Source organism: Fictibacillus sp. b24, assembly GCF_030348825.1.
Classification (GTDB): Bacteria; Bacillota; Bacilli; order Bacillales; family Fictibacillaceae; genus Fictibacillus.
This window is the reverse complement of the sequence record NZ_JAUCES010000005.1, coordinates 230,687-346,029: the sequence shown is the minus strand read 5'-3', so window position 1 is coordinate 346,029 and position 115,343 is coordinate 230,687. Positions and strand designations below refer to the sequence as shown.

The following is a 115,343-nucleotide window of genomic DNA, read 5'->3' as shown; positions in this document are numbered from 1 at the left end:
CTAGCACGCCAGCAAAAATACCCATCTTAGTTAAACCTACTAATAGACCTAAAAGCATCTCACCAGCGAAGATGTTTCCGTAAAGACGAAGACCAAGCGTTAATGTGTTCGCAAACTCTTCAATAATCTTTAGTGGGAACAAGAACTTCATTGGCTTGAAGAATTCAGATCCATATTCCTTGAACCCTTTCATTCTCACACCGTAATAGTGTGATAGAGCCACTACCATAACTGCTAGAGTCAATGTAATGGTCGGGTCTGCAGTAGGGGATTTCCACCATAGATTATGGTCGACTACTACTGCAAAAGGTAATCCCAGCATGTTGGCAACGAAAATATACATAATTAGTGTAAGTCCTAAAGCTAAAAAGCGTCCGCCCGTATGCCAATCCATTGTGCTGTTGATGATTCCTTTTACGAAATCGACTACCCATTCAAGGAAGTTTTGCATTCCTCCTGGTCGCATTGACAGGGTTCGAGTAGCGAGTACCGCAATAAGGAAAACAATAACGGATGAAACTGTGATCATTAGTACGTTTGACAGATTAAAAGTCAAACCTAGAAAATCAGCTGTAACTGCACCATGTTCCACCTATGTTCACCTCTTTTCCTTTTGAGTGCTGAAGCTTTGAGTTAGTGAATCTATTAACATGATAATGTAGACTGACATCAATCCCACTACCACACTTAATAAATGAAAATGTTCCGGGTATTTCATCGCGATGAGCACCGCTAACCCTGCAAAGAGGAGTCTTGAAAGTGAACCGAGTGTTTTCACTCTTTTCTGCTGAATAACTGCTTGTCCCATTCTTTCGATCTTTGAGTACATGCTCCAAAGATTATAGAGACTGAACACAGTTCCTAGAGCCAGTCCTAAAAAGATGGCTTTATAAGGAGTGACAGCATAACCGACGAATAAAAGAGAGAGAAGATACAATGTGTACTTTATGTATTTGAAAAACACTGATTTGTACTCATTCATCATTGCCCGTCCCCTGAAAACTTCGATATTAAGCGGATCATCCCGTAAACACCTGTTCCAAGACCTAGAAACAACCCGATGATAAGGAAGATTGGAAATTCATTGCCGACTTTCTCGTCCAGCCATTTCCCTCCAAAAAGTCCAACCAAAATGCATCCAACAAGCTGAGAAAGAATGCCAGACATTAAAGCCATCGCTTTATAAGGGCGTTTCCCGTTGCTCATATCGTATGGACTCCTTCCTAATGGAAACTTGGTAATTTTTTTCTTGAAAAACCTTGAAATAACAAGAATGTAAACCTTACCATATTCCCTTTGTAAGAATACAATAGTGACATTTCTATGTCAACGACTTCCGGGACGGTTTATTAAATAAATTGTGGAAATTTTGTGGCTTGTTACAATGGTTTATTATTCACTTTGTTTACTACTTATTCCTACTATTACCATTTTCCTGAATAATTAACTGCTTTTGATAAATACTTACATTAAATATATGTGAAGGAGCTTGTTCGACATGAAACAAAAAGTAATTATTTTATTTGCAGCGATCTCAGTTTTTGTGGCAAGTGGCTGCATGAACAATGACAAGAAGCCGACGGAAGAGTCTACAGATATGAGAAACAATGTTGAGAACGATCGTACGAAACCATTAAACGTTCAATATAATGACCAGACCCCTACAGACGATATGAATTCATCTGTGACACAAAAAGATTATGCAAAATGGGGCAAGATGGCCCTAGCTGAAACAAGAAAAAAGTATCCGAACAGCAAAGTGAGCGATTATCAGTACGATACACGACGCGTAAGTCCGGATGGCACCATAACAGATTACTTTGATTTTACGGTGTATCAAAAGGATAAGAAACATCTTGTAAAAGTCGGCGTGATGCATGACGACAACAAGCTGATGGATATGAAGTTTGAGGAGATGAACTAATTCAACTATTGGTAAGAAGGCTGACGGTCAGCCTTCTTTTTTATTGGAAGTGGTTGATTTCCGTTCCAGATGCTCGCTTTCCGCGGGGCAGGCGGTGAGCCACATTTGTACGTTTCACTTTTAAGTGTCTCACCTGCCCGCCTATGGAAGTATTCTTGCTCCTGCGTCTACAAGCAAACTCTATCGATGTAGAATTCCTCGTCGCATGCCTTGCAAGAAGTTTCTCAGGTGGTAGGCACGCACCTTGCACTCCAATCAACTGTCACAGAAGAACATAAAAATAAGGTTTGAAAGTAACAATAATCTTTTAGAAAACGTTCGCGCAGGATTGCTTTGTTTGCGCGCGTGTTCGACAAAGTTACGCGCACCTTTGCCGAAGTTTCACGCGTATTCACATTATTTCCGCGCGCCTCGAGGCTTTTCTCGCGCAGCCATCTATTCGTAGCAAAATTTCATTATGTTCAGGGAAGATTATTGCACGCTTAAAATAAAAAAATGACCCGACAGAGGTTTTTTCACCTTCCATCGAGTCAGTTTCATCATTTTTCCGTCTTATTTTGTTCCGAATAAACGATCTCCAGCGTCGCCAAGACCTGGAACGATGTATCCGTGGTCGTTTAATTTTTCATCAAGTGCTGCTAAGAAAATATCAACGTCTGGGTGCTCTTCTTGAATCACTTTAACACCTTCTGGAGCTGCTACTAAGCACATAAGCTTAATGTTTTTCGCGCCGCGCTTCTTAATCGACTCGATTGCTGCAGCTGCAGATCCACCTGTAGCAAGCATCGGATCGATCACGATGAAATCACGCTCTTCCACATCTGAAGGAAGCTTCACGTAGTATTCGATCGGTGTTAGTGTTTCAGGATCTCGGTAAAGACCAACATGTCCAACTTTTGCTGCTGGAATCAGCTTGAGGATTCCGTCTACCATTCCAAGTCCTGCACGAAGGATCGGTACTAGCCCTAATTTTTTCCCAGCGATTGTTTTCATTGTCGCTTCAGCAACCGGCGTTTTTACAGTTACTTCTTGCAATGGAAGGTCACGTGTAATTTCAAAAGCCATCAGTCCCGCTACCTCATCAACAAGCTCGCGGAATTCTTTTGTACCCGTTCTTTCATCACGGATGTATGTTAATTTATGCTGAATTAACGGATGATCAAGGACATATACATTGCTCATGTTTAAGCACCTCTCCTTATGTAACTTTTATTGTCGTTCAAAAAGCATCTCTAGCATTGTACAGAAAAACAACATCTACTTCAAGGAAAATTAGCGGCTGATGACCAGAAATTAGACTCCAAATTTTACATATAAACTCTTCTACTACTATTCCCTGAATTCAGAGGTGAAATCCTGAAAAAACTTTCTATCTGCTTGCTGCCCTCGTGGGAGAATTGAGCCCAAAATGAAGTTTACTGTCCACTTTTCTGATTTTACTGTCCACTTCGACTATATTACTGTCCACTTTTCCGATTTTACTGTCCACTTCCGCAATAATACTGTCCACTTAGTTCTCCCTCAACCGCACATCAAAAAAACACCCAAACGAATGGATGCTTTTGGATAATTTTGATACTCTATGATTTTCATTCTCTTACTTATCCGTTTTCAACTCTGTATAAACAACCAATCTCTCTTCATGCGTGCCTTCATCACGATTAAAGGTACCGGTACAGGTTATTAAGTTCAGCTTGCTTCCATACGAATAGTCGAATATTTTATCGACAGGCGCGTTTTTTCTGTCGTATTTTTCTTTTCCTGTTACTTCAAAAGTCAGTGTTTTGCCGTCTTTGTTTTTAACGATCACTTCATCGCCTTTTTCAAGGTCTTCTAGTTTATAAAACACAGCTGGACCTGTCTTACTGTCAACATGCCCTGCGATTACAGCATTTCCCGGCGACCCGGGTTTCGCCCCGTCACCAAACCAGCCTACGGTATCCATTCCTTTAGGAACACCCATCTGTCCATTTTTCAACGTACCGACTTTTTCAATTTCAGTGTTAATATTCAATGCTGGAATTTCAATCGCAGAAGGTGTTATTCCCTCTGTATCTGCTTTTAGCTTTAATCCTTTAGGCGGTGTCAAATTAGTAGAAGAAGATGCCACTTCTTCCTGCTGCTCTTGCTTTTTCACAGATTCGGCAGGTTTATTAGTAGCCTCATTTTTATCATTCACATCAGCATTTGAACAGCCGCTTACAATCAGCCCAGCTAAAAGAATGCCCGCAACTATTTTTTTCATAAAAAACCTTCCTTTCCATCTCAATTAGATAGAAAAGATGGAGGACTCATTCGTCCTCCACTCTTTACTCTTATTAATGGTTTGTTGCTTTTCTGCGGAGAATCATAGCTGTTGTAGCAGAAGCCAGAATCAATCCGAACAGGCTCCAAAGAACTGCATCATTTGAAGTTTGGCTCATGCCGCCCATACCTGTTTTCGGCATTTCGGATGGCTTTTGGCCAGCAAACTTATCCGGGAATTGATCAACGATCGCACCAGACATCGCTTGTCCTACACCGAACATGTGAGCATAAGCTTCAGAGATATTCTTGTATGCTGCAGGGTAATCTTTTCCTGTGTAGCTGTTAAACGCTGCTAGTAATTGGTCTACGTGTACTTTTAAGCCTTCTTCTAAGTCAGCTGCTTTTAGACGTCCTTCTGTTGCCGTGTCTAAGAACTTAGCTTGTTCAGCACGGTACTTGTCCAATTCAGCCATCGCTTGTTTCTTGCCTTCTTCGTTGTTTTCAGCTGTTGCTGTTACGTAATTTACGAAATAGCCGATGTGGCTGCTCCAAATTTCTTTAAACTGTGCTGCACCTTCTGCACCGTACACTGATTCTACAGCCGCTGTGATGTCATCTGTGTTTTCATTTAGTTCTGCTGCTGCGGCTTCAAAGTCTTTCGCGCCATCGATTCCTTTTTGCATCGTTAATGCGGCTAATGCTGCGTGTGCGGAGAATACGCTGTTTAAGTCTGCGCGAAGATCAGCTGCAGGAGTATCTACTGATTTGTTTTCGAACTTATCAGGAAACTGATCCGTGATTGCCCAAGACAAACCTTTACCTGTCATGAACATGTGGTGCATCGCTTCTGAAATATTGTCATACGCTTTGTCGTAGTCCCCTGTTCTATAGCTTTCAAAAGCCCAGACCAGTTGGTCAACGTGGACTTTCAAACCTTCTTCAAGGTCTTTCGCTTTTAATCTGCCTTCTGTTGCTTTATCAAGGAAATCCGCTTGCGTCACACGGTATTTATCCAATTCCGCAAGTGCCTGCTTTCTTCCTTCTTCGTTATTTTCAGCTGTTGCTGTTACATAGTCTACGAAATAGCCGATATGGCTGCTCCAGATTTCTTTAAACTGTGCTCCAGCTTCTTCACCGTAAACAGATCCAACTGCTGCTGAAAGTGCCTCTGTATTTTGGTTCAACTGTCCGGCTGCTGCTTCAAAGTCTTCTTTTCCGTCAATTCCTTTTTGCATCGCAACAACTGCTAGAAATGCATGTTCAGAAAGAAGAGTATCAAGTGAAGCACGAAGATCGATTGCCGGGTTTGTCACTTCTGCTGACATCGCGCCTTTGCTGTGACTTTCGTGACCATGTGCATTAGCCACCGAGAATGTAGGGATTAATAGAGACACACTTAACGGTACTGCTAAAAGTGCTTTTTTCATTTTCATAGGTAATCTCTCCTTTTTTGTTTTTTACACTTAGCTAACGGAGAGAGTTTTTATTTGGATCACTTTTTTTGAAAAAAAGTTTTTTCAATACCTTAATACTATCTTAATATTAGTTTGTTATAGTGAAGCAATCTGAATTCCCTTATATGAAAATCCATATATTTCAAGATGTTTCACCCTTTGTTTTCTTATATGATTAACGAAGATTATAAGGGTTCATTTTTATCGTACAAAACTTTTTGTTTATAGAGAGGATGTAAAAAGTGAATAAAAATGTAGCAACTAAAGAATATTTCAATGAAATTCACTTTTTAAGAGCGTTCGCATGTATCGGTGTTTTATTCGTTCATGTATCTGCAACGTATTATAATCAAGCGGACGGAGTTTTTAATTGGTTTACTTATTTCTTTAATCAACTAGGACGTTTTGGTACACCTACATTTGCTGTCATAAGTGGATTTTTACTTTTTAATTCGATTAATAAAAAAGGGTTTGTTTTCAAAAAATTTGTCTCATCCAGAACAACTAAGATTATATTACCTTTTATTATTTGGAGTTTATTTTACCAGCTCGTAACTGTGTATATTCTTGGTGGGAAATTCCCTACAGATCCTAAAGTATTTCTTTATAATTTCACATTAGGGCAATCGTTTTATCATTTATACTTTATGGCCATAGTTGTTCAGTTTTATTTGATTTTCCCTGTCTTGCAATTTATCAGAAATGGTATTGCATGGTGGATCGCTCTAGGACTATCTGCTTTCTCAAGTTATTACTTTTTTATCACGAAGGATATCCCCCTCGTGTCAGGAATTATTGAAACTGTAATGGTTGATAAAGTCTTTTTATTTCACTGGATTTTTTACTTTGTATTTGGGGGTTTTTTAGCTTACTATTGGAAACCCATTTCTAGATGGACTAAGAAAAACACGATTCTCCTTGTACTTGCCGTAATTGGAGTATATGTAGGGGCAATTTATGAATACAAGACAATCGGTTCCATTTCATCAAGAAGAGCTACAAACATGATTAATATCCCGCTCTTAAGTTTTGCTACGATTGGACTGTATAGTTATGTTAGTCAGTTAAACTTTGTGAGAACTTCACTTCAAGCGATCGGTAAGTTTTCAATGGGTATTTATCTGTTACATCCTTTTGTTCTTATTATGTTTATTCAAATTCTTCCTGCAGGCGTATGGCAGACAAGAATGATGCCTATTATGTTTTTCGCTGTTTTATTTGGCAGCCTAGCACTAGTAAAACTGATTCAATACCTTCCAAAGCATCAATATATTATTCCAATACCTGCTCGTAAGAATATGGTAAAAGAACCTGTTATACAAAGAAAACCAGTTTCTGCTTAGAAACTGGTTTTTTAATCTCTATTTTTTATTCGTACAGCTTATATTTTCCTGCTAGCTTTTCAACGCGTGCCTCTGCATCTTTCAACGTTGTTTCGTCTTCGATGTTCTTCAATACAGAAGCCATAATTGCAGCGATCTCGTCCATGTCTTCTTCAACAAAACCGCGTGAAGTTACCGCTGCTGTTCCGATACGGATACCGCTCGTTACAAACGGGCTTTCTTTATCAAATGGAATCGTGTTCTTGTTCACGGTGATCCCGATATCATCTAGTGCTTTTTCAGCCACTTTCCCTGTTAGCGCAAGCTCGCTCACGTTGATCAGAATCAAGTGATTGTCTGTGCCGTCAGAAACAAGTGTGATGCCTTCTTTTTTCAAAGACTCTGCCAGGCGTTTTGCGTTTTTCACGATCTGCTCAGCATAGCTTTTGAACTCATCTGTTAACACTTCCCCGAACGATACCGCTTTTGCAGCGATTACGTGCATCAAAGGACCGCCTTGAATGCCCGGGAAGATGGATTTATCAATTTTTTTCGCGAATTCTTCTTTACATAAAATCATTCCTCCGCGAGGACCGCGAAGTGTTTTGTGTGTAGTTGTTGTTACAAAATCTGCATAAGGAACTGGATTTTGGTGAAGTCCAGCCGCTACAAGTCCTGCGATGTGGGCCATATCCACCATAAGGTAAGCTTCAACTTCATCGGCGATCTCGCGGAACTTTGCAAAATCGATCGCACGCGGATAAGCGCTCGCTCCTGCTACAATCAGCTTTGGACGGTGTTCAAGGGCTTTTTGACGAACATCTTCATAATCGATCACGTTTTTCTCAGCATCTACACCATACTCAACAAAATTGTATTGAATTCCTGAGAAGTTCACAGCACTTCCGTGTGTTAAGTGACCGCCATGAGAAAGGTTCATTCCGAGTACAGTGTCACCTTGCTCTAAAATCGTAAAATAAACGGCCATGTTCGCTTGTGCACCAGAGTGAGGCTGAACGTTAGCATGTTCCGCACCAAAAATTTTCTTCGCGCGGTCTCTTGCTAAATTCTCAACAACATCCACGTGTTCACATCCGCCATAATAGCGTTTAGACGGGTAGCCTTCAGCGTATTTATTCGTTAGAACGGAGCCTTGAGCTTCCATTACGGCTTGGCTTACAAAGTTTTCAGAAGCAATCAATTCGATTTTCGTACGCTGGCGGTGCAATTCATCCATAATGGATTGGTAGACTTCTTGATCAGCTGTTTTCAAATGGTTCAATTTCGCTTCCCCCTTACCTTATGTGAAAAATTATTATGATTGTAACATACCCCTATATCTTACACGTTAATGCTTTAAGTTGTAAGAGGAAATGCACAAGTGTGAAAATTCATTTTATTTGATAGGGATGAACATGGTATGATGATACATAATAGAGATAGAGTGATATATTAAGGGGTGTTTTTGCATGATGAGAAAGTGGTTTGGAGCAAGTCTCCTTGTTTTAGTACTAGCACTAGCAGGCTGCAGCGAAGAAAAAGCAAAGCCTGAAGCGAAGGAAGAAACAGAAAAAAGAGCAAATGAAGATCAAAACACGAAGGATGATCTAGCTGGTCAACAAGCTGAGGTTATCAAAAATATGGAGAAAAATGCGGTTCAGTTAGATCCAAGTGCGCTTGAATCAGATCCTAGTGCTTATAATGAAAAAATTATTAAAGCAACGGGAACTGTAACTGCTCATGAAGAAAAAGGCATGGGCAGCAGTTTTGAGATGAAAGTTGGCGCCACAACGTTCAAAGTGATGAACTTTACGATGGATAGCAGTTTTAAAGAAGGTTCAGAAATTACGGTTTACGGAAATGTTAAAAATGGCAAAGACGCTAAGTCTGGACTTCCGTTAATCAATGCGACATATATCAACTAAAACCAAGAGCGGAATTATTCTCCGCTCTCTTTTTTATGTTTATTTTGAAAATCATGCAACGCCCCGTATTGTGTCTGAATCACATTAGAAAGGGATTGATGGAGGACGAACAGTTCTTGATAGACTTGCTGATGCTCCTTATTCGGTACGATTTCTTCGTATTGTTTCGTTTCAGAAGGTGCCTCTTGTAATGTCTCTGTTTCCCCGATTGCAAATCGGCCAAGCAAGACTGCTCCGAGACATGAGCTTTCCCTATGTTCCGGTATACTCACCTCTGTTTGAAAAACGTCTGCTAAAATCTGTTTCCATAGAGGAGAATTCGTAAAACCGCCTGTCGCAAATATCTTAACATCTTCACCTTCAACATGATCTTTAATCAGAGCATACACACTGTATAAGTTCAGAATCGTTCCTTCCAGCACTGCACGCACCATGTGTTTTTGAGTATGGCGAAGGGTAAGACCGATAAAAGAAGCTTTCGCTTGTGCCTCCCATAAAGGAGCCCGTTCCCCCGTTAGATAAGGCAGAAACAGAAGTCCTTCTGCACCTGGCTCTATCTGATCCGCTTCAGCAGACAGTTTTTCATAGGCAGGATCGCGGTCTTTTTGCAAAACATCATGAATCCATTGAAACGCTATCCCACCGTTATTAACCGGTCCGCCTGATACCCAAAGATTTTCTGTCAGCGGATAAGAGAACGTGCGGCCTTCTGTATCTAATATAGGTGCCGAGGATGTTGTTCGAATCGCACCGCTCGTCCCTATTGTTACCGCGACATCTCCAGGTGAGATCGCTCCGACACCAAGGTTGGATAATGGTCCGTCTGTTGAACCAATTACAACTTTTACAGATTGATCGAGGCCTGATTTCTTTAAAAGCACTTCAGAAAGCGTGTCCCAATAATAAGTAGTTGGCTGAAGATCAGGTAGTTTATCCGGCGTGATATCCGCTATTTGCAGCGCTTCCGCGTCCCACGTTTTTGATTCCAAGTTCCATAGACCAGTCGCTGCGGCTGATGCATAATCGGTTATCCACTCACCAAACCACCGGTAGAGTATGTAATCCTTTATACCAACAAACTTAGCTGCTTTTTGGAAGACTTCAGGTGATTCCCTTTTTAACCACTGTAATTTAAAGAATGGTGTCATCGGATGCAGCGGCACACCAGTCCGTTTATACAGATCAATAGCTTCTGCACTTGATTTGAAGGCAGCCGCATAAGGTTCACTACGGATATCTGCCCATGTGATGCTGTTTGTGAGCGGTGTTCCCTCACTGTCGACGGCGATCAAGGAATGCATGGCTGTACTAAATGAGAGAAAGCTGATTCTACTAGCCAGATCCCCGCTCTTTCTTACCGTTTCTCTTAAGCAATAAACAACTGCTTCATAAATTTCATTCGGATTTTGTTCCGCTGCACCCGGTTCTTCAGAAAGCAGCGGATAGTTTTTTGAATGATGAGCGACTGCCGCGCCTTTTTCATCAAAAAGAACGACCTTTGTACTCGTTGTTCCAATATCAATTCCGATCGCATAATTCCTCAAAGTAACCTCTCCTTTCACATTTCAAAAAGGAAGCAGCAATAGTATGCCCTTGCCAGACAATTCACGATTCCACTTCATCCCATTAATCATACTATTCAGTTCTCTAAGAATCACTTAATATAGATGTAAAATGAACGCTTCTTTCGTTATGGAAGTGATATTAAAGGAGATGCAGAAGATGGAAACTTTTAAAATTCGTCCTGTCGTTTTAGAGGATGTAGAGCAGCTGAATGGCTTAATGCTTCGTTATATCGTTGACTTTTATAAAGGAAAAACACCTGAAGGAACAAAACTGCAGGATCATATTAAACACCTGCTAGTTTCGGATGAAGCAGGAACACAATTTGTAGCAGAAACAGAGGACGGCCGATTAGCAGCGTTTGCTACACTTTACTTTTCGTTCAGCACGACGCGCGTGCAAAAAATCGCCATTTTGAATGATTTATTTGTAGATTCTGAGTTTCGTGGTGCAGGTTTAGGTGAAAAACTGTTCTTGCATGTGCTTGAATATACGAAAAAGGAAGGCTATGCATACATGTCTTGGCAAACCGCCATCGATAATACATCTGCACAAGCTCTTTATAAGAAGATGGGCGGGAAAAACATCAATTCAGAGTGGATTCACTACGAAATCGAACATAATTAGGGTGCTTGGCGGGTGCCAAGCTTCAAATCATTGGTTTGGAAGCACGAGAAGGACATCAAAACCAGCTGAAATCAGCCTTGATAACCGTAATTCCACAAAAAATGCCCATGAATCCACGAGTTTTGTACTTCAATCCACGAATTTTAGGGCTGAATCCAAAAGTTTTGGCTGTTTATCCACGAGTCTACAATCCTCGACAATTTTCGCCTCTTCCGCCGTTAACCGCGCCCTCCTACCCTTCACTAGCTCAAATAAAAAAGCCCTCATCAAGAGGGCTTTCCACTAACTAAAAACATCGAATGTCTTCTTTGCTCGGATACACTGCGCGTTCGCCGCCGATCAGCTTCGGACGGGTTTTCGCCAACGTCACATGCGCAGCGCCAACCTTCTTCACTTCACTGCGCACAGGCACGGCAACATGCTTCAAGTGCATCCCGATAAAGGTGTCACCGATATCGATGCCTGCGTCGGCTTTTATATATTCAACGATCACAGGTTCGTTCATGTGGTGGAAGGCATGTGTTGCCAACGCACCTCCTGCTGAGCGAGCAGGAACGACCCGGACTTCTTCATAGCCTCGTTTTTCTGCATCTTCACGCTCCATAACGAGCGCACGATTCAAGTGCTCACAGCACTGCACGGCAAGTGCAACTCCTGTTTCCTCTTGAAACGCTACGATACCTCGGTAAAGTGCACCCGCTGTATCCATCGTGCCTGATGTGCCAATTCGTTCACCAATTACTTCGCTTGTACTTGCGCCTACTACTAATAATTGAGACGGTCTTAATTGTGCATGCTTTTGCAGATCTTGCAAAACATTCAGGACTTGGTCTTGAATTTGTTGGAGCTCATCGCTCATTAGATGGTCTTCCCTTCATTTTATGGGTTAATAGCTGTACTGCTATTGGCCTTCGTATTGAGAGATTTTACCCACACGGCGACCGTGGCGTCCGCCTTCATATTCTGTCGTTAGCCATACTTTTGCGATTTCCAAAGCGAGACCTGGCCCAATGACACGTTCACCCATGGCAAGTACATTGCTGTCGTTATGCTGTCTTGTTGCTTTTGCACTGAACAGATCATGAACAAGCGCGCAGCGGATTCCTTTTACCTTGTTTGCCGCAATGCTCATTCCGATACCCGTACCGCAGATTAAGATTCCACGATCCGCTTCACCGTTGGCAACTTTTTCAGCTACAGGGATAGCATAGTCTGGGTAATCTACAGAAGTATCGCATTCACAGCCAACATCTTCTACTTCCATGCCCAGTTCTTCTATCATGGCGATGATCTCTTTTCGTAATTCAACTCCGGCGTGATCTGATCCAATTGCTACTTTCATGTTGCGTGCACCTGCTCTCTCATACTTTTTTCCATTATATTCTGTCCTTATCGCCTGTACAATGTCACTTCACGGCAATTTAGGACAGCCTTACTGAATTATGTCTCACTACTTCTTGCTATCGTCTTTTTTCATTAATTTTTCAATAAGTGCTTCAATTTCATCTCTTGTTTCTTGATAAAGGTGGAGAGGCCCGCCGAACGGATCAGTAATGTCTAGAGACGGAACAGTACTTTCTAGTTTCATTCGTCTTTCAACAAGCGGCCTTACTTCTTTCTCAAATGCTTGTCTCACTTCTTCATCCGCAGAATCCTTTGACATATATTGAAGCTTCAGCATCTCGATCTCTGTGTACAGCTCATAGATCTCTTCAATTCTCTTTTGATCTTCCTCATCGAGAACATATTCTTTTAATGTGTACGTCTTATTCACAGCATCCGGCCATCGTCCGACAAGAGCATGTTTGTGGCTTTCTGTCATTGTTAATATGAGGTCCGCCCATTCGATCAGATAATCGGATACGCCTTGTGACTGATGGCTTTCTTTTATCTTTCTCTCAGAAAGGGCGTGTGAAGCATTCGAGCTCATCACTGCACCATTTCCAGCAAAAACGCCTGCAGACTTAACGTTGAACTTGCCTTTTCCTTTTTCACGTAAAATCGCCTCTGCCATCGGGCTGCGGCATGTATTGCCTGTACAAATAAATAAAACGTTCCTATTCATGGCGGCTTCACCTCATATTCTATCTTTCCCCATTTTCATCTGGGATAACGTTATTCTATTAAGTATATCATCGGTTTCATGAATAAAAAATATAGACTGGTTCTGTTAGCGTAACCTGTTTGAAGATGGGACATGACTGCCAGGTACTCTTCCAAAGTCATCATTGACAAGTTGATAGGAGTGTAAGATGCGAGACTCCTGGGGGATCAGTGTGACAGGTGAGACACCTATTTGCGCCTAGCGCCGAGGTGGCTCACCGCACACCCCCCGGAAAGCGAGCATCTGAAACGGAGATCAACCACTTACACGATATCCATTCTTTAAAAAGGCAACAAAATCTTCACACCAAAAGCAAGCAGGATACAGCCGCCAAAGGCTTCACCATACGAACCGAGCCACTTTTGCACTTTCTTCCCCATAATCAATCCAGCCCATGTTAACAGCATGCTCATCATACCGAACATCAGAATCGTCATCCATGTTTTGGCCCCATAGATCCCTAAGGATAAGCCTACCGAAAAGCTGTCTAAAGACGCACTTAAGGCAAAGACCAATAAACCAATACCGATCGGCTGTACGAACGGTTCGTCATCACTTGAAAACGAAGAGCGAATCATCGTAACACCAAGTATGACGAGCAAGATTCCGCCAATGATCGCAGCAATATCACCAAAGTGAAGAGAGATTTGTTTTCCGATCGTCATTCCAGCAAGCGGCATCAGCATATGGAAAAGTCCAATCGTAATCCCTATTTTCATAATCTGCTTAAATCGAAGTGATAACATTCCCATGCCCAGGCCGATTGAAAAAGCGTCCATACCTAGCGCAACAGACATAAACAAAAGTGTCATCCATTCCCCCATCGTTGCCAACTAGTTCCCACTCCTTTAACCATCATACTTTCAACCTATGCATGTCTACTTTTAAAAAGACTAAAAAACATACAAGCTGTTAAGCGGTGTAAAAAATGCACTCTTTACCGCTTTAGAGGAAGGGATAATAGGATTTATATCGTATATAAAAAGGATATAACTCTGTACGTTAAGGAGAGGAACAAGGATGATCAATAACGCTTCGGCCATAACGGATAAAGGAATAGACGTATGGCAGCCGTCCCCGTTTCAAACCGGCTTATCACGTCAAAAAAGCATGACATTTCGATGCATCAAACAGAATGAAGACCTTATTATGACCGAGAGCGAAGGCGAACTATTTGACTTGTTTGGTCTCAAGAGGGAAAACGTATTACAAAAGAGAATAGAAGATATCTTTCCGAAAGAAATGGCTGCTTTTAAAAAGGAAATGTATGAAAGAGCTCTGAACGGAGAAAGTCTCACGTATGAATCAGCGCTGAACGGTATTCCTTTTTTGGCTGCGATCGGTCCTATTTATGATAAAAATGGGGCTGTTTCGGAAGTGTATGGATTCTGTGTCGATTTGAGCGAACGTGTATCTGTCGAAACGCAGCTGGCTGAAAGCGAACAGCGTTTCCGCTCATTGATGGATCACAACATTGACGCCTTATTTTCACTGGATATGGACGGAAAGTTTACGACCGTTAATAAAGCATGTACCATTCTTACCGGATACAGCGAAACTGAACTCTTAAACATGACCTTTGATCCGTTCATGATGCCTGACCGAAAAGCGATTGCGATCGACCAATTTAACGATGCCTTAAAAGGCAAATCGAAAATGCACGAAACACGCATCCGACAAAAGAACGGCGGCATCCGACAGATCACGTTCACGCTCACCCCGATCATCGTGCTAAACAAAGTCCTTGGTGTGTTCGGGATCGCAAAAGACGTAACCGCAAAACGAGAAGCGGAAAAAGAACTGCGAGAAACGAAGGACTTGCTTGAATCCGTCATCTATCATTCTAGCGATGCGATATCAGTCGTTCATCTAACGAACTACTCTGTAAAAGTGAATCCGGCGTTTGAGTTCATTTATGGGTGGTCACAAGACGAACTCAACAACCTGACTTCACACATACTTCCCGTAGTACCTGAGGATAAAGCAGCTGAATCAGAGAGACTGATGACGATCGTTAAACATGGCGGTTATGTAAAAGGTGTCGAGACCATTCGCTTAACGAAATGCGGCAAACGCTTAAATGTAAGCCTGTCCTTAAGCCCGATTTATGGAGAAAAAGGTGAAGTCGTCGCTCTTTCTGCCATCTCACGTGATATAACGGATAAAAAGTTAAAAGAAAAAGCTCTCAAGGAAAGCGAAGAAAAGTACCGGATAATTGCGGAGAATACGACGGATTTAGTAGGTGTCGTAGATTTAGAAGGAAACGTAAAATATGTCTCCCCTTCTAATCGACTCCTCCTTGGCTTTGATCCGTCTCTTTATGATGGCAAAAAGATTCAAGGCTTTTTTCATACGGATGACAGACCAAAAGTTAGAATGGCCATTAACGAAATGGTTCAAACACAAAAACCGGTGAAGTTTGAAGTACGCTGCAAACATGCCCACGGACACTGGGTCACTCTCGAAGCCAATGCGACGCCAATCGCGAACGATTCTGATCAGCCCGATTCTTGCGTTGTTGTCGCACGTGATCTGACCGAACGCAAAAAGACAGAAGAGATGCTCAGAAAGTCTGACAAACTGTCTGTACTCGGGCAGCTTGCTGCTGGTGTTGCGCACGAGATCCGCAACCCGCTTACTTCGATTCGCGGCTTTTTACAGCTCCTTCAGTCGAGAGCTTCAGAAAACGAAGATTATTATGAAATCATGCTTTCCGAGATTGACCGAATCAACAGCATTGTCGGAGAGTTCATGCTGCTCGCAAAACCGCAGGCGATGAACTTTACACAAACGGATCTTCGTCAGCTGTTAAGACACGTTATCTCAATTCTTGACACGCAAGCCATATTAACAAATGTACAGATCTATTTTGAGAGCGAACCCGACTTGCCTGAGATTTGGTGTGTGGATAATCAGATCAAGCAAGTGTTTGTGAACATGCTGAAAAATGCGATTGAAGCGATGCCTACGGGTGGTTCCGTACATATCCATCTTCAAAAACAAGGCAATTATGTGATGGCTTCCTTTATCGACCATGGGTGCGGTATTCCAGAAGAACGCCTGCCGACGCTCGGCGAACCTTTTTATACGACAAAAGAAAAAGGAACCGGCCTCGGCCTCATGATCTGTTATAAAATCGTGGAGAATCATCACGGTAAAATTCTAATCGACAGTAAGATTGATGAAGGCACCACCTTTTCAATCATGCTGCCGATCCATACGAACAAGCCTGTGTCTTAAGTAGACACAGGTTTGTTAATAAGCAGTTATGTGAGTGGAAAGGGGGGTATAGAACTGGTAGATGTTTGTCTGCTGATGTCGACTCGCCGATATATGAGCAAAACTCGCCGGATTATGGTCCAAACTCGCCGAATTATGCTCGTAACTCGCCGGAATATCTTTAAAATTTCATAAATAAACTTTAATATACCCCAGACGGTATGAGTGAATTCACAGTTTTTAGAGCAAAAAATGTACTTTGAATGTAACAAAAGAACCTGATTCCATTAATAAATATGGAATCAGGTTCTTTTTCTACCCTTTTATGATATTGCCACCGGCCGATTTTTCAAGCCTGTTCATGATCGCAACGCCTACTCCTGTTTTCGGAAAAACCTCTCCGAAAATCTGATCTACACCCGCTTCGTTAAATGCTCGTAACGCTTCGTATAGATGCTGAGCCACCGTTTCAGGCTTGGAACGATTTCCGGCTGGAATCACACAATCGGCTTTATAAACGTCTGCTCTTTCTTCTGTCGTCAAAATTCCAATCCGTTTTCCTGCTTCGCGTTCTTTATCCACAAGACTCTGCAAAAACTCCACACTTCCATCCACAAGAACGAACGGTGCGTTCGGAGCATAGTGAGTATATTTCATACCTGGTGACTTTGGTGCATGTTTCTCGTTCTCCAGACCAGGATCCACAGCAACATGGCCCACACCAGCTACTTTCTCTAATTCTTCTAACGTGATCCCGCCAGGTCTTAAAATCGTAACACGGTCATTCGTGCATTCAACAACTGTGGATTCAACGCCAACACCCGTTGCCCCTCCATCCACAATGCCGGGAATTCTGCTCTTGAGATCTTCATATACGTGATTGGCAGTTGTCGGGCTAGGTTTCCCTGAAAGGTTTGCACTAGGTGCAGCAAGCGGAACACCTGAAGCTTCGATAACCGCAAGAGCGATCTCATGGTCTGGCATGCGTACTGCGACTGTGGATAACCCGGCAGTTACCTTTTCGCTCACATCTTCTCCTTTTGGCAGCACGATTGTTAACGGTCCAGGCCAAAACGTATCCATTAGTTTTTCAGCGGCGGCAGGAATAGAAGAAACTAGCCCTTCTAACTGCGATCGGTCGGAAATGTGGACAATTAGCGGATTATCACTCGGTCTTCCTTTCGCTTCAAAAATGCGTGAGATCGCTTCGTCGCTTCTCGCATTTCCAGCAAGCCCGTAAACCGTTTCAGTTGGTATAGCTATCACTTCATTCTTTTTTATCCACAAGGAAGCTTGAATAACCTGTGGATGATTTGTTAGTGATTGTTCTGTTTTATCCACAGCCCAGCGTTCCGTTTGGAATGATCTCATGGGATAAATCCTTTCTACTACTCAGGCAACCTTATGATTAAAAGGTGAATTGCAAAACTTTTATATCCACAGAGTTATACACAATTTGTCGTTAATTGTGGACAACTTGTTGACAAATCTCTAGGAATCCAATGCATACGCTAAAAGTTCTGCTCCTGATGATGCATTATTTTTAACATGATCTGCACTTTCAATGTGTGGAGGCACTTTATCTTTTGGAATGATCTTAAAAGAAAGTGCTTCAAACATGTGTACAGCTTTTGTAAGCAAATAAAGAGTTTCTACTCCCTTATCCTTTGAGTATACCAAAATTTTATCAATGAGTTTAAGGAGAAGCGTTTCAGACGAATATTTCTGTTTCAGCACAAAAGAACGCAGCAAACCATCATTACCAATGCGCTCTAATCCTACTGTTCCAATCGTCTCTCCTGCATCATTCACAACAACGAGATAGTTTTCAATGCTGTCCTTGATCCCCTCAGATTGAAGCCCAGCTTTACCGACGAGCTGCAATAAATCTTTTGCCTCGTGCTGCATGGCCTGTCTTAAAATAATGGTCATAACGTAACTCCCCTATTCCTTATAGTTTTAGCTTCGATTTAGCTGTATTTCCTCATCTTTTTATTAGACTGTTTTTCTAAAATGGCGGTGCTTTTGAATGTTTTATTGTTTTTCTTCAGTGACAAGTTGATAGGAGCGCAAGGTGCGAGACTCCTACGGGACGAGTGGCCAGGTGGAGACTTCTAATGGCGCAAAGCGGCAGGAGGCTCACCGTACGCCCCGTGGAAAGCGAGCAACCTGGAGCGGAAATCAACTGCCCCCAAGGACTCCAACGAATACGAAAACATTGGGTTTAAAAAAGAAGGCTAACCACCATTCGGTTACCTTCTTCATTTTCTATAATCTATGAAAATAGGGAGGAACTTATGCACATTTTAAGAGAATAAGGAGCCTACAGCACTAACAAGGCTATGGAACAGTTCTACTACAAAGAATTTAGTCTGGATTTCTTCTGTTTGATTCGTTTCTTCAGCAGAAGCTGTTTCCGTAACATCCGCTTTATTGTCTTTGTTTTCTTTTACAGCATCACCATTTTCAAAATCCAAGAAACAAAGTGGAGGAAAAAGAACACACCACCAGTTCTTCCCTTCGCCTTCTCCAAGCGTGATCAACACTGCTTCATATTGACCTGCCGGATAGATGTACTCGCCATACATTTTAGTAGGAAAAGCGACCTTGTTTAGTTCCACTGAAAACGTCTTTTCCAGTCCTGCTTCATCCAGCTTTGATTGAACGATTTTTTCAATCGCAGGAAGCTGCTTACGAATAATTTCACGTGCCTCAGAAATGCTGGATAGCTCGCCAACCCAAGTTGTGATCTGCTCGTTCACTTCGTCTCGGATCTCACGCTTAAGCTTTTGATCCGCTTCATTGTTGCTGTTTGCTAATATACGAAGTCTGATCGACTCATCTGGTATTTTAACAGAGGCATTCATTGTTGCGTTTGCCACTTTTGTTTGTGTTTCAAAAAATAAGAACATCACCGCTAAAGAAATAAGAACAAGAATAAAGAAATGATTGCGTTTTTTCATCGTTTTTTCCTCCCCCGTCGTATCTAACCACAGTTTGGACACCACGCAAAAATTTCATACTAGTAATCTAGTAAAATTCGTTCTTTGTGATTCGACAAAGGAAAGTCAAAAGCGTTAACTTTTCAAAAGACGATTGCTATAGGTTCATTTTTCTTTCTCTTCATTGACAAGTTGATTGGAGCGGAAGGTGCGAGACTCCTGGGGGATCAGCGGGACAGGTGAGACTCCTAACAGCGCATAGCGCTAGGAGGCTCACCGCACGCCCCCCGGAAAGCGAAGCAACCTGAAGCGGAAATCAACCCCGTTCAACGTTACATCAAAAGAAACATTTACCAACTTGCGTAACGCTTTCATTCATGTTATTTTAAATGTGTAAACGGTTACATATATTTTGGGAGGAGGCGAAAAATTGGTTACCATTCGTGATGTTGCAAAGAAATCAGGTGTATCAGTCGCGACTGTATCTCGTGTTTTGAATGAAACAGGATACGTGCACGAAGATACACGCAAAAAAGTAATGGCTGCCGTTGCAGAGTTAAAGTACAGCCCTAATGAAGTAGCCCGTTCCCTTTTTAAAAAGAAATCAAAGCTGATCGGACTGTTGCTCCCAGACATAACGAACCCGTTCTTCCCGCAACTTGCAAGAGGTGTTGAGGACGAAATGCAAAAAGGCGGCTACCGCTTATTGTTTGGAAACAGTGATGAGAATGATGAAAAAGAGATGGATTATCTGAACACATTTATTCAAAACAATGTCGTCGGAATCATCTCCGCTACGAATAATAAAACAAAAACAAACTATAAAGATCTGTCTATTCCTGTTGTTTTTCTAGACCGAACATCGAACGATTATCCGTCGGTGTATGCAGATGGAAAAGAAGGCGGCAGAATAGCAGCAGACGAAATCGTAAAAAGAGGAAGCAAGCGGATCACTCTTTTAAAAGGTCCGGCTCACATCCAGCCCGCTCAAGACCGTTTTCAAGGGGCGTTAGAAGCGTTAAGTCAATCAACCGTTGATTTTCATGTGATGACGACGACTTCGTTCGCATTTGAAGACGCGGAGAAATGGGCAAAGGAACTGTTTGCGACATATCCTGATACAGATGGAGTGCTAGCGAGCAATGATATCGTGGCAACAGCCGTTTTACATGAAGCGCTTCGACTCGGAAAATCGATTCCAGAGGATCTGCAGATTATCGGTTTTGACGATATTCCGCAAAGCAGCTTGCTGTTCCCTTCTCTATCCACCATTCGCCAGCCGGCTTATGAAATGGGAAAAGAAGCGGCACAGCTTCTAGTTAAAATCATTAACAAAGAAAAATTCGAACAACAGCATATTCAGATGCCTGTTTCGTTTATAGATCGAAACACAACAAGAAAGGTTGATACAAATGGTTAAGATTGTGGTTATTGGCAGTTCTTCAATGGATTTAGTTGTTACATCGGATAAGCGTCCTGGAGCAGGAGAAACAGTTTTAGGCAGCTCGTTTAAAACCGTACCCGGAGGAAAAGGTGCAAACCAGGCTGTCGCAGCTGCTCGTCTAGGCGCAGACGTAACCATGATCGGATGTGTAGGCGATGATCATTATGGAGCTAGCATTTTAGAAAATTTTAAACAAAATGATGTTAATGTAACCAATGTGGAACCGGTTACAGATACTGAAAGCGGTACGGCTCATATCATTTTAGCTGAAGGTGACAACAGCATCGTCGTTGTAAAAGGCGCGAATGATCATGTGTCACCTCAATATGTGAAAAAGTCACTGGATCTTATTAAAGAAGCTGATATGGTGCTCATTCAGCAAGAGATTCCAGAAGAAACGGTTGAATACGTGAGTGAAGTTTGTAAAGAGCACGATGTTTCACTGCTGTTGAACCCGGCACCCGCTCGCCCGCTTTCGCAAAATGTGATAGACAAAGCGAGCTACATCACACCAAATGAACATGAAGCGGCGGTATTGTTTAATGGTTTATCGACAGAAGAGGCATTAAAGCAATATCCAAACAAAGTTTTTATTACAGAGGGTAAAGATGGCGTTCGGTATCATGATGGTGAAAAAGAGGTGCTCGTTCCCTCTTATCCAGTTGAAGCAGTCGACACGACAGGTGCAGGTGATACGTTCAACGCCGCACTAGCTGTAGCATTAGCAGAAGGTAAAAGCATCTGCAACAGCCTTCGATTTGCTAACCGAGCAGCTTCCCTATCGGTTACGAAGTTTGGGGCACAAGGCGGAATGCCACTGAGAAAAGAAGTGGAGGAAACGTTATGAAGCGACAAGGAATGTTGAACAGTCATATCTCAAAAGTACTAAGTGACCTTGGTCATACCGATCTTATCGTGATTGCTGATGCAGGGCTTCCGATTCCAAGTGATGTTCCGCGGATCGATCTCGCTTTAACAATCGGCGTCCCGAGTTTTGCAGAGGTTGTTCAGGCAGTAAATGACGATATGGTTGTCGAAAACGTGATTTTAGCGAGTGAAATACAAGAAAACAACGAAAAAACGCTTCAATTTATGAAGAAGAATTTTTCAGATACAGAAATTGAATTTTTATCGCATGAAGATTTTAAAGAAAGAACAAAGCATGCAAAAGTGGTGATTCGCACAGGTGAAGTCACACCTTACGCAAACTGTATTTTACAAGCAGGTGTAATCTTCTAGAAAGAGGTGATTGTGATGCATATTCAAATGAACGAGATCTATAAGGCATTTGGTGCCAACCAAGTATTAACCGGCGTTCACTTTGATCTGCAAGAAGGCGAAGTTCATGCCCTTATGGGTGAAAATGGCGCAGGAAAATCAACAATGATGAACATTCTGACTGGTCTTCACAAACGGGATTCTGGAAAGATTGTTATAGATGGTGAAGAACGCTATTTTGATAATCCGAAAGAAGCTGAAAAGCACGGTATTGCGTTTATCCACCAAGAGCTTAACGTATGGCCTGACATGACGGTGCTTGATAACCTGTTTATCGGAAAAGAATTACGATCACCGTTCGGCCTTTTAAAATCAAAAGAAATGAAAACGCTGGCAAAAAAGCAATTTGAAAAGCTGGCTGTCACGATCCCGCTCGATAAAGAAGCCGGCCTCTGCTCGGTCGGTGAGCAGCAAATGATTGAAATCGCAAAGGCTCTCATGACAAATGCAAAAGTGATTATCATGGACGAGCCCACTGCTGCCCTTACAGAGCGTGAGATTGAAAAGTTATTTACTGTAATCAACGCACTTCGGAAAGAAGGCGTGTCGATCGTTTATATTTCTCACCGGATGGAAGAGATTTTCGCGATTTGCGACCGAATCACGGTCATGCGCGATGGTAAAACGGTTGATACACAAACGGTCTCAGAGACCAACTTTGATGAAGTCGTTCGAAAAATGGTTGGCCGTGAACTGACAGACCGTTATCCAGAGCGCAATCCGAACATAGGCGAGACGATTTTAGAAGTCAAGAATGCCACGAGACAAGGTGTTTTTGATAATGTGAATTTTTCAGTAAAATCTGGTGAAATTGTCGGAGTGGCTGGACTCATGGGAGCTGGCCGAACAGAGATCATGCGAGCGTTGTTTGGCCTTGATAAGCTGGATTCTGGCGAGATTTGGATCAACGGGCAAAAGGTATCGATCAAAAATCCGTTTGAGGCGGTGAAACGCGGAATCGGTTTTATTACAGAAGACCGGAAGAATGAAGGATTGGTACTGGATTTCTCGATACGTGAAAACATGGCGCTGCCGAACTTAACGAGCTTTTCGAAAAATGGCGTTATAGACTATAAAACGGAAACAGATTTTGTAGATATGCTGATTAAACGTCTTCAAATCAAAACAGAATCTGGTGAAACCTACGCAAAGAATTTATCAGGTGGTAACCAGCAAAAAGTCGTTATCGCTAAATGGGTCGGAATCGGTCCGAGAGTATTAATTTTGGACGAACCGACAAGAGGTGTCGATGTTGGTGCAAAACGTGAAATCTATCAGCTGATGAATGAGCTTACCGATCGTGGTGTAGCCATCATCATGGTTTCGTCCGAACTGCCAGAAGTTCTTGGTATGAGCGACCGGATCCTGGTCGTTCACGAAGGAAGAATCAATGGTGAGCTTCCGAAGAATGAAGCCACACAAGAAAAGATTATGACATATGCAACGGGAGGACAGTAATATGAAAACACCTACAAAAGTGAATCATGTAGATAATATCACGCAAAAGCTTGGACCATTCTTAGGCCTGATCATCCTTGTCGTTATTGTATCGGTCCTGAACCCAAGTTTCCTAGAACCACTAAACTTATTAAACTTGCTGCGCCAAGTGGCGATTAATGCACTTATTGCTTTCGGTATGACATTCGTTATTTTAACAGGCGGTATCGACTTATCCGTCGGTGCGATTCTAGCGCTTTCCAGTGCGTTGATGGCTGGCATGATCGTATCTGGGATGGATCCGATGCTTGCCATCTTAATCGGATGTTTGCTTGGAGCTGTTATGGGCGCGATTAACGGCCTATTGATCACAAAAGGAAAAATGGCTCCTTTTATCGCAACACTTGCAACTATGACGATTTTCCGTGGATTAACATTGGTATATACAGACGGTAACCCGATTACAGGTCTTGGAGAGAACTATTTATTTCAGCTTTTCGGACGAGGGTATTTCTTAGGTATTCCTGTCCCAGCGATTACGATGATGCTTTCTTTCGCATTGTTTTGGGTGATCCTTCACAAGACTCCGTTCGGACGTAAAACATATGCGATCGGCGGAAACGAGAAAGCCGCTATCATTTCAGGTATTAAAGTTACAAAAGTAAAAGTGATGATCTATTCCCTAGCTGGACTTCTTGCGGCATTAGCGGGTGCGATTCTAACATCGCGTTTGAACTCTGCACAGCCAACTGCCGGAACGTCTTATGAGTTAGATGCGATCGCTGCGGTCGTTCTAGGCGGCACAAGTTTATCAGGCGGACGCGGTTTGATTGTTGGAACTTTGATTGGTGCCTTGATTATCGGAACGCTGAACAACGGTCTGAACTTGCTAGGTGTATCTTCATTCTTCCAAATGGTCGTAAAAGGTGTCGTTATCCTGATCGCCGTATTAATTGATCGTAAAAAAGCAGCATAGGAGGGTTCAAATTATGAAAAAAGCTTTATTAATTATGATGTCTCTATCAATCTTCTTATTAGGAGCATGTTCATTAGAGCCCCCTTCATGGGCGAAGCCAGCCAAAAAAGGTGATGGAGAAAAAATTAAGATTGGTTTATCCGTTTCAACGCTAAACAATCCATTCTTCGTTTCAATGAAAAATGGCGTTATTGAGGAAGCAAAGAAACAAGGTGCAGAAGTAGTTGTCGTGGATGCACAGAATGACTCTGCTAAACAAGTAAACGATGTTGAAGATCTATTGCAGCAAGGAATTGATGCCCTATTGATCAATCCTACAGATTCAGCAGCCATCTCAACTGCCGTTCAATCTGCAAACAACATGGATGTTCCTGTTGTAACGCTCGACCGCTCAACAGATAAAGGAGATGTAGCAACACTTGTTGCTTCTGATAACGTAAAAGGCGGCCAAATGGCAGCTGACTTTATCGTCGAACAGCTTGGTGAAGGCGCAAAAGTCGCTGAACTAGAAGGTGTACCTGGTGCTTCCGCTACACGTGAGCGTGGTAAAGGATTCCATAACGTGGCTGATCAAAAGCTAGATGTCGCTGCCAAACAATCAGCCGACTTTGACCGAACAAAAGGATTGAACGTTATGGAGAACGTCCTTCAAGGAAATCCAGACATCAAAGCAGTCTTCGCACACAACGATGAGATGGCATTAGGTGCTTTGCAAGCAATCAACAGCTCTGGCCGCGATGTGCTCGTCGTTGGGTTTGACGGAAATGATGATGCGGTAAACGCTGTAAAAGAAGGCAAACTAGCAGCAACAGTCGCTCAACAGCCTGCGCTGATCGGTGAACTCGCTGTAAAAGCCGCATCAGACGTACTAGCTGGAAAAAAAGTAGAAAAGAAGATTGCCGCACCGCTTAAGTTGATGGTGAAGGAATAAGATGGCGAAGTAACAAAAGAAGTAATAAAAGAAGTAATAAATATCTCAAAAAGAAGAGGCCAAGGTGGGCCTCTTCTTTTTGAGATTTGAATTGTGTGTAAATTGTTTGGGGTCTGACCCGGGGTCAGACCCCATTTCCCACGTTATTTCCCAAGAAGAGCGAATACCATACGATCCTTGCCGCTGATGTCTTCTTTCACATAAACTTCAGCACTAGGGAACGTCTCACGCAGCATATCTGCAACCGTCTCGCCCTGCCCTGCTCCAACTTCAAAGCCAACAATCGCCTTTTCATTCAAGACGAGAGGCAGTTCTTCCATAAACCTTCTGTAGAAAACATATCCGTCTTCCCCGCCGCTTAATGCTCTCATCGGCTCACGGTCTTTTACGATGGTTTCGAGGACTGCTATCTCATGATCAGGGATATATGGCGGGTTTGAAACGACTACATCCAGCTTCTTACCCTGTTCGATAAAAGGCTGCAACAGATCACCGTGCAAGAATGTAACCTTTGCACCAAGCCGATTGGCGTTACCCTTCGCCACCTCTATCGACTCCTCTGCAATATCAACCGTATATACATCCAATCGCTCGTTTTCAAGAGCCAACGAAATCGAAATCGCACCGCTTCCTGTGCCAATATCTGCAACAGAAACAGCCGCGCCATCTCCAAAATGGTTAGAAATAAGCGTTAGCATATGCTCGACCAGTTCTTCTGTTTCGGGACGCGGAATTAAGACTTCTTCGTTCACCGAAAACGTTCGACCGTAAAACTCTTCCTTACCCGTAATGTACTGAACAGGTTCTCCGTCAACATGGCGCTTGACTGCTGCTCTCAACTCAGCGTACTCATCCTCATCCATCACATCGTGAAGACGCATCAGCATCTCTGTTCGGTTGACATCGCCCAATACATGCCTCATTAAAATCTCTGCCGCAAACCCTTCGCGTCCGTTTTCAGCTAAAAAAGAAGAAGCCCACGCGAGGGCTTCATGAACTTTTGTAATCATTTTACGCATCCGCCTGAGCTTTCATCTTGCTTGTTTGATCTTCCGTAATGAGTGCCTCAACGAACTCATCCATCTTACCAAGAAGGATCTGATCAAGCTTTTGAATCGTTAAACCGATACGGTGGTCGGTAACACGGTTTTGCGGGAAGTTGTACGTACGAATACGCTCTGAACGGTCACCTGATCCAACCGCACTCTTACGTGTTTCATCATATTCTTTTTGTATTTCTCGCTGAATCTTATCATAAACACGCGCACGAAGAACCTTCATCGCTTTTTCTTTGTTCTTGATCTGTGATTTCTCATCCTGACATGATACAACCGTACCTGTAGGAACATGTGTTAAACGAACCGCTGATTGAGTCGTGTTTACAGACTGACCCCCAGGACCAGAAGATGTAAACGTATCAACACGAACGTCTTTTTCATGAATCTCAACTTCAACCTCTTCAGCCTCTGGAAGTACAGCAACCGTTGCTGTAGACGTATGAATACGTCCGCCTGATTCTGTTGAAGGGACACGCTGAACACGGTGTGCACCGTTTTCATATTTAAGCTTTGAATAAGCACCAGCACCATTGATCATAAAGATGATCTCTTTGTATCCGCCAAGCTCTGTGTATGAAGCTTCAATTACTTCGGACTTCCATCCTTGCATCTCTGCATAACGTGTGTACATACGGTAAAGGTCGCCAGCGAAAAGTGCCGCCTCGTCTCCACCTGCTGCACCGCGAACCTCGACGATAACGTTCTTGTCGTCGTTCGGGTCTTTTGGAAGCAATAGAATTTTTAACTGAGCTGTAAATTCTTCGATCTGTTGGTTAAGCCCTGAGATCTCTTCTTTTACCATCGCAGTCATTTCAGCATCAAGCTTATCTTCGAGCATCAATTTAGCTTCATCTAATTGCTCTTTCGCTTCTTTATACTCACGGTAAACTGCTACTGTATCTTGAAGGGAAGATTGCTCTTTTGAATAATCGCGAAGCTTGTTCGTATCATTTATAACCTCAGGGTCACTGAGTAATTCATTTAACTTGTCATATCTTGCTTCAATCGTCTCTAAACGTTCTAACATGGTTTTTCACCTCTGTTTTATATGCATAACAGTATAATTATAGTCGTTATCAGCTAAACTCTCAATCTTTTTCAGGTAATAATGCCCGCATAATCATTGTAACTATTTTCTACCTGTTTAATTCCACTTTTTCAACATGACTTCTTCCCCATTCACTCATGTGGTTTAATGTGACTTCTAAATTTTTTCCGTATTCCGTTAACGAATACTCTACTTTCGGAGGCACTTCTGGGTATACTTCACGATTGATCAATCCATCAGCTTCTAATTCTCTTAGTTGAAGCGTTAGTGTTTTTTGTGACACTTTTGGAAGCAATTTTTTAATTTCACCAAATCGTAAAACATCGTTTTGCTGTAAATGGCATAAGATGATACCTTTCCATTTTCCGCATACCACATCCATCGTCACTTCAATTGGATGAGAATATTCTTTTCTCAATCGAAAACACCCCTTAGTTTCATTTCGTTGCCTTAGTTACATTAATGTACCTTCTTGCGTATGGATACTAACTATCATTATAATAACTACGATACGAAATGACTATAAAAATATTGGGGACCTGCCGATGTCTAAAACGATTCGAATCGTAAGGAACGGAGAAAAAAGGAAAGTACACCCAGAGGACTTACCTTGGGTCATCCTTCAGCTTGAAACAGGTATGGAGAAAGGAATGATTGAAGTTGTTCAACATACCCCCTCCATACGGGCTTTCAGAAAGAAAGACTATGTGTTTGGATCAACCATCTTCAGCTGGAATCAAAAAGAGGAAGACCAGCTTTATTTTGACTACTATCAATTCAAAGTATTTTGTGATGACTTGGACGTGAAGGTAAGATATTCGGAAGCAAGATGAAAAAACTACAAGCAAAAAAGAGGCTCTGTAAAGGAACCTCTTTTTTGCATTTTTTTAGTTATCTAGTAGCTGCGTAAACATCAATTACGCCTTTACCGTAATAGAATGCATCACCAAGCGGTTTTGCTGTGTTAACGAGCTTTTGGCGAACTTGAACGTTTGAAAGTCCTGGGTTTCCAGCCATAATAAGCGCTGCTGCTCCTGCTACGTGCGGAGAAGCCATTGACGTTCCGTTGTAGCTCGCATACTTGTTGCCTGGCACAGAACTTAAAATACTAACACCCGGTGCCATCACCTCAAGCTCGGTACCAACACTCGAAAATGAAGCGCGCGCATTGTTAGCGTCAACCGCTCCAACTGCCATTACAGAAGCATATTTTGCAGGATAACCAATCGTGTTTCTCTTCCCTTTTGTTCCTGAGTTTCCTGCAGCCGCAACTACTAGCACACCAGAGTTATATGCATTATCACAAGCTTGCTGAAGCGCCGTTGATCCAGAGCTCCCACCTAAGCTCATGTTGATGACATCCATATTGTTAGCAACAGCCCATTCAATTCCTTGAATGATGCCGCTGTATGTTCCGCTTCCAGTACTGTCTAAAACTTTTACCGCATAAAGGTCAGCTGAATAAGCTACACCAAGAACACCTGTCGTGTTATTAAGTGCTGCTACTGTACCTGCAACGTGTGTTCCGTGGCCATCACCATCAACCAGCGCATTTGGCTCACTTGGTACAAAGCTCGCACCGCCACGCACGTTTAAGTCTTCATGACTTGCATCAATTCCCGTATCTAAAATCGCTACTTTAACACCTGATCCTGTGTTTCCAGTCGCATGAACTTGATTTGCTTTAATATGTGTAATTCCCCATGGGGTAGATTGAGCTGTTTTATACGCGATGCTGTCTTCTTCTACATAAGAAACATTCGGGTTCTTTTTAAGTGCTTCTGCTGCCGCTTCAGGCATTGAAACAAGCATCGTATCCATAAACTTGAACTGATGCTTAACTTGCCCACCCATTTTTTTAACATCATTTACTTGAGCTGTTTGAATATCTGATTTAAAACCAACGAGGAAGTTTTTCGGTCCTTTATCAACCGTTGCAGCAGATGCAGAGAAATGGAGATTACCTACCAATAAGGATAGGACAAACAACAAACTGAGCATTGCACTAAACGTGCGTAATACAGTTTTTTTCATTTCTTTTCCCCCAATCATGATTTTATAACAATCAAACCATGTGCTCTTGGTGGTCAGGTCCCGGGCCCGTTATGTATAATTCTGAATTGTTCGACTATTACTTAAATATTGTATCATGATTGTTGTTTTCAAAAATTGGGAAAAACGTGTTCTTAACAGTGGAATAAACAACCTAAAGAAAGAACCATTTTCCCAAATGATTCCTTTTTAGAAAGGTGTTATAATAAAAGTTTTAAGTTCTTTTTAATAAAGAGTCTCTCATCGATTCAGCCAATTCCTTCACTTCAATTAAACGCTGAATTTTTTCGGGATCTTTTTCAAATCCATACTTGATCTGATTGGTTTCTGTAACAGAAATGCCAGCTGAGTGTTTTTCGATTCTCACCATCTCATCACCTACTGCCACCATTCCTTCTTGCAGAACACGAAGATAATATCCGGTACGGCCTGTATCTACAACTTTTTTAATCATATCAGGGCGGCACAATATAGAAGCTAATGTGTTACAAGGCTGGCGAGGCTGTGTGATTTGAACGACCGCTTCCCCCATCTGAAAAACGTCTCCAATACACACAGCATCTTCTGTAAACCCTATAGGTGTAATATTTTCTCCGAATGCTGGTATCTTAAGCGGACTATCCAGCTTCAGCTCAGCATTCCACTTTTCATAATGTTCAAAAGGATACACACAAACCGCTTGATCCAGTCCGCCATGATGGACCTTATCTCCAACACCGTCTCCCTCAAAATGCGTTTTATGTAAAAAGACCGGCTGCTGCTGCGGAATTTTATTATAAGCTGTAAAAAAAGTCTTGTTAGACGTTGCTACTTCTTCCGGAAGCTTGATGTTTAAGGAAGCTACTTTTCCCTTCATTCCCATCACCTCACTAAAAGCATAGCACAGGACAAAAGGAAATTAATAGGAAAATATATTTCGGCGCAATTGCTCGTAATCGATACGCTCCTGGTTCATTCGAATCGCTTTCGTTAACTCTTCTATGACTACTTTTTCATTCGTAATCAGATTAAACACATATGGAATGGTCGCAAAATGACCGAGAAAGTGCGTACATCCGACATAACGCGGATTATCTGTCTGATGCTCATGTTTATATTTAATAATAAAATTCCCCATGCCTTCATAAACAGGGTCTAATGGTTTTTGTTCCAACTTTTTTAACAATGTATGAATCGGTTGAACCGGTGCATTCCAGTCCGCTCCGTTAGATTTAATTTCTAGCACAGTCCACCACCTCTTTCTACTATCATAATTCGTTTTAACTCCGTACTTCTTGTTGGTCAAAAACGAGAGAGTTGTGTCATCATACATGTAAAGTTACTTTTTTAACGACAATGGGAATACTATATTGTTAGAGAGATGTAAGGAGCTGATCAGATGAAATATTGCATTATTGGAGGAGACGCAGCTGGCATGAGTGCCGCGATGCAGATTGTCAGGAACACAGAGGACGCTGAAATAACCGTTCTTGAAAAAGGCGGCATCTATTCTTATGGACAATGCGGACTTCCGTATGTCGTAGGCGGGCTCATCAATTCTACAGAAAAACTCATCGCTCGCAGTATTGAAACCTTTCGCGAAAAATACGGAATGGACGCACGTACTTTTCACGAAGTAAATGCGGTAGACACGAAATCCAACACGGTCTCTGGCATACATACGAAAACAGGGAAACCGTTCGAAGTGACATACGATAAGCTTTTGGTAGCCACAGGTGTGCGGCCGATCATCCCGAAACAATGGACAGGGGTTCATCTAAAAGGCATCTATCCTCTTAAAACGATTCCTGACGCTGAGGAACTGATGGCTGGACTGAAAGGTGTGCAGAACGTAACGATTATTGGCGGCGGCTACATCGGCCTCGAAATGGCTGAAAACGTGCTTAAACTCGGTAAAAGTGTACGTATCATCCAGCGCAGCAATCAGCTTGGCAGCATCTTTGATGAAGATTTCGCTCCATTCATTCACGAAGAAGCAGAAAAACATGGGATCGAGCTTTGTTTAGAGGAAGAAGTGCTAGGCTTTAAAGGTGATGATCATGTTCAGTTTGTTAAAACCGCTAAAAAAGATTATCCAACAGACCTCGTGATCGTTTCGGTTGGAGTGACACCCAACACTGACTTTTTGAAAACTACAAATGTGGAGTTAAACGAACAAGGTGTTATCGTTGTAAATGAGCGTATGGAGACGAATGTGGATGGCGTTTATGCCGCTGGCGATTGCGCGACCCATTATCACCGTGTAAAAAAACTCAATGACCATATTCCGCTCGGAACTACCGCTAATAAACAAGGCAGGATCGCAGGACTGAATATGGCTGGCGTGGAAAAGCAATTTAAAGGAATTGTAGGCTCCTCCATTATTCAATTTATGGATTTAACACTCGGAAAAACGGGATTATCGAACAAAGAAGCAGAAAAACTTAACATTCCGTTTGATGAGATTAAAATTACAACAAAAAGTCATGCTGGATATTATCCTGATCCGAAAAAATTAGAAGTGAAATTAACGTATCATAAAGAAACAAAGAAGCTCTTAGGTGGCCAAATTATTGGAGCAGAAGGCGTTGATAAACGAATCGATGTATTAGCGACAGCTCTTTATCATGAAATGGACGTTGAGGAATTAGCAGATCTGGATCTATCCTACGCACCGCCTTATAACGGTTCATGGGATCCAATCCAGCAAGCAGCTAGAAGACTTGGGAAATAAAATGGGAAATGGGGTCTGACCCCATTTCCCATTTTATTTCCCGCTAGTCATCAATTTTTAGTGAGAAATTATATCGAGGAACTGCACGTTCAACGGCATTCATGATTTTTCGATGTGTTGCAGCACGTTCCTTTTTTGACATATCATGCGGCACATTAATATGGATGTGCGCATAATTCCCGTTAATGGTGACCATCTGCGGGTTAATACCAGACGCGTCAATAACAGCTTGACGAATCATATCCTGGTCATCAGACAAATCAAATCGTGTAGAGTTCATTGTCCGATAATCACTCGGGTTCATGTTCGTGTCAAAACTATAACTGTTACGCGGCTCATTTTTTGTCAGGTGGTAATTTATAATTCCATGGCCAAACAGGTTATCGCGTACATCCCGTTTATTTTCGTGAGCTGCCGGTTCTGTTTTTGCGCCTTCTTCTTTATACGACTGCATAGGAGAACACGCTGTGGTAACAAGCAGCGCTAAAACTGGAGCAATAATTGCCTTTTTCACTATAAACACCTCCCATATCGTTAGGATTTCCTGATCGGGACGTGTTTATGTTGCATAGTGAGCAGTTTAGCGAGGCGAAACTGGACGTTTTTTGAAGTAAAAGGACTGTTCTTAAATTAATTCATGAAATATATGAGATAATCCCGCGAGATTTCGTATTATTCCAGCGAGTTTTTGCCATAATCCCGCGAATTATTACAATTTATCCGCGAGTTTACAAAATAAAAAAAAATCGACAACTGATAACATACCTCACAAAAAAGCCCGGAAGCACAAAGCTCCCGGACCACATCAAACAACATACAATTTATTTCAAACGTCCTTCTAAGCCCTCTGCGCCTGAAAGGAGGTTTCTTTTCTTTCCTGGTACTTCGTGACAATGCCGGCAGCGCGGTTCGTATGACTCGGATGCGCCTACCAAGATCACGGGATCATCGTAAGAAGCTGGTCTGCCGTCGATCAAACGCTGTGTACGGCTGGCAGGAGAGCCGCAAACCATGCAGATCGCCTGAAGCTTAGTCACGTGTTCAGCAAGTGCCATCATTTTTGGAACAGGTCCAAATGGTTCGCCTTTAAAGTCTTGGTCAAGACCTGCAACGATGACGCGCAGTCCTTGATCCGCAAGCTCTTGAGCAACCGGAATGATATCTTCATCGAAGAATTGTACTTCATCGATCGCAACGACTTCTGTTTCCGGTAAAACATTTTTTAAGATCTCAACAGATCGTCCAACAGGCTCAGCCATTACAGCTGTTCCGTTATGAGACACAACCGACTCCTCGCTGTAGCGGTTATCGATCAGCGGCTTAAACACCTGTACTGTTTGTTTGGCATACGTTGCCCTTCTTACACGGCGAATGAGTTCTTCTGACTTTCCAGAGAACATGCTGCCGCAAATCAATTCGATCCAGCCATTTTGTTTCATCACATACATGGCCTGCTCCCCCTTTCGCAACAATCTTTCCCTTAGTATGTACGATTTTGCTTCTGATTTCTCATACTTACACGTTCGGTATAGGAGTGCTTTACTCCTTTTAAGGCGTATAAAAAACCCGGTCCATCAATACAGTTACCGAGTCTGAAAATGTTTGTTTATATAAAAGAAAAAAGGGCAAGAAAGACTCCTGCCCTTTTACTTGCAACAAATTACTTAAGGTTGTATTTCTTCTTAAAGCGGTCAACACGTCCACCAACATCAGAGAACTTCTGACGTCCTGTGTAGAACGGGTGAGTGTCAGAACTTACATCCACTTTGATTACTGGATATTCGTTACCGTCTTCCCATTTCATTGTCTCGCTTGAAGACAAAGTTGAACCTGAAAGGAAGCTAAATCCGCTTTGAGCGTCAACAAAGATAACCTTTTTATAATTCGGATGAATTCCTTGTTTCATTCTAATTCCACTCCTTCTGCCCTGTTTCCTATGCGGAGACAGAGTTATAAACACATAAAAATAGTATAACAGGGACAAAACCCATTTGCAACCATACTTTTTCGTTAGTTTGTTACGGGTTTAGCTCTTTTTGGCGTGCCCTTTTTTTCACTCTCAAACAGCTCGAAAAACTCTTCGTTGTTTTCCGTTTTACGCATGCGTTTCATGAATTTATCTACGAAATCGAACGAGTCATCCATCGTCTTACGGATCGACCAAAGTGCTTCAAGATGATCTTTTGCAATAAGCATCTCTTCTTTTCTCGTTCCAGAACGGCGAATGTCGATCGCAGGGAAAATACGGCGCTCAGCCAGCTTGCGGTCTAAGTGAAGCTCCATGTTTCCTGTTCCTTTGAATTCCTCGTAGATAACATCATCCATACGAGAACCCGTATCTACAAGAGCCGTTGCTAAAATTGTTAAGCTGCCGCCTTCTTCGATGTTACGCGCCGCACCAAAGAAACGCTTCGGACGGTGGAATGCAGCCGGGTCGATACCACCAGAAAGTGTACGTCCGCTAGGTGGAATAACTAAGTTGTACGCACGAGCTAGACGCGTAATGCTGTCGAGCAAGATCACAACATCTTTTTTATGTTCAACGAGTCGCATCGCACGCTCTAAGACAAGCTCTGCCACTTTAATGTGGTTTTCAGGCACTTCATCAAACGTTGAGCTTACAACGTCTCCTTTTACAGAGCGCTCAATATCCGTTACTTCCTCTGGACGTTCGTCGATAAGCAAAACAATCAGTTCTACTTGCGGGTTGTTCGTCGTTACACTGTGTGCGATCTCCTTTAACAAGCTCGTCTTACCCGCTTTTGGAGGAGCGACGATCAGACCACGCTGACCAAATCCAACAGGTGCCATCATATCGATGATTCGCGTTGAGATATTGTTGCCCGTTGTTTCCATCACCATTTTTCTTTCCGGATAAAGAGCCGTCAGTGCAGGGAAATGCACGCGTTCTTTTGCCGTTTCAGGATCTTCTCCATTTACCGCGTTAACTTGTAAAAGTCCGTAATAACGCTCGTTCTCTTTTGGAGGACGAACTTTCCCCGAAACTTTATCTCCGTTTCTTAGATCAAATCTGCGGATCTGTGATGCAGATATGTAGATATCTTGAGAACTCGGTGAGTAGTTGATCGGACGCAGAAAGCCGAATCCTTCGTTCGGGATGATTTCCAATACACCTTCCATGAATGAATAACCATCAAGTTCTGCCTGTGCTTTCAAAATTGAAAACATCAATTCACGTTTTGTTAATTTACCGTAATATTGAATATTAAATTGTTTGGCAAGCTCATAAAGCTCTTTTAACTTCTTTGTCTCTAATGTTGCTAAATCTATCCCCATAGTGACACCACGCTTTTCTATTAATAACTAACTCAATTTATGTTTTATAAATGGGATTTTTTTATGTTTGTATTGGTTTGGTTTTGGTTTTGTAAAATTAGGTTTTGGTAATGGAAGGAGTTCCTTTTGAAAGATGGTTTAGTGGGTATGAAGAAAATGTTGATAACAAAATGAATCATACTTCTTATTTTAACCACAAATTCGGTCTTTAATCAAGCAGCAGAAACTCGAGTAAACAAGCCCCTCTACGTGAATTTACAATACATATAAAACTTTTGCAACCGAATTTAAAATGAATTCATGTAATTGTAACGGAAAGACCGGACGCATTGTCCGGTCTCGCTTATTATTTATGGTTTAATCACAAGGTCTGGCTTCTTCTTTAAACTATGTCTTCCATCGATAAATCGAACCGTTCCTGATTTTGCGCGCATAACTACAGATTGTGTCGTTCCGGTTGATCCGTCAAAACGAACACCTTTTAACAGCTCACCGTCTGTTACACCTGTTGCCGCAAAAATCGCATCGTCGCCTTTTACAAGGTCGTCCATGTACAATACACGGTTCACGTCATCAATACCCATACGTTTACAGCGTTCTAATTCTTCGTCGTTTTGAGGAAGAAGCTTTCCTTGAAGTTCTCCGCCAAGGCATTTTAATGCTACCGCTGCGATTACTCCCTCTGGAGCTCCGCCTGATCCGAATAAAATATCTACTCCTGTATCGTCAAATGCTGTATTGATCGCTGCAGCTACATCACCGTCTGAGATCAGCTTAATACGGGCACCTGCTTCACGGATGTCTTGGATGATCTGCTGATGGCGAGGACGATCTAAAATAACCGCTACTAAGTCCTCGATATTTTTGTTTTTCGCTTCCGCTACTGCTCTTAAGTTGTCAATGACAGGTGCATTGATATCAACTTTCCCGACGCTCTCACGGCCAACTGCGATCTTGTCCATGTACATGTCTGGCGCATGAAGAAGATTTCCGTGGTCAGCAATCGCTAAAACCGCCAGTGCGTTCCACGTTCCTGATGCTACGATATTTGTTCCTTCTAATGGATCGACTGCTACGTCTACTCGCGGACCATAGCCTGTCCCAAGCTTTTCACCGATATAAAGCATCGGCGCTTCGTCCATTTCTCCTTCACCGATCACAACTGTTCCTTTCATAGGAACCGTATCAAAAACGTTACGCATTGCAGTTGTTGCTGCATCATCCGCTTCTTCTTTCTTTCCTCTACCCATCCATCTTGCTGATGCAAGAGCTGCTGCTTCAGTTACACGAACAAGCTCCATTGATAAACTTCTCTCCATGTGTGTTCCCTCCCCAATCTTAAAACGCTTACATTTTTATCCTGAAGAAAAATCACCGGGTATAGGTGATTTTTCATTTTTGTTTATGAATTCTTAAGCTCTTCCATCTCTTCAGCACCCATGGTCTCGCGCCATACTTTAGCACCAAGTCCTTTTAGCTTGTCTACTAAAGATTCATAGCCGCGGTCGATATGCTCAAGGCCCGAGATCTCTGTTACACCTTCTGCCATAAGTCCTGCAACAACAAGCGCTGCTCCTGCACGAAGGTCAGAAGCTTTTACTTTTGCACCTTCAAGCTTTGTCGGCCCATTTATTATAGCAGAACGTCCTTCAACTTTCACATTTGCTCCCATACGGCGAAGTTCGTCGATATGTTTAAAACGTGCACTATAGATCGTATCGGTTACAATGCTCGTTCCTTCTGAGCTTGTTAAAAGTGAAGTGAACGGCTGCTGAAGATCCGTCGGAAACCCTGGGTATACGAGCGTCTTAATATCAACGCTTTTTAATGGGTCTTTTCCTCTATATACGAGCACTTGGTCATCTTTTGTTTCGATGTACACGCCCATCTCTCTTAACTTTGCAATCAGCGATTCTAAGTGAAGCGGAATTACGTTATCAAGCAGCACTTGCTGACCCATTGATGCTGCTAAGATCATGTACGTTCCTGCTTCGATACGGTCAGGAATAATGGAATGACGGCAGCCGTGCATCTGATCAACACCGTCGATACGAATAACGTCAGTACCTGCACCTTTAATCTTTGCACCCATGCTTGTTAAAAGCGTAGCTACATCAATGATTTCAGGCTCTTTCGCTGCGTTCTCAATAATCGTTTGTCCTTTTGCTCTTACTGCTGCAAGCATGATATTAATCGTCGCTCCAACACTTACAACGTCCAAGTAGATTCGCGCCCCAACAAGCTCATCCGCACGAAGGTAGATCGCACCTTGCTCGTTCGTTACTTTTGCACCGAGTGCTTCAAACCCCTTAATGTGCTGATCGATCGGACGAGGTCCTAAGTTACATCCCCCTGGCAACCCGATAACAGCTTTCTTAAAGCGTCCTAGCATCGCACCCATCAAGTAATATGAAGCACGAAGCTTTTTCACTTTTCCGCTCGGCAGCGGCATCGCAATCATTTTTTCAGGGTTAACCGTTAGAGTCTGATTCTCATCCAGGTAAGCTTCCCCTCCGATTTCCTCTAACAAATCACGCAGAATACGAACATCTGATATGTTAGGTAAACCATCAATGGTAACGGTAGATTCTGCTAGTATCGTCGCGGGAATCAATGCCACCGCACTATTCTTTGCTCCGCTTATATGGACCGTTCCTTCGAGAGGATAGCCCCCTTCAATCATCAGTTTTTCCATGGTAAACTCCTTTCAGTAAGAGTCACAAAAGTTGTGATTGCATTACCAGTTTCAATAGTTTTATTATTTACCAAAATTTTCTTTTCATGTATAAAAATTACGCATTTCTTTGTCGCGCGTTAAGCAGTTGATTTCGCTCCAGGTTGCTCGCTTTCCATGGGGCGAACGGTGAGCCTCCTGCCGCTTTGCGCCATTAGGAGTCTCCACCTGCCCGCTCGTCCCATAGGAGTCGGCAACCTTCCGCTACAATCAACTTACGATGAAGATGGAAAATCAAAAGCTTAAGAAACTTTTATTAAAGACGCTCTTTTCTAAAAGATGTCGCTTTCAAATTTTGTCTTCTATGATTGTTGATTGGAGTGTAAGATGTGAGACTCCTGCGGGACAGGTGGGCAGGGGAGACACTTATACGTGAAACGTACAAATGTGGCTCCCCGCCTGCCCCGCGGAAAGCGAGCATCTGTAATGGAAATCAACCACTTCCGAAAGCTATAATGTTTGGCGTTTACTTTCTATTCGCAGCTTCCCAGTCAGCTAGGAATTTTTCAATACCTTGGTCGGTTAATGGATGCTTTACTAGGCCTTTGATTACGTTTGGCGGAATCGTTGCGATGTGAGCGCCTCGTAATGCTGCTTCTGTTACGTGAACAGGGTGGCGAATAGATGCTGCAATAATCTCAGTTGGAATTTCGTGGATCGCAAAAATTTGCGCCACTTGTGAGATCAGTTCAAGCCCATCTTGGCCAATATCATCTAAGCGTCCTAAGAATGGTGAAACATATGTCGCACCTGCACGAGCTGCTAGCAATGCTTGGTTCGCATTAAAAATAAGCGTTACGTTTGTTTTAATGTTTTCATCAGAAAACGTCTTTACCGCTTTTAATCCATCCAGCGTCATTGGAACTTTTACTGTGATGTTTGGTGCGATCTTCGCTAACTCACGGCCTTCTGTAACCATTTCTTCATAAGAAGTTCCGATCACCTCAGCACTAACAGAACCCGGTACAAGACTAGTGATTTCCTTTAAACGCTCATGAAAATCAACGCCTTTTTCTTTAGCAACTAAAGACGGGTTTGTTGTTACTCCAGATAAAATGCCCAGGTCATAGGCTTCTTTAATATCATCAATGTTGGCAGTATCAATAAAGAATTTCAAAAATAATCACTCCTGTTTGTTGAGTTTTTCTATCTTTTATATTCTTTTATAACATGTGTGTCTTCATACACGAAGGATTACGCTTACAAATTTATAATCACCTTCATAAGACGCTTAAAAAGCTTGCCAAGTTTCACACTCTTATAGTGTAAATGAAACCGCCTATGATGTATAGGCGGTTTCAAAGAAAGGTTTTTATTAAGCTTTGTTTGAAGAACCAAACTCACGCATTTTTCCAGCTACTGTAGCTTGGATCGCATCGCGTGCAGCAGTTAGGTAGCTACGAGGATCGTACTTGTCCGGGTTTGATCCAACATATTCTTTAACCGCTTTGTGAGAAGCAATTTGGTTTTCTGTGTTTACGTTAATTTTAGCAGTTCCTAAAGAAATTGCTTTTTGGATATCTTTTGTTGGGATACCAGTACCACCGTGAAGTACAAGAGGTACACCTGTTAGTTCCATAACTTCTTTCATGCGGTCGAATCCTAAGTTCGGCTCACCTTTGTAAGGTCCGTGAACAGATCCTAGTGCAGGTGCGAAACAGTCAACGCCAGTTTCACGAACAAGTTGATCACACTCAGAAGGTACAGCGTAAGCAGCTTCAGCATCGTCAACGATTAGGTCGTCTTCTTGTCCACCGATACGGCCAAGTTCTGCTTCAACTGAAACACCGTGGATGTGAGCAAGCTCAACCACTTTTTTCGTTAACTCGATGTTCTCTTCTAACGGGTGATGAGATCCGTCGATCATTACAGATGTGAAACCTGCATGAATCGCTTCAGCACACTTTTGGAAGCTTGAACCGTGGTCAAGGTGAATCGCTACAGGTACAGTCACTTTAAACTCTTCCATAAGCGCTTTAACCATAGCAACTACAAGCTTGAACCCGCCCATATAACGAGCAGCACCTTCAGAAACACCAAGAATTACTGGAGATTTCTCTTCTTGTGCAGCTTTAAGGATCGCTTGAGTGAACTCAAGGTTGTTCAAGTTAAATTGACCAACTGCATAATTTTCCGCTTTTGCTTTTTCAAGCATTTCTTTCATTGAAACTAAAGGCATATTATATGTCCTCCTTTGGATATTGGCACGAGCAGACCAACTACATTTTTGTATTGTATAGTGCTGAAATGTGCATACACAGCAAAAAGAAGCCATTATAGTTTACCTTTCATGGCGTCTTGCTAAACATTTCATAATGCTCATTTTCAATTCTAGTATAGCATACCAATATCGCCTGAAAACCGCAACACATCAACGTTTTCGGGGTGTAAACGCTATCATCGGCGACACGCCTGCATTTAAAAGATTTTTATGAGGAAGGCGTGTTTAATGGAAGTTCTTTCCTTACTGCTGCTCGAATCTCATCAATGTCGAATGGTTTTGCAAAATGAGTAATCGCTCCCAGTTTCATGGCCTCATGAATCATGTCCAACTCACCGTATGCTGTCATAATAATAACTTGAATCGTTTCATCGTGTTTTTTGACACGGCGAAGAATTTCCAAGCCATCCATTCCAGGAATTTTCATATCTAAAATGACAAGATCAGGGCGGTCCTTCTCTACAATAGAAAGAGCTTGTACACCGTTAGCTGCCTGATAAGTCTTATAACCCTCTTTTTGAAAAATTTCGTTTAAAAGAATTCTGATGCCATACTGATCGTCTACAATTAATATTTTCCCGCTCATTATTGCTCACCTCATCTGAGTTTCTTTGTCTGTATGTCATTCTAGATAGTCAGATCAATTTCCTGCTCATATCCATGAATTGTATTGTTAAATTCAGTATACTAAATAAAAGGACAAATTCACGATGATTTAAGAAAAGTTAGGAGTCATTTCATGTTAAAAATATTTTCAACACAAGTTGCAGGATTGCTAAAATCCATTTCCGATAAAGAAGAGCAATCAATTGAAGAAGCTTCCCGCTTGCTGGCACAGTCTGTTTTGTCAGAAGGAACCGTTTATTTCAAAGGCTTTGGCGAAATGGAAGCTGTTGTGAGTGAAGCACTGTATGGAGAGAATAAATTTCGGGCCGGGGCTAATTTTTCAGATGAAAAGTTGTCTGAGCTGATTCCGGTCGATAGTGTAGTTGTGGCAACGCGCTTTTTAGATGATGAAAAAGCAATTGCACTTTGTTCAGAAGTTCGTAAAACAGCTGACTGCAACATCATTTTGATCGGTGGACGACGAAAAGATGCCGAAATGGATGTGAATCTTGATGAGTTTGCCGATATCGTGATCGATACGAAGGTCGTTCGCGGATTAGTGCCACTAGATGATGGCACGCGTTTAGGTTTTCCATCTGGATTAACAGCTTTATTCGTGTATTACGCATTATTTTTAACAACGGAAGAGATTTTAGAAGAATATGTTGAAGAATAAGGAGGAGCTTGGCTATGTGCCAAGCTTTTTCTTGTTTTTTGAGTAATATTGATGCAGTTTTTGGGATAAAAACCAATTTTGATGTATACCCACTTGGGTAATTAAGCCATTAATTCGAGAAATATCAGCCATAATCCCGCGAATTATGAAGTTATTTCCGCGAGTTTTGCCATTATTTCAGCGAGTTTTGCACAAATATCGGCGAGTCGATCTATTTCGACAAATTTCAAGAAACAAATACCCCCACCAACACAAACACATTCATAAAAAAACCGGCAGTTCTCCCACTGAATAGGTAGCTGCCGGTCTATAAATTCTTAGTTTTTCAACTGTGTTACCGCGCCGATAAAGTCACGGAATAATGCTTGCGGGCGTGTTGGTCGTGATGTGAATTCCGGGTGGAACTGTGACGCAACAAACCACGGATGATCTTCTAATTCGATGATTTCTACAAGGCGTCCATCAGGAGATGTTCCTGAGAAGATGAAGCCTGCTTTTTCCATCTGTTCACGGTACTCGTTGTTAAACTCGTAACGGTGACGGTGTCTTTCATAAACAACTTCATCATTATAAGCTGCGAACGCTTTTGTATCTTCTTTAATTTTACAAGGATACAATCCAAGACGAAGTGTTCCTCCAAGATCTTCGATGTCCTTTTGTTCAGGAAGCAAATCAATTACTGGGAATGGCGTTTCAGGCATTAATTCTGCAGAATGCGCTCCTTCAAGTCCAAGAACATTGCGGGCAAACTCTACTGAAGCCAGTTGCATACCTAAACAGATTCCTAAGAAAGGAACTTTGTTCACACGCGCATATTGAGTAGCTAAAATCTTCCCTTCTACCCCTCTGTCGCCGAATCCGCCAGGTACTAAAATACCGTCAGCATCCTTTAAAAGGTCGTTTACATTTTCAGCTGTAACCATCTCAGAATTGATCCAGTCGATGTCGATATCCGTGTCAAAATGGTAACCTGCGTGGCGCATCGCTTCAACAACAGAAATATAAGCATCTTGAAGTGCTACATATTTTCCGACTAATGCGATCTTCGCTTTTCCTTTTAAGTTTGTTACTCGGTTGATCAGTTCTTTCCATTCCGCCATATCAGGCTCGTGCGTCTCAAGCTTAAGATGTTTGCATACAAGCTCGTCCATCTTTTGTTCTTGAAGATCGATCGGCACTTGATAAAGCGTGTCCGCATCTCTTGCTTCAATTACCGCTTTCGGATCGATGTCGCAGAATAGACCGATCTTGTCCTTCATTTCTTGAGGAACTGGCATCTCTGTACGAACCACGATAATGTTCGGCTGGATACCAAGACTGCGAAGCTCTTTTACACTGTGCTGTGTTGGCTTCGTTTTCAGCTCGCCTGCTGCACGAATGTAAGGAATCAATGTACAGTGGATGTACATCACATTTTCAGAACCTACATCACTTTTAATTTGACGAATCGCTTCTAGGAACGGCAAGCTCTCTATGTCCCCAACTGTTCCGCCGATTTCTGTAATTACTACATCAGCATTCGTTTCGCGGCCAGCACGGAAAACACGCTCTTTGATTTCGTTCGTAATGTGCGGGATAACCTGAACCGTTCCGCCAAGATACTCACCGCGGCGCTCTTTTCTAAGAACCGTAGAATAGATTTTCCCAGTCGTAACTGAGCTGTATTTGTTTAAGTTAATATCGATAAAACGCTCGTAGTGACCTAAGTCTAAATCCGTTTCAGCACCGTCATCTGTTACGAAAACTTCACCGTGCTGATAAGGGCTCATCGTCCCTGGATCCACGTTGATATAAGGATCGAATTTTTGCGTTGTCACTTTAACTCCGCGGTTTTTTAATAAACGGCCTAATGATGCAGCAGTAATCCCTTTTCCTAAAGAAGAAACAACCCCGCCTGTAACAAAAATATATTTTGTCATGTGTTCAATCCCCCTAAATTTTCTAAAATAAGTATGTGCGTTTAACGCTTTTTCTACTATCGGGAGAGGTTTGTGATCAGTATTTCGCACAGTCCCATCCGTAAAAAAATAAAAAGCAAAAGACACTTCCCCTATGGTTAGGGGGCACTTTTGCTTTGATATCATATAAAATTAGTCTTTTAAATAAAAGATACAGGAATAGCCCAAAAAGAATATTACCCGAGTCGAAAGCTCATGTCAAGATGATCTGCACATGGAAATTTTATTCTTAATGACATTGTTTTACTGAAAAATTTTATTGTATTTTGTAAAATCGCCGATATATTCCGATAATCCGCCGTATTATAGGTAAAACTCGCCGGAATATGATCCAAACTCGCTGTATAATCTCCAGAACTCGCCGGAATATCTTTAATGAGATTTGGCATTTATTTATCAAAACCAAAAAAACCAGCACCAAAAGGCACCGGTTTCTTGTAGACTCATACTAAATACTCAGACTTACAGATCTTCATCTTCCTCTTCAAGATCTTCGTCTTCATCTTCTTCAAAGTCTTCATCTTCTTCATCGAAGTCTAATTCTTCTTCATCGTCGTCATCATCATCGTCATCGTCGTCAGCAAGATCGTCGTCTTCAACAAACTCATCTTCAACTTCTAACTCATCGAAGTCTTCATCATCAAAGTCTTCTTCAAAGTCATAATCATCTTCAGAAGCTTTTTTACGTTTTGTTGGTTTGTTCGTAGCACCTAGTTCTTCTTCAGAGCTTTCTACTGGGTACCAAGTTTTAAGTCCCCATTTGTTATCTCCTAATGAAACGAAACGTCCATCAATGTTCATATCTGTGTAAAAATACGCAATTCGGTTTTCAACTGCAGTTTTAGACAAACCTTTGATTTCAGCGATCTGTTTTACTAAATCGTAGAATTGAACAGGCTGCTTAGCATTCTGCAAAATTTCAAATGCGATTTCGACCATAGACATTTCAACGACTTGTTCCTTCGTATACGTGTTCAACATAGCCACATCGGCACTTCCTTTCCTTCTCCACACTCATTTATATCAACACATTGTGCTCATTCTCTAGAAGAATCATACTCTTCATTATAAACAAATCCCATACGGATATGCCAGTAGTAATCTTCTTTTTTCATAGAAAAGGTTTTGAAAAAGCTTTATCCATAACTTCGAAGCTCTTGGAAGTGGTTGATTTCCGCTCCAGGTGGCTCGCTTTCCGCGGGGCAGGCAGTGAGCCACATTTGTACGTTTCACTCTTAAGTGTCTCACCTGCCCGCCTGTCCCGCAGGAGTCTCCCCACCTTACGCTTCAATCAACTCGCAAGTGGCGAGAATAGAAAAAGCAAATGTCACCAATTTTTTAGGAATTAACTTTTCTAAAAGATTTCTAAAAGATTATTGCATTTAATAGTAATCTCTATGAACTTCTTCATTGAATAGTTAATTGGAGCGGAAGGATGAGTGGGACAGGTGAGACCATTCAATGACGCAAAGCGGCGAATGGGCTCACCGCACACCCTGCGGAAAGCGAGTCCTGCAGCGGAAATTAACACTTTTAAAAACAACAGAGAATAAGAAATCAGCTTCTGCAAAGAAAAGAGAACCGCTAATAACGGCTCCCTTTTCTCATGTCGTTACATGTTTCTTCTATACTTTCCGCCTACTTCATAGAGTGCGCTTGTGATCTGACCGAGACTTGCAAATTTTACGGTGTGCATAAGCTCATCGAAAATGTTTCCGCCAGAAAGTGCAACGGATTTTAAACGTTTTAGTGCTGCTCCTGCTTGATCCTTACTTGATTCTTGGAACGCGTTCAAATTCTGAATCTGCTGTTCTTTTTCATCTTTTGTCGCACGAGCGAGCTGCATGTTGAACTCTTCTTCTGACGGCGGGTTCGGATTTAAGTACGTATTCACACCGATAATCGGAAGTGATCCATCATGCTTTTTCATTTCATAATACATAGATTCTTCTTGAATCTTTCCGCGCTGATACTGTGTTTCCATCGCACCAAGCACGCCACCTCTTGTATTCATGCGTTCGAACTCTTGCAGAACCATCTCTTCTACTAGATCCGTTAACTCTTCAATGATAAATGATCCTTGCAGCGAGTTCTCGTTGCGAGCTAGACCGAGTTCTTTCGTAATGATCATCTGAATGGCCATCGCGCGGCGAACAGATTCTTCAGTCGGTGTCGTGATCGCCTCATCATACGAGTTCGTGTGGAGCGAGTTGCAGTTATCATAGAGTGCCATCAACGCCTGAAGCGTCGTACGGATATCGTTAAAATCAATCTCTTGCGCGTGAAGTGAACGTCCAGAAGTTTGGATATGATACTTCAGCTTCTGACTGCGTTCGTTCGCTTTGTATTTATCGCGCATAACGGTTGCCCAGATTCGGCGAGCCACACGGCCGATCACGCTATATTCTGGATCCAAACCATTTGAGAAGAAGAATGATAAGTTAGGTGCAAATGCGTTAATGTCCATACCGCGGCTTAAATAATATTCCACATACGTAAAGCCGTTTGCGAGTGTAAACGCGAGCTGTGTGATCGGATTCGCACCAGCTTCTGCGATATGATAGCCAGAAATGGAAACGGAATAATAGTTGCGTACTTGATGATCGATAAAGTATTGCTGAATATCTCCCATCATACGCAGTGCGAACTCAGTAGAGAAGATGCAGGTGTTCTGCCCTTGATCTTCTTTTAAAATATCAGCCTGAACTGTTCCACGAACAGATGCGAGCGTCATCGCCTTGATTTCGCCGTACTCTGCTTCGTTCGGCTGTCTTCCATTTGTTTCAGCAAAAATCTTCACTTGCTGATCAATCGCTGTGTTCATGAACATCGCTAGGATAATTGGTGCCGGACCGTTGATCGTCATTGAAACTGACGTTGAAGGTGCGATCAGATCAAAGCCGTCATACAGCTTCTTCATATCGTCGAGCGTACAGATACTCACACCGCTCTCCCCAACTTTGCCGTAGATGTCAGGACGGTAATCCGGATCTTCACCATAAAGCGTTACCGAGTCAAACGCAGTACTCAAGCGCTTTGCGTCATCATCTTTTGACAGGTAGTGAAAACGGCGGTTCGTTCGTTCAGGAGTTCCTTCTCCAGCGAACTGGCGCTTCGGATCTTCTCCTTTACGTTTAAAAGGAAACACGCCGGCTGTATAAGGGAACGAACCTGGAACGTTCTCTTTCATGATCCACTTTACGATGTCTCCCCAGTCTTCAAACTTCGGAAGAGCAACCTTTGGAATATCAAGGCCTGAAAGACTTTTCGTTGTTAGCTCGGTCACGATCTCTTTGTCGCGGATCTTTGTGACAAACTCTTTTTTGCTGTACATTTCTTTTAACTCTGGCCATTGTTTCAGCATTTTTGAAGTCGTTGGTAAAAGTTTTTCTTCTACTTTTTCAAGAGCCTTATTTAAACTCGCCTCTACTTCTTCACCTGCTGCGTCATATTCTCTTACTGTTTCAAGCGTCCCTTGGATCTGGAACGACTTGCGAGCTAGTTTCGCCTGCTCATTTACCGTTTCATGGTACTTGCGAACGGTTTGTGCGATCTCGTTTAAATATTGCGCACGTTCACCAGGAATGATGACGTTCTTTTTTGCAGTCATGGCCTCAGCAGCTGGCTGAATGCCCCAATCCACGCCAGACTTTTCTTCGATCACCTTCATCAAGTGATAAAAGAGTACGTTCGTGCCCGCGTCGTTAAACTGACTTGCGATCGTTCCATACACCGGCATCTCATCTAGATCTCTATCAAACCAGTTGCGAGAGCGCTGATATTGCTTCTTTACATCACGAAGCGCATCTTCAGAACCTTTTCGCTCGAACTTATTGATTGCGATAATATCTGCGTAATCGATCATATCGATTTTCTCAAGCTGTGACGGTGCACCAAACTCGCTCGTCATGACGTATAGCGAAGCATCGGAAATCTCAGAAATTCCAGCATCACCTTGACCGATTCCGCTCGTCTCAACAACAATCAGATCAAATCCTGCTGCTTTCGTTACAGCGATCGCATCCTTAATTGCATCGGACAGCTCTGAACGAGATCCGCGGGTTGCAAGTGAACGCATATACACTCGAGGATGATAGATTGCGTTCATTCGGATTCTGTCACCTAAAAGCGCTCCGCCTGTCTTTTGTTTTGTCGGGTCGATCGAGATGATCGCAATCGTCTTGTCTTCACACTCATTTAAGAAACGGCGAACGAGCTCATCTGTCAGTGAACTTTTCCCCGCTCCCCCTGTACCTGTAATCCCTAGAACAGGCACTTGCTTTTGCAGACTTTTCAACTCATTTAACGTCTGTTCAGCAGTTGCCGCGATTTCTTCTGGTGCCTGCTTTGCGTTTTCCGCTAATGTGATAAGACGAGAAACAGAGCGCACGTCTTTTTCTTTCACTTTCTCAATCTCATCTGTTAAAGAGGTTACCGTCGGAAAATCACATTCTTCTACCATCTTATTAATCATGCCTTGAAGTCCTAGCAATCTTCCATCTTCAGGCGAGAAGATACGTGTCACACCATAAGCATGAAGTTCCTTGATCTCGGGTGGGATAATTACGCCCCCGCCTCCGCCAAAGACTTTAATATGCCCTGCACCACGTTCTTTTAATAGATCGATCATGTATTTAAAATATTCAACGTGTCCGCCTTGATAAGAGGAGATGGCGATGCCTTGAACGTCTTCTTGAATCGCGGCACTCACTACTTCATCTACGGAACGATTATGTCCCAGGTGGATAACCTCACATCCGTTCGACTGAATGATTCTTCGCATAATGTTAATGGAAGCATCATGACCATCAAAAAGACTGGAAGCGGTTACAAATCGAACCGGATTTTTCGGCCGGTAAATGTCGGTCTGTGTCATTTTACTCATCCTTTCTTACGCTCCTTTTATGCCATAAAGCAATTGTTGAAGCTGTAATTGGGTATATTCTTCCAATGTATACATCTTCTGCAGCGCCCAGCGTCTGAACGTCCACATCTGACCTATGATTAAAATATTATGAGCTGCTGCCTGGATTTCTTTTTCACTTAAATCCAATTCACCCTGCAGCACAACTTTAGATAAAAGCTGTTCAAAAATCGCTGTCATCTCCAGCTCTTTTTTCAGTACATACGGAAGCGCTTCGTCAGAAAGTGATTTAGCTTCCTGATACATGACGAGCACTTCATCCTGCATATCGTCCATCACTTTAAAATAAGCTGTGATTGCACGTTCAACGCCTCTTATTCCGCTGTCCTCACCGTTAATATCCTGCTGCAGTCTCACCTTTACGCCATCATAGATGCTGTCACAAACGAGATACAAAATATCTTCTTTTGAACGAATGTACTCGTATAGTGTACCGATGCTGAAGCCTGACGCTTTTGCGATCTCACGGGTAGTCGTGCGGTGGAATCCATTCTCTTTAAATAGAGATACCGCCGCTTTCACCATTTCTTCCCGCCGCCTTTGAATCAATTTCTCATCTTTTACGAGCGACGGCACTTCTTTCTTACCCAATTGGCCTCCCTCATTTCTGTTTCCCGTCAGCCGGCTGCAAACGTCCCGTTAAGATTTGTTCTGCAGCTGTATAAGGGTCTGTGTTACCTGATTCTAAGTCGGCCAGCCAGGAGAACCCGTTTTTCTGTTCGTTTTTCCATACTTCCTGATAGATTTCATGCTGAACGACTTCCATCACCTCACGCTTCAGGTTAGAAAGCTTCCGTTCCTTTCCTTCACCGCTTTTATCCAAATAGTCACGGTGCGCACAAAGGGCATGCCACAACTCTTCTAAACCTTTATTTTCAGTAGAAATGGTCTGTACGACTGGCGGGCGGTACGGACTGTCGTGTTTTACTAGATCGAGCATCGCTTCAATCTCTGCGAGCAGCTTCGGAACCCCTGGCATATCTGCTTTGTTCACAACGAACAGATCCGCTATTTCCATGATTCCCGCTTTAAACACTTGAACAACATCCCCGCTGCCCGGATTTAAAACAACCGCAACCGAATCCGCTAGCTTCATAATGTCGAGCTCAGACTGCCCCACTCCTACTGTCTCTATTAAAATTACATCAAAACCATACGCATCCATTAGCCTTACCGTTTCTTTTGTAGAACGAGAGAGCCCTCCAAGACTTCCACGCGTTCCCATGCTTCTGATAAACACACCAGGATCGGTAAAATGGTCAGCCATCCTGACGCGGTCTCCGAGTATAGAGCCGCCGCTAAAAGGACTCGTTGGATCAACAGCAACAACGGCTACGGTCATTTCTTTTTTACGCAAAAAAGAGATAAGACGGTTAACGAGCGAGCTTTTCCCCGCACCAGGTGAACCGGTGATGCCGATCCAGTGGGCACCTTTTTGAAGCGGGTAGATGCTCTTTAATAGCTCGAGTTTGTCTTCACCGTTGTTCTCGGCAAGCGTGATCGCTTTCGCGAGGGCGCGTTCGTCTTTTTGCTGGATGCGCTGTGCTAATGGATGCATGGTTTCCTCCTAAAGTGGTCTTGAAAATCTTTTTTAGTAACACTCTGTTATGAAATGGACAACACCATCTTGCAAATCGGCTCAGAAATTCCTCAAATGCAGACTGACTTAGCAAAGAGTTTCCCTAGCCACTGTGTCGTATAACCTCGAACTCTTAATCCTTCAAAAGCATCTTCGAAATAACAAGACGCTGAATCTCTTGAGTACCTTCATAGATCTGTGTAATTTTCGCGTCACGCATATAGCGCTCAACCGGATATTCTTTCGTGTAGCCGTATCCGCCGAATACTTGAACCGCGTCTGTTGTGACTTCCATCGCAATATCTCCAGCGAAAAGCTTAGACATCGCGGATTCTTTTCCATATGGAAGACCTTCAGACTCTCTCCATGCTGCTTGATACGTTAAAAGTCTTGCTGCTTCCACTTTTGTTGCCATGTCAGCCAGTTTGAATCCGATTCCTTGGTTCACACCGATCGGCTTACCGAACTGCTTGCGTTCTTTTGCGTAGTTTACAGAAGCATCCAGGGCACCTTGCGCGATCCCAACGGCTTGAGCCGCGATTCCGTTACGTCCGCCGTCAAGTGTCATCATCGCAATTTTAAAGCCTTCTCCCTCTTTTCCAAGAAGGTTTTCAGCTGGCACTCGGCAGTCTTCGAAAATGATTTCTAATGTTGGAGATGAACGAATTCCTAGTTTCTTTTCTTTTTTCCCGAAAGAAAAGCCTGGTGTTCCTTTTTCTACGATGAATGCAGAAACTCCTCTCGTTCCTGCTTCAATATCCGTGCGCGCAAACACAACATAGATCTCAGCGTCTCCAGCATTTGTAATGAAAATTTTAGAGCCGTTGATGATGTAATGATCGCCGTCTTTTTTCGCGGTTGTTTTCATATTCCCAGCATCAGATCCAGAACCTGGCTCTGTTAAGCCGTATGCTCCGATCTTCTTGCCTTCAGCCATTGGACGAAGGAACTTTTGCTTTTGCTCTTCGTTACCGAACTTAAAGATCGGCCAGCCTGCAAGTGATGTGTGAGCCGAAAGTGTTACACCGACTGACGCACAAACGCGTGAAAGCTCTTCAACTGCGATTACATAGCCCAGATAGTCTCCGCCGATCCCGCCGTACTCTTCAGGCCAAGGAATACCGCAAAGTCCCAGCTCTCCCATTTGGTCGAAAATCGCACGGTCAAAACGCTCTTCTTCGTCACGTTCTGCTGCTGTTGGTTCAACTTCGTTTTTCGCAAAATCACGCACCATCTTGCGGATCATTTCATGTTCTTCAGATAACATAAATTGCATCTCTATCTCTCCCTTTTATCCTAGTAAATGTTTGCTTAATACCATGCGCTGAATTTCACTTGTTCCCTCATAGATCTGACACACCTTTGCGTCTCGGAACAGTCTCTCTACCGGATACTCTTTCGTATATCCGTAGCCTCCGTACACTTGCACCGCTTCGATTGCTGATTTCATCGCCGTTTCTGAAGCGAAAAGCTTTGCCATCGACGCTTCTTTTCCGCATGAAAGGTTGTTTGTTTTCAGATCAGCCGCACGATAGGTTAAAAGTTTTGCCGCCTCAACTTCTGTCGCCATGTCGGCTAGTTTGAATCCTAGACCTTGATTAGCACCGATCGGTTTGCCAAACTGTTTTCTCTCTTTTGCGTAGTTTGTGGCATATTCTAAAGCAGCCTCTGCAATTCCAAGTGACTGAGCAGCGATTCCGATCCTGCCCACATCCAGGTTGCTCATTGCAATCTTAAAGCCTTCCCCTTCTTTACCAAGCAGATTTTCAGCAGGAACGCGCGCATCTTCAAAAACGATCTCGCACGTATTTGATCCGTTCAACCCCATTTTTTTCTCTTTCTTTCCTACTGAGAAACCTGGTGTATCTTTGTCTACGATGAAGGCTGAGATTCCATAACTGCCTTTGTCAGGTTCCGTTGAAGCAAACACGATGTACACATCCGCTTCACCTGCGTTAGTAATAAATATCTTCGAGCCGTTTAAAACGTAATGATCGCCTTGTTTAACAGCTCTCGTTTTTAAGCTTGCTGCATCAGAACCTGAACTCGGTTCTGTAAGTCCGAACGCACCAAGGTACTCTCCACTCGCTAACTTAGGAATGTATTTTTTCTTTTGTTCTTCATTCCCGAAATAAAGGATCGGATTTGTTCCGACACTCGTATGAACGGATAAAATCACACCGATCGTCGCGCTTACTTTCGAAAGTTCATTGATCGCGATGATGTACGAGGTAAAATCCATCCCCGCTCCGCCATACTCTTCTGGAATTGGAATCCCCATCAGCCCAAGCTCTGCCATCTTCTTTATAAGATGACGCGGAAACTCTTCTGTCTCTTCCATATGTTCAATGGCAGGTGCTATCTCTTTTTGCGCAAAATCCCGTACCATCTTCTGCATCATCTTCTGTTCTTCTGTAAACACGAGGTTCATGGTCTCTCCCCATTTCCTATTTTGAAATGCTGAAATGTTGTCTCTGTGAGGTGTCTCTTCCACAAAGACAAAAATGGAATTTTTGTCTTTGTGTGGGGTCAGACCCCCTAAGCGTAGCTGTAGAAGCCTCTGCCTGATTTTTTGCCTAACCAGCCGGCCTTCACGTACTTTCTAAGCAATGGACATGGACGATACTTATCGTCACCGAAGCCTTCATGCAGTGTTTCCATGATGTAGAGGCACGTATCGAGCCCGATGAAGTCTGCAAGAGTTAGCGGTCCCATAGGATGGTTCATTCCGAGTTTCATAATCTCATCTACAGCTTCTGGTGTTGCTACTCCTTCATACACCGCGAAGATTGCTTCGTTGATCATCGGCATAAGGATTCGGTTCGAAATGAATCCTGGAAAATCATTCACTTCAACAGGTACTTTTTGAAGCTTCTTGGATACTGACTCAATCGTTTCATACACCTCATCTGCTGTCTGAAGGCCGCGTATGATTTCTACAAGTTTCATAACCGGTACAGGGTTCATGAAATGCATGCCGATTACTTTTTCAGGACGCTCTGTTGCTGCCGCGATCTCTGTAATCGGAAGTGATGATGTGTTTGATGCTAAAATCGTATGTGCTGGCGCATATTGGTCAAGCATCTTAAACAGCTGTGTTTTTACATCCATGTTTTCAATGACCGCTTCAATCACAAGGTCTGCGTTGGACGCGTTCTCTAAAGAGGTTGAAGATGTAATACGAGAAAGGATGTTTTCTTTTTCACTCTCATCCATTCGACCCTTTTCAACTGAACGGTTTAAGTTTTTTTGAATGATGCCGATCCCTTTTTGTACGAATTCGTCTTTCATATCATGCAAAACCACCGAGTATCCAGCCATCGCACATACTTGCGCGATACCTGAACCCATTTGCCCTGCACCAATCACCATAATGTTTTGAATGCTCATGAAATGTTCCTCCTCTTTTACTTAACTTCTACTAAAATCGCGTCGCCTTGACCGCCGCCTGAACAGATTGATGCAATGCCAAGTCCGCCGCCGCGTCTTTTTAACTCATGAATTAATGTCAGTACGATGCGCGTGCCGCTCGCCCCAATCGGGTGACCTAATGCCACTGCGCCACCGTTCACGTTTACTTTTTCAAGATCTAATCCAGCAAGCTCTGCGCTCGTTAACGCAACAGCCGCGAATGCTTCATTGATTTCAAAAAGATCGATTTCTTCTAATGATTTTCCCGTTTTCTTTAAAAGCTCAGTAATCACTAATCCTGGCGTCTTCGGGAAATCCTTCGCTTCCACTGCAATCGCCGTGTGGCCTAGAATCGTTGCCATCACTTCTTTGCCTTCTTTTTCAGCACGCTCTTCACTCATCACAACTACAGCTGCCGCACCATCGTTCACGCCAGGCGCGTTACCTGCTGTAATCGTCCCGTCTTGAGAAAATACGGGTCTTAATTTAGCAAGAGATTCTACCGAAGTATCTTTACGAGGCGACTCATCTTGAGAAACCACGATCGGATCCCCTTTACGCTGAGGCACTTCTACCGAAACGATCTCTTCAGCAAATATTCCTTTTTCAATAGACTCTACAGCACGGCTATGACTGCGGTACGCCCACTCATCTTGGCGTTCGCGTGAAATCTCCATCTCTTTTGCAACGTCATTTCCGTAGATTCCCATGTGAACACCAGTAAACGTACATGTTAACCCGTCATGCACCATCAGATCCTTCACTGAGCTATCCCCCATACGAAGACCCCAGCGAGCTTTCGGTAAAATATATGGTGCATTGCTCATCGATTCCATTCCGCCCGCAACGATGATCTCCTCATCACCTGCACGGATAATTTGGTCTGCTAGCGTGATCGCTCGAAGACCTGAAGCACACACTTTGTTAATCGTCTCTGTCTTCGTCTCCCAAGGTAATCCTGCTTTTTCTGCCGCTTGACGAGAAGGAATCTGTCCTTGACCTCCCTGAAGTACGCAGCCCAAAATAACTTCATCAACTGATTCTGGAGCGACGTCTGCTCGTTGAAGTGCTTCTTTAATGGCGATTCCACCTAAATCTGATGCCGTAAAAGAGCTTAATCCACCGCCAAACTTCCCGACAGGCGTACGCGCACCACTAACGATTACTGATTTTGTCATGTGAAAGACCTCCTGTTTTTAAATGATGAAGCTGAACTTATATTGTTAACGCTTACAAAATGAATGACAGACAAGCCGAGCGAACGCTCAGTCGACCAAATTCCAAGCATGAAGCTGCCAGCTCATACGCGGGCAGCTTATTTACATGCTCAGACTACTGAAGAATCTCTTGTTTTTGAGATCCAAATATTGATTTTTCTAAGATTTCAACTACGTCTAACGTTTGTACTTGATCTTCTACTTCTTTCGCTTTCGTACCATCACTCAACATCGTTAAGCAGTATGGACATCCGCTTCCAATCATGGTTGGATTTACAGCAAGAGCCTGTTCTGTACGCGCAACGTTAACACGCGAGCCCGCTTTTTCTTCCATCCACATCATACCTCCACCCGCTCCACAGCACATACCGTTTTGACGGTTGCGGTCCATCTCGACCACTTTTACGCCAGGAATCGCTTTTAAAATATCGCGAGGCGGCTCGTATACTTCGTTATAGCGGCCTAGATAACAAGAATCGTGGTACGTGATCGTTTCATTCACTTCATGTTTAGGCTGAATTCTTCCTTCCTTGATCCATTCCGCTAAAAGTTCTGTATGATGATAAACTTCCGCTTTTAGACCAAACTCCGGATATTCATTTTTAAACGTGTTGTACGCATGCGGGTCGATCGTGATGATCTTCTTCACATCGTGCTTCTCAAACAATTCGATGTTCGCGTTCGCCATCTCTTGGAATAAAAACTCGTTTCCAAGACGACGAGGTGTGTCACCAGAGTTTTTCTCTTTGTTTCCTAAGATTGCAAACGTGATGCCCGCTTCGTTCATGATTTTCGCAAGAGAAAGGGCGATTTTTTGTGAACGGTTATCATAAGCACCCATCGAACTTACCCAGAAAAGGTATTCGAACTCTTCACCTGCTTTTTCCTTCTCTTTCACAGTAGGAATCACGATATCTTCTTTCAGTTCACGCCAGTTTTCGCGTTCTTTTTTCGAGATCCCCCAAGGGTTTCCTTGCTTTTCGATATTCTTAATCGCACGCTGCGCTTCAGCATCCATCTTACCTTCTGTTAAAACAAGGTAACGGCGCATGTCGATAATCTTATCAACGTGTTCATTCATTACAGGACACTGATCTTCACAGTTTCGGCAAGTTGTACATGCCCAGATCTCTTCTTCTGTCATAACTTCACCGATCATTTCCACATCATAAGCAAGGGCAGATGATCCGTCTGTTGTTGCCGCTGTTTCTTCAGCACCTTTGCCTCTAGCTTCAAATGCGATCTGGTTGCCTGTTGTGTTGGAGAACGCAAATGCTGGCATCCAAGGTGTGCGGGATGTAACAGCAGCACCTTTTACCGTCAGATGGTCACGAAGTTTAACGATCATGTCCATCGGTGAAAGCATCTTACCTGTACCCGTTGCTGGACAAACATTTGTACAGCGGCCACATTCTACACAAGCGTAGAGATCAACGAGCTGTTTTTGGTTGAAGTCTTCAATCTTATTTACGCCGAAAACTTCTTGCGTTTCATCTTCAAAGTTAATAGACGAAAGCTTTCCTACTTTATCTTTGCGGCCAAGCCAAACGTTCAGCGGGCCTGCGATCAAGTGAGCATGCTTCGATTGAGGCACGTACACTAAGAATGTTAATAAGAACAATAAATGAATCCACCAAGAGATAAAGAAAACGACTGCAGCACCGGTTTTACCTAGGAAACCGAGAGCCATTGCGATACCTGACGCGATCGGAGCCGTCCATGCATAAGGCAAGTCATGCCAGATGATTTCTGCTCCATTTCCTACTAGTACTGAAAGCATCAAGCCGCCGATGAACAGAAGCACTAATCCTGACTTAAAGCCTCTCTTCAGACGCACAAGCTTTTCAACATATCTTCTATAAAAAGCCCATACTACTGCAACCATGATCATCGTTGTTACGATTTCTTGGAAAAACGTGAACCCTGGATATAGCGGACCGAGCGGCAGATGAGACCCAGGTGCGAGCCCTTTCCAAATAAAATCGATCGCTCCGAACTGGACAAGAATAAATCCGTAAAAAAACATAATGTGGATAATTCCGCTTTTTTTATCTTTCAACAGCTTCTTTTGACCAAAAACGTTGACTAAGACTGCTTTGATTCTTTCTTGTACCGTGTTATCGAACTCCACTTTTTTACCGAGTTTGATAAACTCATACCTTGTCTTTACCACATAAGCGAACAAAAACAATGCGTAAGCGGTTACAAAAAGAAATGCAAGCCAGTTTGCTACCATTAAGCCGTTCATCACTTTCTCTCCCTTCCACTCCTGCTATTCCCTAATTCTTTCTCTTTTAATAATTCTAAATGAAATTAATTTTCTGACATCATTATATCATAAAAAATAAATGAATGAGCATTCAGTCAACATCTCATCAAAATTTTTTTTAGTCGTTTTAAATGGCAAGGGCATACTAAATAAAAGTTTTGGCAGAAGGAGGAGATGAACGTGTGGATCGTTTTAGTGATTGCTATCGTGGGGATTTTAGCGTGGATTGATTTTTATTTAGGACATCAACAAACGGTTAAAAAGGAAGAGCCTCCTGTGACAACAAAAGGAAACATGCAGTTTCTATCGACTGGCTCACATTTTTTCGATGAGCTGTTTCAAGATATCGATAAAGCATCTCATTCCATATACATACAGTTTTACATTTTACGTGATGATGAACTTGGCAATGATTTGTGTACAAGATTGATTTCAAAAGCAAAAGAAGGCGTAGAAGTCAGGCTGCTTCTCGATTATATAGGAAGTTATAGAGTAAAAAAGAAGACCATTCAAAATTTGAAGAATGCGGGAGTTCATTTTGAATACAGCAACAAACCTCAGTTTCCTTATCTTTTATATCGCATCAACCACCGAAATCATCGGAAGATCACCATCATAGATGACAAGATCGGCTATATCGGAGGGTATAACATAGGTAATGAATATATTGGCAGAATCACAAGATTTGGGGATTGGCGGGATTATCATTTAAAATTAAGAGGTCCGGCTGTACATGAACTGCAGCTTTTGTTCATTGATGATTGGAATGGATCGACGAATGATAAGATGACCAATAAGAATCGGCTTGCAACTGATGAAGAACACGGCAAAGAGATCTTGCTTCTTCCCTCTAAAGGCGATGCAGCCTATCGTTTCTTTTATGAAAAAATAAAACGTTCCGAAAAAAACATCTTTATAGGTTCACCGTACTTTATTCCGGGTAAAAAGATGAACAAGGAACTTCTGTCTGCAATTGATCGGGGTGTAAACGTCAAGCTGCTCGTACCTATGACTCCTGACCATCCATTTGTACAAGAAGCGTCTTATCGTTTTGTCATACCTCTTTTAGAAGCTGGAGCAGAAATCTATCAGTTCCATGAAGGATTTTATCATTCAAAAGTATTAATGTTTGATGAATCGATCTGCGATATCGGAACCGCCAACTTTGATCTGCGCAGCTTTTTTTATAACGACGAGATCAATTGTATCTTTACTGACAAAACAGAAATTCAAGCCGTCAAAAAAGTGATCGAATCGGATCTCGCTCGTTCCGAGAAACTGACACTCGAACGGCTTCAAAAGACTAGAACTCTTAAAGTGCGTGTAAAAGAAGTGATTGGGTTTTTGCTTTCGCCGTTTTTATAGCGTTAAAACTTTGTTGAACTTGAGAGTGGTTGATTTCCGTTACAGATGCTTCGCTTTCCGCGGGGCAGGCGGTGAGCCACATTTGTACGTTTCACTCTTAAGTGTCTCACCTGCCCGCCTGTCCCGCAGGACAAGGAAGGCTACGGCAGCGATACATCGCACGAAGAAAATTTGAAGTTCAATTTTCGAGGAGTCTCGCATCTTCCACTCCAATCAACAATCATAGAAGCCAACATTTGAAAGCAACAATCTTTTACAAACACACATTAACAAAAAACAGGGGGCCAAACATGTTAACATCTTTTGGTTTTGTATCAACGGCTCTCAACTTATATGAGGCCTCACCTGCAAAAACGATGACATACGCAACGTATCAGAAACGCGAAGAAAAAGAACGTACGGCACAACTTCTTGCCATCACAAAAAACAATTTAGAGCGGACCCTTCGTGTGCTCCATTATTGCATTGCGCACGAACTTCCGTTATATCGGATGTCCTCTTCCATCGTCCCTTTAGCCACACACCCTGAAGCAGCTTGGGACTTTTTACAAAAGACGAAAAAAGAGTGCAAAGAGATCGAGAAACTCGTGAAGAAGTACAATATTCGAACGAGCATGCATCCGAACCAATACACCCTTTTTACGAGCCCGCGGCCGGAAGTGACTGTTAATGCGGTAAAAGACATGCAGTATCATTATGATCTACTTAAAGGAATGGGCATTGAGGACCGCAGCTATATCAATATCCATATTGGCGGCGCTTATGGAGATAAATCTTCCGCATTAGAACGTTTTTATGAAAATATTAAAATGCTTCCCGCTGATGTTAAAGCTAGGATGACACTAGAAAACGACGACAAAACCTTTACAACGAAAGAGACGCTGGAGGTTTGCGAGAACGAAGGCATTCCGCTCATGTTTGATTATCATCATTACAAAGCGAACCCTGATGACGATGGTGCGCTCGAGGAACTTCTTCCGCGGTTTGTTGCTACTTGGAAAAACACGGGCAGACCGCCTAAGGTTCACCTCTCATCCCCGAAAGACGAAAAAGCGTACAGAAGTCACCACGATTATGTGAGCCTCGACTACGTGCTTCCTTTTTTTAAGATGATGTCTGATTTTACAGATGAGCTCGATGTGATGATCGAAGCTAAACAAAAAGACCGCGCCGTTCTTCAGCTCGTCGATGAGCTTGAAAAAGTACGCGGTTTTAAAAGGATGAGCGGCGGAACAATTCTTATGTAGTACCCGTTATAAAACGCTTAACCTCAGCGTTGAAGCTTTTATAATGCTTGATCGGCAGCTGATGCAAAGCTTTGTTAAGAATGATGAACTTAGCCCTTGGGTGTACATTTTTTGTATAGATCCTTCTATAAGGATGCATATATTCTGTTCGGTCACCGTATAGAAACAACAATGGAAACGACCATTCTTTTAACTGATCTGTGCAATTAAACATAAAGCTTTCCCTGTAAAATCGTTCCCATGTTTTCGGATTTGATTGTTTATGATACTCCAGCATCTTTTTCCGATCCTGCTGGGAATTTGAATGTGTGCTGACAAGTATCTGATTCAATAGGGCTGGTGCATTTTTTGCCAGCCTTATTCCTGTTTGGAACTGCTTTTTAAGTGCGAAAGTAGAAACTTGAGAAAAGCCCCCGCTTAAAATAAGACCCTTTGTCCGATGCGGATACTTTTGTACAAAAGCCTGTGCGACCGAGCCTCCTGCAGAATAACCACAAATATACGCCTCGTCAATTAACAGATGGTCCAGAAGATTTGCCACATCATCAGCTAGATCCCATATTGTAAACGACTCTGGGTCTTTAACAGATGACCTGCCATGGCCCCGAACATCTGGAAATATGGTTTGGCAGTATTGTGATAGTTCTTTTTGATACTTGAACACGAGATGGCTCATACCCGACGGATGTAAAAATACGAGTGGAGCACCCGTCCCTAACTTTTCATAGTAGATTTGAAACTCAGAGGTCAGTCCGGCTAATGCCATGTTATCCTCACTTTAAAAACGTTCCTGCCATCCAAATGTACACTTGATAGCCTAAATAAATGCCAACGATTCCCATGATCCCTGGTAATGCAGGCGGCGCTGGGATCGGTAGCTTTAACAGGGCAAAAACAAAGCCTACGAGGGCGCCTGTTATCAATGATAATAAGATCAACTTCATGTATGTACCCCCTCATTCAAACGAGTTTCCAAACCTATCTCTTATTAATATGGCACGTTCTTACTACAATATCCCTATTCCATTGCAATTAAGCTTGAGAAGTGGTGGAGGCGTTCGCTCGTTCATACTGCTTTTTAATGATTCGTATCTGGCCGCGATGATTGATCTCGTCTTCAAAAACATGAAACCACTTAAAATAGTTGTTGCCAAGCTCATTATTCCACCACGGCGTCGTTTCGTAGAGCCATGAATCTGGCAGCTTCTGAAAATGCTTCAGTGTAATTTCACGGGTCTTCTTTAAGTCTTCTAAATAAAATTCCGCTGTATTCCCATTGATGATTGTCCCAGCTTCACCTAAATCGAGTGCAGGCTGAAGCGTTTCTGCATAACGATCGATCTCTTCATCCGGCAGGTCCTTTCCATCAATCGTTAAAAATTGATAGATCTTCTCCACCGCTACAAAATGAGCGAGCAGCATACCGATCGAATTACCCGTTCCGTTGATTCTAAAGTCGAGTTCTTCCACAGATAAATTTTCCACTTCCCAAATCGTCGTTTCCCTCGCGTAGTTCATCATCGAGATCAAGTTAGAAAATTCCTTTGAATACCCTTCGATCTGTCCGATGACGAAAGGGCTTTTGTTGGATGTTGTCATTTTGTGTAACCTCCTCAGCAATAATGTGCTTTATTAGAATTCAAGAAAAGCAGGGAAATTCCTCTTGGCTTTAAAGGTTTCTGATGGATGTAGTGAGCTTGCAGACTTTCGACATGGAAGTTGGAGTAGTAGTCGAAGCGATCCTAACCTCTAGATTTGTCTTCTCTTCTCAGACTCTTTCTATCATCATCGTTAGCATGTTGATTGGAGCGCAAGGTGCGAGACTCCTACGGGACGAGCGGTCAGGTGGAGACTCCTAAAGGCGCAAAGCGGCAGGAGGCTCACCGTACGCCCCGTGGAAAGCGAGCAGCCTGGAGCGGAAAGCAACCACTTTCAAAGGCAATAATTTATGCAAAAACAACTAAAAAAAAACCTGTCCGCAGACAGGTTTTCTCCACTTTATCTCTCTATTACATACGCTCTGGCGCTTCTACGCCGACGATGTTCAGTGCATTCTCGATCGTCACTTGAGTTGCTTTCATCAAAGCAAAACGCGCTTGTGACTTAGTTTTATTTTCAGCATCCAGTACACGCTCAGCGTTATAGAAGCTATGAAGAGCAGATGCTAGCTCAAATACATAGTTCGTCACGCGGTGTGTGAGAAGTTTTTCAGCCGCTTCATTAATAACAGCCGGGAATTCCCCGATCTTTTTCAACAGTTCAAACTCTTTTTCAGAATCGATCTGCTTTAAATCCAAGTCCCCGTCATAAGAAAGACCCATCTCTTCTCCTTGACGAAGCATGCTGCATACGCGTGCATGTGCGTATTGTACATAGAATACCGGGTTTTCGTTTGATTTGGAAACGGCTAAGTCCATATCAAAATCAAGGTGAGTATCGTTTGAACGCATCGCGAAGAAATAACGAGTTGCGTCGATGCCCACTTCTTCCATCAGTTCACGAAGCGTAACAGCTTTACCTGTACGCTTACTCATTCGAACTTTTTCTCCGTTTTGGAAAAGAGAAACAAGCTGAATAATCATGACATCAAGCTGTTCTTTATCATAACCGAGCGCTTGAATCGCTGCTTTCATACGCGGAATATAGCCATGGTGGTCCGCTCCCCAAATATTGATCAGCTTTTCAAAGCCACGCTCAAACTTGTCGTTATGATATGCGATATCTGGCGTTAAATAGGTGTAAGATCCGTCATTCTTGATGAGTACACGGTTCTTGTCATCATCGTAGTCTGTTGTACGGAACCATGTTGCTCCTTCTTCTTCGTAAACAACACCTTTAGCTTTTAACTTTTCCAGTGCTGCATCAATTTTTCCGTTTTGATAAAGAGAAGTTTCAGAGAACCATACATCGAAATCCACACGGAATTCAGCAAGATCTGCTTTTAATTTTTCAAGCTCTCGTGTAAGACCGTATTCACGGAAAAAGCTTACGCGTTCGCTTTCTTCTTTATCCAGCCAAGAATCGCCGTACTCTTCTGCAAGGTCTTTACCAAATTCAATGATATCTGCACCGTGATATCCGTCTTCAGGCATCTCTTTATCCTTGCCAAGCGCCTGGAAGTACCGCGCTTCAATAGAAGTTGCTAAGTTGTTGATTTGGTTTCCAGCATCATTAATATAGAACTCACGGGAAACGTTATATCCTGCATAATCAAGGATATTACAGATCGTGTCGCCAACAGCCGCACCACGGGCATGTCCCAAGTGAAGTGTTCCTGTCGGGTTCGCTGAAACGAACTCGACTTGAACTTTTTTACCCCCGCCATGCTCAGTACGTCCATAATCCTTGCCCGCTTTTAAAACAGTCGGTACAAGCTCTGTTAAGTAAGAGTTGTCCATATAAAAGTTGATAAATCCAGGGCCTGCGATTTCAACCTTTGCGATAGACGCTTTACTTTTATCAAAGTTTGCCACTAATTCGTCAGCGATCATACGAGGTGCTTTTTTTGCGATACGCGCTAACTGCATCGCCATGTTCGTCGCAAAGTCACCATTTGCTTTATCTTTTGGTACCTCAAGAACGATTGCTGGCAGTTCTTCTTTTTTAGCTAGCCCTGCTTTTACGACCGCTTCTTCAATCTCTTCTTTTAACAGATGCTTGACCTGGTCAAGGATATTCATGCTTTTGCCTCCTGAAAATTAATCTTGATTCGATGTGTTCCTGTATGTTCACCCTGCAGAACCAGCTCGTACGCGAGCTTCAGATCACCCGTCCGATTTTGCTGATTCCATCGGAAATTCATTTCATGTGTGGTCGTTTCCATCCAAAGCTGGCCATATGGGCTGTCGTACATGCCTTTTGTAGTCTGGCCGATTAAATATTTCTGTTTCATAGATACACTGCCTGAGCGGATGATCAGAATTCCAGCGTGCGTAATCTTAATCACATTATTGACAGAACCTGCACCTTCTATCTCTTCTTTGTATTGAAGATATGTGACGTCCCCTCTTTTATAGAGCTTACCTTCTGTCTCGGTGTAATGCTTTTCTTTTTCACCGCTAAAATGAACTTCTGAACTTATCGTAAGCGCAACAGACAATTCCGTATCTTGATCCATGCGAACAACACTTCCTTTTTTGGTGTACCTCTTTAACTTACCTATTATAAAAGATTTCAATGCCTCGCTTCAACCTTATGGGTGTCTTTTTAAAAATTCGTTTGTTTAATAGGTAAAATTAGCCTAAAAATACGTTTCTGTGAGTGGATAATTTGGAATGAGGTGTTGTAATGACTTATTATACATGGAAGAAGACGAAAAAAAATGAGGAGGATTATGATGAAAAACGAAAAAATCTTACTGGTGAACCGTCCAAAAGGAACTCCGCAAAAAAGTGACTTCCGTTATGAGGAGGCTGCCATTCCTGCGTTAGAAAATGATCAAGTGCTTCTTAAGACGATCTACCTTTCCGTGGATCCTTACATGAGGGGGCGCATGAGTGATCGTAAGTCTTACGTACCTCCTTTTGCGTTAAATGAACCGATCTCTGGAGGCGTTGTGGGACAAGTTGTAGAATCTCGTTCTGGGGAATTAGCTGAAGGTGATTTTGTAATCGGAAACCTAGGCTGGCAAAAATACAATGTCGCGAGCGATGCTGAAGTACGAAAGCTTGATCCTTCTATTGCGCCACTAACAGCAAACCTTGGTGTTCTTGGAATGACAGGTTTAACCGCTTATTTCGGATTGCTTGATATCGGAAATCCGCAAGAAGGTGAAACCGTTGTTGTCAGCGGTGCAGCAGGTGCCGTTGGAACAATCGTCGGCCAGATCGCGAAGATTAAAGGAGCACGTGTTGTCGGAATCGCTGGTTCTGATGAGAAGATTTCTTATTTGAAAAACGAATTAGGCTTTGATGCCGCTATCAACTATAAGACCGAAAATGTATATGACTCTTTGAAAGCTGCTTGTCCTGATGGCGTTGATGTATATTTTGATAACGTCGGCGGCGAGATCTCTGACAGCGTCCTGGCTTTGATCAACAAAGGTGCACGCATCCCAGTCTGCGGACAGATTGCCCTTTATAATCTCGAAAAAGCCGATGTTGGCCCACGCATGCAAAGTCAGCTTCTGATCAACAGCGCATTGATGAAAGGCTTTATCGTGAGCGACTATGCAGCTCATTTTGAGGAAGGCGCGATCGAACTTGCGAAATGGCTAAAAGAAGGCAAACTTTCTTACAGTGAAAACATCGTGGACGGCTTCGAAAACACAATTGATGCGTTTTTGGGACTGTTTTCTGGTGAAAACACAGGAAAACAGCTCGTAAAAGTGGCTGATCCAGAAAATCTATAATTAATTATTATGTTGAAGGCTGTTGACAACCTAAAAAAGGTTGGCAACAGTCTTTTTTTGAGGTGCACAGATAGTGAATCCAAAAGTTTTGGGTCTCAATCCACAAAAAATAGCTCCCAATCCACAAATATCGGGCCTCAATCCAGAAGTTTTTAGAGTTTATCCGCGAGTCGACACTCTCCGACAATTTTCACCCTATCTCTTCTATTCCTGCTCTTACTCCCGCACACTCACGCCCTTATACAGGCAATATCAGACTCACCGTCGTTCCTCTGCCTTCCTCACTGTAAAACTTAAGCTCGCCTTTATGCTCTTTCATAATTTTTGAACTTACCATCAATCCTAGGCCTGTTCCTTTTTCTTTCGTGGTGTAAAAGGGTTCGCCGAGTCTTGCCAGGCGGTCTGACGAAATGCCGCATCCTTGGTCTTTTACAATCAAATGAACGAGATCGTCTTTCCTTTTTCCTTCAATAGAAATGGTTCCGCCGATGCTCATAGCGTCCATCGCATTTTTAATCACATTGATCAACACTTGCTTCAGCTCATTTTCCTCAGCAGTAATAAGCGGAAGACTCTCACACAACACACTTTCAATCTCTATATTCTGTTTAAGTGCTTCAGGTTGAAGAAGTGTTTCTACGAACTCCACGAGCTCTGGCAGTGATGTTTTTTTGTAAGTCTTCGCTTGAGGTTTCGCCAGCAATAACAGCTGCCCCATGATTTGATCGATACGGTTCAATTCTTTAAACATGATGTTGTAGTAGTTCGCAGTCTCGATTTGTTCACACTCTTGAAGAAGCTGAACGAATCCTTTTAAAGAAGTTAACGGATTTCTGATTTCATGCGCTACTGATGCAGCAAGCTGTCCAACAATCGATAGTTTGTCGGATTGGCGAAGCATGTCTTCAGATTTTTTACGTTCCGAAATATCACGGGTAACGCCAATGATTTCAACCACTTTACCTGAATCATCCGCAATGCTCTTACAAGACGTTTCAAGCCAGACGTAATGTCCGTCTTTATGCTGCAGCCTGAATTGGACAGTAGCCGTGCATGGCCCTTCCATCAATTGCTCGTGACCTTTCCATGCCACTTCCTCATCATCGGGATGAAGCAGCCAATAGCCGGTATTTCCGATCAGCTCTTCCTGCTTTCTCCCAAGCAGAATCTCACAGGCAGGAGACACGTATGTATATGTTCCGTCCATCGTGTGGGTCGTAATCATGTCCATCGCGTTTTCAGCAAGCAGTCTGTATCTCGCTTCACTCTCTTCTAAAAGCATTCGGGACTCAATTTTTTCCGTTACCTCTCGACCGAAGACAAGCAAGTTTTTACGCGAACCATCTGGATGAAAAACAGGAATTTTGTATACGTCAAAAAAACGTGTGCTGCCATCACGTGCAGGCACATATTCTTCACATCGCACGATTTCTTTTGCCTGCCACACTTGTTCATCTGTCTCGATGCAGTATTGGAATACATCACGAAAAAATGGAGCAATCTCTGCTAAATCAGCATCATTTTTTCCGGTAAAATCAAAGCCAGTCAGTTCAAATAGTTCACCTACAAATTCGTTCGCAAACACAAAACGTCCGTCCCCATCTTTTATGCCAATAAAATCCGGAACGATGTTCATTAAGGTCTTCATAAGAGGCTCTTGGCACGAATGAACGACAGCGGGCTGTTCATTCAAGATATAATATCGAAAAAAATCGCCATGAAGCGGCAATAGACCTTCGTTAATTTTAACCGCTATAAAACCGTTAGCGGCAAGAAGTGTTCCATCTTCACCATTTGAATGACTTAAAAGAACCTCATCAACAGATTTTCCTGATTCAAAGTCTGTTTGTTCTGTGAGATTCAAATAGTGCTGATTCACAGCCGTTATCTCACCATTTGCCGCTACAAGTATTACCGATTCAGAGAGCTGATCGATGAAATTTTGCATATGCTTCATCTCGTTTGAAATCGCTGTCATTATATTCGTCCCTCCCTTATCCACCTAATTCTCTATTGTAACTATAGCAAAAAAGACTTAACGTTATAACAAATTTCGACAATTTTGACCCAAATCTGTTTAATACAGTTCCAAACTACTATTTTTCTTTAAGTTTCCATTGCTTTACACTTAAGAATTTACTATATTTGATAAATGTAAGAGGTCAGACCTCTAAAAGAAATTTATTAAAGTAATGAGGGAATAAAATGGGTGCTATAGGATTACTGTTTTCAGGTGGAGCTTTATTCTTAAACAGTCTGATGCTGCTTGGAAAAGCAGAGGAAAAAAGTGTCGCGTTTTTTAATATATTGGTGGGCTTATTGCAAGTAATCACACCGATCTATTTGATCATTACATCTGATGGATCGAACTGGTCGATGTTTAACAACGGTGCCGTCTTCTTGTTTGGATTCACCTACCTCTATTTAGGGGTGACCATTTTAAAAGGCTTTGATTCGAGCGGCCTTGGATGGTACTCGTTATGGGTTGCGATGATGGCAATCGTATACGCACTCGTTTTTTATGTTCAAGAAAACGATGTCGTTAACGCACTGACTTGGGTGCTGTGGGCGTTTCTGTGGTTTTTGTTCTTCTTGTCGTCCGCACTTAAGAAGCCTTACGAAGCGTACATCGGAAGGGTGGCTTTCGTTCAATCATGGGTGACGTTAACACTGCCTTCCCTATTCATGCTGCTCGACATGTGGCAAAACGCAAAGCTTCAAGAAATTTGGACTTATGTATGTATCGGATCATTGGTTTATTTTGCAATTGAAGCTGTATTGTTCGCAAAATCCGTAAAAAAAGAAAAGTTAGTGGAAAAATTAGCTTAGTTGATGGCCGGTCTCGATAGTGCGAGGCCGGTTTTCTTATGTATAGGGGTTTGGCGATTGGGCTTTAATGAAGCGGTGAACCCCAATTAAGTCGTTTTCATGTTGAATTGGGTCTAATTGAAGGTTAATTAAGTCTTAATAGAAAAAATTAAGTCTAAATCAGCAAATAAAGGCCATTCGACACCGCTCGACACACTCACATCCACTCTCCCAAGCAATTAAAAAGCCCCTGTCCATCAGCAAATCACTGACTTACAGGGGCTTTTCTTCAATTATTTTACCCAGCCAAGCAAAATTTCACGTAGGAACTTGCTTGCTGCGATTGGCGTTTGTTCGGAATGGTCATAAATTGGCGCAACTTCTACTAAATCTGCACCAATCACGTTGATGTCAGCTTTTGCGATCAACTGAATCGCTTCAAGAAGCTCTTTGGAAGTGATTCCGCCCGCTTCTGCTGTTCCTGTTCCAGGAGCTGCAGATGGATCAAGCACATCGATATCGATCGTAACGTAAACGTTACGTCCCTTTAATGTTGGAAGAACTTCTTTTAGAGGTTCAGCCACATCAAACTTGTACATGTGCATGCCGCTTGTTTTTGCGAATTCGAACTCTTCACGCATACCAGAACGGATACCGAAAGAATAAACGTTTTCCGCTCCGATCAAATCACACACTTTACGAATCGGTGTCGAGTGGGAAAGCACTTCACCTTCATACTGCTCGCGAAGGTCAGCGTGAGCATCAATGTGAATAACCACATAGTCATCATATTTTTGCTTCAATGCTTTAAAAACAGGCCAAGTTACAAGATGCTCCCCACCCATTCCAAGCGGGAACTTGTTGTCAGCGAGTAGCGTTGAAACATACTCTTCAATCATATCTAGTGAACGCTGCGGATTACCAAAAGGCAATGGAATATCTCCAGCATCAAAATAGTTCACTTCTTCAAGATGCTTGTCCATGTATGGGCTGTACTCTTCAAGGCCAAGTGACGCCTCACGAATACGAGCAGGGCCGAAACGGCTTCCTGGTCGGAATGAAACCGTCCAATCCATCGGCATTCCGTAAAGAACAGCATCGGCCGTTTTATAATCAGGCTTACTTAAAATAAACACATTTCCAGAATAAGCTTCATCAAAACGCATAAGTTTTACACTCCTTATATGTAAAATACGGGACCGTCCCGAAAGTAAGTTCCCACCCACTTTTGACGGCCCCTATTTTTTCTTATTATTATTAGCTGTTTTCGTAGATTGTTGCTTGCGCGCTGACTTTTCCAAAGAAAACTTCATCGAAAAGTTGATTGGAGTGTAAGATGCGAGACTCCTGGGGGATCAGCGGGACAGGTGAGACACCTAAGGGCGCATGGCGCCGAGGTGGTTCACTGCCCGCCCCCCGGAAAGCGAGCATCTGAAACGGAAATCAACCACTTTCAAAAGCAACAAAGCTTTCGATTACAGTATTATTTTTTAATTAAGTCACTAACAAACTTCGGCAGTGCGAATGCAGCTGTGTGAAGCTGTGGTGTCCAATATTTTGTTTCAATATCGTGGAAACGATCAGCAGGAACTTCTAATGGATCGTGCTTCTTAGATCCAATCGTGAACGTCCAAAGTCCGCTTGGGTAAGTTGGGATGTTCGCTGTGTAAAGACGAGTGATCGGGAAGATCTCGCTAACGTCACTGAACACTTGAGAGATCAACTCAGGCGTGAACCAAGGGTTGTCTGTTTGTGCAACAAAGATACCGTCTTCTTTAAGTGCTTTTGAGATTCCTTCATAGAAACCTTTTTCAAAAAGCTTAGCAGCTGGTCCAACTGGCTCAGTGGAATCAACCATGATTACATCGTACTGATTTTCGCTTGTTGCGATGTGCATGAATCCGTCATCTACTTTAACTTCAACGCGCGGGTCCTCTAAGTCACCAGCGATTTCAGGTAAATATTGTTTAGAGTACTCAATTACTTTTCCGTCAATCTCAACAAGTACTGCCTTTTCAACAGATGGGTGCTTCAGCACTTCACGGATTACTCCGCCGTCTCCTCCACCTACAACTAGAACGTGCTTCGGGTTAGGGTGCGTGAAAAGAGGTACGTGCGCTACCATCTCGTGGTAAACGAACTCGTCTTTTTGCGTTGTCATCACCATGCCATCAAGGATCAGCATGTTTCCGAATTCTTCTGTTTCTACCATATCCAGCTTTTGAAATTCTGTTTGCTCAGATACGTACGTTTTGTTAATTTTCATCGTAATTCCGAAATTTTCCGTTTGTTTTTCAGTAAACCAAATACTCATGTTGGTCTCACTCCTACTATATATTTTGAAATGCCAGGCATCGTTGTTTCAACTTTTTACAAACAAAATGATTATAGCATTCTAGGACCTAAGATTCCAATTCAATTTTTGTAAGAATGTGCGTCAAATCTAAATAGCCGCTTCTTTTCCATACCACTTTACTGTTTCCCTAATCTTTCATTATTAAAATAGGACAAATACCCCGTTTCTTTTGGCAGACTATTCTGATTAATTAAGTGGTATAATGAAGATAGCGTCCAGAAGGACAGACGGTCGGCGCATTCCCTTTTTTAAACTGAAGCTGGACATCTAGCTGATTTTGCAGCTTACAGTTAAGGGGGGTGATGCCTCTGACGATCTTTGAGGCGTTGATGTTTGCGGTCGCATTTAGCTCGCTTATCGTTACTGTCCTTACGTCTAAAAATAAATAGGCCTCTGTCACACGTGTAAAAGCACCGGGTTTTCGTTCCAGAAAAACCGGCCTCGCTTTACCGACTCGTGTGTCCCTTCTGGCGCCCCAATCGTCCGTGTCTTGCACGGACGAGTTCTTTTTAGTGGAGTTTCTAAAAAACGGATAATAAGGAACAAAACTTGTTTAAAGTTATCCTTTTATTTGGATCTTTATTTTACAAACGACAAATAGAGAACATACGAACGAATATATGGCAGCCAGCCCTTGCTCTTATAAGTGATCTGACTTAATACCAGTAGTGGTATTAACGACTCTGATTCAGGAAATTGAGGCCATAATCCTAGAAATTATTGAATTAATCCGGCGAGTTTTGATCATTTATCGGCGAGTTGACAAAATTCGACTCTAAACACCCAGCATTATACCCCTCTTACCAACATGCCTGGAACTCAGGAATTTAAAAAAGCCATGAACACTCCAACCGTTGTTCATGGCTACCTTGACTTTTAATTTCCTATAGAGCTATTTCTTACAATTGAGGCTATAATGATATCCCAATCCTCTGTATGCAGCTCATGCCCCGAACCTTCGAGCGTGACGAGTTCAGCATGCGGAATCGCTCTTGCAAGCGCTTGACCGTGTTCGAACGGAAGTGCCCGATCTTCAGTTCCGTGAAGGATAATCGTAGGAACTCCAATTTCACTCATACGATCCAAATACTCTTCACCGCCACCTAGAAAAATATAATTAAAGCGGCTTTGAATCTGTTTGGCACGTGTGTATTCTCTTTCTGCCAATGTGTACATTCTTTCCTTTTCAAATGGTTTTGATCCTGAAAGAACTGCCCATCCCTCTGCTAAATAAGCAATGGACGACTTTCGGTCTGACCAATCAATCGAAGCACTTTTTCCATGAAAATCTAAAATCTTCTGATCCATCTGAGGCAGCTCAGCTTGCTCTGACCCGAAGACACTGGATGCATGGATCGTGAGGCTTAGTACACGTTCAGGATGCTTGATCGCCATAATCTGCCCGATCATTCCACCAAGAGACATTCCCATGATATTCACTTTCTCTATGGAATAGGCATCTAGAATTCCAAACGCATCATCAGCCAGGTCCGTAATCGTATAGTTTGAAGTTCCAGGTTCATAGACGACGGATTGACCGAGATCGCGATGATCATAGCGAATCACATATCTCCCCGTTGCTGCTAAACGCTCACAAAATTCTTCATCCCACCAATCGAGCGAAGACATTGCACCCATGATGAGTAGAACAGCCGGATCGCTAGGATTACCAAAGCTTTCTGTATTTATATTCACCTTATTTGTTTGTAAAAGTTGTTGTTTCATTCTTGTTTCCTCCGTGATTATATTTTTTCGCCTTGTGTAAAGCGCAGAGCAATAAGTACTCAACGGAGTCATCTTGGCCTGCACTTGTCATTATCGAAGTTTGATCCATTTAATGATCATGACGCGTCGGCCTCCTTCTTTTATTTAGTGGTATTAAAACCTTATTTATTTTAACATAATTTTCTGAACTTTTTAACCGATATAAAAAAAGCAACCCGCTTCTACCACTCTCGGCTGCTTTTCCCATTTTACATTCAATTAACAGTACTAGTGGAGGTGGATAAGTAAATCTTCTACAAAATAGTCACTGAGGTATACCTAAAACAATGGAAGCCCTACCTCTCTTCCATCCTTACGGCTCCTTGTCCGTGCCAGTGTGAATCAGTATTACTACGATCAAGTGATTATTGAAAAGAATTTATTTGAAAAACTTTATTTGAAAAACTTCATAAGGTTATAGAGGAAAGTAAAATCAAAATTAAGGATTAGATGGTTGTAGAAATTAAAGAGGTTAAACTAAGTAAGTTTAAGAAGTGTGTTGTCTCTGAAACGACTATGAATGAGATCCTTTTCAAGCCCTCATATCTTGCCATTAAACCTTAACAGAAACTTTTAATCTGGGTTTCAGTGATTCCTTTGATTACTTCAAGTTCACTGAGTAAAAATCCATATGCACTTTCCAACATCTTTTTTTCGCTTGCATTCAGTGTTTTTTCTTTCTTCATACGCATCAAATCACGTACAACTTCGGCACCATCACGTATTTCACCCGTTTTTAGCTTGTCTGAATTTACTTTGTATCTTTCTTTCCACGTTAGTAAAGTTTCAGATTCTCCATTGTGAAAATCGTGCATAATCTGCTTTAATGCTAATAGTTCCGTAACAGGGCGTATCTTAGAATTCATAATCTTACACGCTGGAATCATAACTTGCATGTTGCTGACTGACATTTTTATAACATAATACTGTTGTTTTTCGTCGGGGAATTCTTTTTCTTCTATGGCTTCAATTACGCCTACTCCATGCATTGGGTACACAATGTTATCGCCAATTTGAAACAAATACTCCACCTCCAGATTTGCTAACCTTCTAAGAGTACCATACCCCTCTAATTTAATCAAATATTTTATAATATCATGATTTTATTTTTGGTGTCAATCATTTTTACGAAAAAAAAGCACCTCAAATTTGAGGCGCCTTTCTACTTACAATCGTCCTAAGAGCTCTTTCGTTCGTTCTTTAGCGTTTGCCATCACTTTTTCTTCGTCAATCGTCTTCAACTCACGGCCGCGCATCACAATCTTCCCATCGATGATCACCGTATCTACGTCTTGACCTGTTGCTGAATAGACGAGCAAGTTTGCCGGTTCATGACTCGGAGTCAGATGAAGCTTATTCATGTCCATCAATAGGATATCGGCCTTCTTTCCGACTGTTAACGATCCGACTTCATTTCCGATTCCGAGGATGTCAGCACCGTTCTGTGTCGCCATCGTTAACACATCATGCGCACTCAGCACAGCCGCATCCTCGTACTTCAATTTTTGGAACCAGCTTGCCGCTTTCATCTCCAAAAACAGATCGAGTGAACTCGCGCTTGCCGGACCGTCCGTACCTAAGCCAACTTTAACTCCTGAATCCATTAAACGCTTCACATCACTAATTCCGCATCCAAGCTTTGCATTACTCACCGGGTTATGAATGATGCCGCCACGAATAGTTCTCAGCGTTTTATAATCTTCATCGTTAAAATGAACACCGTGTGCAAGCAGAACCGGTCGCTCGAACACACCTGCCTCTGCTAAATATTCAACAGGTCTCATACTATACTTGTCTGAAATCATACGTTCTTCATCTTTCGTCTCAGCCAGATGAATATGCAAAGGAACATCTTTTTCCTTCGATAGACCAACAGCTGCTTTCAGAAAATCTGGCGGACACATATAAGGTGAATGAGGTGCGATCATCGTTGTAATCCGGCCGTTTCCTTTTCCGTGCCAGCGGTCAACAACATCTCCCGCTTCTTTTAATCGGCCCTCATAATCCGAATCCATCGCGATAAGTCCACGCGCTATAACAGAACGAATTCCAGATTCCACAGCCGCCTCCCCGATCATATCAATACCTATGTACATATCCGCGTAAGACGTTGTTCCGCCTTTGATCATTTCCGCCATCGAAAGTAAAGCTCCCCAATAGCGATCTTCATCGTTCATCTTCATCTCAAGCGGCAGCATCTTTTTATTCAGCCATGTCATTAAGGTTACATCATCACTATAGCAGCGCAATAAGGACATCGGAGTGTGCTGGTGCCCGTTTACAAGTCCAGGCAGAGCAAGCATTCCTTTTCCGTCCAGCTTCTCAACTGTTTCATCCCATTCAACGTTTCCTATTGAATCAATTTTATTGTCTTTTATAAGGATGTCGCCATTGTTTACAACCCATCTTCCATCATCACTTACCGTCATATATTGAATGTTTTGTATAAGCATATTCCGAACCTCCTCTGTCTCACTAGCATTATAGCATTTCATTCTCTTTCCTACGTTTAAGGAGTGTCTTTTTTCACCATACTAGATAAGAAAATGAGAGTTTTTAAGGAGGGCGGATTATGAAGTTTTGGCAGATTTATAAAGAAGCTACGAAACAGCAAAAAATACGCTGGATTAAAAAATGGGGAATCATTGCCTCTGGAAGCTTTGCGCTTTCATTCATTGGACTGCTGCTTCTTGCTAAACTCATGGGCCCGCCTGCATTGCTTGTTCCGCAAACAACCATCATGTACGCCGCTGACGGGTCGAAGATGGGCGAGATCAATAACGGAGGGCAGAACCGATATTGGGTTCCGCTAAAAAAAATAGATAAGAATTTGATCTCTGCCACAATCTCAATTGAAGATAAAAGTTTTTATAAACATAACGGATTTGATTTGAAAAGGATTGCAGGAGCACTACTCGCTGACATTAAAGCTGGTGCGAAAGTGCAAGGAGCAAGTACGATTACCCAGCAGTATGCCCGAAACCTTTTTCTTACACATGAAAAAACGTGGCGAAGAAAGTTTCAAGAAGCGTTTTACACACTGCGCCTTGAAATGAGTTATTCAAAGGATGAGATTTTAGAAGGTTATTTGAACACGATCTATTATGGTCACGGTTCATATGGCATCCAGTCTGCTTCACGCTATTATTTTGGAAAAAACGCAGAGGAACTTTCACTAAGTGAAGCAAGCATGCTCGCAGGGATTCCAAAGGGCCCAAGCTACTATTCACCGATTCTACACGAAGAAAACGCTAAAAGAAGGCAAGGAATTATATTAACCTCAATGGCTGAAGACGGTACGATTAAAAAAGCGGACGTCCAAAAAGCAGCATCAGATAAGTTATCTTATGTTCGTGAAGAAGAGGAAGAGATCGCAACGGTTGCTCCTTACTTTCAGGATGCTGTTATGCGTGCACTAAAAAAAGAACTGAACGTAAACACAAACTCCATACAGTTCGGCGGGCTTCGCATCTACACTACACTCGATCCACACATGCAGGAAGTCGCTGAACATACCATTGAAAACCGGATCATCGATAACAGCTCTATCCAGACCGCATTAGTCGCAATGGATCCTCGCAGCGGTGATGTAAAAGCGCTCGTTGGCGGCCGTGACTTTGAGGAAAGCTCCTTCAACCGTGCGCTCCAAGCGAAACGAGCACCAGGCTCGACTTTCAAACCGTTTTTGTATTACACCGCACTCGAGCACGGATATACAGCATCGACTCCGATTAAATCAGAACCGACCACATTCGCGATGGGAGACGGTATAAGCAGCTATAAGCCGAAGAACTTTAAAAACCGCTACGCGAATGATTTTATAACGATGGCACAAGCGCTCGCTCTTTCTGATAACATTTATGCTGTAAAAACGAACCTTTATTTAGGACCAAATAAACTCGTGAAAACAGCAAAGAAGTTTGGCATAAAGAGTGAACTTGCCGGCATTCCTTCACTTGCTCTTGGATCAAAGGCAGTCGGCGTTTTAGAACTGACGAACGCATACGGAGTTTTTGCAAATGGGGGCAAAAAGGTAGAACCTGTTTTTATTACCAAGATTACCGACTCTAAAGGCGAAGTGCTTTATGAGCACAAGTACGAAAGCGAGCAGGTCATCGACGAGAACAAAGCCTTTGTCATGACTGATCTCTTGGCAGGAACATTTGATGAAAAGCTGAACGACTATACGAGCGTAACAGGATCAAGCATCAACCATTATCTGACGCGTCCGATGGCAGGAAAGTCGGGCTCCACTCCGAACGACAGCTGGATGGTCGGGTATGCTCCACAACTCGTTACTGGTGTGTGGGTCGGCTACGATAACAACGAAGAGCTGCACGATGTGAACGATACGGGCTACTCGAAGCGAATCTGGGCGTATTTCATGGAAGGTGCTTTGAAAAATAAGCAGATCTTATCGTTTGAACAGCCAGAAGGAGTAACTGCCGTAACAATCAATCCGCAAAACGGCAAGCTTGCTACCGAAAGCTGCCCAGTCACCCGCATCTCGTATTATGAAAAAGGAACAGAACCTGTTGAGTATTGTGATGAACACGGCGTATCGAATGAAATAAAAGAGAAACTGGAGCAAAAGAGGGAGAAAAAGGGCTTTTTTAAGCGGATTTTTTCTTGGTGAACCTGTAATCCCTGTCTATTGGTGAGCCGGACAGGGATTTTTTAATCATAAAACAATATTTCCTGAAGTTTCGATGATAATCCCGCGAGTTTTGATGATATTCCCGCAAGTTCTGATGATATTCCCGCGAATTTCGGATATAATCCCGCGAGTCCTAATTACATAAACTACGGCGGGTCGAGACCATTCGACTAGTCCTATCTTTTACCAAATCCTGCACAAAATAAAATGCCCGGAGCTCTACTACAGGAGCCCCAGGCACTTTATTGTCCTAGAAACATTGTGTGTACAATGCTAACTACATTCTAATGGAAGTGCTTTCTTGTCACAAGTTATTTGAAAAATGTTCAAAAAAGGTTCATAACTTTGCCATATTTATTCCACTAATGACTTGATTTCGTCACTAGAACGGCTAAACATCCCTTCATCATGCTCTTTAAGGAAGTTTCCGAGCACTCGGCGAGCACTTACGTCCATATCCTCGACAATCACTTTGCCCTTCATGGATTTATCCATTCGGTTCACGTGTTCCGGAAGACTTTTGTAGCCACGTCGCGCTTCAACGTCAACTTGCATTTCGCATGCCGTTAGACCGAAATAATATGGACCTTCAGCACCACGGTTGATCGTTACCCAAACGAGCCAATACAGTCTCGGATTTGGTGTATCTTCACGATTCGGAGTGAATTTAATGCGCTTTTCCACGTCACTTCTAGCATGCATTGCACCCATATCGATATAAGCGATCGAATCTTCAACATCAACGATAACAGGCGTTACGTGATCGAGTGTTAAACTTCCTACACCATATCCGCCATGTCCATCGGTTGAATCACCGCTAATGATGGTAAAGCCCATCCCTTTTTTCTTTTTATCGCCGTCATTGGAATTGAAAAAATCTTTCATGCTTCCAGCTCCTCTACCATTCATTGTTACCACGTATTGTATCACAAAACATAAAAAACTCTCAGATGGAAACTTTAAAGATAAATGTTGAATAATGCGCTAAAAACGAATATTATATATCATGTACTTATAAATCGTTCGTATTTGGAGGTTCAAACACATGCTTTCATCCTTTTTTAAATTAAAAGAACTTGGTACCACCATTAAAACAGAAATTTTAGCGGGAATTACTACCTTCTTAACGATGGTATACATCGTAGTGGTTAACCCGATTATTTTACATTCGGCAGGCGTTCCTTTTGACACAGTGTTTATGGCAACAATCATTGCCACGGTTGTCGGGACATTATGGATGGCACTTCTCGCCAACTATCCGATCGCCATTGCTCCGGGTATGGGGCTAAATGCGTATTTCGCTTTTTCGGTCGTTGGGAATAACCCTAACATTGATTACCGTATCGCGTTCGGTGCTGTTTTCGTTGCAGGTATTCTTTTTGTAATTTTATCGTTAACACCGTTTCGAGAAAAATTAATCGAATCGATTCCAGCAAACTTAAAGCACGGAATTACAGCTGGTATCGGACTATTTATCGCTTTTATCGGAATGCGACTTACTGGAATTATCGTCGCCCATCCGGAAAATTTAGTAGGGCTCGGTGATCTGCACTCGCCAACTGTACTCTTAGCACTTGCTGGACTTGCGATCACACTTATATTAATGGCACTAAACGTGAACGGCGCATTGTTCTTCGGAATGATTGCAACAGGTGCTATTGCCTATTACACAGAACAACTGAAATTCGAAGACAAAATTATGTCTGTTCCCAACCTGCCATCTGAACTATTTATCTTTGGTGATCCGATCACCGCGTTTTCTGATGTGTTTCAATATGGATTATATGCTGTCGTGTTTTCATTCTTGCTCGTAACCATCTTTGATACAACAGGAACGATGGTTGGTGTAGCTGAACAAGCTGGTCTCATGAAGGGCAAGAAGATGCCTCGTGCACGCCAAGCACTGCTAGCTGACTCAGTTGCGACTACGGTTGGTGCGGCATTTGGTACGAGCCCAACGAGTGCTTACATTGAATCTTCTTCAGGTGTTGCGGCAGGCGGTCGTTCTGGTTTAACGTCTGTTGTCGTTGCGATCCTATTTATCGCAGCTGCATTTTTTGCACCGCTCGTAAGTGCCATTTCAGGTCTAGCGGCCATCACGGCACCAACACTCATTATCGTTGGCAGCTTGATGCTCGGATCTTTAAGCAAGATCAACTGGAACGAGCTTGATGAAGCGTTCCCGGCGTTCTTAATTATTTTAACAATGCCACTCACATCTTCAATCGCAACAGGTATTGCACTAGGATTTATTTCATATCCAATCTTAAAAGTAGTAAAAGGAAAATATCGTGAGGTTCCGTTTTTAGTCTATCTATTTGCGGTATTGTTCTTCTATCAGTTAGCGTTTTTACCTCACTAAAAGCTATTGTATAAACATTGTTGACTTTGTAAGAAGTTGATTTCCGTTCCAGGTGCTTCGCTTTCCGCGGGGCAGGCGGTGAGCCACATTCGGACGTTTCACTCTTAAGTGTCTCACCTGCCCACCTGTCCCGCAGGAGTCTCACACCTTGCACTCCTATCAACTGTCAGTGAAGGGAATAATTAGAGTGAGCTAAAAGCAACAACTGTAGTTAAAATCTTTTAAAACAACACAAAAGACCGGTCAACCCTTACAAATTAGGGCTGAAACCGGTCTTTTCTTATTTTTTATCGAACACAACTGCTACCTTTTCTTTCTTTTCATCTAAAAAGAAATCTTTTGACACTCGGTATGTCCCAGCCTCTTGATCCTTTAAATCAATAACTTGATCATAGTTTTCTCCCGCTTTCACCATGATCATTTGCTCCGTAAACATTTGATTATTATTTACTTTCTCCCATTTCCCAGCTGTCCACTTTTCTAATACATAAGCGGTTCCTGTTGCAGCTTCTTTATCAGATGAATTTTCCAACGAGAAATTCGCTTCCTCATTGCCCTCTTCAATTGCGAGTTCTGCTTCTACACCCGCTTTTTCAGCAGGAATATCATTTTCAATTTGAGGTGCTCCGTTCTTTTTGTCCTCTTCTGGCACTGGTTTTGAGCCACAAGCGGCAAGGAGAACGAGCAGACATGCCATTAAAAACAGCTTCATGTTTTTCATCACTATGCCCTCCTTTTTCTTGTTAGTCGCAAGAAAAAGAAAAAAGTTTCAGATAAACTGTCGTTTATTCGGAGAATTCGGTGGATATGCTGATAAAAAGGGATGGTGTCGCATGAAGATTTGGCTAGCTGCTTTAATTTTGTCGTTGTTGTTTTTAGGGCTAGGAATTGGCTATTACGCAACTCGCCTTTACGATAAGAGTGTTGTAAAAGGTTTTGTAACTACACTGCTTGCTATTATCGTTCCCTTTTGTGTGTTTATTGGATTTATTTATTTTTATGGCCTTTACAATCACGGTCATCCGCTTCAATTTAAATGGTAAACAAAAAACCTGTTCTTAGGCTGCACTAACCGACGCCCTCAAACAGGTTTTTTTTATTGCACTTGGCTTTTTAATGAGTTGATATATGCAAAAGCTTCATCCATCTCTTCTTCTGTATACTTTTGTTTTGCTTTAACGGTCTGGACCTTTTCTTTAATCTCATCCTGCTCAAGCTTTTCAAAGTACATAACGCTTGAAACAAGCTCCAGAAAACGCGAAGATTGCTCATTCATCGAGCGGACACAATTGCCTAGCTGTTCGATCTCCGCACCATATGTGGAAAGAAGCTTCTGTCCTTCTTCATTCACGGCATAACGGTACTGTGAATAACCGCTCACCTTTTCTTTTACTTCATGTATGTATCCCATGTTGCAGAGCTCTTCGATTTTTAACGTTAACTCCTCGGAATATGGGCCATAAAAGTGAAATTGATATTTTTCTTGAAAAGGAAAATTCAGCTTTTTTGCGATATACACCATCTTTTGAAGCTTTTTCCGGCCGACCACTTCCCCGGCTTCTTGAATCAAGGTGACTACCTTTAAATGATCCTCAAACACAGTACTTCCCCCTAACATCCTTTTTCGTTTTATCTATTTTTTCTTGTAGGTATTTGTTCATGTAAGCAGTTGATTTCCGTTTCAGGTGCTCGCTTTCCGCGGGGCAGGCGGTGAGCCCCTTGCCGCTATGCTCCTTTAAGGGTCTCACCTGACCGCTTGTCCCGCAGGAGTCTCCCACCTTACACTCCCATCAACTCGCAGTGATGTTTTTTTAGAACCAATCAATAAAAATATTAAATCGCGTCCTAAACAACATTTGCACTTGATTATCTATTCAAAATCTCTTTAATTTTACTTTTAAGCGTTTCATCCTCAATCGCTTCAATGAGATCAAGCGGAAAATACAGCTTATGATCTGTACGGCGTTTTCCTGAAATCGCTTCAACGACATCGGATTCGCGGGATAGCTCGCGAATATCGCCGTTTGGTTTTAATAGGTTGATCGGCAGACGCTCTTCTTTTTCACCAGGACGGTAAAAATCGTATGGCAGATCTGACGATGAATCCACTACTAAATAATATTTCGGATTGATGCCGGCTTCTGTAAAATAACCCGACAGCAAATGTCCATCCGTAAACGAGACCATTTCGGTATATTTAAATAATTTCCGATCAATAAATCGCTGACATAAATCGCTAAGGATAGCATCCTCTTCTTCCATCCATCCTTGGAAGTAATAATGAATAACACCTTCATCCAGCGAAATATAATCGTGAAGTGAAACATCGCCTTCAAACAGCGTTTTAAAGTGAGAGAGCTCTCTCTTAAATGTATACCCTGTTTCATAAAGTTCCTTCGCTCGGTGAAGAATTTTACTTAAAATCACTTCAGCACTGCGCGTTACAGGATGAAAATAAACTTGCCAGTACATTTGGTAGCGGCTCATTATGTAGTCTTCCACCGCATGCATTCCGCTCGATTTAATGACAACACCCTCTTCAGTAGGGCGCATCACACGAAGAATCCGCTCAATGTCAAAGTTGCCGTAGCTTACGCCAGTAAAATAAGCATCTCGTAAAAGATAATCCATTCGGTCTGCATCAATCTGGCTTGAGATCAAGCTGACGATCAGTTTATCGCTGTGTGTTTTCGCGATCACTTCTGCAACCTGCTTCGGAAAATCAACACCCATCTGCAAAAGGACGTTATGAACTTCTGTATCTCCTAAAATAATATCTCTGCTGAACTCCTCATGATCGACCCCGAACACTTTTTCAAAGGAGTGTGAGAATGGACCGTGTCCAACATCATGCAAAAGGGCCGCGGATAGAACAAGCAGGCGCTGCTCAGGATCCCACGTTTGTTTTTCTTGAAAAATATCAATGATCCGCCTCGTAATCTCATAAACACCAAGAGAGTGGCTAAAACGGCTATGTTCTGCTCCATGAAATGTTAAGTATGTCGTCCCAAGCTGACGAATTCTTCGCAGTCTTTGAAACTCGCGAGTGCCGATCAGACGCCAGATCAGCTCATCACGCACATGAATGTATCGATGCACAGGATCTTTAAACACTTTCTCTTCGTGCAACTTTCCTAATGGTTTGGCCATTGAATTTTTCCTGCTCCCTCTCTACAGCATTTATAGGTAAGAGTTCTCGTAAAAAAGAAAAATCCCTTCCTCAATCATTCCGTCGAGAAGGTATTTTCTGTACAAAAAGTCGTGTTGTATTTAATAGAATATACCCTATTGTATCGTGTTCATAACTTTGAAAACAACCACTATTTTTTTCTAGCCGGTCTTTATATATATCGGTAAAAGATAACCGGCATCCACCATTTTCTTACCCTTCTGATTTGAGTTATACTAGATAAGGCTTAATACGGAAATGATAGATTTTATATAGATTTCAGGAGGAACAAATCATGGATCAAGAACGTAGAATTAGAAACGGACAAGCATGGAGCAACAGCTCTTATACCGCTTGGGTAAACCGCTTTGGCACGCCGGAAAAAGCAGTTTCGCGTATCACAAAAGATCCTAAGCGCCGGCTTCAGCCACTGAATCAGTACATTGGCGAAGTTTCGGACAAAAAAGTTGTGAACCTCTTAGGTTCTCATGGCAGTAAAGCAGTAGCACTCTCTTTACTCGGAGCAGATGTTACCGTAATCGATATTTCGGAATCGAACGCAGCTTATGCGAGTGAACTGGCTAAGGCTGCTAATGTTGATGTCCGCTATGTGGTAGAGGATATTTTGAATCTGCCGGAATCGGAAATGACTGCAGATTACGATATGGCGTTTATGGAAAACGGCATTCTTCACTATTTTGCTGATCTGAACGAATACTTTGCGGTAGTGGCAGGTCTTTTGAAAAAGGGCGGAACACTCATCCTGCAAGACTTCCACCCCGTTTCTACAAAACTCATAGAATCTCAAGGCAAAAGCCAATCGGTTCGAAAGCATAAAGTTTCGGGGGATTACTTTAGCGAAGAACTTGTAACGACAGACGTGGCCTATTCTAAGTTCTTGCCTGAGCTGCAGTACGCAACATCAGAAGAGCGTGCACCGTTCCAAGTACAAATTCGCCAGTGGACGCTAGGCGAGATTGTTACCGCGATCGGCTCGGCAGGACTCTGGATCAAACAGCTCGTCGAAGAACCACACCCGGATGAACTCGACCACGGCATTCCAAAGTCCTTTATTATTGTGGCGGAGAAATTGTAATGGCGGATCATTTACTGAGCCAGCCGGTCTGGCGGCTGATCGACCAGTCTTCCCTTGGACCGTCGTTTGATGCGCGGCAGTCTTTTGCGACCGATGACACTCTTTGCACATCGATCGGAAGCGGTGATTCACCGGCAACAGCTCGCACATGGGTTCACCATGACACGATCGTCCTCGGCATACAGGATACACGCCTGCCTCATCTAAGGGAAGGGATTGATTTTCTAGAGTCTCGGGGTTATCGCGTAATCGTGAGAAATTCTGGTGGGCTTGCCGTGGTGCTTGACAGCGGCGTGCTGAACATTTCACTCATTCTTCCTGAAAAAGAAGGAACGATCGACATCAATCAAGGGTACGACACGATGACGGCACTTGTTGGCGAGCTTCTTGCGCCTTATGATGCAGCGTTTGAAGCGTATGAGATCGTAGGTTCTTATTGCCCGGGAAGTTATGATCTAAGTATTGGCGGAAAAAAATTTGCGGGAATCTCCCAGCGGCGTATGCGTGGCGGGGTCGCTGTACAGATCTACCTTTGCGTGGACGGCAGCGGTTCAGAGCGTGCGGCGTTGATCGGAGAGTTTTATAAGCGCGGTTTAGCAGGATTGGAGACAAAGTTCCAGTACCCGGTGATTGAGCCAGATGTTATGGCAAGCTTAGCGGAACTGCTTGGACGCCCTGTGACAGTTCCTGAAATTCACGCCTCCTTACTGAGTGTACTGCACAAAAATAGCGAGCTTTTTTACAGCGGTCAGCTTTCGGTGGAGGAAAGCGAGCTGCTTCCAGGTAACATAAAACGAATGTGGGATCGAAATGAGAAGGCACTGTCACTATAAGTGACGGTGTCTTTTTGAGGTGTACAAGATAGAACCTGAAATTTATTTTTATGTGATGAATGGCTATTTTTATGTGATCTCCCTATTTTTTTATGTGATAACGGTCCTTTTTTATGTGATGTGACTCCATTTTTATGTGATGGTGTATTTTTAACAGCAGACTGGCCAAGCCGCCTGCATTTTCCATACAAAAAAGCCAGCTGCACAGAGCTGGCTTCACCTATTTTACAAACTTACAGTGCTTGCATCGCTGTAATCAATGCTAATTTATAAACGTCTTCTGAATTACAGCCACGGGAAAGATCGTTTACAGGCATGTTTAATCCTTGAAGGATCGGTCCAATCGCTTCAAAACCGCCTAAGCGCTGAACCATCTTGTATCCGATGTTTCCTGTTTCAAGGCTTGGGAAAATAAATACGTTCGCTTCCCCTTTGATTGGTGATTCTGGTGCTTTTTTCGCTGCAACTGACGGTACGAACGCTGCGTCGAACTGAAGCTCTCCGTCATAAGGAAAGTCTGGGTTCATTCCTTTCAGAACTTCCAATGCTTCTACCACTTTTTCAGTCTCTGGTGAAACCGCAGAGCCTTTTGTAGAGAATGAAAGAAGTGCTACTTTCGGGTCAATTCCGAATACGCGAGCTGTTTCAGCAGAAACCATCGCAGATTCCGCTAAGTCTTGGCTGCTTGGAGAAATGTTGATCGCGCAGTCAGCGAACACATATTTCTCGTCGCCACGAACCATGATGAACGCACCAGATGTTTTCTTCACGCCTTCTTTGGTTTTGATGATTTGAAGCGCCGGACGAACCGTGTCAGCTGTAGAATGTGCTGCACCACTCACAAGTCCGTGAGCTTTCCCTGTGTAAACAAGCATTGTTCCGAAGTAATTTTCATCCAACAAAATTTTGCGTGCTTGCTCTTCTGTTGTTTTCCCTTTACGGCGTTCAACTAGTGCATCAACTAATGCGTCGAACTCGCCGTATTCAGCAGGATTCAGCACTTGTACTCCATCTAAAGAGAAGTTACCCGCTTGTGCTTTTGCTGTCACGTCAGCAGGGTTTCCTACTAAAATAGGCTGCAATACCTTTTCAGATGCTAGACGGCTAGCTGCCTCTAGAATTCTTTCATCCGTTCCTTCAGGAAAAACGATAACCGGATTTGCGGATTGAACTCTGTTTTTTAAATCTATAAAAAGATCACTCATGATTTTGCCTCCTATTTCCTATAAATACTCTACTTTTTGCATTCCCTATTAGGTTACTCCTTTTTTTACACCTTTTAAACCTACCCATGCAGTTGTAAGCGCTTGATAGAAGAAGTTCTTATATTTTGAATTTTTCAACGTCTGTACCCCGCATGTTTACAACTACGACTCAGGGGAAACAGTTTACTAAAATCGATTAGTAGGAGGTTTTTCAGAAATGAACCAAACGTTTCAAGAGTGTATCGATGAATGCCTGCGCTGTATGCAAGCGTGCAACCATTGCTATGATGCTTGTTTAAAAGAAGAAGACGTTAAGATGATGGCGGATTGTATCAGACTTGACCGTGAATGCTCTGATATTTGCAGTTATGCTGCAGAGATGATGGCGCGCAACAGCCCATTCATTAAAGAAATCTGTGAACTATGCGCAAAAGTTTGTGAAGCTTGCGGTAATGAATGTAAACAGCACGATCACGAGCATTGTCAGGAGTGTGCAAAGGCATGTTTCAGATGTGCAGACGCTTGTAGAAAAATGATCGCCTAGAACGATACAAACTTTCTTCCAAATCGGGAGAAAGTTTTTTATTTGCACATGAATCTTTTTAACTCCTCTTCCGTACAATTGATAGAAAAATTTGGAGGAGGAATTTACATGTCTTTTGTAAACCGCATGTTAGCTTCAGTAGGAATTGGATCAGCAAAGGTAGACACAATCTTAGATAAAGATACTTACTCACCTGGTGAAAACATTACAGGAAAAATAAAAATTGAAGGTGGCAAGGTCGATCAAAACATCGATCACATTACTCTTTATGTAATGACAGAATACTATCGTGAAATAGATGATAAAAAAGTACGCGAAACAGCGGCGATCGAGAAAACGACTGTTACGAGCTCCCTTGTTGTAAAAGCAGGTAGCCAGCAAGAGATTCCTTTCTCTCTTAAACTTCCATATGATGCACCGTTAACTCTCGGACATACTCCTGTTTGGATCAAAACAGGACTTGATATTCAGATGGCTGTGGATCCCACTGACAACGATCAGATTCGTGTGCTGCCTGATGCCGAAACGTCTGCGATCTTTGATGCGATTGAACAGCTTGGATTCCGCCTCCGAAAAGCATACTGCGGTTCTGCACCACGTTATATGCGCCGCAGACTTCCGTTTTTACAAGAGTTCGAGTATGTTCCGACTTCAGGAGCATATGCAGGAAAGCTTGATGAGCTAGAAGTAATCATGGTTCCGCAAACAGACAGCATCGAGCTTTTACTTGAAATTGATAAAAAAGGAAAAGGGTTGTTCGGTATGCTGTCAGAGGCAATGGATCTTGACGAAACGAAAGTGCGCCTCACACTTACACGCAGCGAGCTTCGAAATCCTGCTGGTGTTAAAACTAAGATTGAGCAGTTGCTTCGCCAATACAGCTAATCCCCCTTTTTGGATTCGTCCCTACTTATGGTATATTTGTAGGGACGTGTTTATATCTAGCAAGGAGTGAATAAATGATGAGTGAAGCAGCGATTACACTAGAAGGCTGGTATTGCCTTCATGATTTCCGTACGATGGACTGGGCCGCTTGGAAAACGCTTACGAGTGACCAGAGAGAATATGCAATCAATGAATTTTTAACGTTCCTTGAAAAGTGGGAGAACGTAGAAGCAAACAAAGCCGGCAGTCATGCTCTTTACAGCATCATGGGGCAAAAAGCTGATTTCATGATGATGCTTCTTCGTCCGACGATGGAAGAACTGAACGAGATCGAGAACGCATTTAACAAAACAGCTTTCGCACAATATACAGTAAAAGAATACTCTTACGTTTCTGTTGTTGAGCTTAGTACGTACAACCCTCAAAACGAGAGCGGCGAGATGGATCCGATGATTAAAGCTCGTCTTTTCCCTGAACTGCCAAAATGGAAGCATGTATGTTTCTATCCGATGGACAAGCGCCGTGATGGTGACGATAACTGGTACATGCTGCCGATGGAAGAGCGCAAGAAGATGATGTACTCCCACGGCATGATCGGCCGCGGCTATGCAGGGAAAGTGAAGCAGATCATCACTGGATCAGTCGGCTTTGACGATTGGGAATGGGGCGTAACGCTGTTCTCAAACGACATGCTTCAATTTAAGAAGTTAGTATACGAAATGCGCTTTGACGAAGTAAGTGCACGCTACGGCGAGTTCGGATCTTTCTATGTTGGAAACATCCTGACAAAAGAAGCAATGCCTGCTTATTTACAAGTGTAAGTAGATTGAGGTGACTCGTTTTTATGACGAGTCACTTTTTTATTTTTGTCGAAACTTCAATAAATTTTTTTATCCGTGAATTTATTAACTTTATCCGTGAAATTATGCATACTACCGTGAATAAAAAATGGATTACCGTGAAATTAATTGCTAGCGGCCGCCCCATTTAAACATCAATCCATAATGTTCTTTCCACAAGAACATTCCTTCCACTCTACGACCCTTTCATTGCTGATTAGAAGCAATTTATCACCACCCCCTCATAAAAGTCTCCAAAGCATGAAACTTTCATCCCGTTATTGGTCTAGTTTCCTAAAACAGCTCATACACATATATCGAATGTTCTGTTTCCCTGCTTGTACACCATGAATCAACACATAGAGGGGGAAGGCAAGTGGCAGTCATTAAAGCGACCAATAAGGATATCGATCTGCTTGCACGACTTATACGTGCTGAGGCGGAAGGTGAAGGCGATCAAGGCATGCTGCTCGTTGGCAATACCGGCGTGAACCGCATTCGCTCTAACTGCCTTGATTTTAAAAATATCCGAACGATGCAGCAGATGGTATTTCAGAGGCCAGGGGGATTTGAAGCCACCATCAAAGGATACTTTTATCAAGGTGCGCGTGAGAATGAAAGAAGATTAGCCAGAAGAGTCATTAACGGCCAGCGTTTTCATCCAGCTAAAAATTCTTTATGGTTTTTTGATCCAAGCGGTCCTTGTCCTGCGACTTGGTACAATCAACCGCGTGCAGGAAGCTTTAAGGCACACTGTTTTTATCAACCGAGACAAAGCGATTGTCCAAATGTGTTTAACACCTTTTAGGGAGGTTTGTTGATGAACAACTTTAATCCGTATGGCCAGGAGTATTATCGGCAGCAAAATGGAATGAATGGAATGAATGGTATGAATGGAATGGGCGGCATGATGGGTGGCTCTATGGGTGGTATGGCCGGAATGGGCGTCCCTCAGGATATGGCCCAAAGCCAGCAGGCGCCTGGAATGGGTGGCGGCCCTCTGCCTGACATAGGTGCACCAGGTCAGCTTCCGCTTGAGCAATCGTACATTGAAAATATTTTACGTATGAACAAAGGAAAAGTCGCAACCGTCTATATGACGTTTGAAAATAACGAAAAATGGAACGCGAAAGTTTTTAAGGGGGTCATTGAAGCAGCAGGGCGTGACCACATTATCTTAAGTGATCCGCAGACCGGAAAGCGTTATTTACTGTTAATGGTATACGTGAACTATGTTACGTTTGATGAGGAGATCAACTATAGCTATCCGTTCGGCACGCAGCAGCAATCCGGACAGCTCTCTCAATACAGCCCGCGTTGATAGAACGTCATTCATGTCTGGTTCAGGCAATCAAAAGATTAAGGCGCCCTAATTTAAGAGCGCCTTTTTATTATGCTTTTACTACCGCAATGATCAGCAAGATCCAGCCTACAATAAACGCTACGCCACCAAGCGGTGTGATTGGGCCGAAAAACTTCATGCCTGTGTTTGAGAGTGCGTAAAGACTTCCAGAGAACAATAAAATCCCGATAAAGAACGACCAACCTGCTCCAGTTAATAAAGACGATGCCGGCCACTTTCCTAGTAAAATGCCTACTGCCAGCAATGCCAGTGCATGATACATATGATATTGAACCCCTGTTTGGTACACATTCAGCATATTGCGTGCTGTTAATTTCGCCTCAAGCGCATGTGCACCGAATGCTCCCAGCATGACAGCAAGCATGGCATGAATCGCTCCTAATATAAGAAAAAGCTTCATAGTTTTCCACTCCTGTTTTTCTTTTATCTTACCACTGAAATATGCGGATACAAAAGAATGCCACAGGATTGTAAAGATTTTGGCGGACGGGTTGTCCATGATAAAAAAAGCGAACGTTAACGTTTCTTCGGCTGACGTTCGCTGTCCAGCAAGCGGACATATTGATCGATCTTCCTTTCAAGCTCCTCCTTCTCCACCAATTCTGAGTGAAGTTCTCTTATGATTCCTTCAAGACTCTGAATCCTCTTTTCAAACTGAAAAAGCAAATACCCAGCAATGACAATGGGAAAGCCCACATTTCCGAGGAGATTGACAAGGTTTAACCATTCACTTGCACCATTCATATTCCGTTCACCCCTCATTTTATATCGAACAAAACAGAACGTATGTTCGTAAATTTATTATAAAACGAAGGAGGAATTTTTACCATCATTCCATTCTCATATTTTCATTTTGATTCATTTGGCCTATACAAAAAAGAGGTTTAAATAAATTTTATAGTGGAATACAAAAAACAAGACAGAAACTAATAAGGGAGGAACAACACAATGGAACTTATTATTACTATGATATATACAATGATTGGTTTAGCTGCTCTAAGCCTTATCGCAACAGCCGCTGCCGTTTATTTTTCTAATAAAAAGATTAACGAAAAAATTGAAATTGCAAAACGCAGAGATGAAAGAATGGAACATAGAAACACATACGTATCGATATAACAGTGCTGACTAGGCGCTGTTTTTTTTGTGTGTAATGCTGTAAATTCTTCCCCGCATGTAGCGACTCGCAGAAATATGGGGTAAACTCCCCGGGATTCTAGTTCAATCTCGCGGGATTACACCTATATTTCGCGGGATTATTTGCAAAACTTCTGGAATCACTGCTTCTATAATTCCTCAACTGGACCTACGTGCATTACAAACTACAATTAAGAAGAAAAACCCACTCAAAAAGAGCAGGTTTTCCATCAACTACATTTTAAAAATCAAAAATAGAGTCTCCATTGCCATCTTTTGCGTCTTGATCGTCATCATCATAGTCCATATCAAAATCCATCATCGACTTTTTATGGGGTTTTGCTGATGGTGCTGTCATCATGCTTGCCGGTTTTTGCACAGGATGAGACGGTACCCATTCTTTTACACCAGCTGAGTTGTCCTCTTCCGCCTCCAGCATTAACTCGCACAACGTTTGGATCGCTGAAACGTGTTCACGCAGCTTAGGAGAATTTTCACTCAGCTGTTTCATTTCTGCTACATGTTTTTCTATTTTCTTCGCAAACTGACTTACTGGTATATTCATTACATTCACCACAATTATCTTTTTTTCTTATTCTATCAAACGCCTGCACATAAATAAAATAACGAACAAAAAGACAGCTTCAAATAAGCTGTCTCTTCCGCTCCAAATTCCGCTCGATAACCCTCATTCACTAGCACACGTACGGTGATCCAGGCCGCCAGCATGATAGTGAATGCGAAAATAGATACAGATTTTATCTCTAATAAACGTCCCCCTTTAAATGACAGTCTCTTATCATTGCACATCATTAACTGCTCATATCAATAATGCGTTCTAAATGCTATGACGTATCTACCCAACAGAAATTCTGCTTGTTGAATGTGCCCGCAATCGCACGTTCAAAATCAGCTGCAATCTTGCCACTCACTTCAGCATACGAGAACGAATTAGACGCTAATGCATTCGCCATCACAACTTGTCCTGTTTTCGGCATTGACACTGCAACCATGTAATTCTTCATAACCGACCCCATTAACAGCAGAACCCAAAGGACATACGTCATAACTTCCATCTTCCCTACCCCTTTCAAATTTTCGATTATTTGTTCCGATCTATTTAAACCTACTTTAATGGCAAGTTGACCCTATGATCCTTCCTCCTTTCGAACTTACCAATTTATGTGGTGTTACTTGCGATTATACGTACCTTTTACTAAAATGTTTGTCACAATGTGCTTTTGTTTTAGAGTTTCTATCAACAAAACAAGCGCTTCATATACAAAAAAGAGCAGATTGAGCTCACTTTTTTGTATAATAGTTAATGTAGAAGTGAATATGTTAGCGAGTTTAAGCTGAATATGATAGAAAAAGACGTATACTTCTAAATCTTTTCATTGTCTAATTATTTTCTGTAGAAACAAGGAGGAGAATCATGTCCGTACTTAACGAAATCTTAGAATTCAATCACCAATTTGTTGAAAACAAAGAATATGAGCCTTTTCAAACTACTAAATTTCCTGACAAAGGGCTCGTCATTGTGTCTTGTATGGATACACGTTTAACAGAATTACTGCCTAGTGCAATGAACATTAAGAACGGGGATGTAAAAGTTGTTAAGTCCGCAGGTGCGGTTATCTCTCACCCATTTGGCTCTATTATGAGAAGTATTCTTGTAGCTATCTATGAACTAAAAGCTGAGGAAGTAATGGTCATCGGTCACTATGACTGTGGCATGAGCAATGTAAACGCTGAGGGATTGCTCGCTAAGATGAAAGACCGCGGCATAGAAGAAACGACATTTGACACATTAAAATATTCAGGACTTGATTTAAAGAAATGGGTTCAAGGTTTTGACAGTGTGGAAGATTCCGTCAGAAACAGCGTGGAGCTTGTGAGAAACCATCCTCTGCTTCCTGAAGATATTAAAGTACATGGTCTCGTTATTGACCCAGCCACAGGAAGACTTGATCTTGTAGAACGTGGAAAATAGAAAGAAAAGGCAAAGCGAATCTTACCCGCTTTGCCTTTTTTTATTATGGATTAATCTTTACGATGCGTCCTTCTATTTGTGCTGTTACTGTCTCACGTTTTTTAAAGTAATTGACTAACGCGTCTAAATCAGTGATGTTGATCGTCTGATTTTTGCCTTGTAATAAAACCGTGTAGCCGTCACCGCCGCCTGCCATAAAGTTGTTTACCGTAACAGTATATTCTGCAGCAGCATCAATCGGTGTACCGTCTGCTTTAACCATGGAGACCGTTCTTTGTCCAACTGGTTTAGACATATCAAAGGTAGCTTTTAATCCAGAGATCTGAAGCATCTTTTCACGCCCCGTTGACCATTGGGATTCAAAAAGTTCTTTGATCTGTTCACCAGTTAACGTCATTGTCACCAGGTCATTCCCAAAAGGCTGAACATTGAAGAGTTCTCCCCATGTTACTTCACCTGGATTGATCACATCACGAATTCCTCCTGGATTCATAAAGGCAAAGTCCGTTCCTGTTTGCTCTGTCATAGAATCAGCAATTACATTTCCTAACTCGGATTCTCCGCTATATGCATCTACGCCTGATAATAACTTATCTGCGTTACCGACTACTTCATTAATAATAGGAGCCACTTGTTCTTCTGCTCGCTTAATGATTTCCGTAACCTTTGCATCAGGAGTTACAGCGCTTTGGAACGTTGTTACCACTTCCGCTTTCTTTTCTACAATGTCTTTTGTGCGGCGGTCAATCTTTAAATCTACATCAGCAAATGCCGTTCCGTATGAATAGGCTTGTACAAGTAACTTATTATCTACTACAGCATTTACGTTTCTATGATTGTGCGCGCCAAACATAACATCAATTTCATCATCAACACTGTTTGCCATATCTACTAATTCACCAGAAACTTCCCCAGTGGTCGCTTGTTCGATCGGGTTATGAGCAAGCACGACCATTGCTTTTACACCCTTTTTCTTAAGTTCCTTAGCAGCTTTATTAATCGCTTCTGCTTCGTCCGTAAACTCTACCCCAGCTGTGCCGCTTGGAATAACAATGTCTGGAGTATCAGAAAAAACAACTCCGATAAATCCGATATTTACACCCTTCACCTTTTTAATCGTGTATGGAGGAAGAATATGTTTCTTTGTCTCTTTATCTATTACATTAGCAGCCACATATGGGAAGTTTGCTCCTTCAAATTCACCTGTTTTCGCATGAGTTCCGCCATTGATCAGGCGCATCATCTCATCTACGCCTTCATCAAATTCATGATTTCCTAGTGTTCCTACGTCAAATCCCATCTCGTTCATGATCTCAACTGTCGGCTCATCCTGCAGCAATGCAGACGTTGGCGAACTCGCTCCTACCATATCACCAGCATGAACCAAAAGTGTATTCTCGTTCTCAGCTTCTCTTTGCATTATGTAGCTTGCTAGATAATCCGCACGCCCTGCTGACTGACCTGCCACATTACGTGTGATATCAATCTGGCCATGAAAGTCGTTTACACCCAACAACTGAACGTCAAGAAATGGTCCGTTTTGCTTTTTAGTTGAATACTCGTATGCATGGACTGCTGTCCCCATCGGTGTTAATGCTAGTGACAGCGCTAAGGCTGAAAGTGTTTTTTTCATCTGAAATACTCCCCTATCATTTCATTTTGTAAAAAACTCAACAGTTAAAATTATATATTTTGAATTGTAAAAAGATAGAGGATATTCGTAAAATTGGTGTAAAAACATTATATTCCTATAAAAAGAGGAGGTAGTACCTAGAGAAACTATACGAATGAGGAAATTTAGTACTTTCCTCCCGGTGATCTAGTGAAAAAGGAAGTTTAATGCTGCCTAATTCCGTGAATATACACTATAACTTCGTATAAAGGAGAGGATAGTAAATGGTTAAACCAATCGTACATGAATTCAACTCCCAACAAGAATTGATTGCAGCTGCAAATGAATTGAAGGCGCAAGGGATTCACGAAGACAACCTGTATGTATTATCCCACGAAAAAGATGACACGAAAGATCTTGCACACGACGCGGATGTTAATACGATCGGCCTAAAAGAAGAAGGACTCGGCACGGCCCTCAGCAACGTATTTGATTCCAGAGGTGACGAGCTCCGCAAAAAGATGACTGAAATGGGGTTATCTGACGTTGAGGCGGATCAGTACGAAAGAAAGCTCGACATGGGTAAGATGTTATTGATCGTAAAAGATGAAGACAAGGTAACGAACTTACCATAATAAATAAAGAGCTGCTTAACCCAATTGGGTAAAGCAGCTCTTTTTTCTTGAAGGCGTTTATCTAATACTATTTATTTGATAAATATTTCCTTTCATGCGTTTCTTTCACGTCTTTCCGGGGAATGAATGGAAGACGAGGAGGAGTAAATATGAATCTACACAATGGTCATTTGTACTGGCCTGAAACGTATAAAAATACCACTCAATATCCAGAACTTGAAGAAAATATTTCGTGTGACGTATTAATTGTTGGCGGTGGCATGGCTGGCGCTCTCTGTGCTCATGTATTGAGCCAGGAAAAAGAATTAGATGTTGTATTAATTGATAGAAGACATCCCGGCTCAGGCAGCTCCTCAGCAAATACAGGACTTCTGCAATTCTCCAGTGACAAAATGCTTCACGAACTGATTGAACAGCAAGGAGAACAGGATGCCGTTTACTTTTACCAGCTTTGTCAGACCGCTATGAAAGATTTAGACAAGGTTGTGTCTGAACTCTCGGAGGATCCAGAATTTCGGCCACAAAAAAGCTTGTACTTTGCCAGCTCAAATGAAGACGTATCAAAGCTTGTACGTGAATATGAGGTATTAAAGAAGTATGATTTTCCCGTTGAATATTTAGAGCCCTCAGAGATTTCTTCGAGGTTTCCTTTTTCAAAACCTGCTGCTCTCGTAACAAGCGGAGATGCAGATGTGAATCCGTATAAATGTGTTCAGATCATGTTAAAAGATGCGGCTGCCGCAGGAGTCAGAATCTATGAACAAACACCGCTTATCCGCAAAACCAAAACCGTTCATGGGTTTACATGTGAATCTGAAAAAGGCACCATTTCAGCTCGTTATATTATTTTTGCGACCGGTTATGAAAATGACTTTCTTGCTCAACAATTGGGAGCAGACTTAAACCGTTCGTATGCCATCGTAACTGAGCCGCTTCCTTCCTTAAAAACGTGGTACAAAGAGTGGATGATCTGGGAAACGAAACGTCCTTATCTTTATATGAGGACTACAAGAGACGGAAGAATTGTTGCTGGCGGTTTGGATGAAGATAAAGCAGAAGCACCATTAAATGAAGGAATTATTGAAGAACGCGGTGAGCGTATCCTTGAAAAAGTGAGAGAACATTTCCCTGATCTCTCACCAAAGATTTCCCACACATGGTGTGCGACCTTCGGAGAATCACACGATGGTTTGCCGTATATCGGGGAGCACCCTAACCGTCTTGGTGAATATTATTGTTTAGGCTTTGGCGGTAACGGAACGGTCTATAGCATGCTAGGCGCAACCATTATTAAAGACTTGATTACAAAAGGGTTCCATCCCGCTTCACGATTATTTACAATCGCTAGAGCTGTAAGTTTATAACCGAACGAAAAAGGAAGTCCCACAACGGAGACTTCCTTTTTATTATGACGCATTTGGTGCTGCGGCAATTTGTCTTTTTATAAATTCAATCGAATTCTTGTTAAAAATATCTGGCTGATCCACATTGCATACATGTCCGCAATCCTTGATCGTCAAAAGCTTTGAATGCTTTTTCTTATCAATAAACGCCTGAATTGGCGGTAAAAACATATAATCTTCCTCACCCATGATATATAGGGTTGGAATCGGAATTTCTTTCTTACGCAAGCTTTGTAAAAATGGGTTTATTTTTAGCGTTAGTTTAAACCAGCGCTTAAATTCTTTTTGACAAAGCTTTTTGGCTTCTCCAATAAACAAAGAACGAGAAGCTTCATGTCTTTTCTTCGGCATAATAACCCAAGCAAACAAGCTGTACAGCCACATGTAAGGAATAAATGATTTACAGAGATTGCCCATCGCGATTAGGAATCGTGAACGGAAATTCATCTTCGTCACCGCTCCGCCAAGCGTCATAGTAGCCACTCGTTCAGGGGAGAGTTCTGCGATTGTTTGGATTAGAATCGTTCCCAAAGAAATACCTACGAAATGCGCTTTTTGGATTTTAAGATGATCCATTACCTCTAGCACATCCAGGCTGACTTCTTTAAACGAATATTTTTTTAATAAAAATTTATCGGATTGTGATTTGCCATGACCTCTGAGATCAACGAGCAAAATGTTAAAGTGCTGCTTAAATTCTCTTAACTGTTTATACCAAATGGATGAACTGCCCCCTGCTCCATGGACAAAAATCACCCATTGATGATTCTTTTCGTGTGTGTACGTTTTGTAATGAAGCACAAAGTACTCCTCCTAGTGGTTAAAACATTCTGTGAATTTTCCAGCCTTCATTTTAACATACATTATTACTTTTGTACCCGTTTCCAAGGAAAAGAATGTGTACAAACTGGAAACATAACCGCAATGTATTTATACTGTAACTATATAAACGAAGTAAACGTCAGGAGGTTTCACAAAATGGCTAAAGAAAGTTCATTTGATATCGTTTCACAAGTAGATCTATCAGAGGTCGACAATGCGATTAATATCGCAACAAAAGAAATTACAACACGCTATGACTTTAAAGGAAGCAAAAGTGAGATCACACTTGATAAATCAAGTGAAGAACTCGTATTAGTTTCCGATGATGAGTACAAGCTTGAGCAGCTAAAAGATGTTCTTATTACAAAGCTGATCAAACGCGGAGTACCAACAAAAAACCTGGATTACAGCAAGATCGAGCAAGCATCAGGCGGAACAGTTCGTCAGCGCGCTAAACTTGTAACAGGCATCGATAAAGACAACGCGAAAAAAATTAACACGCTGATCAAAAACTCTGGTTTAAAAGTAAAAAGCCAAGTGCAAGATGATCAAGTTCGTGTAACAGCAAAGAGCAGAGACGACCTTCAGCAGATCATCGCCCTTGTTAATGAAGCAAATCTGCCAATCGATGTTCAATTCATTAATTACAGATAAAGCTAAAAAAGCCTCTCATCGCGAGAGGCTTTTAGCTTGTAGATAAAGTAAGGATTTTCACCGTAATTCGATAAATATTACTATTCTTCTGCTTCTGCTGCCATAGCGATCGCTTTTGTTTCATGCACAGTGCCAAATGGATGCTCTGGCGGAGCGTAAATAGCGTAAAGTTTAATCGGTTTATTGCCTGTATTAGTTAGGTTGTGCCATTTCCCTGCAGGTATCATGATTGCAAAGTCATCATAAGCCTGAACTACATAGTCTAAGTTATCTGGACTGTCTCCCATCTGAACAATTCCTTGCCCTTCTTCTATCCTCAGGAATTGATCGGTTGTAGGATGAACTTCTAATCCAATATCATCCCCTACTCCTATACTCATTAGAGTCACTTGCAATTTATCTCCTGTCCATAAAGCTGTACGATATGTTTTATTTTGTTTAGTAGCTTCCTCAATGTTCACAACAAACGGATTACCGCCATAATCTCTTAATTCAATAGGAATACGCTTTTTTAACCATCCTAGTCGTTCTGCATATACTCTTTTTTGGTGAGCAGCTTGTAATAACGCTTGCTGCACATAAGGATGGTTACAGCGATAATAGTTGTTTTGATAGATCTGGCAGCCCTCTACCTCTGCTTGATACGTTTTTTGCAATCCCTCTTCGTAACTTTGGAACTCAACATCATTTCGTTCGTACTCAGGTTGTTTTCCTGTTAAAGAGGTGTACAAATCTGTAAAATATCTCAAACACGACCTTTTATATTCTAATGCATGAGAAATATTGTTCTTGTGATTCTGATCTGGTGCCACATTTGCTAAGCGTTTATAACAATCAATTAGTGAACTTTCTCTTTTTATTCCAGCAAGAATGAATTCCGAACCTTGTGATTGCGTAATGACAGTATTCTGCACTGTATTCAATCCCTTCAGACTTATTGCAACCATCATATGCCTAGGAATTGAGAAAGTGCCTAGAATAGAAAACTCCTTCTCTTACGATTGAATCATCATAAAGGCTGTTTTCTCAAACTTTGTTGCTCTTGGAAGTGGTTGATCTGCGCTCCAGGCTGCTCGCTTTCCACGGGGCGTGCGGTGAGCCTCCTGCCGCTTTGCGCCTTTAGGAGTCTCCACCTGACCGCTCGTCTCGTAGGAGTCTCGCCACCTTACGCTTCAATCAACTTGCAAATGATGAGAATAGAAAAGACAAAAGCAACAATCCTTTAGAAAAAGCTTTTATTTTATCAAAGATGTCGTAAGTTTCCACCAGTGAGCGGAAAGTGAGGTGTTACTGTAGGAGACTCACATCCTTCACTCCAATTAACTTACCAATGAAAGGGTGAACAAAAAAAAAGAACAAACCCCATCTCAAAATAATTTGAAATGGGGTTTGACTAACGTTCTTTTTATACGGATTCTTTTTTATCACTTGCGTCAATCAACTTCATCTGTTCAAGCTCAAGCCTCATCTTCTGCGTCTCAATCACATAGTTATCATGCTTTAAACGTTCAAGCTCTAGCTCGTCTTTTAACATCTTATGTTTTAACTTTGTTTGCGATTGAAAATGTCCTAATACGATGGCGATAATGGGAATCAAGAAAATCATAATGACTGAAATTGTTCCGGTCATGGTATTCCTCCTAGAAATTATTACCTTCTATCCCAATAATACCAAATTTCAGTGTATCTCGTATAGGCTTTATCCTAGATAAAAGGGACTATCCTTTAGGATACTGCTTTCTTAACGCCATCTTTTATAATTTGTTCTGTCATGTGGGCCAGTTCTTTAGCTTCTAATTGCTCTGGATAGACTGGTGGATAAACGGTAATATGAACGTCTGCTGGTTTAATCCAGAATCCCTGCTGCTCCATGATTTTATAAGAACCGTTAATTGAGACTGGAATGATTGGAACACCCGACTTAGTGGCCAATTTAAAACTGCCTGCTTTAAACTCAGCCATGTTATCACCTTTACTTCTTGTTCCTTCAGGAAAAATAACAAGAGATGTTCCGTTCTTTAGCAATTTCGCACCTTCATTTATCGCTTTCACCGACTGCCTAACATTTTTGCGATCCATAAACAAGCAGTTCAAGTGCTCCATCCATGTGCCGATAAAAGGCATTTTCTTTACTTCAATCTTAGAAATGAAAGCTTTTGGCTTTTGTATATAGCCTAACAAAATCGGAATATCAAAATTACCTTGGTGATTACTCACAAAAAGAACAGCCGTGTCTTTTGGAATATTTTCTTCTCCACTCACTGTGATTTTAGAACCGCTCAGCTTCACAAGCGATGTCGACCATTCTTTCACTTTTTTATCTACTAATTGATCACGCTCTCCGATATTACCCGCTTTATGCAGCTTCTTTACACGATTTAATGATGGTATTAACTTCAGTAAAACTGCCCAAAAATAAACAAACCAAATAATCGTTCTCAAAACGTTCCCCCACTTTAATTGATGATTAGTTCCCCAAACTCTTTTGATGGCATTTTCTTTAAAGCTGCAGCTGGAAATATAAACGTCCAAGGCATACTCGTTTGTGCTGGAATCTCAAGTACATATTGAGACTTCATCTCGCTTATAAGTTCGCCGCCTTCGTTATATACCACTTTTTTGCCTTCCAGCGAAAAGGGTTCCTTTGAATAGTTATTGACTAATACAGTCACTAAAAATTCTTCTTTATGATTAAAGGCTGTCTTCAAAATCACAGCCTGCTGTCCCACTTTTTGATCATGATCTAATCTCGAAAAAACTCGTTCTATTTCTGATCGGTCTTGATGGGCTAAAGTCCTATCCCATGCAGATTCGAAGGCCAAATTTTGCAAATTAAACCCCTCCTTTGAATCATATTATCATATTTCATTAAAAATCTTCTTTAATTAATAGAAAAAGCCGCTCAGGCAACCGTGTATCCACGATTTCGAGTCAGCTTCTTGTTATTTATAAACAGAACTAGCAGCCTCTAATAGCTTCTGTTTTTCAGCTTTTCTGTCTGTTCCTTCTTTCATTAAGTATTCCATCTTATGATACAATCCATCTTTTTTCCAGGCGATCATTGGCAGATCATTACTTCCAGAGAAATACGCTTTTGTTCCGTCTTTTAGCTTAACTTTATCCTTCGTCTCTAACTTGTCTGTTTTGGGAAGAAAATTTGAGACACGGTAAGCCAAATAAACATTTTGCCCCTCTTGTGTCGGATAATAAACGGTATCTAGCAGAATATTTCTCTTTTCACCCCAATCTGAAATTTGGTATGTGGATAATACAACTTTAAACGGCAGTTTACTAGGAACTTTTAATGGAAATGGCAAGGCTTTTTCCGCTTCTTCTTTAGATACTTGATCATAATATCTAGGATAAGCCCCTTTCGGATGATCTTGAAGTTTTAAGTTCTTATCGTTCAATGTACCGTTTGTAGCTTCACTGGAACACCCAGCAAGAAAGACTGCTAATACTAGATAAACTAACCACTTCATCCACCCCATCCTTTCCCCTTTTTGCTGTTATCTCCTATTTGTTACTCTTTGCAAGCAGTTGACTTCGGTATCAGTTCACTTTTCAAACTTCTCTCTATCACCTATTTCTACACAGTTTAGTTAAGTTCCTTGTATTTCTCGAACCGCGATTAATTTCGACATTATTTCCAAGGGAATACTTATTGTTCTACAAAATTTTCAAAAGGATTTAAAAAACCTAAGAAGCAAATCGCTTCTTAGGTCAGATAAGTTTATATTATTTGTAAATCTTAATCTTAGCTGTGCTTCTATCAGCTGCTTCTTCTAACACTTGGATCTTTAATCCGTACGAAGGAAGCTTCAAACCAGATGAAGGACTAGATGGGCTCCAGTAGTTCTTAGTATCATCAAATAAAGATACTGGAGATTTTGCCGCATTGTACATATGGTTTCCTTGTCCATAGTCAACGTTAAGGTCTGCGCCTTTAACAGTGCTGAATGGTGCATCATATATCTGATAACGTGTGCTAGCTAGGTCACCAGTGGCTACATTCCCACCCCAGTGGTGAACGTTTTGATGTGAGTCAACAACACCTACAAATCCCTTACCCGGATGTGAGCCTACCCAGTTGTTATCGTAAGCTTTGTTTACATACCAAATCACCATACCAGGATCATAAGACATGATAGAGTTTCCGCGTTTTAAATGTGCCAATCCATTGTCTACACCATCATGGTTACGCCATTCTACTAAATAGTAGTGAGACTTTAATTCTTTTCCTTGATGCTTTTCAAAATGGTCTAGTGCAAACTTCGGAGTACCTTCTGCTCCATCTTCAAACACGCTTGCACCATTCTTCGTCACTTTTACATTGTCTACGAAGAACCCTTCTTCACTTGTACCCCAGTCTGTCATGTAACGGAACTGAAGCTTGATGTTTTGACCTGCATATTGGCTAAGATCAATCGTTTCATGAACCCATCCATTAGAGTGCCCCGTGTAACCAGGAAGGTTATCTTTGATTGCTGGGTAGCCCTCTTCTACTAAATCACTATTCGTACGAGAGGAAGAAAGAGATTTCCACGTTGCGCCGTTGTCTGTAGAAACTTGAACCATAGCGTAGTCCCAGTTTTGTTCGATTTTATACCAAGCGTCAAAATCTAGCGTCGCAGATGTAGCACCCGTTAAATCAACATTTGCTGTCATCTTATGATCGATCTCATCGCCTCTTCCGCCATAATAAGCGTACGATCCAGAAGCTGGAGTAGTAATCTGATTTACTTGGTCTGGCAAATCAATACGTACAGCATCTTCATTCGTACCTTTTGTAGAGGCTTGATCAAGTGTTACCGTTACGCCGTTTTTACCTAAATTGTTAGCATGTACCGTTTTTCCTTGCAGCCACTTACCGCCAATAGTAGATTGATAGAATTCTTTTGCAAGTGGACTAAATCCAGTAGGTTCTGTTCCTGGAATTTCCCCTGCCCAGCTTCCACTAGACATGATAGACCAATAAGAAACAGGTTCGCCGTATGGGTTTGAGTAAATTGTATCGTACTCATCCGGATAATTTAGATCATGGCCAAACTCATGGGCAAATACACCTGTAGCTCCATCTTCTGGTTCAATCGTGTAATCATAAGCACCAAGTGCACCGCCCCAGTATGGAACGGAAGTTGAAGTGCCCGGAATTGCATATATACCGCCAAGATTCCAACGGTGAGACCAGATAGCATCAGCTCCTAAGCTACCGCCTCCTGCTTCTTCACCTACACCTGCATGAACAACCATCAAATGATCAACGAGTCCATCTGGCTCACGTTTGTTTCCGTCGCCGTCAAGGTCATAAATATCTTCTTTATCATAAGCATTTAGATCAACACCGTTGGCAGCTGCTGCTGCCAACGCTTCTGCCACTAGGTTACGCGGTTTAGAATCATTATCGGAGTCATTATTTCCGCCATAATAGGCCGCTGGATTTTTTGCTGTATACCACCCGTACACATCCCCATCAATCGTATAAGAACCACCCGATTGCTGAAGATAGAACTGTTTCATAGAAACCATATTTTTGCCGTTTGGACCTGTGTATCCCTTATCACCAAAGATCATGTTTTGATAGTGTTCTTTCGTGTACTTTGGATAATGGAAATCCGTTTCAGACGGTGTGATGCTGCCTTCTTTATAGTCATCATAGTCGATTAACAAGACTAATACTTGATCCTGTCTTACATCACCTGTATAAGTTTCAGCCTGAGCACTGTTTAATGTAGATGTTGTTGCTGTTCCTGATTTCTTTCCACCTTTACCAGGAGAAGTTGTTGTTGAACCGCTGTCAGTTGGAGCCTTCATCTGACTCTTTAAGTATTTAGCTGTTTCATTTACATCGTGCTTTTCGTGAAGATGAACTGAACTTCCACCCGCACGTTTCTTTAAATATTTATTAAGCTCTGCTTCTTGTTGCTGTGGAGTTAACCCCTCTTTAATTACCCCACGCTGTACCAATGACTTAATTAGACGGTCTTGGTTGACTATCCCTAAATCAACCGGTGCTACTTCGTCATTAAGTTTATTAGCAGCTGCATGCTCTACTGCTGGCGGGCTTGTCCACAGAAAAGTCCCAGCGAGAACGGAAGCGGCTGCAAAACTAGTAAGAACACGTTTCATCCCCTAATCCCCCCTAACAGAATTTTCGCATTTTTGCGACTTTTTAATTTTATCATAAAATCTTCCACTTGCACTTTCTTTATAACGGGTCTATATACCTATTTTCAGAAATAATAGGTAGTATTTTATTATCATTTATTAATATATTTGTAATTAATTGATGTATCATTAAAAAAATCACAACTCAGTACTTACTACTTTTTATCCATTCTTATTAAAAACTTCTCTTCGGAACCTATCCCCTTTCCAAAGAACCAAAAACTTTTGAAAAATTGAATAGAATTTACAGGTATATCCGTCTTATTATCGAATAGTTATATTTTGTTCTTTTTATAGAGAAAAGGGGGCTTTACAGCTATGAACACCGAACTAAGACCAAAAAAGAAAAAGAAAAGTAATCAATCAAATTACAAGGCTTTGCTACTGCCCTTAGCTGGCGTTTTGCTGCTTTTAGGAGCTGTTGTTTGGAATAATATTCTGAGTGAGACGAAACTTCCAAACCCTGACTGGAGCAGATCGGTCAGTACACCTGTAGAATCGATTAGTGCCGAACCTATCGCATTTAAAGCTGATAACCAATATCAGATTTATACCCAGCAAAAGAATGGTTTAAAGGTGACCACTCTAGATGAAAAATTAAATGTGATATCACAAAAGACAGAGAATCTGCCTCTTGATGAAAGGGGAAAGTTTTGGACGAACGGCAATCAAATTGCATTTGTTTCAAACGGGGAACTTATCCTCTATGAAGATGGTAAACAAACCGTTTTAGATAAAGATGTAGAATTATTAGCTGATTCGAAGAGCCGCTTTGCTTATTCAAAAGGCAATGAGGTATATGTATATGATCCTGAAAGCGGGAAGAGCCGTATCATTTATTCTGCAAAAGAAAAACTTTCAGAGTTAACAGGACACTCTGAATCCAATTCGTTTATCGCAACCGTTGGCGAAAAAGTTCAGATGGAAGTTTTTTATTTACAAGAAAAAGATGATCAATATAAAGCGAATTCAATTATTCAATACAGCAAGACACCTAACGATAAGATCTACAATTTCCGATTTGCAGAATCGGATAGTAAAGTATATTTTATTTACACGTTTTATTCATCAAAACAAGGAACAAAGTCATTTAAAACATTTTACGGAGAAGCTTCTTCTGACCAATTTACAGCTCTTTCCTTTAAAGCTGTAAATTTTATAGAGTCTGAATTAGGTTACGAAATGAAGAATCCAATGTACCAGCAGCTAAATATAGAAAACAATCAGCCTATTATTCTCTTTTCAGCTACAGGACCCATTTCAGCAAAGAAGGAAGCTGGAAACATTTATAAAGCAACTCTAAACAACAAAGATTGGAAAGCAACACGTATTAGCACAACAGATAAAATCTCTGTGTATCCTTTTTATATTGATGAGCAAACAATCGCTTGGATAAAAGCAGAAACGGTAAGTGATTACAGAGTATTCTTAGCCAGCCAGAATCCTGAAATTAAAAAAGAGAGCCAATCCATCAATAAACAAGATGTGTATAACGCAACTTTTGATGCACTTGCTGCTTCTGTCGTATCGTTTATCGCGATGACGAACGCCTTTATTTGGGTGGTTCCTCCTATCTTATTCTTAGGTATTTTGTATTTTGTACGAATTGATGTAATCGAACAAGAAGAACCTTGGGCAAAGTGGGTGTCGATCGCACTCTTTATCCTAACCCAGCTTTATGTCATTCAATCCCTGTTCAATAGTACGTTCTATACGATAGCACCAAAGTACCTCACTTTTAGTGGAAGCTCGCTTATAGTACCCGTTATCGTTTCTGCCGTAGCGCTGTATGTTATGCAGTTGGCCAAAGACAAAGACTGGGGATTGTTTGCACAAGTATCTTATTTTATTGGTGTAACAGTGTTATTTGAACTATTTATTGTCGGTACTTACGTATACTAATATCAAAAAAGCGGAGGAAGTATTTTGCAGAAAAAAGCATTAGTAATAATTGATATTCAAAATGACATAACAAAGAATTACAAAGATATCATTGACAATATCAACAAATCAATTGATTGGGCGGTCGAAAATAATATCCATGTTGTTTATATAAGACATGAGAATTTGTCACCTGGCACGAGAACGTTCAAAACGGATACACGAGGTGCTGAATTAGTTCCAGATTTGAAAATCGTATCAAAAAATGTTTTTACAAAATATAAAGGGAACGCATTAACAAGTGAAGAATTCGCGGACTTCATTAATAAAAATGAAATAGACGACTTCTACATCACTGGAGCTGACGCTGTTGCTTGTGTTAAGTCAACTTGCTATAACTTACGCAAATCAAACTATGGGGTTAGTGTACTATCAGATTGTATTACCAGTTATGATAAAAAGAAAATTGTTGGTATGATAGACTATTATGAAAGTAAAGGATGTCAGATAATACGTTTAAATGACTTATTGATTTAAGAATTTCAGGTCCACTTAATCGTCCAGATGTAGTTTTAGCATACTGCTTTGCTCCGCTTAAAGCATCTATACGCACTACTCAATAATTAAAGAATAATTTTTCGGATAACCTTATGAACTAATTACTTAAACATAAGGGTGCGCTAGTTGAAGAAAACAAATCAAAAAAAGTGATGGATTATTCCATCACTTTTTCTAATGCTATTTTATTGTTAATATCAATGCGATTAACATCACTAATAGTGGTTCGGTTTATCATTTTGCACCTCTCAACCGAACCCGTTAGGAAACTTTCCTCCGCTTTTTAATATGCTCCTAGGCTTTCAGTGCTCGGATACACATATGGATCTTTAAGAGGTTTAATCTTTTTCATTGATTCAACCTTCACTAATGGCAAACGCACTTTATTTAACTCTGTTTCATCTATTTTCCCCATAACTGTGTACCACTCATCAGACTTCAGCTTAGAAACCCCTTCACCTTCAATAATTGTCCCATATACCACCGCATCAGCACTGCAGCAGTTCATGGAAAAACGGGCTATCACTGCTTGATCTTCGCCCATTCCTTCTTCACGGTAAACAAAGCCAGTAGTCTCTATTTCTTTCCCGATAAACTTGTCTAAGTAGACGTCAAGGACAGTCATCGTATCGAGGTAATGATCAGATGTAACCACCACTTTGTCTTTCTCTAATTGTTCTTTTCCAAATTTTTTATAATAGTCCGTGATGTCGTACGTTTCGATCGGATTTTCCTTCTTTACGTTCTCTTCCATCTTCTTAATATAGCCCTCTGGATCTTCTAGATAAGCTTCAACATCCACTTCTTGAGTCGGTACCACTTTCCCATCGTCTGTTTGCTGAGCTGGCTTTGCATACAATCCGGTTCCATAACGAATGCCGCGTTTTTCAGCTACAGAGCTATCCATCGCTTTTTCAGGAATCATAAACCCTGTAAGAAGAGGAATGACAAAAATCATATAAATAAAAAAATGCTTGAGAGGCTTGCCTTTTGGTGCATGGTCTACTCCACATCCGCAAGCCTCTTCTTGCTGGCTGTCCGATCTTCTGAAAAATTGCATAACTCCTAAAATGGCAAAGATTGCAATGGCAAAGTAAACAAATATGTGCATTTTAGGTGCAACATAGTAATTGAGCTTTCCCGAAGTAATCAAACCAATTAATAGAAGCATAAAACCGATTAAGATAATTCCTCTTAAATAGATGTGAAAGTCTTGATTCTCTTTTTTCATATCACCTTACCTCCTTCTTTATACGTATTGAAATACCATAGCCGCAGCAAAAACCACGAACGTAATCAAGCCCATTAATACGAATACAAAGCGAGTCTTAAAATACGCGAACATCATGAGCATGTTCTTCACATCCAGCATCGGCCCATAAACCAAGAAAGCAATGATCGATCCCACCGTAAACGAGCTTCCAAACGAAGCTGCGATAAACGCATCTGCTTCAGAACAAATGGATAACAAGAATGCGAGTCCCATCATTAATCCTGTTGATGACCACTCATTACTGCTAAGTGCCAACAGGTCATTTCGGTTAATGAACACTTGGAACATACTTGCTAGAAAAGCTCCAAAGATAAGAAACTTTCCTGTATCAAAAAATTCGTCTGATGCATGATAGACCGTTTGTTTCCAGCGGCTGATCGACAAGCCATGTGAATGATCATGTCCGCTATAATGAACATGTGATTTTAACTGGTCTCCATTTCGGAAAACCCAATAAATGATTAATCCAATGACGATCGCTACTAAAAGAGCGAGTCCAATTCTGCCATACACCACAGTCATGTTGGTTCGAAACGCATAAAACGTGGAGAGAATAACAACCGGGTTAACAATTGGAACCGTCAATAGAAAAACAACACCCAAATGAAGCGGCAAGCCCTTTTTAATCAAACGCCTTACAACTGGAATAATGGCACATTCACAGACTGGAAAGATAATACCCATGAACAGAACCGCTCCAATTCCCGCATAGGGATTTTTCGGAATCAATTTTTGAATATGTTGTTCTGATACAAAGGTTTGAATTAAGGCTGAAACGAAAACTCCCAATAAAATAAAAGGAACTGCCTCTATTAAAATACTTAAAAACACCGTATTCACATGCATGATGGAACTCGGCAGGTTTTCAAATACAGAATCATTTTTGATTTCTTCCATAAATAGAAAAGAAATAATGAAGATAGCTAGCAATAAAAGGCCTATCATCTCTTTTCTTACAGAATCTCTTGTTGCAATGTCTCTCATCCTTCAGCGCTCCTTTTCTCTTTGTACTATGTAAATCTAGATTTGAGATTTTAGTCTATGAATCTCCACAAAATATAGAATCGCTACATTTGAAAGAGGTAAAATGTAAAAATAAAATATGCCAACTACATTAAATCGTAATTGTTTCGTTTTGTAAAGAGCAAAAAAAAAAGAAAGAACCAAGGTATTTTTACCCTTGGTTCGCTAAACGTTTATAAAGCGCGTGCGTGCCGCTATCTTCTTCGCCCATTTCTGCGAGTTCATCGTATAGTTTCTTTGCGAGGGAAAGTCCCGGTGTCAATAATCCCATTCCCTCCGCTGAGTTTAAAGCAATCGTCATATCTTTTATAAAATGTTTCACGTAAAAACCTGGTTCAAAATCACCTTTTAATATTCTTGGCCCAAGATTGCTTAAGTTCCAGCTTCCCGCAGCACCTGATTCAATGCTTTTTAAGACAGTCTCTGGATTTAATCCTGCTTTTTCCGCATAAAGAATCGCTTCACAAACGCCCATCATACCTGAGGCAATGGCAATCTGATTGCACATCTTGGTATGCTGACCTGCACCTGCTTTTCCTTGGTACACGATGTTTGTTCCCATCTTTGAGAAGATTGGCTTCATGTCGTTAAACGCAGATTCTTTTCCGCCAACCATGATGGATAGCTTAGCATCTCTTGCCCCGATATCCCCTCCTGAAACGGGTGCATCAAGTGCTGAGATATTTCGTTCAGCAGCGGTACGCTCAATTTTTTGCGCAAGCTGTGGACTCGATGTAGTCATATCGATTAAGTAAGAGCCTTCTTTCACATGTGCAATCAGCCCGTCAGCTCCTAAATAGACTTCTTCTACATCTTTCGGGTATCCGACCATTGTAATGATTACATCACAACTTTGAGCGATCTCCTTTGGCGTATCCGCCCATATAGCACCTTTTTCAAGCAGGTCCTCCGCTTTTTCTTTTGTTCTCGTATAAACATGGACCGGATAACCTGCATTTATCAAGTGGCCAGCCATGCTTTTTCCCATTACACCTGTTCCAATAAATCCAACGGTTTGCAAATCTCCTCACTCCTTTTTCTTATTATAACGAAAGACAGGTAAAATAAAAAAATCACCGCTTATTAGGCGATGACTTCTCCTTGTAAAATACGTTCTACTTTTATCTGTGCTTGCTCATAATCCATATCGAGATATGTTAGCATGATCATCATATCATCTTTGGAATGTCGCTTAAGTATATAGAATAAGTTCGGCTTTCTTCTTTTTATGAGCGTCATGATCTCAATGGTTGGCAATGTTCGGCCTGTTGGTTTAATACGTAAAAAAGAACGGATGTATTGTGTGAAAGCGGGTATGGCGTCTACTGTATCTGGTTCTGTGTCTAATAGCTCCTGAAGTTTCAATAATGAATCAATCAGTTCTTTGTTTCTTTCCACGAATTCGTCCCTCGTCCTTTCCGTTTATTCTCTTCACTCGTTAAAAGTTCTCCTGTTTAGGCATTTCAATTTATGTATCGGCATTTACTTTAAAAGTTTTTAAAAAATTTTCAAATAAATTGTTGGGGTCTGACCCCAAACAATTTATTTCCCGCTCTGTTTTCATTTTTTTCACCTGGGGAAATGCTCCATTTCCACTACAAGAAAGTCACCATTTTAAATTACTTCCTTTATTTTGACTCCTCACCGAAAGCATCCCTTCTTACTATCTTTCTACAGCACCTTATGGCCCGTTTTATCTTTTAATTCTTACTACCTTGACAGTTCTTTTGAAGTATCTTCCATTTCACACATAAGTCATCCATACTGTTTCCTCGTTTTCATATTTACGCTTCTGTATATAAATGGTAAATTAAACCTGTCGACAAAGGGGTCCCGTATTACGGCAGGAGGTTTGGAATATGAAAAAACATCTAGTATCTAGTGTTTTAGCATTCTGTCTCGCAGCTTTTTCGGTACCAAGTGCTTTTGCTCAAAGTCACAATTTTTCTTATAAAGATGAAATTCTGCAAATGCAGCCTGATTTAACCTCAAAAGAATTACTTTCAACTGTTCGATCCATCGCAAAGAACACGGGTGATACAGAAGAAGCCCTGCTCAAACAAATTTATACCGAACTTAAGAACGACGAAACAAAAGGAAAAAATGAAAAACAGCTTAAAGGTGAATTTGGTACGATGGGCGGCAGCGGAGGAACAGTTTCTGTCGGTACCAGTACGAAAGGCAACTTCTACTACACAGCCTCACAGACTGCTTATATGAATCACGGGCATGTCGGCATGTATTACACGAGCAGCACGATTGTTGAATCGGTTCCTGATACAGGCGTTCGCACGATCTCCACTACGTTACGAAAAGTTGATCAAGGAGATGCACAGGTTAAATCCGTCACGACAAGTACAACAAACCGTAATAACGCAGCAAACTGGGCTTTTAGCCGCGTAGGAATCGACGATTATTCGTATAATTTTGTAACCAACCGAACGACTTCACATATTGGAGATAAGAACTGTTCGAAGTTAATTTGGTCAGCTTTTAAATTAAATGGCAATCTTGATCTGGATGTGGATGGCGGTCTAGGGGTTTACCCTAGAGATGTAAGAGATGCTCCCGCTACCAAACTAGTCCGGAATATATAATACAATAAGGCAATAAGGCCGTATCACTGCGACTTATTGCCTTCTTTCTCTGAAAGGTGATCACATGAAAAAACTATTAATTACATGCGTACTTATCATTTTAGTTAGCAGTTTCGTCTACAAGTTCTTTTTTGACAAAAGCATTGATGCTTCCTATTCCATCGAGAAAGAGAGCATAGAACAAGGTAACTTTTTAAAAGATAAGCAAGCTGTGATGTATTTTTCAACGACTGCTGACCAAGACATGGATGATAAAGGAATAAGTTTAGCTGTTTTTATTAATGACAATGGTGAAGCAGATGCTTTCAAGATGAACGGTCTGGAACTTGGCAGTTTAACCACTTCTGATAACGAGGTCCTTTTAGTAGACAAAAACAAAATCCGTTTAATAGGAAACACATTTAAAGAGTTTAATATGGAGAAACCGCAGTATACAGGAGAAAGAACGGGTTACCTGGAGAAGAAAAATCTATATTTTACTATTTTCAACACGGGCATAAGTTCTGACGGTGGGTATGATTCAAACGTAGTGTATGGGAACGAAGATGGATTCAATAAAGGAAACATTCCCTATTACATTTCTAGTTCCGGGAATGATCAAAATGATGTAGTCGTATTAACACATGATACGGAGAAAAACGAATACTATTTTAGAAAAGTAGATTTAACAAATAATGACGTCAAAGTTCAAGATATCGTAAAGTTAAAAAATCCAAAGAACTTAGAATTAAGCGGCTTTTCCCCTGTTCTTAGTGATGAGCAATTTTACTATGTCGTTCTAAGGGAGATTGTTAACGAAACAAGTGAAGACATCGTCCTCTATCGCATCAACAAAAAGACCCTAATTCAAGACCAATACACAATATCCACGTACAGTAACAACAAGAATTTAATTGCACACATCCCTTACAATATTAAAAACTCTGCGCACTTATTTAACGGCGTTCTTTATTACGCGAATGGTTTAGGCGAAGTATATGCCTTCAATACGAAAACCTCAAAGGTAAGTAACTTGTTTACAGTGAAAGATGCACCACAAGACGGTGTTAGGCATAACGAAGAACTATTTTTCAAAGATAATCTTCTATACGTAGTAAGACATAACGAAAAACTGAAAGAAAAATATTACATTGAGAGTTATTCCTTAACGGAAGGGAAGAAAATAGAAGATATTAAGATTAAAGGATTGAACGATATTTTGCGATCCATCAAAGGCAAATCCATCTACTCGTATGATTTTAAGATGCTAAAATAACAAAAAAAGGTGAGCCTAGGAATTTATTTACGTTCCGAGGCTCACCTTTCTTTTTATCTTCACTTGATAGATGACAAACGACACGACCACTAGAATCGTATAAAAAATAAACACATTTCGGTAGATCACATCTAGCGCAAAAGCTTTTTGTCCTTCAATTAACAGCCCTGCAACTGCTACACCTAGTGCTCCTCCAAAAAATTGAACAAGCTGGAGCATCCCCATGCCTGAACCCACTTCATCTTTACTTAAAATCCTGGAATTCTCATTCGCTAAACTGGATGTTAAGCTTGAAAATCCGATACTCGTAAACATATAAAAGATTGCCGTCATGTAAAATGCTTTTGTTGCAAAAAGGGAGAACAATATGGCGGATAAAAGCAGCGATAAAAGTCCTGCGCGCATGACAGGAAGGTTTCCAAATCTGTCGATCCAGCGTCCTACATAAATAGCGGCAAACGCTGAGAGCATCGCTCCTGGAAAAATAACAAAACCAATCGTAGCAGGCTCTTTCTGAAACAGATTAGATAGCATGACCGGCATAACAAATAAAAATGCAAAATGAGTCATAAATGCGATAAGACCGATAAGTAAGATCGAGACATATCTTGTGTTCTTAAATAAACTTACTCGAATGAACGGATCTTCTTTTTTGTTTGAATACAGGACGAGTACGATAAAGAATATTGCGCTCAAGCTCAGCAGGTAAAATGAGAACGAAGAAAGATAAAGCAGCAGCGAAGTAACGCCACCACCCGTTAAAAGCGCACCAACAAAGTCAAACGAGCCTTCGCTTTTCTGCTCAACAGGAAGGTAGACTTTAAACACAGGTAAAAGCAGCAGTACAAGACCTGTAACCACAAATAAGAAATTCCATCCAAACAGCTGTGTGATACCCCCTCCAATCACTGGACCTAAACCAAAACCAAGTGATGCGGCAGAGGAGATTAATGACATAGCACGCCCACGCCGTGATATCGGAATATAACGAGTCGCAAGCACCATTCCGAGTCCTGGAACAGCTCCTGCTCCCATCGCTTGAACCATTCGGCTGATCAGCACGAACTCAAAACTGTTGGAAAAATAGCCGACTATTGAAGCAATTCCTAAAATGATAAGGCCGGTTATTAACAGCCTTCCAATCGGTATAAAATCGGACAGCCTGCTGAATGTAATGGTCGATAAGGCAAACACGATCGAATATCCTGAAACAATCCAAGAACCCGCGGTAGGGCTTAAATCAAATTGTGAAATTACACTTGGAAGAGCTACGTTAAACATCGTCGTGTTCATTACTACTAGCCACACCGTTAGACTCCAAAGCGGAATAATCCGATTTTCCTGGATCGATCCATAACGTTCTTCTTGAGCCATTTGTTCACCTACTTCCTCTAAAACAATATTCCTATCTTATCATGGGACTAAATCATCAACCTCATGTTTTGCTCAAAGTATTTTCAGGGACAAAAGACACTTAATTAATTTCCAATATAAGGACAAAATATCTGTTTTTACCATTCTGTCAAGGTATTTCAAAATGTTAGCAGAAGATTACCTTTACATTAAAATTAAGGGGTGTACGCTTGAATGAAACACTTTTTGCGCAAGACTTCTAGTTTAACTTTAGCTTGTACGTTTATTTTCTCTGCTTTTTCTGGTGCGTCTGCTGCTCCATCTTCTAAGGATGCACAGCCAGAACTTGCACCGCTCTACGGGAAGTATAATTTAAACTCTTCCCATGTTACAAAAGTAATTGTTGAATTAAAAGAACCTTCTGTACTAGAAGCAAAAAAGAAAGGTCAAAAACAAACAAAATCAAACCTGAAATCAAAACGCGACGCTGTGGTAAAAGAGATCTCCACTCGCGCCAAATCATATAAAGTCAACAATGAATACGACCATGTCTTTTCAGGTTTTTCATTAGAAATTCCAGCAAATGAAATTCCTGACTTGTTAGCGGTATCAGGCATTAAAGCCGTTTACCCTGATGTTGAATACCACACAACAGGAGAAGATGTGAGTGACGAGTCATTTGATGAAGTAACCCCTCAAATGATGAACTCAGCTCCTTTTATTGGTGCAAACCAAGCGTGGGAAGCAGGCTACACAGGTGAAGGTGTAACGGTCGCTGTTATTGATACAGGTGTCGACTACACACATCCTGACCTAGACCAGGCGTTCGGTGACTATAAAGGGTATGACTTTGTAGACAAAGACAACGATCCGCAAGAAACACCTAAAGGCGACCCAAGAGGTGCTGAAACAACGCACGGCACGCACGTAGCGGGTACAGTTGCGGCGGATGGCGGAATTAAAGGTGTGGCACCTGATGCAACGCTGTTAGCGTATCGCGTGTTAGGGCCTGGAGGAAGCGGGACGACTGAAAACGTTATTGCCGGAGTCGAAAAAGCGGTTGAAGACGGCGCTGACGTTATGAATCTATCACTCGGAAACTCGTTAAACAATCCGGACTGGGCTACAAGCATCGCGCTCGATCAAGCGATGTCTGACGGTGTTGTTGCAGTAACCTCCAACGGGAACAGCGGACCAAACAATTGGACAGTCGGTTCCCCTGGAACATCGAGAGAAGCGATTTCTGTCGGGGCAACTCAGCTTCCTTATAACGTTTTTACAGCTACAACTACCTCATCTGATGGTACTTCTTATGCTTCGTCCGCTGTTCAAGGGTTTCCTTCAGATGAAGCATTGCTTGCTTTAAATGGAAAAGACTTCGAATTAGTAGATGTAGGATTTGGAGCTCCCGCTGATTTTGCAGGAAAAGATTTAGAAGGTAAAATCGCATTGATCAGCCGCGGTGCAGGAATTCCATTTGTAGATAAAGCGACAGAAGCTAAAAAAGCAGGTGCAGCTGGTGCGGTTATTTATAATAACGTTGCAGGAAGCATGCCTGTGGTTCCTGGAATGGCTGTTCCGACTATCATGTTAAATCAAGCTGACGGACAAGCACTTCTCGCAAAGTCAGATGACGTAACCGTACGCTTTGGTATTCAGTCTGCTGGTGCTGTCGGCGAATTAATGGCGGACTTCTCATCTCGCGGACCTGTAATGGATACATGGATGATTAAGCCTGATGTGTCAGCACCTGGTGTAAACATCGTAAGTACAGTTCCGACTCATGATCCAGCGAATCCGCATGGTTACGGAGCAAAGCAAGGGACAAGCATGGCGTCCCCTCACGTGGCAGGTGCGGCAGCCCTCTTACTCGAAGCACATCCAGACTGGGGTGTTGACGATGTGAAAGCTGCGCTCATGAATACAGCAGAAGATCTATATAACGCTAAGGGAGAGCTCTACCCTCATAATACGCAAGGA

General features: G+C 41.9%; 122 protein-coding genes (2 of these 122 running past the window's edge). 41 read left to right on the top strand and 81 right to left on the bottom strand.

Annotated features, from left to right (window positions below; genetic code table 11):
• The 3 genes in view from atpB to QUF49_RS01870 are tightly spaced (at most 6 nt apart) and all read right to left on the bottom strand, a layout consistent with a single transcriptional unit that may run on beyond the window.
• Positions 1-592, bottom strand: partial view of a F0F1 ATP synthase subunit A gene (atpB, locus tag QUF49_RS01880; RefSeq protein ID WP_289494059.1) — the 5' portion only. 119 nt of this gene lie to the left of the window's left edge; the window shows 592 of its 711 coding nt (coding positions 1-592); its start codon is at positions 590-592; its stop codon lies beyond the left edge, outside the window.
• A 6-nt stretch (positions 593-598) separates the two neighbouring features.
• Entirely contained in the window at positions 599-985 is a 387-nt protein-coding gene (locus QUF49_RS01875; protein ID WP_289494058.1) for an ATP synthase subunit I, read from the bottom strand.
• Entirely contained in the window at positions 982-1,206 is a 225-nt protein-coding gene (locus tag QUF49_RS01870; RefSeq protein WP_066244770.1) for an AtpZ/AtpI family protein, read from the bottom strand. Before QUF49_RS01870 ends, QUF49_RS01875 begins: the two co-directional genes overlap by 4 nt.
• Before the next feature lie 292 nt (positions 1,207-1,498).
• Here QUF49_RS01870 and QUF49_RS01865 point away from each other — a divergent pair, with 292 nt between their 5' ends.
• Positions 1,499-1,924 (top strand): DUF3889 domain-containing protein, encoded by a 426-nt coding sequence (locus QUF49_RS01865; RefSeq protein ID WP_289494057.1) that lies wholly within the window; start codon positions 1,499-1,501, stop codon positions 1,922-1,924.
• Between the two features lie 40 nt (positions 1,925-1,964).
• Here QUF49_RS01865 and QUF49_RS01860 read toward each other — a convergent pair whose 3' ends face one another.
• From QUF49_RS01860 to QUF49_RS01845, 4 genes are all read right to left on the bottom strand, one after another.
• The gene (locus QUF49_RS01860; protein WP_289494056.1) at positions 1,965-2,183 is read right to left on the bottom strand and encodes a hypothetical protein; all 219 of its coding nucleotides are present in this window, start codon (positions 2,181-2,183) and stop codon (positions 1,965-1,967) included.
• 293 nt (positions 2,184-2,476) lie between these two features.
• Positions 2,477-3,106 (bottom strand): uracil phosphoribosyltransferase, encoded by a 630-nt coding sequence (gene upp, locus QUF49_RS01855; RefSeq protein ID WP_066244766.1) that lies wholly within the window; start codon positions 3,104-3,106, stop codon positions 2,477-2,479.
• Positions 3,107-3,521: 415 nt separating this feature from the next.
• A complete protein-coding gene (locus QUF49_RS01850) occupies positions 3,522-4,169 on the bottom strand; it encodes a class F sortase (protein WP_289494055.1) in 648 nt (215 codons plus the stop codon).
• A 73-nt stretch (positions 4,170-4,242) separates the two neighbouring features.
• On the bottom strand, positions 4,243-5,604 hold the full coding sequence (locus QUF49_RS01845) for a copper amine oxidase (RefSeq protein WP_289494054.1): 1,362 nt from the start codon (positions 5,602-5,604) through the stop codon (positions 4,243-4,245).
• Positions 5,605-5,867: 263 nt separating this feature from the next.
• On the opposite strand from QUF49_RS01845, the gene QUF49_RS01840 reads away from it, so the two are divergent.
• The gene (locus tag QUF49_RS01840; RefSeq protein ID WP_289494053.1) at positions 5,868-6,968 is read left to right on the top strand and encodes an acyltransferase; all 1,101 of its coding nucleotides are present in this window, start codon (positions 5,868-5,870) and stop codon (positions 6,966-6,968) included.
• A gap of 25 nt (positions 6,969-6,993) precedes the next feature.
• Here QUF49_RS01840 and glyA read toward each other — a convergent pair whose 3' ends face one another.
• Positions 6,994-8,229: a serine hydroxymethyltransferase gene (gene glyA, locus QUF49_RS01835; protein WP_289494052.1), complete on the bottom strand. Its 1,236-nt coding sequence runs from the start codon at positions 8,227-8,229 to the stop codon at positions 6,994-6,996.
• Between the two features lie 187 nt (positions 8,230-8,416).
• On the opposite strand from glyA, the gene QUF49_RS01830 reads away from it, so the two are divergent.
• Entirely contained in the window at positions 8,417-8,872 is a 456-nt protein-coding gene (locus QUF49_RS01830; protein ID WP_289494051.1) for a hypothetical protein, read from the top strand.
• A gap of 14 nt (positions 8,873-8,886) precedes the next feature.
• Here the strand turns inward: QUF49_RS01830 and QUF49_RS01825 are convergent, their stop codons facing one another.
• Positions 8,887-10,416, bottom strand: a complete 1,530-nt coding sequence (locus QUF49_RS01825; RefSeq protein WP_289494050.1) for a gluconokinase — start codon at positions 10,414-10,416, stop codon at positions 8,887-8,889.
• A 178-nt stretch (positions 10,417-10,594) separates the two neighbouring features.
• Here QUF49_RS01825 and QUF49_RS01820 point away from each other — a divergent pair, with 178 nt between their 5' ends.
• On the top strand, positions 10,595-11,062 hold the full coding sequence (locus QUF49_RS01820) for a GNAT family N-acetyltransferase (RefSeq protein ID WP_289494049.1): 468 nt from the start codon (positions 10,595-10,597) through the stop codon (positions 11,060-11,062).
• 286 nt (positions 11,063-11,348) lie between these two features.
• Here QUF49_RS01820 and QUF49_RS01815 read toward each other — a convergent pair whose 3' ends face one another.
• From QUF49_RS01815 to QUF49_RS01800, 4 genes are all read right to left on the bottom strand, one after another.
• Complete coding sequence (locus QUF49_RS01815) at positions 11,349-11,921, bottom strand: TIGR01440 family protein (protein ID WP_289494048.1); 573 nt, start codon at positions 11,919-11,921, stop codon at positions 11,349-11,351.
• Positions 11,922-11,963: 42 nt separating this feature from the next.
• On the bottom strand, positions 11,964-12,404 hold the full coding sequence (gene rpiB / locus QUF49_RS01810; protein ID WP_289494047.1) for a ribose 5-phosphate isomerase B: 441 nt from the start codon (positions 12,402-12,404) through the stop codon (positions 11,964-11,966).
• A 108-nt stretch (positions 12,405-12,512) separates the two neighbouring features.
• Positions 12,513-13,127 (bottom strand): low molecular weight protein arginine phosphatase, encoded by a 615-nt coding sequence (locus QUF49_RS01805; RefSeq protein WP_289494046.1) that lies wholly within the window; start codon positions 13,125-13,127, stop codon positions 12,513-12,515.
• A gap of 320 nt (positions 13,128-13,447) precedes the next feature.
• A complete protein-coding gene (locus QUF49_RS01800; RefSeq protein WP_289497563.1) occupies positions 13,448-13,990 on the bottom strand; it encodes a manganese efflux pump MntP family protein in 543 nt (180 codons plus the stop codon).
• A gap of 196 nt (positions 13,991-14,186) precedes the next feature.
• Between QUF49_RS01800 and QUF49_RS01795 the strand changes: the two genes are divergently transcribed.
• Entirely contained in the window at positions 14,187-16,406 is a 2,220-nt protein-coding gene (locus QUF49_RS01795) for a PAS domain S-box protein (RefSeq protein WP_289494045.1), read from the top strand.
• A 294-nt stretch (positions 16,407-16,700) separates the two neighbouring features.
• Here QUF49_RS01795 and QUF49_RS01790 read toward each other — a convergent pair whose 3' ends face one another.
• Complete coding sequence (locus QUF49_RS01790) at positions 16,701-17,756, bottom strand: L-threonylcarbamoyladenylate synthase (RefSeq protein ID WP_289494044.1); 1,056 nt, start codon at positions 17,754-17,756, stop codon at positions 16,701-16,703.
• A gap of 120 nt (positions 17,757-17,876) precedes the next feature.
• Positions 17,877-18,317: a GNAT family N-acetyltransferase gene (locus QUF49_RS01785; RefSeq protein WP_289494043.1), complete on the bottom strand. Its 441-nt coding sequence runs from the start codon at positions 18,315-18,317 to the stop codon at positions 17,877-17,879.
• Positions 18,318-18,459: 142 nt separating this feature from the next.
• On the opposite strand from QUF49_RS01785, the gene QUF49_RS01780 reads away from it, so the two are divergent.
• On the top strand, positions 18,460-18,666 hold the full coding sequence (locus QUF49_RS01780) for a hypothetical protein (RefSeq protein WP_289494042.1): 207 nt from the start codon (positions 18,460-18,462) through the stop codon (positions 18,664-18,666).
• 25 nt (positions 18,667-18,691) lie between these two features.
• On the opposite strand, the gene spoIIR is transcribed toward QUF49_RS01780, so the two are convergent.
• Complete coding sequence (gene spoIIR / locus QUF49_RS01775; RefSeq protein WP_289494041.1) at positions 18,692-19,348, bottom strand: stage II sporulation protein R; 657 nt, start codon at positions 19,346-19,348, stop codon at positions 18,692-18,694.
• 409 nt (positions 19,349-19,757) lie between these two features.
• On the opposite strand from spoIIR, the gene QUF49_RS01770 reads away from it, so the two are divergent.
• The 6 genes from QUF49_RS01770 to rbsB are packed head-to-tail and all read left to right on the top strand — an operon-like array spanning position 19,758 to position 25,393.
• Positions 19,758-20,747, top strand: a complete 990-nt coding sequence (locus QUF49_RS01770) for a LacI family DNA-binding transcriptional regulator (RefSeq protein ID WP_289494040.1) — start codon at positions 19,758-19,760, stop codon at positions 20,745-20,747.
• Entirely contained in the window at positions 20,740-21,618 is an 879-nt protein-coding gene (rbsK, locus tag QUF49_RS01765) for a ribokinase (RefSeq protein WP_289494039.1), read from the top strand. Before QUF49_RS01770 ends, rbsK begins: the two co-directional genes overlap by 8 nt.
• Positions 21,615-22,010, top strand: coding sequence for a D-ribose pyranase (gene rbsD / locus QUF49_RS01760; protein ID WP_289494038.1), 396 nt, complete (start codon positions 21,615-21,617; stop codon positions 22,008-22,010). Before rbsK ends, rbsD begins: the two co-directional genes overlap by 4 nt.
• Positions 22,011-22,025: 15 nt before the next feature.
• Entirely contained in the window at positions 22,026-23,507 is a 1,482-nt protein-coding gene (locus QUF49_RS01755) for a sugar ABC transporter ATP-binding protein (RefSeq protein WP_289494037.1), read from the top strand.
• Between the two features lies 1 nt (position 23,508).
• A complete protein-coding gene (gene rbsC / locus QUF49_RS01750) occupies positions 23,509-24,462 on the top strand; it encodes a ribose ABC transporter permease RbsC (RefSeq protein ID WP_289494036.1) in 954 nt (317 codons plus the stop codon).
• A 13-nt stretch (positions 24,463-24,475) separates the two neighbouring features.
• Entirely contained in the window at positions 24,476-25,393 is a 918-nt protein-coding gene (gene rbsB, locus QUF49_RS01745) for a ribose ABC transporter substrate-binding protein RbsB (RefSeq protein WP_289494035.1), read from the top strand.
• Positions 25,394-25,536: 143 nt separating this feature from the next.
• On the opposite strand, the gene prmC is transcribed toward rbsB, so the two are convergent.
• The 3 genes from prmC to QUF49_RS01730 all read right to left on the bottom strand — a co-directional run bounded on the left by prmC (position 25,537) and on the right by QUF49_RS01730 (position 27,881).
• Positions 25,537-26,403, bottom strand: a complete 867-nt coding sequence (gene prmC, locus QUF49_RS01740; RefSeq protein WP_289494034.1) for a peptide chain release factor N(5)-glutamine methyltransferase — start codon at positions 26,401-26,403, stop codon at positions 25,537-25,539.
• Position 26,404: 1 nt separating this feature from the next.
• Positions 26,405-27,478 (bottom strand): peptide chain release factor 1, encoded by a 1,074-nt coding sequence (gene prfA / locus QUF49_RS01735; protein ID WP_066399006.1) that lies wholly within the window; start codon positions 27,476-27,478, stop codon positions 26,405-26,407.
• 109 nt (positions 27,479-27,587) lie between these two features.
• Positions 27,588-27,881: a winged helix-turn-helix transcriptional regulator gene (locus QUF49_RS01730; protein ID WP_289497562.1), complete on the bottom strand. Its 294-nt coding sequence runs from the start codon at positions 27,879-27,881 to the stop codon at positions 27,588-27,590.
• Between the two features lie 163 nt (positions 27,882-28,044).
• Here QUF49_RS01730 and QUF49_RS01725 point away from each other — a divergent pair, with 163 nt between their 5' ends.
• Positions 28,045-28,332: a hypothetical protein gene (locus tag QUF49_RS01725; RefSeq protein WP_289494033.1), complete on the top strand. Its 288-nt coding sequence runs from the start codon at positions 28,045-28,047 to the stop codon at positions 28,330-28,332.
• Between the two features lie 58 nt (positions 28,333-28,390).
• Here the strand turns inward: QUF49_RS01725 and QUF49_RS01720 are convergent, their stop codons facing one another.
• The 3 genes from QUF49_RS01720 to QUF49_RS01710 form a co-directional block, all read right to left on the bottom strand.
• On the bottom strand, positions 28,391-29,533 hold the full coding sequence (locus QUF49_RS01720) for a S8 family peptidase (RefSeq protein ID WP_289494032.1): 1,143 nt from the start codon (positions 29,531-29,533) through the stop codon (positions 28,391-28,393).
• A 232-nt stretch (positions 29,534-29,765) separates the two neighbouring features.
• Positions 29,766-30,407: an MOSC domain-containing protein gene (locus QUF49_RS01715; protein ID WP_289494031.1), complete on the bottom strand. Its 642-nt coding sequence runs from the start codon at positions 30,405-30,407 to the stop codon at positions 29,766-29,768.
• Between the two features lie 42 nt (positions 30,408-30,449).
• A complete protein-coding gene (locus QUF49_RS01710; RefSeq protein WP_289494030.1) occupies positions 30,450-30,776 on the bottom strand; it encodes a hypothetical protein in 327 nt (108 codons plus the stop codon).
• Positions 30,777-30,929: 153 nt separating this feature from the next.
• Here QUF49_RS01710 and QUF49_RS01705 point away from each other — a divergent pair, with 153 nt between their 5' ends.
• Positions 30,930-32,264 (top strand): CoA-disulfide reductase, encoded by a 1,335-nt coding sequence (locus QUF49_RS01705; protein ID WP_289494029.1) that lies wholly within the window; start codon positions 30,930-30,932, stop codon positions 32,262-32,264.
• 43 nt (positions 32,265-32,307) lie between these two features.
• Here QUF49_RS01705 and QUF49_RS01700 read toward each other — a convergent pair whose 3' ends face one another.
• The 10 genes from QUF49_RS01700 to QUF49_RS01655 form a co-directional block, all read right to left on the bottom strand.
• Positions 32,308-32,778, bottom strand: a complete 471-nt coding sequence (locus tag QUF49_RS01700; RefSeq protein WP_289494028.1) for a hypothetical protein — start codon at positions 32,776-32,778, stop codon at positions 32,308-32,310.
• A 307-nt stretch (positions 32,779-33,085) separates the two neighbouring features.
• Positions 33,086-33,712 (bottom strand): thymidine kinase, encoded by a 627-nt coding sequence (locus tag QUF49_RS01695; RefSeq protein ID WP_289494027.1) that lies wholly within the window; start codon positions 33,710-33,712, stop codon positions 33,086-33,088.
• Positions 33,713-33,924: 212 nt separating this feature from the next.
• Positions 33,925-34,170: a type B 50S ribosomal protein L31 gene (locus tag QUF49_RS01690; protein ID WP_066399025.1), complete on the bottom strand. Its 246-nt coding sequence runs from the start codon at positions 34,168-34,170 to the stop codon at positions 33,925-33,927.
• A gap of 104 nt (positions 34,171-34,274) precedes the next feature.
• Complete coding sequence (gene rho / locus QUF49_RS01685; protein WP_289494026.1) at positions 34,275-35,561, bottom strand: transcription termination factor Rho; 1,287 nt, start codon at positions 35,559-35,561, stop codon at positions 34,275-34,277.
• Positions 35,562-35,911: 350 nt separating this feature from the next.
• The gene (gene glpX, locus QUF49_RS01680; protein WP_289494025.1) at positions 35,912-36,880 is read right to left on the bottom strand and encodes a class II fructose-bisphosphatase; all 969 of its coding nucleotides are present in this window, start codon (positions 36,878-36,880) and stop codon (positions 35,912-35,914) included.
• An 83-nt stretch (positions 36,881-36,963) separates the two neighbouring features.
• The gene (locus QUF49_RS01675) at positions 36,964-38,256 is read right to left on the bottom strand and encodes a UDP-N-acetylglucosamine 1-carboxyvinyltransferase (protein WP_289494024.1); all 1,293 of its coding nucleotides are present in this window, start codon (positions 38,254-38,256) and stop codon (positions 36,964-36,966) included.
• Between the two features lie 84 nt (positions 38,257-38,340).
• Positions 38,341-38,463 (bottom strand): hypothetical protein, encoded by a 123-nt coding sequence (locus QUF49_RS01670; protein ID WP_289494023.1) that lies wholly within the window; start codon positions 38,461-38,463, stop codon positions 38,341-38,343.
• Positions 38,464-38,761: 298 nt separating this feature from the next.
• On the bottom strand, positions 38,762-39,412 hold the full coding sequence (gene fsa, locus QUF49_RS01665; protein WP_289494022.1) for a fructose-6-phosphate aldolase: 651 nt from the start codon (positions 39,410-39,412) through the stop codon (positions 38,762-38,764).
• A gap of 198 nt (positions 39,413-39,610) precedes the next feature.
• Entirely contained in the window at positions 39,611-40,474 is an 864-nt protein-coding gene (gene fba / locus QUF49_RS01660) for a class II fructose-1,6-bisphosphate aldolase (RefSeq protein ID WP_289494021.1), read from the bottom strand.
• A 250-nt stretch (positions 40,475-40,724) separates the two neighbouring features.
• Positions 40,725-41,105: a response regulator gene (locus QUF49_RS01655; RefSeq protein WP_171005594.1), complete on the bottom strand. Its 381-nt coding sequence runs from the start codon at positions 41,103-41,105 to the stop codon at positions 40,725-40,727.
• 150 nt (positions 41,106-41,255) lie between these two features.
• Between QUF49_RS01655 and QUF49_RS01650 the strand changes: the two genes are divergently transcribed.
• On the top strand, positions 41,256-41,798 hold the full coding sequence (locus QUF49_RS01650; protein WP_289494020.1) for a DUF2529 family protein: 543 nt from the start codon (positions 41,256-41,258) through the stop codon (positions 41,796-41,798).
• Between the two features lie 317 nt (positions 41,799-42,115).
• On the opposite strand, the gene QUF49_RS01645 is transcribed toward QUF49_RS01650, so the two are convergent.
• The 11 genes from QUF49_RS01645 to QUF49_RS01595 form a co-directional block, all read right to left on the bottom strand.
• The gene (locus tag QUF49_RS01645) at positions 42,116-43,717 is read right to left on the bottom strand and encodes a CTP synthase (protein ID WP_289494019.1); all 1,602 of its coding nucleotides are present in this window, start codon (positions 43,715-43,717) and stop codon (positions 42,116-42,118) included.
• A gap of 501 nt (positions 43,718-44,218) precedes the next feature.
• Positions 44,219-44,737 (bottom strand): DNA-directed RNA polymerase subunit delta, encoded by a 519-nt coding sequence (gene rpoE / locus QUF49_RS01640; protein WP_289497561.1) that lies wholly within the window; start codon positions 44,735-44,737, stop codon positions 44,219-44,221.
• An 84-nt stretch (positions 44,738-44,821) separates the two neighbouring features.
• Entirely contained in the window at positions 44,822-45,004 is a 183-nt protein-coding gene (locus tag QUF49_RS01635; RefSeq protein WP_289494018.1) for a hypothetical protein, read from the bottom strand.
• A 364-nt stretch (positions 45,005-45,368) separates the two neighbouring features.
• Complete coding sequence (gene icmF, locus QUF49_RS01630; RefSeq protein ID WP_289497560.1) at positions 45,369-48,632, bottom strand: fused isobutyryl-CoA mutase/GTPase IcmF; 3,264 nt, start codon at positions 48,630-48,632, stop codon at positions 45,369-45,371.
• Positions 48,633-48,647: 15 nt separating this feature from the next.
• Entirely contained in the window at positions 48,648-49,271 is a 624-nt protein-coding gene (locus QUF49_RS01625) for a TetR/AcrR family transcriptional regulator (RefSeq protein ID WP_289494017.1), read from the bottom strand.
• 10 nt (positions 49,272-49,281) lie between these two features.
• Entirely contained in the window at positions 49,282-50,238 is a 957-nt protein-coding gene (gene meaB, locus QUF49_RS01620) for a methylmalonyl Co-A mutase-associated GTPase MeaB (protein WP_289494016.1), read from the bottom strand.
• Between the two features lie 154 nt (positions 50,239-50,392).
• Entirely contained in the window at positions 50,393-51,535 is a 1,143-nt protein-coding gene (locus tag QUF49_RS01615; protein WP_289494015.1) for an acyl-CoA dehydrogenase, read from the bottom strand.
• A 15-nt stretch (positions 51,536-51,550) separates the two neighbouring features.
• Positions 51,551-52,690 carry an acyl-CoA dehydrogenase gene (locus QUF49_RS01610; RefSeq protein WP_289494014.1) on the bottom strand — a complete coding sequence of 380 codons (1,140 nt, stop codon included), beginning with the start codon at positions 52,688-52,690 and terminating at the stop codon, positions 51,551-51,553.
• A gap of 107 nt (positions 52,691-52,797) precedes the next feature.
• Positions 52,798-53,649, bottom strand: coding sequence for a 3-hydroxybutyryl-CoA dehydrogenase (locus QUF49_RS01605; RefSeq protein ID WP_289494013.1), 852 nt, complete (start codon positions 53,647-53,649; stop codon positions 52,798-52,800).
• Positions 53,650-53,666: 17 nt separating this feature from the next.
• A complete protein-coding gene (locus QUF49_RS01600; RefSeq protein WP_289494012.1) occupies positions 53,667-54,848 on the bottom strand; it encodes an acetyl-CoA C-acetyltransferase in 1,182 nt (393 codons plus the stop codon).
• Between the two features lie 154 nt (positions 54,849-55,002).
• Complete coding sequence (locus tag QUF49_RS01595; RefSeq protein ID WP_289494011.1) at positions 55,003-57,135, bottom strand: 4Fe-4S dicluster domain-containing protein; 2,133 nt, start codon at positions 57,133-57,135, stop codon at positions 55,003-55,005.
• Between the two features lie 201 nt (positions 57,136-57,336).
• Here QUF49_RS01595 and cls point away from each other — a divergent pair, with 201 nt between their 5' ends.
• Complete coding sequence (gene cls, locus QUF49_RS01590) at positions 57,337-58,521, top strand: cardiolipin synthase (RefSeq protein ID WP_289494010.1); 1,185 nt, start codon at positions 57,337-57,339, stop codon at positions 58,519-58,521.
• 39 nt (positions 58,522-58,560) lie between these two features.
• Here cls and QUF49_RS01585 read toward each other — a convergent pair whose 3' ends face one another.
• A complete protein-coding gene (locus QUF49_RS01585; protein WP_289494009.1) occupies positions 58,561-58,722 on the bottom strand; it encodes a hypothetical protein in 162 nt (53 codons plus the stop codon).
• Positions 58,723-58,811: 89 nt separating this feature from the next.
• Here QUF49_RS01585 and uvsE point away from each other — a divergent pair, with 89 nt between their 5' ends.
• Positions 58,812-59,768, top strand: a complete 957-nt coding sequence (gene uvsE / locus QUF49_RS01580; RefSeq protein WP_289494008.1) for a UV DNA damage repair endonuclease UvsE — start codon at positions 58,812-58,814, stop codon at positions 59,766-59,768.
• On the opposite strand, the gene QUF49_RS01575 is transcribed toward uvsE, so the two are convergent.
• From QUF49_RS01575 to QUF49_RS01565, 3 genes are all read right to left on the bottom strand, one after another.
• Positions 59,761-60,534 (bottom strand): alpha/beta fold hydrolase, encoded by a 774-nt coding sequence (locus QUF49_RS01575; protein ID WP_289494007.1) that lies wholly within the window; start codon positions 60,532-60,534, stop codon positions 59,761-59,763. The two genes, uvsE and QUF49_RS01575, sit on opposite strands and share 8 nt — an antisense overlap.
• Positions 60,535-60,541: 7 nt before the next feature.
• A complete protein-coding gene (locus QUF49_RS01570) occupies positions 60,542-60,712 on the bottom strand; it encodes a XapX domain-containing protein (RefSeq protein WP_289494006.1) in 171 nt (56 codons plus the stop codon).
• Between the two features lie 88 nt (positions 60,713-60,800).
• The gene (locus QUF49_RS01565; protein ID WP_289494005.1) at positions 60,801-61,367 is read right to left on the bottom strand and encodes a DinB family protein; all 567 of its coding nucleotides are present in this window, start codon (positions 61,365-61,367) and stop codon (positions 60,801-60,803) included.
• 98 nt (positions 61,368-61,465) lie between these two features.
• Here QUF49_RS01565 and QUF49_RS01560 point away from each other — a divergent pair, with 98 nt between their 5' ends.
• Positions 61,466-61,627 carry a hypothetical protein gene (locus QUF49_RS01560; protein ID WP_289494004.1) on the top strand — a complete coding sequence of 54 codons (162 nt, stop codon included), beginning with the start codon at positions 61,466-61,468 and terminating at the stop codon, positions 61,625-61,627.
• Complete coding sequence (locus tag QUF49_RS01555; protein WP_289494003.1) at positions 61,584-61,838, top strand: hypothetical protein; 255 nt, start codon at positions 61,584-61,586, stop codon at positions 61,836-61,838. The genes QUF49_RS01560 and QUF49_RS01555 overlap by 44 nt, the downstream gene beginning before the upstream one ends.
• On the opposite strand, the gene argS is transcribed toward QUF49_RS01555, so the two are convergent.
• Together argS and QUF49_RS01545 are read right to left on the bottom strand one after the other, a co-directional pair.
• Positions 61,778-63,448, bottom strand: a complete 1,671-nt coding sequence (argS, locus tag QUF49_RS01550) for an arginine--tRNA ligase (RefSeq protein WP_289494002.1) — start codon at positions 63,446-63,448, stop codon at positions 61,778-61,780. The two genes, QUF49_RS01555 and argS, sit on opposite strands and share 61 nt — an antisense overlap.
• The gene (locus tag QUF49_RS01545) at positions 63,445-63,885 is read right to left on the bottom strand and encodes a DUF1934 domain-containing protein (RefSeq protein ID WP_289494001.1); all 441 of its coding nucleotides are present in this window, start codon (positions 63,883-63,885) and stop codon (positions 63,445-63,447) included. The genes argS and QUF49_RS01545 overlap by 4 nt, the downstream gene beginning before the upstream one ends.
• Positions 63,886-64,101: 216 nt before the next feature.
• Between QUF49_RS01545 and QUF49_RS01540 the strand changes: the two genes are divergently transcribed.
• Entirely contained in the window at positions 64,102-65,118 is a 1,017-nt protein-coding gene (locus QUF49_RS01540; protein WP_289494000.1) for an NADP-dependent oxidoreductase, read from the top strand.
• A gap of 238 nt (positions 65,119-65,356) precedes the next feature.
• Here QUF49_RS01540 and QUF49_RS01535 read toward each other — a convergent pair whose 3' ends face one another.
• Positions 65,357-67,096, bottom strand: a complete 1,740-nt coding sequence (locus QUF49_RS01535) for a PAS domain-containing sensor histidine kinase (protein WP_289493999.1) — start codon at positions 67,094-67,096, stop codon at positions 65,357-65,359.
• 227 nt (positions 67,097-67,323) lie between these two features.
• Between QUF49_RS01535 and QUF49_RS01530 the strand changes: the two genes are divergently transcribed.
• Positions 67,324-67,947, top strand: coding sequence for an AmiS/UreI family transporter (locus QUF49_RS01530; protein ID WP_289493998.1), 624 nt, complete (start codon positions 67,324-67,326; stop codon positions 67,945-67,947).
• Positions 67,948-68,219: 272 nt separating this feature from the next.
• Here QUF49_RS01530 and speB read toward each other — a convergent pair whose 3' ends face one another.
• The 6 genes from speB to QUF49_RS01500 form a co-directional block, all read right to left on the bottom strand.
• On the bottom strand, positions 68,220-69,092 hold the full coding sequence (gene speB / locus QUF49_RS01525; RefSeq protein ID WP_066244630.1) for an agmatinase: 873 nt from the start codon (positions 69,090-69,092) through the stop codon (positions 68,220-68,222).
• Positions 69,093-69,409: 317 nt separating this feature from the next.
• Positions 69,410-70,240 (bottom strand): polyamine aminopropyltransferase, encoded by an 831-nt coding sequence (gene speE / locus QUF49_RS01520; RefSeq protein ID WP_289493997.1) that lies wholly within the window; start codon positions 70,238-70,240, stop codon positions 69,410-69,412.
• Between the two features lie 232 nt (positions 70,241-70,472).
• Positions 70,473-70,682 (bottom strand): hypothetical protein, encoded by a 210-nt coding sequence (locus QUF49_RS01515; protein ID WP_289493996.1) that lies wholly within the window; start codon positions 70,680-70,682, stop codon positions 70,473-70,475.
• A 476-nt stretch (positions 70,683-71,158) separates the two neighbouring features.
• Complete coding sequence (locus QUF49_RS01510) at positions 71,159-72,007, bottom strand: alpha/beta fold hydrolase (RefSeq protein WP_289493995.1); 849 nt, start codon at positions 72,005-72,007, stop codon at positions 71,159-71,161.
• Between the two features lie 599 nt (positions 72,008-72,606).
• Positions 72,607-73,068, bottom strand: a complete 462-nt coding sequence (locus QUF49_RS01505; RefSeq protein WP_198768716.1) for a CarD family transcriptional regulator — start codon at positions 73,066-73,068, stop codon at positions 72,607-72,609.
• 144 nt (positions 73,069-73,212) lie between these two features.
• Positions 73,213-74,499, bottom strand: coding sequence for an amidohydrolase (locus tag QUF49_RS01500; RefSeq protein ID WP_289493994.1), 1,287 nt, complete (start codon positions 74,497-74,499; stop codon positions 73,213-73,215).
• Positions 74,500-74,618: 119 nt separating this feature from the next.
• Here QUF49_RS01500 and QUF49_RS01495 point away from each other — a divergent pair, with 119 nt between their 5' ends.
• A complete protein-coding gene (locus QUF49_RS01495) occupies positions 74,619-76,682 on the top strand; it encodes a transglycosylase domain-containing protein (protein WP_289493993.1) in 2,064 nt (687 codons plus the stop codon).
• 375 nt (positions 76,683-77,057) lie between these two features.
• Here the strand turns inward: QUF49_RS01495 and QUF49_RS01490 are convergent, their stop codons facing one another.
• Positions 77,058-77,588, bottom strand: coding sequence for a YwhD family protein (locus tag QUF49_RS01490; RefSeq protein WP_289493992.1), 531 nt, complete (start codon positions 77,586-77,588; stop codon positions 77,058-77,060).
• 160 nt (positions 77,589-77,748) lie between these two features.
• Here QUF49_RS01490 and QUF49_RS01485 point away from each other — a divergent pair, with 160 nt between their 5' ends.
• Positions 77,749-79,065 (top strand): NCS2 family permease, encoded by a 1,317-nt coding sequence (locus tag QUF49_RS01485; protein WP_289493991.1) that lies wholly within the window; start codon positions 77,749-77,751, stop codon positions 79,063-79,065.
• A gap of 280 nt (positions 79,066-79,345) precedes the next feature.
• Here the strand turns inward: QUF49_RS01485 and QUF49_RS01480 are convergent, their stop codons facing one another.
• Complete coding sequence (locus QUF49_RS01480; protein WP_289493990.1) at positions 79,346-79,786, bottom strand: immunoglobulin-like domain-containing protein; 441 nt, start codon at positions 79,784-79,786, stop codon at positions 79,346-79,348.
• A 112-nt stretch (positions 79,787-79,898) separates the two neighbouring features.
• Here QUF49_RS01480 and QUF49_RS01475 point away from each other — a divergent pair, with 112 nt between their 5' ends.
• On the top strand, positions 79,899-80,108 hold the full coding sequence (locus tag QUF49_RS01475; RefSeq protein WP_289493989.1) for a hypothetical protein: 210 nt from the start codon (positions 79,899-79,901) through the stop codon (positions 80,106-80,108).
• Positions 80,109-80,161: 53 nt separating this feature from the next.
• Here the strand turns inward: QUF49_RS01475 and QUF49_RS01470 are convergent, their stop codons facing one another.
• From QUF49_RS01470 to QUF49_RS01460, 3 genes are all read right to left on the bottom strand, one after another.
• Entirely contained in the window at positions 80,162-80,665 is a 504-nt protein-coding gene (locus tag QUF49_RS01470) for a YwgA family protein (protein WP_289493988.1), read from the bottom strand.
• The gene (locus QUF49_RS01465) at positions 80,658-80,843 is read right to left on the bottom strand and encodes a hypothetical protein (protein ID WP_289493987.1); all 186 of its coding nucleotides are present in this window, start codon (positions 80,841-80,843) and stop codon (positions 80,658-80,660) included. Before QUF49_RS01465 ends, QUF49_RS01470 begins: the two co-directional genes overlap by 8 nt.
• An 88-nt stretch (positions 80,844-80,931) precedes the next feature.
• A complete protein-coding gene (locus QUF49_RS01460) occupies positions 80,932-82,215 on the bottom strand; it encodes an HD domain-containing protein (RefSeq protein WP_289493986.1) in 1,284 nt (427 codons plus the stop codon).
• A 314-nt stretch (positions 82,216-82,529) separates the two neighbouring features.
• Here QUF49_RS01460 and QUF49_RS01455 point away from each other — a divergent pair, with 314 nt between their 5' ends.
• Positions 82,530-83,330 carry a class I SAM-dependent methyltransferase gene (locus QUF49_RS01455; RefSeq protein ID WP_289493985.1) on the top strand — a complete coding sequence of 267 codons (801 nt, stop codon included), beginning with the start codon at positions 82,530-82,532 and terminating at the stop codon, positions 83,328-83,330.
• A complete protein-coding gene (locus tag QUF49_RS01450; RefSeq protein WP_289493984.1) occupies positions 83,330-84,163 on the top strand; it encodes a lipoate--protein ligase family protein in 834 nt (277 codons plus the stop codon). The genes QUF49_RS01455 and QUF49_RS01450 overlap by 1 nt, the downstream gene beginning before the upstream one ends.
• A gap of 233 nt (positions 84,164-84,396) precedes the next feature.
• Here the strand turns inward: QUF49_RS01450 and pta are convergent, their stop codons facing one another.
• Positions 84,397-85,368 (bottom strand): phosphate acetyltransferase, encoded by a 972-nt coding sequence (gene pta, locus QUF49_RS01445; RefSeq protein ID WP_289493983.1) that lies wholly within the window; start codon positions 85,366-85,368, stop codon positions 84,397-84,399.
• Between the two features lie 217 nt (positions 85,369-85,585).
• Here pta and QUF49_RS01440 point away from each other — a divergent pair, with 217 nt between their 5' ends.
• From QUF49_RS01440 to gerQ, 5 genes are all read left to right on the top strand, one after another.
• A complete protein-coding gene (locus QUF49_RS01440; protein WP_289493982.1) occupies positions 85,586-85,912 on the top strand; it encodes a four-helix bundle copper-binding protein in 327 nt (108 codons plus the stop codon).
• A 108-nt stretch (positions 85,913-86,020) separates the two neighbouring features.
• Positions 86,021-86,797, top strand: coding sequence for a sporulation protein (locus tag QUF49_RS01435; protein ID WP_289493981.1), 777 nt, complete (start codon positions 86,021-86,023; stop codon positions 86,795-86,797).
• 77 nt (positions 86,798-86,874) lie between these two features.
• On the top strand, positions 86,875-87,618 hold the full coding sequence (gene hemQ, locus QUF49_RS01430) for a hydrogen peroxide-dependent heme synthase (protein ID WP_289497559.1): 744 nt from the start codon (positions 86,875-86,877) through the stop codon (positions 87,616-87,618).
• Positions 87,619-88,012: 394 nt separating this feature from the next.
• Positions 88,013-88,444 (top strand): cell wall hydrolase, encoded by a 432-nt coding sequence (locus QUF49_RS01425; protein WP_289493980.1) that lies wholly within the window; start codon positions 88,013-88,015, stop codon positions 88,442-88,444.
• 12 nt (positions 88,445-88,456) lie between these two features.
• On the top strand, positions 88,457-88,957 hold the full coding sequence (gerQ, locus tag QUF49_RS01420; RefSeq protein WP_289493979.1) for a spore coat protein GerQ: 501 nt from the start codon (positions 88,457-88,459) through the stop codon (positions 88,955-88,957).
• 70 nt (positions 88,958-89,027) lie between these two features.
• On the opposite strand, the gene QUF49_RS01415 is transcribed toward gerQ, so the two are convergent.
• Positions 89,028-89,399, bottom strand: coding sequence for a DUF423 domain-containing protein (locus QUF49_RS01415; RefSeq protein WP_289493978.1), 372 nt, complete (start codon positions 89,397-89,399; stop codon positions 89,028-89,030).
• A 116-nt stretch (positions 89,400-89,515) separates the two neighbouring features.
• Positions 89,516-89,743 (bottom strand): YvrJ family protein, encoded by a 228-nt coding sequence (locus QUF49_RS01410; RefSeq protein WP_066244574.1) that lies wholly within the window; start codon positions 89,741-89,743, stop codon positions 89,516-89,518.
• Between the two features lie 204 nt (positions 89,744-89,947).
• Here QUF49_RS01410 and QUF49_RS01405 point away from each other — a divergent pair, with 204 nt between their 5' ends.
• The gene (locus tag QUF49_RS01405; RefSeq protein WP_289493977.1) at positions 89,948-90,118 is read left to right on the top strand and encodes a hypothetical protein; all 171 of its coding nucleotides are present in this window, start codon (positions 89,948-89,950) and stop codon (positions 90,116-90,118) included.
• 259 nt (positions 90,119-90,377) lie between these two features.
• Here QUF49_RS01405 and QUF49_RS01400 read toward each other — a convergent pair whose 3' ends face one another.
• The 3 genes from QUF49_RS01400 to QUF49_RS01390 are packed head-to-tail and all read right to left on the bottom strand — an operon-like array spanning position 90,378 to position 91,212.
• The gene (locus QUF49_RS01400; protein WP_289493976.1) at positions 90,378-90,701 is read right to left on the bottom strand and encodes a YwdI family protein; all 324 of its coding nucleotides are present in this window, start codon (positions 90,699-90,701) and stop codon (positions 90,378-90,380) included.
• 35 nt (positions 90,702-90,736) lie between these two features.
• Positions 90,737-90,949 (bottom strand): hypothetical protein, encoded by a 213-nt coding sequence (locus QUF49_RS01395; protein ID WP_289493975.1) that lies wholly within the window; start codon positions 90,947-90,949, stop codon positions 90,737-90,739.
• 32 nt (positions 90,950-90,981) lie between these two features.
• Positions 90,982-91,212 (bottom strand): hypothetical protein, encoded by a 231-nt coding sequence (locus tag QUF49_RS01390; protein WP_289493974.1) that lies wholly within the window; start codon positions 91,210-91,212, stop codon positions 90,982-90,984.
• Positions 91,213-91,571: 359 nt separating this feature from the next.
• On the opposite strand from QUF49_RS01390, the gene QUF49_RS01385 reads away from it, so the two are divergent.
• Positions 91,572-92,129 (top strand): beta-class carbonic anhydrase, encoded by a 558-nt coding sequence (locus tag QUF49_RS01385; protein WP_289493973.1) that lies wholly within the window; start codon positions 91,572-91,574, stop codon positions 92,127-92,129.
• Between the two features lie 43 nt (positions 92,130-92,172).
• Here QUF49_RS01385 and QUF49_RS01380 read toward each other — a convergent pair whose 3' ends face one another.
• Positions 92,173-93,762 carry a bifunctional metallophosphatase/5'-nucleotidase gene (locus tag QUF49_RS01380; protein WP_289493972.1) on the bottom strand — a complete coding sequence of 530 codons (1,590 nt, stop codon included), beginning with the start codon at positions 93,760-93,762 and terminating at the stop codon, positions 92,173-92,175.
• A 263-nt stretch (positions 93,763-94,025) separates the two neighbouring features.
• On the opposite strand from QUF49_RS01380, the gene QUF49_RS01375 reads away from it, so the two are divergent.
• Together QUF49_RS01375 and QUF49_RS01370 are read left to right on the top strand one after the other, a co-directional pair.
• Positions 94,026-94,376 (top strand): general stress protein, encoded by a 351-nt coding sequence (locus tag QUF49_RS01375; RefSeq protein ID WP_289493971.1) that lies wholly within the window; start codon positions 94,026-94,028, stop codon positions 94,374-94,376.
• 149 nt (positions 94,377-94,525) lie between these two features.
• Entirely contained in the window at positions 94,526-95,740 is a 1,215-nt protein-coding gene (locus QUF49_RS01370; protein WP_289493970.1) for an NAD(P)/FAD-dependent oxidoreductase, read from the top strand.
• 42 nt (positions 95,741-95,782) lie between these two features.
• Here QUF49_RS01370 and QUF49_RS01365 read toward each other — a convergent pair whose 3' ends face one another.
• A complete protein-coding gene (locus QUF49_RS01365; RefSeq protein ID WP_289493969.1) occupies positions 95,783-96,580 on the bottom strand; it encodes an alpha/beta fold hydrolase in 798 nt (265 codons plus the stop codon).
• Positions 96,581-96,757: 177 nt separating this feature from the next.
• Here QUF49_RS01365 and QUF49_RS01360 point away from each other — a divergent pair, with 177 nt between their 5' ends.
• The gene (locus QUF49_RS01360; RefSeq protein WP_289493968.1) at positions 96,758-97,255 is read left to right on the top strand and encodes a YajQ family cyclic di-GMP-binding protein; all 498 of its coding nucleotides are present in this window, start codon (positions 96,758-96,760) and stop codon (positions 97,253-97,255) included.
• Between the two features lie 80 nt (positions 97,256-97,335).
• Here QUF49_RS01360 and QUF49_RS01355 read toward each other — a convergent pair whose 3' ends face one another.
• From QUF49_RS01355 to QUF49_RS01325, 7 genes are all read right to left on the bottom strand, one after another.
• A complete protein-coding gene (locus QUF49_RS01355; protein WP_289493967.1) occupies positions 97,336-98,205 on the bottom strand; it encodes a cupin domain-containing protein in 870 nt (289 codons plus the stop codon).
• Between the two features lie 45 nt (positions 98,206-98,250).
• Positions 98,251-98,388 carry a hypothetical protein gene (locus tag QUF49_RS01350; protein ID WP_289493966.1) on the bottom strand — a complete coding sequence of 46 codons (138 nt, stop codon included), beginning with the start codon at positions 98,386-98,388 and terminating at the stop codon, positions 98,251-98,253.
• A gap of 272 nt (positions 98,389-98,660) precedes the next feature.
• Positions 98,661-98,885: a hypothetical protein gene (locus QUF49_RS01345; protein WP_289493965.1), complete on the bottom strand. Its 225-nt coding sequence runs from the start codon at positions 98,883-98,885 to the stop codon at positions 98,661-98,663.
• Between the two features lie 95 nt (positions 98,886-98,980).
• Complete coding sequence (locus QUF49_RS01340) at positions 98,981-99,697, bottom strand: lysophospholipid acyltransferase family protein (RefSeq protein ID WP_289493964.1); 717 nt, start codon at positions 99,695-99,697, stop codon at positions 98,981-98,983.
• A gap of 14 nt (positions 99,698-99,711) precedes the next feature.
• Positions 99,712-100,086 carry an SLAP domain-containing protein gene (locus QUF49_RS01335; protein WP_289493963.1) on the bottom strand — a complete coding sequence of 125 codons (375 nt, stop codon included), beginning with the start codon at positions 100,084-100,086 and terminating at the stop codon, positions 99,712-99,714.
• A 111-nt stretch (positions 100,087-100,197) separates the two neighbouring features.
• Positions 100,198-100,737: a hypothetical protein gene (locus QUF49_RS01330; RefSeq protein WP_289493962.1), complete on the bottom strand. Its 540-nt coding sequence runs from the start codon at positions 100,735-100,737 to the stop codon at positions 100,198-100,200.
• Positions 100,738-100,993: 256 nt separating this feature from the next.
• Positions 100,994-103,384: an immune inhibitor A domain-containing protein gene (locus QUF49_RS01325; RefSeq protein ID WP_289493961.1), complete on the bottom strand. Its 2,391-nt coding sequence runs from the start codon at positions 103,382-103,384 to the stop codon at positions 100,994-100,996.
• 357 nt (positions 103,385-103,741) lie between these two features.
• Between QUF49_RS01325 and QUF49_RS01320 the strand changes: the two genes are divergently transcribed.
• A complete protein-coding gene (locus QUF49_RS01320; RefSeq protein ID WP_289493960.1) occupies positions 103,742-105,325 on the top strand; it encodes a hypothetical protein in 1,584 nt (527 codons plus the stop codon).
• Positions 105,326-105,349: 24 nt separating this feature from the next.
• Entirely contained in the window at positions 105,350-105,841 is a 492-nt protein-coding gene (locus QUF49_RS01315) for a cysteine hydrolase family protein (RefSeq protein ID WP_289493959.1), read from the top strand.
• A gap of 304 nt (positions 105,842-106,145) precedes the next feature.
• Here QUF49_RS01315 and QUF49_RS01310 read toward each other — a convergent pair whose 3' ends face one another.
• From QUF49_RS01310 to QUF49_RS01295, 4 genes are all read right to left on the bottom strand, one after another.
• Entirely contained in the window at positions 106,146-107,093 is a 948-nt protein-coding gene (locus QUF49_RS01310; RefSeq protein ID WP_289493958.1) for a TIGR03943 family putative permease subunit, read from the bottom strand.
• A gap of 18 nt (positions 107,094-107,111) precedes the next feature.
• Positions 107,112-108,119, bottom strand: coding sequence for a permease (locus QUF49_RS01305; protein WP_289493957.1), 1,008 nt, complete (start codon positions 108,117-108,119; stop codon positions 107,112-107,114).
• A gap of 190 nt (positions 108,120-108,309) precedes the next feature.
• On the bottom strand, positions 108,310-109,179 hold the full coding sequence (locus QUF49_RS01300) for an NAD(P)-dependent oxidoreductase (RefSeq protein WP_289493956.1): 870 nt from the start codon (positions 109,177-109,179) through the stop codon (positions 108,310-108,312).
• A gap of 62 nt (positions 109,180-109,241) precedes the next feature.
• Positions 109,242-109,556: a hypothetical protein gene (locus QUF49_RS01295; protein WP_289493955.1), complete on the bottom strand. Its 315-nt coding sequence runs from the start codon at positions 109,554-109,556 to the stop codon at positions 109,242-109,244.
• 461 nt (positions 109,557-110,017) lie between these two features.
• On the opposite strand from QUF49_RS01295, the gene QUF49_RS01290 reads away from it, so the two are divergent.
• A complete protein-coding gene (locus tag QUF49_RS01290; protein ID WP_289493954.1) occupies positions 110,018-110,755 on the top strand; it encodes a hypothetical protein in 738 nt (245 codons plus the stop codon).
• A gap of 64 nt (positions 110,756-110,819) precedes the next feature.
• A complete protein-coding gene (locus QUF49_RS01285; RefSeq protein ID WP_289493953.1) occupies positions 110,820-112,010 on the top strand; it encodes a hypothetical protein in 1,191 nt (396 codons plus the stop codon).
• 27 nt (positions 112,011-112,037) lie between these two features.
• Here QUF49_RS01285 and QUF49_RS01280 read toward each other — a convergent pair whose 3' ends face one another.
• Complete coding sequence (locus tag QUF49_RS01280; protein WP_289493952.1) at positions 112,038-113,384, bottom strand: MFS transporter; 1,347 nt, start codon at positions 113,382-113,384, stop codon at positions 112,038-112,040.
• Between the two features lie 213 nt (positions 113,385-113,597).
• On the opposite strand from QUF49_RS01280, the gene QUF49_RS01275 reads away from it, so the two are divergent.
• Positions 113,598-115,343, top strand: the 5' portion of a protein-coding gene (locus QUF49_RS01275; RefSeq protein WP_289493951.1) for a S8 family serine peptidase. 654 nt of this gene lie beyond the right edge of the window; 1,746 of the gene's 2,400 nt are visible here — the first part of the coding sequence; the start codon lies at positions 113,598-113,600; its stop codon lies off the right edge, out of view.

Coding starts and splice junctions, on each gene's coding strand:
- QUF49_RS01875 (WP_289494058.1), bottom strand. CDS start 985: ATGATGAATGAGTACAAATCAGTGTTTTTCAAATACATAAAGTACACA.
- QUF49_RS01870 (WP_066244770.1), bottom strand. CDS start 1,206: ATGAGCAACGGGAAACGCCCTTATAAAGCGATGGCTTTAATGTCTGGC.
- QUF49_RS01865 (WP_289494057.1), top strand. CDS start 1,499: ATGAAACAAAAAGTAATTATTTTATTTGCAGCGATCTCAGTTTTTGTG.
- upp (WP_066244766.1), bottom strand. CDS start 3,106: ATGAGCAATGTATATGTCCTTGATCATCCGTTAATTCAGCATAAATTA.
- QUF49_RS01850 (WP_289494055.1), bottom strand. CDS start 4,169: ATGAAAAAAATAGTTGCGGGCATTCTTTTAGCTGGGCTGATTGTAAGC.
- QUF49_RS01845 (WP_289494054.1), bottom strand. CDS start 5,604: ATGAAAATGAAAAAAGCACTTTTAGCAGTACCGTTAAGTGTGTCTCTA.
- QUF49_RS01830 (WP_289494051.1), top strand. CDS start 8,417: ATGATGAGAAAGTGGTTTGGAGCAAGTCTCCTTGTTTTAGTACTAGCA.
- QUF49_RS01820 (WP_289494049.1), top strand. CDS start 10,595: ATGGAAACTTTTAAAATTCGTCCTGTCGTTTTAGAGGATGTAGAGCAG.
- QUF49_RS01815 (WP_289494048.1), bottom strand. CDS start 11,921: ATGAGCGATGAGCTCCAACAAATTCAAGACCAAGTCCTGAATGTTTTG.
- rpiB (WP_289494047.1), bottom strand. CDS start 12,404: ATGAAAGTAGCAATTGGATCAGATCACGCCGGAGTTGAATTACGAAAA.
- QUF49_RS01805 (WP_289494046.1), bottom strand. CDS start 13,127: ATGAATAGGAACGTTTTATTTATTTGTACAGGCAATACATGCCGCAGC.
- QUF49_RS01800 (WP_289497563.1), bottom strand. CDS start 13,990: ATGGGGGAATGGATGACACTTTTGTTTATGTCTGTTGCGCTAGGTATG.
- QUF49_RS01795 (WP_289494045.1), top strand. CDS start 14,187: ATGATCAATAACGCTTCGGCCATAACGGATAAAGGAATAGACGTATGG.
- QUF49_RS01790 (WP_289494044.1), bottom strand. CDS start 17,756: ATGAGATCATTCCAAACGGAACGCTGGGCTGTGGATAAAACAGAACAA.
- QUF49_RS01785 (WP_289494043.1), bottom strand. CDS start 18,317: ATGACCATTATTTTAAGACAGGCCATGCAGCACGAGGCAAAAGATTTA.
- spoIIR (WP_289494041.1), bottom strand. CDS start 19,348: ATGAAAAAACGCAATCATTTCTTTATTCTTGTTCTTATTTCTTTAGCG.
- rbsK (WP_289494039.1), top strand. CDS start 20,740: ATGGTTAAGATTGTGGTTATTGGCAGTTCTTCAATGGATTTAGTTGTT.
- rbsD (WP_289494038.1), top strand. CDS start 21,615: ATGAAGCGACAAGGAATGTTGAACAGTCATATCTCAAAAGTACTAAGT.
- QUF49_RS01755 (WP_289494037.1), top strand. CDS start 22,026: ATGCATATTCAAATGAACGAGATCTATAAGGCATTTGGTGCCAACCAA.
- rbsC (WP_289494036.1), top strand. CDS start 23,509: ATGAAAACACCTACAAAAGTGAATCATGTAGATAATATCACGCAAAAG.
- rbsB (WP_289494035.1), top strand. CDS start 24,476: ATGAAAAAAGCTTTATTAATTATGATGTCTCTATCAATCTTCTTATTA.
- prmC (WP_289494034.1), bottom strand. CDS start 26,403: ATGATTACAAAAGTTCATGAAGCCCTCGCGTGGGCTTCTTCTTTTTTA.
- prfA (WP_066399006.1), bottom strand. CDS start 27,478: ATGTTAGAACGTTTAGAGACGATTGAAGCAAGATATGACAAGTTAAAT.
- QUF49_RS01730 (WP_289497562.1), bottom strand. CDS start 27,881: ATGGATGTGGTATGCGGAAAATGGAAAGGTATCATCTTATGCCATTTA.
- QUF49_RS01725 (WP_289494033.1), top strand. CDS start 28,045: ATGTCTAAAACGATTCGAATCGTAAGGAACGGAGAAAAAAGGAAAGTA.
- QUF49_RS01720 (WP_289494032.1), bottom strand. CDS start 29,533: ATGAAAAAAACTGTATTACGCACGTTTAGTGCAATGCTCAGTTTGTTG.
- QUF49_RS01715 (WP_289494031.1), bottom strand. CDS start 30,407: ATGAAGGGAAAAGTAGCTTCCTTAAACATCAAGCTTCCGGAAGAAGTA.
- QUF49_RS01705 (WP_289494029.1), top strand. CDS start 30,930: ATGAAATATTGCATTATTGGAGGAGACGCAGCTGGCATGAGTGCCGCG.
- QUF49_RS01695 (WP_289494027.1), bottom strand. CDS start 33,712: ATGTATGTGATGAAACAAAATGGCTGGATCGAATTGATTTGCGGCAGC.
- QUF49_RS01690 (WP_066399025.1), bottom strand. CDS start 34,170: ATGAAACAAGGAATTCATCCGAATTATAAAAAGGTTATCTTTGTTGAC.
- rho (WP_289494026.1), bottom strand. CDS start 35,561: ATGGGGATAGATTTAGCAACATTAGAGACAAAGAAGTTAAAAGAGCTT.
- glpX (WP_289494025.1), bottom strand. CDS start 36,880: ATGGAGAGAAGTTTATCAATGGAGCTTGTTCGTGTAACTGAAGCAGCA.
- QUF49_RS01675 (WP_289494024.1), bottom strand. CDS start 38,256: ATGGAAAAACTGATGATTGAAGGGGGCTATCCTCTCGAAGGAACGGTC.
- fba (WP_289494021.1), bottom strand. CDS start 40,474: ATGCCTTTAGTTTCAATGAAAGAAATGCTTGAAAAAGCAAAAGCGGAA.
- QUF49_RS01650 (WP_289494020.1), top strand. CDS start 41,256: ATGTTAAAAATATTTTCAACACAAGTTGCAGGATTGCTAAAATCCATT.
- QUF49_RS01645 (WP_289494019.1), bottom strand. CDS start 43,717: ATGACAAAATATATTTTTGTTACAGGCGGGGTTGTTTCTTCTTTAGGA.
- rpoE (WP_289497561.1), bottom strand. CDS start 44,737: ATGTTGAACACGTATACGAAGGAACAAGTCGTTGAAATGTCTATGGTC.
- icmF (WP_289497560.1), bottom strand. CDS start 48,632: ATGACACAGACCGACATTTACCGGCCGAAAAATCCGGTTCGATTTGTA.
- meaB (WP_289494016.1), bottom strand. CDS start 50,238: ATGCATCCATTAGCACAGCGCATCCAGCAAAAAGACGAACGCGCCCTC.
- QUF49_RS01615 (WP_289494015.1), bottom strand. CDS start 51,535: ATGCAATTTATGTTATCTGAAGAACATGAAATGATCCGCAAGATGGTG.
- QUF49_RS01610 (WP_289494014.1), bottom strand. CDS start 52,690: ATGAACCTCGTGTTTACAGAAGAACAGAAGATGATGCAGAAGATGGTA.
- QUF49_RS01605 (WP_289494013.1), bottom strand. CDS start 53,649: ATGAGCATTCAAAACATTATGGTGATTGGTGCAGGGCAAATGGGTTCA.
- QUF49_RS01600 (WP_289494012.1), bottom strand. CDS start 54,848: ATGACAAAATCAGTAATCGTTAGTGGTGCGCGTACGCCTGTCGGGAAG.
- QUF49_RS01595 (WP_289494011.1), bottom strand. CDS start 57,135: ATGAACGGCTTAATGGTAGCAAACTGGCTTGCATTTCTTTTTGTAACC.
- QUF49_RS01585 (WP_289494009.1), bottom strand. CDS start 58,722: ATGCGAGACTCCTCGAAAATTGAACTTCAAATTTTCTTCGTGCGATGT.
- uvsE (WP_289494008.1), top strand. CDS start 58,812: ATGTTAACATCTTTTGGTTTTGTATCAACGGCTCTCAACTTATATGAG.
- QUF49_RS01575 (WP_289494007.1), bottom strand. CDS start 60,534: ATGGCATTAGCCGGACTGACCTCTGAGTTTCAAATCTACTATGAAAAG.
- QUF49_RS01570 (WP_289494006.1), bottom strand. CDS start 60,712: ATGAAGTTGATCTTATTATCATTGATAACAGGCGCCCTCGTAGGCTTT.
- QUF49_RS01565 (WP_289494005.1), bottom strand. CDS start 61,367: ATGACAACATCCAACAAAAGCCCTTTCGTCATCGGACAGATCGAAGGG.
- argS (WP_289494002.1), bottom strand. CDS start 63,448: ATGAATATCCTTGACCAGGTCAAGCATCTGTTAAAAGAAGAGATTGAA.
- QUF49_RS01545 (WP_289494001.1), bottom strand. CDS start 63,885: ATGGATCAAGATACGGAATTGTCTGTTGCGCTTACGATAAGTTCAGAA.
- QUF49_RS01540 (WP_289494000.1), top strand. CDS start 64,102: ATGATGAAAAACGAAAAAATCTTACTGGTGAACCGTCCAAAAGGAACT.
- QUF49_RS01535 (WP_289493999.1), bottom strand. CDS start 67,096: ATGACAGCGATTTCAAACGAGATGAAGCATATGCAAAATTTCATCGAT.
- QUF49_RS01530 (WP_289493998.1), top strand. CDS start 67,324: ATGGGTGCTATAGGATTACTGTTTTCAGGTGGAGCTTTATTCTTAAAC.
- speB (WP_066244630.1), bottom strand. CDS start 69,092: ATGCGTTTTGATGAAGCTTATTCTGGAAATGTGTTTATTTTAAGTAAG.
- speE (WP_289493997.1), bottom strand. CDS start 70,240: ATGAGTATTTGGTTTACTGAAAAACAAACGGAAAATTTCGGAATTACG.
- QUF49_RS01510 (WP_289493995.1), bottom strand. CDS start 72,007: ATGAAACAACAACTTTTACAAACAAATAAGGTGAATATAAATACAGAA.
- QUF49_RS01500 (WP_289493994.1), bottom strand. CDS start 74,499: ATGCTTATACAAAACATTCAATATATGACGGTAAGTGATGATGGAAGA.
- QUF49_RS01495 (WP_289493993.1), top strand. CDS start 74,619: ATGAAGTTTTGGCAGATTTATAAAGAAGCTACGAAACAGCAAAAAATA.
- QUF49_RS01490 (WP_289493992.1), bottom strand. CDS start 77,588: ATGAAAGATTTTTTCAATTCCAATGACGGCGATAAAAAGAAAAAAGGG.
- QUF49_RS01485 (WP_289493991.1), top strand. CDS start 77,749: ATGCTTTCATCCTTTTTTAAATTAAAAGAACTTGGTACCACCATTAAA.
- QUF49_RS01480 (WP_289493990.1), bottom strand. CDS start 79,786: ATGAAAAACATGAAGCTGTTTTTAATGGCATGTCTGCTCGTTCTCCTT.
- QUF49_RS01475 (WP_289493989.1), top strand. CDS start 79,899: ATGAAGATTTGGCTAGCTGCTTTAATTTTGTCGTTGTTGTTTTTAGGG.
- QUF49_RS01460 (WP_289493986.1), bottom strand. CDS start 82,215: ATGGCCAAACCATTAGGAAAGTTGCACGAAGAGAAAGTGTTTAAAGAT.
- QUF49_RS01455 (WP_289493985.1), top strand. CDS start 82,530: ATGGATCAAGAACGTAGAATTAGAAACGGACAAGCATGGAGCAACAGC.
- QUF49_RS01450 (WP_289493984.1), top strand. CDS start 83,330: ATGGCGGATCATTTACTGAGCCAGCCGGTCTGGCGGCTGATCGACCAG.
- pta (WP_289493983.1), bottom strand. CDS start 85,368: ATGAGTGATCTTTTTATAGATTTAAAAAACAGAGTTCAATCCGCAAAT.
- QUF49_RS01440 (WP_289493982.1), top strand. CDS start 85,586: ATGAACCAAACGTTTCAAGAGTGTATCGATGAATGCCTGCGCTGTATG.
- QUF49_RS01435 (WP_289493981.1), top strand. CDS start 86,021: ATGTCTTTTGTAAACCGCATGTTAGCTTCAGTAGGAATTGGATCAGCA.
- hemQ (WP_289497559.1), top strand. CDS start 86,875: ATGAGTGAAGCAGCGATTACACTAGAAGGCTGGTATTGCCTTCATGAT.
- gerQ (WP_289493979.1), top strand. CDS start 88,457: ATGAACAACTTTAATCCGTATGGCCAGGAGTATTATCGGCAGCAAAAT.
- QUF49_RS01415 (WP_289493978.1), bottom strand. CDS start 89,399: ATGAAGCTTTTTCTTATATTAGGAGCGATTCATGCCATGCTTGCTGTC.
- QUF49_RS01410 (WP_066244574.1), bottom strand. CDS start 89,743: ATGAATGGTGCAAGTGAATGGTTAAACCTTGTCAATCTCCTCGGAAAT.
- QUF49_RS01405 (WP_289493977.1), top strand. CDS start 89,948: ATGGAACTTATTATTACTATGATATATACAATGATTGGTTTAGCTGCT.
- QUF49_RS01400 (WP_289493976.1), bottom strand. CDS start 90,701: ATGAATATACCAGTAAGTCAGTTTGCGAAGAAAATAGAAAAACATGTA.
- QUF49_RS01395 (WP_289493975.1), bottom strand. CDS start 90,949: ATGATGTGCAATGATAAGAGACTGTCATTTAAAGGGGGACGTTTATTA.
- QUF49_RS01390 (WP_289493974.1), bottom strand. CDS start 91,212: ATGGAAGTTATGACGTATGTCCTTTGGGTTCTGCTGTTAATGGGGTCG.
- QUF49_RS01385 (WP_289493973.1), top strand. CDS start 91,572: ATGTCCGTACTTAACGAAATCTTAGAATTCAATCACCAATTTGTTGAA.
- QUF49_RS01380 (WP_289493972.1), bottom strand. CDS start 93,762: ATGAAAAAAACACTTTCAGCCTTAGCGCTGTCACTAGCATTAACACCG.
- QUF49_RS01375 (WP_289493971.1), top strand. CDS start 94,026: ATGGTTAAACCAATCGTACATGAATTCAACTCCCAACAAGAATTGATT.
- QUF49_RS01370 (WP_289493970.1), top strand. CDS start 94,526: ATGAATCTACACAATGGTCATTTGTACTGGCCTGAAACGTATAAAAAT.
- QUF49_RS01360 (WP_289493968.1), top strand. CDS start 96,758: ATGGCTAAAGAAAGTTCATTTGATATCGTTTCACAAGTAGATCTATCA.
- QUF49_RS01355 (WP_289493967.1), bottom strand. CDS start 98,205: ATGATGGTTGCAATAAGTCTGAAGGGATTGAATACAGTGCAGAATACT.
- QUF49_RS01345 (WP_289493965.1), bottom strand. CDS start 98,885: ATGACCGGAACAATTTCAGTCATTATGATTTTCTTGATTCCCATTATC.
- QUF49_RS01330 (WP_289493962.1), bottom strand. CDS start 100,737: ATGAAGTGGTTAGTTTATCTAGTATTAGCAGTCTTTCTTGCTGGGTGT.
- QUF49_RS01325 (WP_289493961.1), bottom strand. CDS start 103,384: ATGAAACGTGTTCTTACTAGTTTTGCAGCCGCTTCCGTTCTCGCTGGG.
- QUF49_RS01320 (WP_289493960.1), top strand. CDS start 103,742: ATGAACACCGAACTAAGACCAAAAAAGAAAAAGAAAAGTAATCAATCA.
- QUF49_RS01310 (WP_289493958.1), bottom strand. CDS start 107,093: ATGAAAAAAGAGAATCAAGACTTTCACATCTATTTAAGAGGAATTATC.
- QUF49_RS01305 (WP_289493957.1), bottom strand. CDS start 108,119: ATGAGAGACATTGCAACAAGAGATTCTGTAAGAAAAGAGATGATAGGC.
- QUF49_RS01290 (WP_289493954.1), top strand. CDS start 110,018: ATGAAAAAACATCTAGTATCTAGTGTTTTAGCATTCTGTCTCGCAGCT.
- QUF49_RS01285 (WP_289493953.1), top strand. CDS start 110,820: ATGAAAAAACTATTAATTACATGCGTACTTATCATTTTAGTTAGCAGT.
- QUF49_RS01280 (WP_289493952.1), bottom strand. CDS start 113,384: ATGGCTCAAGAAGAACGTTATGGATCGATCCAGGAAAATCGGATTATT.